Consider the following 112,194-nt stretch of genomic DNA (forward strand, 5'->3'; position numbering starts at 1 on the left):
CGACGGAGCGGGGCGAAGAAAGCGAAGAAATCGGATGCTGCATCGGCTCCGGCACCGAGCACGCGGCCCGTCAAGTTGAGCTACAAGGATCAGCGCGATTTCGACCGCTTGCCGGGCGAGATCGAGCGGATCGAGCAAGAGATGGTCGAGATCGAAAGCGCATTGGCCGATCCCGAACTGTTCACTGCTGACCCAGACCGTTTCGCCGCGCTCACGCAGGCGCTGGAAGACCGGCGTGGCGAGAAGGATGCGGCGGAGGAGCGCTGGCTCGAGGTGGCGGAAAAGGCCGAGGCGCTGGGCTAGGCGAGCGGCCCCAGGTCAACAGGCAGGACGTCGAGGTCGAGAGGCTGGACGGGGGCGAGCATGACGAGCGGCGCGTCATATTCGCCGCCGGATTGGGCGTCGCCAAAGACGACCTCATGCGAGGCCTCTTCCTGATCGCCCGACGCCTGCCGTTCGTCCGCGGCCTCGCGTCCCTCAAGTGTTTCATTATTGGAATTGTCGCGCTCGGCCTGTGCATCCGGTTCGGCGAGGCCCGAACGGCCAGCGGCATCGTCGACTAGGCCCGCGACGGCATCGCCCGCCGCGGCGAGCAGATTGTCGAGGCCGGCTTCGGCAAGAAGCGGAAGTGATTCTTCGGCGATGACGGCCATTTCCGCGCCGTCCAGCGCGATCGGTGCAGGCATGGACAGCGTGTCCGCGAACATGGGGTCGGCGCGATCCTGTCCCGAGGGAAGCGGCAGGTCCCCATCGTCGGGAAGCGGGGCGATATCCTGTCCACCGTGACGCGAGGGTTCGAGCGAGGGCGCCTCGATATGCGGCTCGCCGAAATAGGCGGGGCGGGCGGGGTAGAGGTGGAACACGGGATCGGCGTCGCCATCCGAGCCGTGACTGGTCCCGTCATCGCCGCGCTCGGGCACGAAGCGGGCGCTGCGCACGCCGTCGCTGCGATCGGTGGTGATGTGCTGCTCCCCCTCGCGCAGCCGGTCGAACGCCTCGATCGCGATCAGCGCCATGGTCGTATAGCCCAGCGCCGAGACGAGGAGCGCGGCATTGCGATTGCCACCGCCGGGCTTGCCGCCGCCATTGCCTGGCCCGCCCTTGCCGCCCTTGGCTTCGCCGATGGTGACTTGCGTGGTCGCGCCGCCGGAGAGATAGAGGAAGGTGGCGCTGTCGCCACCGATCAGGGCGACATCGTCCCAATCCTCGCCGCCGCCGTCATAGTCGAGCTGCACGCGTCCGCCGTCGATCCGAAGATAGCCCGCGGCGACTGGATCCACCCCCGCGTCGAGCGAGAGCAGGTTCGTCAGGTCGATCCGGTCATTGGCCTCGTAATCGATGATGCTGTCCAGCCCCTGTCCGTCGAGAACGAAGATGTCATCGCCCCTGCCGCCGAAGAATGTGTCGCTGCCCCCGCCGCCGTCAAGTCGATTGTCGCCCGCATTACCGCGAATTTCCTGATCGAAGCCATTGCCGGTAAGGTCGATGGCGCTCTTCGACTTGGCGTTGGTAGTCTCTAGCAGCTCGATCTCGCTGCCTTCGGCGAGCATATAACTCGTGCTCGTGCGGATGACGTCGGTGCCGATGCCTCCCGCCGCTTCTAGCACGAGGGTCGATGCGCCGGAGACCACATAGAGGTCGCCTTGGCCGAGCGCGGCACCCCCCACCATCGCCGCGAGGAGGGTATAGTCGCCCGTGACCATGCCGACCGCGTCGATCGTCAGGCTGTAGGTGCCGCTCTGGGTGACCGTGACGGCGAGATGCGCGTCGAAGCCGGCGCCGCTGTCGTCATCGCCCGCCGAAAAGCCATTGCCGGTCAGCAGCAGCAGCGGGTCGGCAAGGCTGCCCGCGAAGCCGAGCGAGCTCATGCCGAGCAGGTCGAACGCATAGCTGGTACCCGCGACGAGCATGACGTCGATCGTGGCGCTGGCACCGGGGGCGTCGAGCGAACCGGCGAGGATCGCCTGCGCATCGTCCATCGGCAGGATCTCGACCCATGGCTGGCCGGTCATCTGCGCCATCATGAGCGAGCCCACGATGGCATGGACCTGCGCTGTGGGGTGGATGTCGTCGAAGAAGAGGAGGTCGCGGTAAGAGAGGAGGTCGGACGCCATCTCGGCGGGGTCGATGCCGTAAAGGCCCGCGATGGTCGGAAGGATGAGCGACAATGCGCCCAATTCGCTCTCGTTGTCGGTCAGCGGGGCGTAAGTAACATTGGCGCCGCGCGCCTCGAGGTCGGGGATGACCACCGTGCGGATGAGGAAGTCGAGATATTGGCTGTAGTCGCTCGCCGCATCGGCGCGCGCCTGTTCGACGGGGTCGAGGACGCCGTTGCGGTCGGCATCATATTCAGGAACCACACCGATATCGGCGACGCCCGAGAGGAGGATGTCGACCGCGCCGTCGCGGACCAGCTGCCCCAAATGCTTGAGCATGTCGTCGATGATGTCGTGGATGCGGGCATAGGCCTCGTCGGGCGGGGTCGGCGGGCCGTTGTCGGGCACGAGGCTTCGGATGTCGTTGCCGCCAAGGACGACGATGATCAGCGCGTCGGCGGGGATGTCATTGTCGAGCGCATCCTGCAGCGCGTCGACCTGGTCGGACAGGTCGAGCACTGCCTCGTCGCCCTTGAGGACCTGCGCCCCGCCGTACGCGAAATTGAGCGCGATGCCGGTGGGATCGGGCTCGAAGGGCGCGATCGGGATGCCGAGCCAAGGATCCTCGTAGCGGAAAGGGAAGGTGGGCTCGCTGACGAGCCCGACATATTTGTTCGAGATGAGGTCGGCGAAGGTATAGCCGTCAGTAAAGCGGCCTTCGAAATAACCCAGCTCGGGCAGCGGCGTGCCGGCGGGCAACGAGGCAAAAGGCAGGCCGTCGTACCAGCGGGCGAGTGCGAGTGCATTCCCGCTGTCGGCGAGACTGTCGCCGATCACATAAACGCGCGAATAGGTCATGGGCCGTCCCCCGAGGCGTCGCGACTCCCTACATCGAGTCGCTCGGAGAAGTTTCACCCAAGATCGTTGTTAATACAATACGTTAAGATTCTACGCGCTGAGCTTATATTGCTTCATGAGGTCGTAGAGGGTGGGGCGGCTGATGCCGAGGAGCTTGGCGGCCCCCGAGATATTGTGGTCGGTGCGGGTCAGCGCCTGGGCGATCGCCTTGCGGTCGGCGATCTCGCGCGCGGCGCGAAGGTTGATCGGGCTCGCGCCGTCGCCGTCGATGTTGGACTGAAGGTCGAGATCGCCTGCGGTGACGAGCTTGCCATCGGCCATGATGACGGCGCGCTTGATGCGGTTTTCCAATTCGCGGACATTGCCCGGCCAGGGGTGCTCGTCCACCGCCTCGACCGCATCGGGCGCGAGACCGTTGAGGCTGCGGCCCAGTTCCTTGGCATATTTGTCGGTGAAATAGCGCGCGAGCAGCACCGCATCGCCGGTCCGCTGCGCGAGCGGCGGGATGGGCACGACGATCTCGGCAAGACGGTAATAGAGATCCTCGCGGAAGCTTCCTTCGGCGGTCATGCCGTCGAGGTCGCGGTGGGTGGCGCAGACGATGCGGGTGTCGACCGCGATAGGCTTGCGACCGCCGATGCGTTCGATGACGCGTTCCTGGAGGAAGCGCAGCAGCTTGACCTGCAGCGGGAGGGGGATGTCGCCGACTTCGTCGAGGAAGAGCGTGCCGCCGATCGCCATCTCGATCTTGCCGGGCGTGGTCTTTACCGCGCCGGTAAAGGCCCCGCGTTCATAGCCGAACAACTCGGCCTCGAGCAGGTTCTCGGGGATGGCGGCGCAGTTGATGGCGACGAAGGCGCCGCCCTTTCGCGGGCTCTGGTCATGAACCGCGCGGGCCAGCAATTCCTTGCCGGTGCCCGACGCGCCGAGCAGCATGACCGAGACATCGGCGGAGGCGACGCGTTCGATGGTGTGCGCGACCTTGAGCATTTCCGGGCTGGCCGAGACGATCGAGCCGAGTACGGTCTGGCTCTCGCTCGCGGTCGCTTCGAGACGGCGGTTCTCGGTCTCGATCTCGTGAAGCTGGAAGGCGCGTTTAACGATATGGCCAAGCTCGTCGATATCGACGGGCTTGCGATAGAAATCATAGGCCCCGTTGGCGATGGCCTTCAACGCGCTCTCGCGCGCGCCATGGCCCGAGGCGACGATGACCTTGGTGTCGGGCTTCAAGCTCTGGATTTCGGCAAGCGTGGCGAAGCCTTCGGTGACGCCGTCTGGATCGGGCGGCAGGCCGAGATCGAGGGTGACGACGGCGGGTTCGTGCAGCCGCAGCATGTCGATCGCCTGCGCCCGGTTGGTCGCCGCGACGACCTCATAATCCTCATACGCCCATTTCAACTGGCGTTGCAGGCCCTCGTCATCCTCGACGACGAGCAGGATGGGGCGAGTGGACTTGGTCATGCGGATTTCCTCATGCCCTCGGGCGCGGCGGCGGCGAGGCGGATGGTAAAGGTGGTGCCCTCGTCGGGGCGCGATTCGACGTCGAGCCGCCCGCCCATTGCGAGGATCAGCGCACGGGCCTCATAGGCGCCGATGCCGAAACCATCGTCCTTGGTTGAGGCGAAAGGTTCGAACAGCCGGGTGCGGACGAATTCGGGGTCCATGCCATGGCCCCGGTCGGTGATCGAGATGACCACGTCGCGCTCGTCGCCATCGATGCGGACGCGCACGGGGCGATCCTTGGCGCTGGCGTCGATGGCGTTCTGGACGAGGTGGCCGATGGCCTGTTCGAGGCTGGCTGCGTCTGCCACGGCCCAGCGGTCGCAAGCGCCGTCGAGCCGGACGTCGTGATCGGCCCGCTTGGCGGCGATGGCGAAGGAGAGAATGTCGTCGAGCCGGGTTGCACGCGCCTGCTTGTCGCGCCGCGCGCCCTGCGGCGCGAGACGGGCGAGCAGGTCGTTCATCTTGCTCACCGAGCTTTTGAGGGTGGCGACCATGTCGGCGCGAAATTCGGGATTGTCGGCATGGCGTTCGGCATTGCGCGACAGGAGCGAGAGCTGGCTGACGAGATTCTTGATGTCATGCATGATGAAGGCGAAGCGTCGATTGAACTCCTCGAACCGCTGCGCCTTGGCGAGCGCATCCTGGCTGACCTTTTCGGCGAGCGCGCTGGCGGCCTGGCGCCCCGCGGTGCGCAGCAGGTCGAAATCCTCCCAGTCGAGCGGGCGCTGGAAATCGGGCTGGGCAAGGAGGACGAGGCCGACGAGTTGGCGATCGGCGATAAGCGGGATGGCGACCGAGGCCTCGCGCCGTTCGAGCAGCCAGTCGGGCGGCCCCGCGACGCGGTCGCGCGGATCGCTCCATCCCTCGCGTAGTCCGTTGAGTTCGAGAATACGTGCGTCGGCGACGACATGATCCCAAAAGCGGCCCTCCGCTTCGTCCGAAAAGATCGAGGCGGGGGGATCGACGAGGCGCGCGTTCCAGTTCCAGACCCCGCCCGCGCGCAGCCCCGAATGATCGTCGCGGACGAGCAGCACGCCGCCTGGCGCATCGAGGATTTCGGCAAAGGCGCGCACGGTACGCGCGCCCAAGGGGCCGCGCTCGCCCTCGTCGCCGCCGATGGTCTCGGTGAAGCGCAGCCATTCGGTGCGGTAGTCGTAGCGATGCTCGAAGAAATGCTTGGCGATCTTGACCTTGGCCCAGGCCCGCGCGCGACTGGAGGGAAGGATCGCCATGGCACCGACGATGAGGACGGTGAGGAGAGTGACCGCGACCCCGCCGGCAAGCTCGCCGCCATCGCTGCGCATCACCGAAGCGAGCACCGCCATGACCGCGAAATAGGCGCAGATGCCAAGCAGCGACAGCGATTGGAAGGTCGCCGCGCGGCTCATGCGGAACCGCCATGCGCCTTCCGCCTTGGCGCCGAGCGCAAACAACGGCGCGGCGGCGGCAACCGCGAGCCCGCGCCAGTCGCCGATGGGGGCGCCGAGCCGGTCGGACAGATAGCCGATGGTGTAGAAATTGAGGTCGTAGAGCCAGATCCAGGCGAGCGCGATCATGGCATAGCGCATGGTCGAGCGACTGCCCGGTTCGGCCTGGCCGTAGAAATTATGCACGAGGACGAGCCCGCCGGCTGCGGCGAGGATCGACAGGAGGTTCTGGGTGGTCGCAACGGCGGCGACATCGACATCCTCGGGCGCGAGCGGGCCGACCATGAGGACGACAAGCTGCATGCCGAGCACGGCGGCGACCGAGGCGTAGACGAGTTTCAGGCCCTTCTGGCGCTGGTCCGGCGCGCCGCTGGTGGCGAGGCTGTGGAGCAGGCCGATCCAGACGAGGTTGCGCAGGACTTCGGCAAGATCCGTGAGCATGGTGCCAGGGCGCACGGCTTCGAGCCAGGCCCACAGGCTGGTCAGCGCGAAGGCACCGACGAGCGAGCGCTGCCCCGTCGAGCGCGGGCCGCGATGGAGCTGCCAGGCGACCAGCAGCCCGAACAGGACCGCCGCCAGATAATGGCTCAGATGCGCTTGCGGGAACGCCATGGAGCGGTCAAACCTTCTGTCAATGAACCCGACACGTGCCCACTGTCGGAAAAATTTACAAAGATATGGTGAACGGCATGACGATCGAGATCGACAAAGTCGCGCCGCTGGCGCTGGGGGGCAATGTCTTCGGCTGGACCGCCGATGCGGCGACGAGCTTTGCGCTGATGGACGGCTTCGTCGCGGCGGGCGGACAGATGATCGATACTGCCGACAGCTATTCTGCGTGGGTGCCGGGGCATGTGGGCGGCGAGAGCGAGACGGTCCTTGGCGAATGGTTGAAGGCTTCGGGCAAGCGCAACGAGGTGGTGATCGCGAGCAAGGTCGGCTTCTTGGAAGGTCTCGCGCCCGAGGTGGTGCGCCGCGCGTGCGAGGGGTCGCTGAAACGGCTCGGGACCGAGATCGATCTTTATTATCTCCATACCGATGATCAGAAGGTCCCGCTCGCCGACACGCTGGGTGCCTTCGATGCACTGGTGCGCGAGGGCAAGGTGCGCAGAATCGGCCTGTCCAACTTCACGAGCGAGCGCATCGATGAAGTGATGGCTACCTGCGAGACCGAGGGGTTTGCGAAACCGGTTGCGCTCCAGCCGTGGTACAATCTCGTCGAGCGGACGCGCTACGAAGAGGGACTGGCCGATGCGGCCGCGCGGCACGGGCTCGCGGTGTTCACCTATTACAGCATCGCCAATGGCTTCCTCGCGGGAAAATATCGGTCGAAGGTCGACCTGTCGAAGAGTCCGCGCGGGCTGCGCAATATCGCTTATCTGGAGGGCAGGGGGCCGGCGGTGCTGGCCGCAATGGATGCGATCAGTGCTGAGACGGGTGCGCCGCTCGCCACCATCGCCTTGGCTTGGCTCGCTGCCCAGCCCACCGTGACCGCGCCGATCGCCAGCGCGACGAGCGAGGCGCAGTTGGCAGAGCTGACTGCGAGCTTGTCGCTGACGCTGACCTCCGAGCAGCTGGAGACGCTCGACGCTGCCAGCGCCGGCTAGTCCTTGGCGAGAATGTCGAGCGCCAACGTGGTGAGCGCCTCGGTGGCGGTGGCGACGACGGCTTCGGCATCGGGGGCCCAGAAGGGGCTGTGGAGGCTGGGGAGCTTGGCGGGGTCGCCGCCCGCTGCCTGCCACTTGTCCATCGGTTGGCCCCCGACCCAGAAAATGAGGCTCTGGATGTCGTTGTTGGCGCGATAGAATCTCCCGAAATCCTCGCCGCCCATGACCGGCGGGACCATCGCCACGCGATTGGGGCCGAAGGTCGAGGCGAACAGGTCGTGGGCGTGGGCGGTGAGCTCGGGGCTGTTGTAGGTCGAGGGGGTATATTCGCCGTCGCGGATGGTGACGATCGGCATGCGGTCCTCGGGGATGTCGGCGGACATCGCTTGCGCGCGGGCGATGCGCTCGATCGCCGAGAGCAGATGCGCGCGGGTTTCGTCCGAATAGCTGCGCACGGTCAGCAGCAGTTCGGCCTCGTCGGGGATGATGTTGTGCTTGGCACCGGCGTGGAAGCTGCCGACCGTGATGACGGCGGGTTCCTGCGGATTGATTTCGCGCGCGACCACGGTCTGGAGCGCAGTGACGATGCGGCTGGCCACGACGATGGGATCGCGTGTCGTGTCGGGATAGGCGCCATGGCCGCCGACGCCGCGCACGGTGATGTCGACGCTGTCGACATTGGCGAGCGCATAGCCGGTCGACAGGCCGATGAAGCCCGCCGGGCCTGCCGCGGCGTCATGGAAGGCGATGGCATGGGTGGGCATGGCGAAGCGGGTGAAGAGCCCGTCCTCCAGCATGGCCTTGGCGCCTTCGCCGGTTTCCTCCGCAGGCTGGAGGATCATCATCAGCGTGCCCGACCAGTCGGCTTTGCGCTCGACCATCTGCTGCGCGACGCCGACCCAAGCGGTCATGTGCGTGTCGTGACCGCAGGCGTGCATGACGCCGCTTTCCACCCCCGATTGGGGCGCCGTGGCGGTGACGGTGGAGGCAAAGGGTAGGCCGGTCTGTTCGACCACGGGCAGCCCGTCCATGTCGGCGCGCAGGAGAAGCACTGGGCCGGGGCCGTTTTCCATCATCGCGACGACGCCGGTCCCGCCGACGCCTTCGGTGACGGTAAAGCCGAGGTCGCGGGCGATGCCCGCGAGCTTGGCGGCGGTCTGATGCTCCTCGTTCGACAATTCGGGATTGGCGTGGAGGAAGCGATAGAGCTCGATCAGCTCGGGCATCTCCTCGGCAATATCGGCGCGCAGATCCTGTGCGGCGGCTGGAGTGGCGGCGAGCGCGAGGCTGGCAGCGGCGGCAAACAGGAGATGGCGCATGAGATCAGTCCTCCGGGACGAGTTCGATGAGGTCGAGGCGGCTTTCGAAACGGGGCGAGGGGATGACGAGGCGATAGCGATTCTCGCCGACGCGTTGGAGCGCGCCGATCATATCGCGCTGCGGATCGGCGCCATAGCGCATGGCGCGATCCTCATCGCCGAGTACGAGAGTGCCGAGAAAGACCATGCGGTAGGCATCGTCGGGGAACAGCAACCCGACGGGGCGCTGCGAGCCGGTCAGCTTGGCGAAGCCGAGGAGATCGTCCTCGACGCGGATGCGGCATTGGAAGAAGGGATAATCGACATAAGCGAGCGTGCCCGCGCCGCTCATCGTGCCGAGCTTGATGGTGCGGCAGCGATAGTTTCTCGTCGGTACGGCGCCGAGGGGGAGGGTGACGTCGGGATCGCCCGTGGGGCCGAGGGCGTCGACCTGCGCGGCAAAACCCTTGTCGCGAGCTTCGGCAAGCGCGGCGTGGAAGGTCGCGCGCCAGTCGCGCAGGCGGTCCGCATCCTCGTCACTGACGACTTCGCGCCAGTTGCGCGTCTCGAGCGTGTCGATGGCAGGGGCGCCCGGCAGCGGGGCGCAGGCGGCGAGCGGGGCGAGGGCGAGGAGCGCGGCGAGCTTTTTCATCACGATCGAGCCTATTGCGCCGTCCAGCCGCCGTCCATGCTGATATTCGCGCCCGTGATCGAGGCGGCGCCATCGGAGCAAAGGTAGAGCGCGCAGCTCGCCACTTCCTCGACCGTGACGAAGCGCTTGGTCGGCTGCGCCTTCAGCAGCACGTCGTTCATCACCTGCTCGCGGGTCAGTCCGCGCGCGGCCATGGTGTCGGGGATCTGCTGCTCGACCAGCGGGGTCCAAACATAGCCGGGCGAGATGCAATTGACGGTGATGCCGTCCTCGGCGGTCTCGAGCGCGATTGTCTTGGTGAAGCCCGCGACCCCATGTTTGGCCGCGACATAAGCCGACTTGTTGGGGCTGGCGACAAGGCTGTGCGCGCTGGCGGTGTTGATGATGCGGCCAAAGCCTTTCTGGCGCATCATGGGGATGACATGGCGGCTGGTGTGAAAGACCGCCGACAGGTTGAGCGCCATGATCGCGTCCCATTTGTCGACCGGGAATTCGGCGATGGGCGAGACATGCTGCATGCCGGCATTGTTGACGAGGATGTGCGGGCTGCCGATCTCGCTGGTGCAGGCGGCGACCATCGCATCGATGGCTTCGGGGTTCATGAGGTTGGCGTCGCTATAGATCGCCTTGGCGCCCGAGCGTTGTTCGAGATCGGCGCGGTGCGCCTCGATCTCGTCGGCATCGCCGAAGCCGTTGATCATCACGGCGGCGCCGGCGTCGGCCAGCGCCTGCGCGATGGCGAGCCCGATGCCCGAGGTGGAGCCCGTGACGAGGGCGCGCTTTCCGCTGAGGTCGGTCATTGAATTTGTCTCCCTTTGCCACAGCCATGACGCGCGCGGAACGAGGATGCAACAAGGACCGTTGGGCGTGCAAAAGAGAGGGAGACCCTTGCCATGCGCCTCGGCGATCGTGACAGCGACAATTTCATCGACCGGACCGGGCAACGGGGCGGCGGCTTTGGTGGCGGCGGCATGTCGACCGGTATCTTCGCGCTGCTCGCCCGCTTCGTCTTCAACAAGTTCGGAATCGTCGGGGTGCTGATCCTCACGCTTGGCTATTGCGCGCTGTCGGGCGGGCTCGGCGGGATCGTCGGTGGCGGATCGCCGCAGGGCGCCTCGTCGAGCGGCGAGAGCACACTTACCGCAGACGAACTGGCACTGCTGCGCGGGACGCTGGAAAGTACCGACGAGGTGTGGACCGATCTTTTCTCGCAGGCCGGGGCCAATTATCGTGAGCCCGAACTGGTGGCCTATGAAGGCGGCACGCAGACCGCTTGTGGCTATGGACAAGAAGTGATGGGGCCCTTCTACTGCCCCGGCGACCAGCGCATCTACATCGATCCCGATTTCTTCACCCAACTTTCCCAGCGCTTCGGTGCACCGGGCGATTTCGCCGCGCGCTATGTCATCGCGCATGAGGTCGGGCACCACATCCAGAACCTCGAAGGCACGCTCCAGAACGTGCAGCGCCAGCAGCAGCGCGCCAGCCAGACAGCGGGCAACCGGCTGCAGGTGGGGGTCGAATTGCAGGCCGATTGCTATGCCGGCGTGTGGGCCGCGCGCACGGGTGCGATGGAGCCGGGCGACCTCGAGGAAGGGCTGCGCGCCGCCGAAGCCATTGGCGATGATGCGCTGATGCGTGAGGCGGGTCGGGCAGTACGCCCCGAAAGCTTCACTCACGGCACCTCGGCACAGCGAATGGAAGCGTTGCGGCGGGGCCTGTCGGACGGCAATCCGGCGGACTGCAATTACGCGGGCTAGGCTGGTGGTTTCGGTGCCGACTGTGGCCCTCGCGCACTGGCGAAGGGGCGCCTGAGCGCCTATCTGGGAGGCATGGAAACGCAGCGTCTTGCCCGGGCCCATCCCGCGCTTTTCATCCTCCTGCCCATCCTCGTCGTCGGCGGCGCCAGGGCACTGACCTTCACCGACTGGGCAGCCGCCAATGCGACGATTGCGGCGCTTCTGTTCGCTTGGGTGGTCGCCGATACGCTCGGTCTCGTCATGCTGGCCAAGGCACCGCGCAGCCGCGAGGGTTTGCGCTGGCTGCTCGGCGGATTGACACTCGCCAGCCTCGTCATCCTCGCGGGCGCCGCCGCACCGGTGCGCGCGGCGGTACTATCGATGCCGCCGCTGCTTGCAGCCATGGGGCTGGTCGCCAGCCTGTGGCTCGGCTGGAGCGCGGGGCTGTTCGGCATGGCCCTGAAACAGGGCGCGAGCTTCGAAGGCGCCTTCGCCACCATCCTGCCACCGCGCCTCGTCCACATGATGGCCAAGGAAAGCGCCGCCATGCGGCTGGCGCTGTTCGGTTGGCGGCTCAAGCCCGATGTGCCCGCACGCGCAAGCGCGCATCGATACGACCGCTATCTGGCGCCGATGCTGTGGGTATTCCTGGGCTTGCAGGTGATCGAATTGGGCGTGATGCACCTGTTGCTCGTGCACTGGAACCCGACGGTGGCATGGATCATGTTTGGCCTGTCGATGGCCGGGATCCTGTGGTTCGTGGCGCTGATAAAGAGCATCCGGTTGAAGCCCGTGCTGCTCGGCGATGCAGGCATTGCGGTGCGTAGCGGCATGGTGATCGACCTCCTTGTCCCATATGACGCCATCGCCGCCGTCGGCGAGCGCTTCGATGCGGACCTGCTCAAGGACAAGACCACCGTCAATTGCGCGATTCTGTCAGAGCCCAATGTCACGCTGACGTTGTCGCGCGCGGTGTCGATGACGGGGTTCCTCGGCGGCGAGAAAAGGGTCGAACGGGTGGCGCTCCGGCTCGACGAGCCGGAGGCGTTCCATGCGATGCTGGAGGCGCGGCGCGGGGCCTAGAGCTTCACCAGCATCTTGCCCGTATTGGCGCCCGAGAAGAGACCGAGGAAGGCGTCGAAGGTGCTATCGAGTCCCTCGTGTACCGTCTCGCGGCTCTTGACCTTGCCCGACATGATCATCGGCCCCATGGCGGCGTAGAATTCGGGCATCCGCTCCATGTAATCGGTGAAGATGAAACCCTTTAGCTGGAGCCGCTTGCCGATCACGTACATGATGTAGCGATAGGCATAGGGATCCTCGTGATTATAGCCGTCGATCATGCCGCATTCGGCAAAGCGCGCCTCGTTGTTGGCGGTGGCGAAGGCGGCATCGAGATGGTCGCGCCCGACATTGTCGAAATAGACATCGACGCCCTTCTTGCCGATCTCCTTCAGCGCGGATTTGAGACCCTTCAGGATCGGGCCCGCCTTATAATCGACGCAGGCATCGGCACCCAAGCTCTTCACGAAGTCGCATTTGTCGGGACCGCCTGCCGAACCGATCACCGTCATGCCCTTGGCCTTGGCGATCTGGACGACCGCCGAGCCGACCGCACCGGCAGCGGCCGAGACGAAGACGGTGTCGCCTTCCTTCGCGCTGGCCACGTCCATCAGGCCGAACCAGGCGGTGCCGCCGGTGAGGCCGAGATTGGCGAGGAAGTGATAGGGATCGACGCCCAGCTCGGGGAGCTTGTTGGCGGCCTTGGCGGAGATCACCGCTTCATCGCGCCAGCCCGCCATGTGAAGGACCTTGTCGCCTTCCGCAAAGCCGTCGGCGTTGGATGCGATGACAGTGCCGACACTGCCGCCTTCCATCGGCTGGTCGAGCCGGAAGCTTTCGAAATAGCTTTCGGTATCGTCCATTCGCGCACGCATATAGGGGTCGACCGAGAGCCAGTCGTTGCGGACATGGATCATGCCCGGCCCGAGTTCGGGCAGGTCATAGTCCTTCAAAGCCACGTCGGCGTTGGTGGGCTTGCCCTGCGGGCGCTGCATGAGGTGCCAGGCCTTGGCCATGTGTCTCTCTCCTGATGGGTCGCGATTTGCTACTGGGTAGGCGGGTCGGGGACAGAAGAAAAGGCCCGACCGCGAGGCCGGGCCTTTCGTCGCCGATCGATTATCGGCGTTCGTCGGCACTGGCTTAGAAGCTGTCCGACATGCTGCGGTCGCTCATGCGCTCTTCATCATCGCGCATGCGGCGACGCGCATCGTCGCTCGACAGGTTGAGACGCACCTGATTGTCGCTGATCTCGTCGACGTTGCGCAGGCTGAAGACACAGCGCGTGTCATCATCCTGACCCTTGAGGATCATCCGGTCGCCGCGGATGCTCGAGACGCTGCCGATAGGTTCGCCGTCCGAGCCGACGACAGTGCAATTGTCACCGAGTTCGCGTAGCTGCTGCCGCTTCTGCTGGCGGCTTTCGCGCCACGAGGTGAATTCGTCGTCGAAACGCGCCTGATTTTCCGAGCGCCACTCGTCATAGTCGCGGTCGAGCGCGTCGATCTGGCGAGTGCGCCACTCGTCATAGTCGCGGTCGCGGGTGAATTCACCCTGCGTCTGCGCACGGCCCCAGCGATTCTGGGTGTAGCCGCGGTCATAATCATAACGGTCGGTGCGGTCGAAATCGCCATCGCTGTCCATGTCGACGCGCTGCGAACGGTTCATCGCCTGCGAGCGACCATAAGCGCGGCGACCGAGATGGTCGTCGTCGACGCGCATGCTGGAGCGGCCATAGCTGCGCCCGCCCTCGTCATAAGGCCGACGATAGCCTTCGTTGACGCTCGAGAAATTGTCCTCGAAATCGAAGTGCTGGTTGCGACATCCATCACCAGCATAGCCATAGCGCTCGTCGAGTTGGCGGCGGCGTTCGGCACGGTCGTCGCCGAACCAGCTGCGCACTTCGTCGCTGGCACGGTCGAAAAAGTCGCGATCGTCGCGATCATAGTCGAGACGCTGGTCGCGGGTCATACGGCCGCGCGGGCGATCGCGCCCTGTCTCGAAGCGATCGTCCCCGCGGTTCCTCGTCCTGTCATATCGGTCGTAAGCCATGGAAAAATTCCCCTTACTCATACATTTATCCGAGCCGGGCCGCTTGCCCAACTCTTTGAAAAACAACGGTATTGCGGGGAAAATCGTTCCGTCATCACCGGGGTGAACGGACGAGGGGTGCATGGGCGGCGTCAAGTTGTTGCAAAGCGCGAAAAGCAGCGCTAAAGACCCCTCCACCCGAGGGTGCGGGGCTGTAGCTCAGTTGGGAGAGCGCTGCAATCGCACTGCAGAGGTCGGGGGTTCGAATCCCCCTAGCTCCACCATCCTCGGGTCCGACTTTTGCGCCAGCATCCGGTGCTCCCTTTTCAGTCCAGTCTTGAGCTAACTGCGGGAAGATCGTGGTGAGGGGGCGGCTCGCTGCCTTCCATGCTCGACAAATCGCCAGACGCGGCTAGGAAGGCGCCATGCTACCGCGCAAGACCATCGCTGAAGCCCGCATACCCGGTGGGGACACATTGAGGCTCGTCAGCCACGGCCGTGATTTCATCGTCATGCTCAGCCGCGACGAGCTGATGGGCACGCGGATGCAATATTCCGAAGAACAGCTCGCGGTGCTCACCCTCCAGCGCCTCAAGGCCCAAAGCCCGCGCCTCCTCATCGGCGGCTACGGCCTCGGCTTTACCTTTCGCGCCGCCTTGGAGCGTCTCCCAAGGGACGGCAAGGCGACGGTGGCCGAAGTCGTGCCCGAGATCCTCGACTGGGCGCGCGGCCCCCTCGAGCACCTGACCGGCGCCAGCCTCGATGATCCGCGCGGCGAGGTCGTGATCGACGATGTCGCGGCGCTGATCGAGGCGGCGGCGCTGGGCAAGCGCCCGCGGTGGGACGCCATCCTACTCGATGTCGACAATGGCCCCGACGGCATCGTGCGCGCAGACAATGAGCGGCTCTATGACCATGGCGGTCTCGACATGGCGCGCGATGCGCTGGCTCGCGGCGGCATCCTCGCGGTCTGGTCGGCGGCCCCTGACGCCGCGTTCACGCGACGCTTGCGCGACACGGGGATGGCGGTGGAGACGCTGACTGTCCGAGCGCGGCCCAATAACAAGGGACCCTACCACACGATCTGGTTCGCGCAGAAGCGCTAGCGGAACAAGAGCACCGGCTTTGCCACCGCGCGCATCATCGCAGTGGTGGTCGACCCCACGATCATGGTGCGAAGTGGGCTGTGGCCATAGGCGCCCATGAGCAGGATGTCGGCGCCGATGCGGTCGGCCTCGGCGCTCAGCGCGCCTTCGACGTCGCCCGGCACTCGCTCGCAGCCACCGAGCCGTTCGCCCAGCGTCTCGCAGGCCCAGTCGAGCCCGCTCGCGCCCTTCGCATCGTCATGGCCGACCATGACGACATGGCTCTTCACCGTCTCGAACAGCGGCGAGGTGGCGGCCATGGCGATCGCCTTGCGGCTGGTGAGGCCACCGTCGAAGGCGATGAGCGCGGTCTCGATCGGCTTGAAGGCGCGGCTGGCGACGAGCACGGGCTTGTCCGATTGGCGCACCACGCGCTCGATCTTGCTGCCGAGATGGCCGCGCGCAAAATCGGCGCCCGCGCCGCGCTTGCCGATGACGACCATGTCGGCCTCGGCCTCGCGTTCGATCACCGTCTCGACCATGTCGCCATGGCGTTCGAGCAGGGTCACGTCGGTGACGCCCTGTTCGGCGAGCCGCGCGCGCGCGGTGTCGAGCAGCGCATCGGCCTGCGCCTTGGCGACGCGGCTCTGCGCTTCCTCGATGCCGACCAGTTCCTCCATCAGCGCCGACTTGGCACCAAGACCGAGCGCGCCCGACAGGTCGTGGCGCTTGGCGACGACGTCGCGGCGCTGGATGACGTGGAGCAGTTCGACCGAACCGCCGAGCGCGGCGGCGACCCAGCCGGCATGGTCGGTGACGCTGTTGGCGTAGGTCGAGGCGTCGAGGCAGGCGAGCAATTTCATCGTGATGATCCTAGCTGTGCGCCGCGCCGGCGCCATCCTTTTCACTTTGGGTGAAGCTGCGCACCATCGTTGCGCTGGCCTCGTTCATGCCGAGGATGTCCACCTCGGTGCCCTCGCGGCGAAATTTCATAACGACCTTGTCGAGCGCGCCGACCGCGCTGATGTCCCAGAAATGGGCTTGGCTGACGTCGATGACGACGCGGTCGAGCACTTCCTTGTAATCGAAGGCGGCGACAAAGCTCTGCGCCGAAGCGAAGAACACTTCGCCCAGCGCATGGTAGGTGCGGGTCTTGCCGTCCTCGGACAGGCGGCTCTCCATGCGCGACAGGCTGGTGACCTTGTGCGCAAAGAAGATGCCCGAGAGCAGCACGCCGACGAGCACGCCCTTGGCAAGGTCGTGGGTGGCGACGACGGTCACGACCGTGGCCAGCATGACGACCGAGCTATGCCAAGGGTGCGAGCCGATGTCGCGGATCGACGACCAGCTGAAGGTGCCGATCGATACCATGATCATCACCGCGACGAGCGCGGGCATCGGGATCTTGGCGACCCACGGCGTGACGAGCATCAGCAGCGCGAGCAGGACGAGACCCGCCGTCAGCGTCGACAGGCGGCTGGTGCCCCCCGACTTCACGTTGATGACCGACTGGCCGATCATCGCGCAGCCGCCCATGCCGCCGAAGAAACCAGTGACGACATTGGCGATACCCTGGCCGCGGCTTTCCTTGGCCTTGTCGCTGTCGGTGTCGGTGAGGTCATCGACGATCTGCGCGGTGAGCAGGCTTTCGAGGAGCCCGACCGCCGCCATGGTGAGCGAGTAGGGCAGGATGATCTGCAAAGTCTCGAGCGTGAAGGGCACGTCGGGGATGAGGAAGGGCGGCAGGTCGCTCGGCAGCTTGCCCATGTCGCCGATGCGGTTGACATCGAGATCGGCGTAGAGCGCGATGATCGTCAGGATGACGATGGCGACGAGTGGGGAGGGAATGGCGCGGGTCAGGCGCGGGAAGAGGTAGATGATGCCAAGCCCGAGCGCGATCATCCAATAGGTGTGGATGGAAACGTCGATGAGCTGGGGGAGTTGCGCCATGAAGATGAGGATGGCGAGCGCGTTGACGAAGCCGGTAATTACCGAGCGGCTGACGAACTGCATCAACCGGTCGACACGCAGGAAACCGCCGAGGAACTGCAGCACGCCCATCAGGATCGTCGCGGCGAAGAGATATTGCAGACCATGATCGCGCACCAGCGGCACGACGAGGACCGCAACGGCAGCGGTGGCCGCGCTGATCATACCCGGGCGCCCGCCGACCAGCGCGATAATGATCGCGATGGTGAAGCTGGCATAGAGGCCAACGGCGGGATCGACCCCCGCGATGATAGAAAAGCCGATCGCCTCGGGGATAAGCGCCAACGCGACGACGATGCCGGCGAGGATGTCGGCGCGGGGATTGGCGAGCCATTCGCGGCGTAGCTTGTGGGTATCGATCATGAGCGGGCCCTACACCGGCGCTGGCCTTGCGCGCGGCGTCCTATTTGCTTGATTTCACATATGAAAAAGGCCGCCGCTGGCGACCTCTTGGGCGCGTCATAACGGTTTTGGCTTGAAACGCAAGGCATGGAAGGAAAGGCGCGACACGGGTCGCGCCTTTCCGCACTCATTTGCCGGATGACGGTGGTTCGGACGAAACCTCGGCCGGACCGATGCGCATGCGACCGAGCGGCACTTGCCCGTGCAATGTGCCATCCATCGCGACATCGACATATTCGATCCGCTCGCTCGGACGACCGAAGTCGCGGATCAGGCGGGCGCGCAGCCACGGCGCGCCATTGGGGTCGATGCGATCGCGGCTGAAGACGGTGGAGCTGACCTCGAAGCTGCCGCCGGGCGCACGCCGGATCCAATATTCCTCGGGGCCGAAGCCGCGGGTCATGTCGTTCGACATCCAGCCGCCCGCCAAGGACTGGCGATGGCCGTAGAAGACATGTTCGCCGGTCGGCTCGTTGACGTGGAGGTCGAGGTCGGTGGCATCGGCAGTCCATTCGATGGTAACGCGGAAGTCGCTGTCGAGATTGGCGACGAGGCGCGGATCGAGATCGTGGCTGCCCCCCAAGGCGTCGAGGCGCGGGATGAGGGCGTTGGCTTCCTTCAGTGCGATCATGTCGATGCCGGCGAAGCGGTCCTCGACGGGCGACAGGGCGACGTCGCTGAGCAGCGTGATGGCGCGGACATAATCGTCGCGCGCGCCGTCCCGGTTGCCGGCGGCGAGGCGGGCCTTGGCGCGCTCGGCCAGCGCCAGCCCGAGGTGGCGCGCGGGCTGCGGGCGGTGTTGGACCATGGCGGCGCGGCGAGCGCGAAGGTCGACCGCCAGTTCGACCTGCCCCCACGCCTCCAGCCGCGCTGCGACCATGGCGAGCGTCGTGGAATCGGCGAGCGGCAGGTCGAGCGCCGATAGGAGCGTGCGCAGCGCCTTATCCTTCTCGCCCGCTAGCCACAGCCAATTGGAGGTCTCGAGGTAGAAGCCGGGCAGTGTGCCGACCTTTTCCTGCCATTCGAGGAAGGTGGCGTCGAAGGCAGCGGGATCGGCGTCATAGGCGGCAATCCACTCGCTGTCGGGATAGAGCGCGCCTTGGGCGAGACGGATGCCGCTATCGGTTTGCTCGCTATCGGCAGCGGCTTGGGCCTCAGCTTCCATCGCGACGACCGGAGTGGCCATCTCCACGGCATCGCGCGAGACGCTCGATCCGGTGACGACAATCTCTTGCGCCATGTCATCACCGCCGCGCTCGGGTGTCGGCGGGGGTGGCGGCGGCGGCGGCGGCGGCGATGTCGGATTGCTCGGCGCGGCGGGCATCACGACCGGCGGTGGCGGCGGGACGTCGCCGACCTTGTTCGTGTCGCCACGATAGCGCGCGGGGTCGTGATCCTTGCCCCACCATTCGACTTCGGCCTGCCAGCGCGACAGCACGGCGGCGAAGCGGTCTTCGCGCGCCTCGGCCTCGTCGAGATCGGCTTCCTTACGCAGGCGCTCGAAGCGGGCGATTTGCGGATGGTCGGCCTGCGGCGTCACGTCGAAACGCACATAGTCCTCGACGCTCTCGAGGACGAGGAAGGGCAAGCTCTGCGAAGCGATGCCATAGGTGCGGGCATGGGCGACGAAGGCGTCGCGGTCCTCGCCTGCCTCGAGAATGGCGTTTCGCGTGACCTCGAACAGGATGGCATCCTGGTCGGTCTCGACAAGATTTTTGGCCGGGTTGAAATTCTCGATCTGGCCGTGGGTGGTGTAGCCGAGCCGCGCGTCGTGGGGTGCCTTGACGATGGCACGCAACATTCCCTCGGGCGCGGGCAGGCGGCGATGCGGATAGGTGACATCGCCAAATCCGGTGAAGCGCAGCCCATCGAGCATGGCGGGTCCTGTCTCGCCCGCCTCGATCAGCGCACCGCCGCTATTGTCGGCGATGGCGGCGAGCACGGCTTGCGAAGCCCCCTCGCGGGTGGCGATGACGAGCATCGGGCAATCGGGAACGACGTCGAGGGTTCCGAGTGTCGCTTGCCCATCGCTGACGAGGATGCAGCGGTCGGCAGCGGGCGCATCGGCGAGCCAGTCGAGGCGACTGGCGCCGGCGTAGGTCACCGCGTCCTCTGCAGCGAGAAGATCGCGGCGACTGCCGATACTCACGGCCTCGGCAGTGTCATGATCGAAGGCGACGAAATCGACCGCTCGGGGGTTCCAGCGATCGAGCGTGGTCCACACGGACCGCAAGGCGGCGTCATGATCGTCATCGAGTCGCGAGCGCGAGGCATCCCAGTAGACATGAACGCGCTCGGGTCGTTCGACCTTGGTCGGCGCGCGAAGCGGGGTGTTGATCTGCCAATAGGTCTCGCCCGTGTCCGGATGACGGCTGACAATCGCGCGGGGGCTTCGGTCGGGCGACTGGAAGCGGATCACCGTGTCGATCGCCCCGCTGCCACTGATCATGGCCACATTGTCGCTGACCTCGAGACGGCGGCCCTCGACGAAAATCCCGCCCTGCTCGCCCTCGAAGCGCAGCGTCCAGTCCTTGGCTTTTTCACCGAGCCGGATGGGAAGCCCGAAATCCTCGGTCAGCGGGGCGACGAAATCGACGCGGATGGTGCGTCCCTCGCGTCCCACGGGGAAGACGCGCGTGTTGAAGGTGCCGTCGCGAGTGACCTCGGCAAGACCCGGATCGACCCGGCCGCGCACCAGCGTATTGAACGCCTCGCGCGCCTGTGCCTGGTCGACCAGCGCGCCCTCGATCATTTGCCGCTCGACATCAAGCGCATAGCCGGTAACGACCGCGCCCTTGGGCAGGTCGATTGACAGGCGGCCCTCGGTGCCTTCCTCCTCCGCCGAGAAGGTCATGAGATAGCTGACCGCGAGCGTGGTGCCGTGGCGGCTGGTGGTGATGTTGAGATTATCGAGCGACAGGTCGCGAACGGCGCTGGCATCCTCGATGCCGCGTGCGCGGGCGGTGAGCGAGGGAGTGAGGGGGTTTGGCGCGGCAGGACGCGTTTCGGCGCCTTGATCACCGTGAGAATCGACAGCGATGGCGGGCAGTGCCGCGCCTCCTGCCAGAAGCATGATTGCCGCAACACGAAACGCCGTCATCTGCACTCTCCCCACGAAAGGACGATGCCGATGTTACGATGTTACATTGATAAAGCAAGCCGCCTTTTCATCGGTTCGGAACGGCCCCGGATCAGCCGTGGCTGGCCCAGACCTCGTAGGTGCCGTCCTTCTTGAGGAGCAGCGTGTTGTAGGGCTGGACATGGTCGCCATGCTCCATGCCGGGCGAACCCATCGGCATGCCGGGGACGAAGATACCGACGGCATCGGGCTTTTCGGCGAGCAGCCGCTCGATGTCGGCGGCAGGGACGTGGCCCTCGACGACATAGCCGTCGACCAGCGAGGTGTGACAGCTCGACAGACCCGCGGGGACGCCATGCTTGGCTTTGAAGGCGCTGAGGTCGGTCTCGTTGACGACCTCGACCTCATGGCCCGCTTCGACCATCTTCTCGACCCATTTGAGGCAGCAACCGCAGCCTTCACTGCGATGCATCACGATGTCGGCGGCCTGCGCGGCGGTGGCCGACAAGGCGAGGGTCAGGGCGAGGACGGTCTTGCGCATGAGGTCACTTTCCAGAAAAATTTGTCGCGGCATATGATAGCGGCGCTTTCGCTGCCGTGAATGGATATTCGACCAATGAAAAACCCCCGATGCCGCGAGGCACCGGGGGTCGTTTCATTCCGTGACGGGGCGAGACTTACTCGTCGTCGCCGCCGGTGAGGAAGGCGGGCTTGTGCTGCATTTCACCGCTGTCGTTGCCACCGTCGCGATCTTCACGATCACGGCGCGGGCCGCGGCCACGGCCACCGCCATCACGACCGCCGCCGCGCGGGCCACGACCACCGTCGCGGCCACCGCGGCCACCATCGCGACCACCGTCACGACGCGGGCCCTTTTCACGCGGCGGGCGCGTGTCTTCGAGCTCTTCGCCGGTTTCCTGGTCGACGACGCGCATCGACAGGCGGACCTTGCCGCGCTGGTCGATCTCGAGGAGCTTGACCAGGACTTCCTGGCCTTCCTCGAGGACGTCGGTGACCTTTTCCACGCGCTCGTTCTTGATTTCCGAGACGTGGACGAGGCCGTCCTTGCCCGGCATGAAGGTCACGAAGGCACCGAAATCGACGATATTGGCGACCTTGCCGGTGTAGATCTTGCCGACTTCGGGCTCGGCGACGATGCCGGTGATCCACGCCTTGGCGGCTTCGATCTGGCTGACGTCGCTCGACGAGATCTTGACGATCCCTTCGTCGTCGATGTCGACCTTGGCGCCGGTTTCCGCGACGATTTCGCGAATGACCTTGCCGCCCGTGCCGATGATGTCGCGGATCTTGTCCTTGGCGACCTGCATCGTCTCGATGCGGGGCGCGTGCGCCGACAGTTCGCCGCGCGCTTCGCCCAGCGCCTTGGTCATTTCACCAAGGATGTGGGCGCGGCCTTCCTTGGCCTGGCTCAATGCGGTCTTCATGATCTCGGGCGTGATGCCCGCGACCTTGATATCCATCTGGAGCGAGGTGATCCCCGCTTCGGTGCCCGCGACCTTGAAGTCCATGTCACCGAGGTGATCTTCGTCACCCAGGATGTCCGACAGGACGGTATAGTCGTCGCCTTCGAGGATGAGGCCCATGGCGATGCCCGAGACGGGCCGCTCGATCGGCACGCCGGCGTCCATCATCGACAGACAGCCGCCGCAGACGGTGGCCATCGACGACGAGCCGTTCGACTCGGTGATGTCCGACAGGATGCGGATCGTGTAGGGGAAATCCTCGGCGCTCGGCAGCACGGGGTGCAGCGCGCGCCAGGCCAGCTTGCCGTGACCGGTTTCGCGGCGGCTGGTGAAGCCGAAGCGACCCACTTCACCGACCGAGTAGGGCGGGAAGTTGTAGTGCAGCATGAAAGGCGAGTAGGAGAGGCCTTCGAGACCGTCGATCATCTGCTCGGCGTCCTTGGTGCCGAGCGTGGTGGTGCAGATCGCCTGCGTTTCGCCGCGGGTGAACAGCGCCGAACCGTGGGTACGGGGCAGGAGGCCGACCATCGCCTCGATCGGGCGGACCTGGTCGGTCTTGCGGCCGTCGATGCGCTGGCCGTCCTTGAGGATGGCGCCGCGAACGATTTCGGCTTCGAGCTTCTTGACGGCCTTGCCGGCGGTCATCTGCGTCTGGCCGTCTTCCTCGGCATAGGCTTCCTTCGCCTTCTCGCGCACGGCGTTGAGGGCATTGGAGCGCTCCGACTTGTCGGTCAGCTTGTAGGCGGCGGCGATGTCGTCGCCGACGAGGCCGCGCAGTTTTTCCTTGATCGGACCGATGGTGTCGGTCTGGTCGAGTTCCCACGGATCCTTGGCGGCCTGTTCGGCCAGCTCTATGATCGCGCCGACGACCTTCTTCGAGGCTTCGTGCGCGAACTGGACCGCGCCGAGCATCTCGTCTTCGGTCAGTTCCTTGGCTTCGGATTCGACCATCATGACGGCGTCATGGGTGGCGGCGACGACGAGGTCGAGACGACCTTCCTCGAAGATGTCCGAGACCTTGGGGTTGAGGACATATTCGCCATCGACGAAGCCGACGCGCGCAGCGCCGATCGGGCCCATGAAGGGCACGCCCGAGATGGTGAGGGCGGCGGACGCGGCGATCATCGCGAGGATGTCGGGCTCGTTCTCGCCGTCATAGCTCAGCACCTGGGCAATGACGTTGATTTCGTTGTAGAAGCCCTCGGGGAAGAGGGGACGGACCGGACGGTCGATCAGGCGGCTGGTCAGCGTTTCCTTTTCGGTGGCGCGACCTTCACGCTTGAAGAAGCCGCCGGGGATACGGCCGGCAGCCGAGAATTTTTCCTGATAGTGGACGGTGAGCGGGAAGAAGTCCTGCCCCTCGCGCACCGACTTGGCGGCGGTGACGGCGCACAGCACCACGGTTTCGCCGAGGGTCGCGAGCACCGCGCCGTCGGCCTGACGGGCGATACGGCCCGTTTCGAGCTTGAGGGTCTGGCCGCCAAGATCGATTTCAACAGTTTTCACATCGAACATATTTTGTGTCACCCGGGGCCGGATGCCGCCGGGGCCTCTCATAGTGCGGACTGTCCGGTCCGCGCGGTTCGGGGCTGGTTTCATATGCCCCACGGATGGCCCCACCGGATTGCGGGGCGCTTGGTACGGATCGTCATCCACGATGCATTTTGGGATGACAACAAAAAGAAAGGGCGCCCGAGGCGCCCTTCCCGTGAAACTTGTTACTTGCGCAGGCCGAGCTTCTTGATGAGCGTCGAGTAGCGGTCGTGGTCCTCGCGCTTCAGATAATCGAGCAGCGAGCGACGCTTGTTGACCATCATGAGCAAGCCGCGACGCGAATGGTTGTCCTTCTTGTGCGACTTGAAGTGGTCGGTCAGGGTGTTGATGCGGTCGGTCAGAATGGCGACCTGCACTTCGGTCGAGCCGGTATCACCTTCGCTGCGACCATATTCCTTGACCAGTTCGGCCTTGCGTTCGACAGTAATCGACATCGGTTCAATCTCCTAATAGCTATAAATTAAACCCGCGCAGGACGGCGACCTCGCCATCCTCCACCTCGACCAGCGCGATGGGGGTATCACCCTCCATCGCCAGATGCTGCCCGGGCGGTGCGGGGTGCCCTTGGAGCCGCTGTCCATGTTTCAGGATGCGAGCCTCGTCGGGCGAGACGGCGAGGGCCGGGATGTCGTCCAGCCCCGCGTCAAGCGGGAGGACCTCGTCGTCTAGAGCGCGCGCCTTAGAGATTTCCTCCAGTTTGTCCAGCGAAATCGCTCGGGAAAGGTCGAACGGACCGGCGCGGGTCCGCCTCAACATGGTGACATAACCGCAGCTTCCAAGGGCGCGCGCGATGTCCCGTGCGAGCGATCGGATGTACGTGCCTTTGGAGACGGTAGCCGACAAGGTCGCACCAGCCTCGTCGAAATGCGTCAGGGCTAGCGAATGGATCGTCACCGTTCGGCTCTGGAGGTCGACCTCTTGCCCCGCCCGCGCGAGGTCGTAGGCGCGCTTGCCGTCGACCTTCAGCGCCGAGAAAGCGGGCGGGATTTGCTCGATGGTGCCGGTGAAGCCGGGGAGGATGTCGAGGACGTCCTGCTCGCTGGGGCGCACCTCGCTCGTCACTATCACCTCGCCTTCGGTGTCGAGGGTCGTCGTCTCCTCGCCGAAGGCAATGGTGAAATCATAGGCCTTGGTGGCATCGAGCATCCGGCCCGCGAGTTTGGTCGCCTCGCCCAAGGCGATTGGGAGCACGCCGCTCGCCAGCGGGTCGAGCGTGCCACCGTGCCCGACCTTGGGTTTCTTGAAACCTTGTTCGCGAAGCGCTCGCTTGACCCGCCCGACGCAAGGCGTCGAGCCGATGCCGACCGGCTTGTCGAGAATGATCCAGCCGTGGAGCATGATCTTCAGGCCGCGGCGGCGGCGGCGCGCAGGCGGTCGTTGAAGTGGCGGCGGCACAGCGCGACATAGCGGTCGTTGCCGCCGATCTCGGTCTGCGCGCCCTTGGCCACCGCGCGGCCATCGCCATCGACCCGCAGGTTCATGGTCGCTTTGGCACCGCATTCGCACACGGCCTTCAATTCGATGAGCTTGTCGGCGATGGCGAGCAGCGCGGCCGAGCCGGGGAAGAGTTCGCCCTGGAAGTCGGTGCGCAGGCCATAGCAGATGACGGGGATCTTGAGGCGGTCGGCGACCTCGGCGAGATCGAGCACCTGTTGCGGCGAGAGGAATTGCGCCTCGTCGACGAGGATACAGCCGAGGCTCCGGGTGCGCTGTTCGGCGGCGATGATCTCGTAGAGGTTGGTATTGGCCTCGAAGCGATGCGCGTCGGTCTCGAGCCCGATGCGGCTGCCGATCGTGCCCGCACCCATGCGATCGTCCAATGCGGCGGTCCACAGCATCGTCCCCATGCCGCGTTCGCGATAGTTGAAGTCGGTCTGGAGGAGGGTGGTCGATTTGCCCGCATTCATCGCGGCATAATAGAAATAGAGCTTGGCCATGGCGCTTCCTAGCGCGAGCGGGCAAGGAGGGGCAATGCGATTGTCGGACCGAACGGTGCAGCAGCGGTTGCTGTGGCTGGTGCTCGCGCTTCCCGCGCTATGGGGCGCTGGGCGCTGGGCGTTCACGCCCGAGGTCTATGGCTATGGCCATGCGATCGGCGACAGCGGCGACTGGGCGGCGTGGCTGCTGATGGTGACGCTGGCGGTGACGCCGATAAAGCTGGCGTGGCGCAAGAGCCGCGTCGCGACGCGGCTGGTGAGGCATCGGCGCGACCTCGGGGTAGCGAGCTTTGCCTATGCGGCGATCCACACCGCGATCTATCTCTCGAAAAAAGGCGCTGCGGCTTTTGCAGGGAGCGAACTATCGACCGATTACATCTGGTCGGGCTGGGCGGCGATGGCGCTATTCGTGCCGCTCGCGGTCACGTCGAACGACGCCTCGATGCGCTGGCTGAAGGCGCGCTGGAAGCGGCTGCATCGGCTGGTCTATCCCGCCGCGGTGCTGATGCTCCTGCATTGGGTCTGGTCGGCCTATGATGCGACCACCGCCATGATCCACGTCGGGATCATGGCGGCGATCTTCATTGCCAGGTTGTGGCTGTCGCGCCCTAGAGCGTGACGTACTGGCGATAGCGCGCCACTTCGGCCTCATCGACATATTTGCCGATCTCGCGGTCGAATTCGGCCATGTCGGCATAAGGGCGATATTCGAGGAATTCGTGGACCATCTTGTCATCGATGCCGGGGACGAGCTTGATCGCGTCTTCGCTGGCATTGTTGAGGTCGATGGGGACGAACAGCGTCTCGCGGATGGCGGCGGCCTGATCCTCGCCGACCGCTTCGACCAGCATCGCGTTGAAGGCGACGATGTCGGCGAAGGGTCGGGCATTGACGATCGACTCGGCGGTCACGGCGTCGATACCCTCGATGGCGGCGAGCTGTTCGGCAGTGGCGCTGTTGGCGTCGAGCACCGCGCTGTCGGTTGCGACGGTGACGTCGGTATCGACCGCTTCGGTCTCGGGCGCCTCGGTGGTGGTCTCGGTGTCGGTCGAGCAGGCGGCGAGCGCGACCATGGCGGCGGCGAGGGCAGTGGTGGTGATCAGGCGCATTTCATACTCCATTATTGCGAAGCGTTCGCAATAACAGGCTGAGCGCCCCTGGCTAGCCCTTTCGACCGGACAAGGCCTGCGCGCTGGACAAAAAGGCTAGGAGGCTGTTGGATCATAAGTGAACCGACGAACGGAGGGGACATGGCATTAGCGGTCTCATGCTGGCAGCCGACATGCCGCGCGCTTTGACCCTTTTTGCGGTGGCGAGCATGGCGCTCGCGCACGCCGCTCCGGCAGGATCGGACGAAGGCGAGGCCCGCTATATCCTCTCCGCCGATGCAAGCGGTGTCAGCGCGAGGGTCAAGGTGGTCGGGGTCGGAACGAAGGAAGCGCGCATCCCGGTGCGGCGTGGGGCGATCCGCATCGATCGTGCCGTCCCACAGCGGATCGACCTTCTCGTCGAACTCGACGCGACAAAAATCGAGGCGGGGGGCGGTCGCACCGAGCGCAGGTTGCTCGGCGAGCAATTCTTTCACGTCGACCATTATCCGACGGTGACCTTCCGGGGCGATCGGATGGCGATCGACGGTCCGCGCGAGGCTCGTATCGGCGGCACGTTGACGGCCCGCGGCGTAACCCATCCCATCACGCTCGAAGCGCGCTTCGACAAGCCGATCGCGACCGCGGGCAATGGCGCGCCGGTCACGATCACGGCGAGTGGGACGCTCGATCGCCGCGATTACGGCATGACCGCGTGGGGCGGGGTGGTCGGCAGGACCGTGCACCTCGAGATCAAGGCGCATATGCTGCCCGAGAATTAGGCGTCCTCGTCGCTATCCAAATCGTCGGCAGTCTCGTCATCGGCGGCAATGTCGCGAGCGACCTTGTCGGTGCGCATCAGCCGATCGATATGGCTGCCTTCGTCGAAGCTTTCGTCGACCTTGAACTTCAAGGAGGCGGCAAACTTCATCGCGACGCGCTTGGAGACTTCGCCGCGCAGGTAGCGAACATTCTTCTTCAGTGCGGTGAGCACTTCTTCCTCATTGCCGCCGAGCAGTGGCTTGAAGAAGACGGTGGCGTGGCGAAGGTCGGGGCTCATCCGCACCTCCGTGACCGAGATGGGGGTCTTGGACAGCGCCTCGTCATGGACGTCGCCGCGCGAGAGAACGTCGGACAGGGCATGACGCACCTGTTCGCCGACACGCAGCATGCGTACCGAGGGTTCGTTGCTGGTCGCTTTTTGCTTCATGCGAATACAACTCCTGCGTCGGCGAAGCGGGGGCAGGGCGGCCTGCCCCCGTCGAACCTGTCGACCTGCGGTCGCAGGCCGTCCGCTTTTCGCTGTCTCTCGTGGAACGTCGGCTCGCTTCGCTTCACAGACGTTCCACTCGGCAGCTTAAAGGACGCGCTCGCGCTCCTCGATCTCGAAGATCTCGAGCATGTCGCCCGGTGCAATGTCGTTGGTATCCTCGAGCACGGCACCGCATTCGGTCCCGGCTTCGACCTGGTCGACGTCGTCCTTGAAGCGGCGGAGCGAGGCGATGGTCGTCTTGGAGACGATGACATCGTCGCGGGTAAGACGGGCATGGAGACCCTTCTTGATGACGCCTTCGAGGACGAGCAGGCCGGCGGCCTTGTCCTTCTTCCCCGACCGGAACACCTGCTTGACCTCGGCCTTGCCGACGATGTGCTCGATGATCTCGGGGCCAAGCTCGCCCGCCATCGCCTGCTTCACCCAGTCGGTGAGGTGGTAGATGACGTCATAGTAGCGCAGCTCGACCTGGTCGCGCTTGGCGATTTCCTTGGCCTTGGCGTTGGGACGCGAGTTGAAACCGATGATCGGCGCGCCGCTCGAGGAGGCAAGGGTCACGTCGCTCTCGGTGATCGCGCCGACACCCGAATGGATGACGCGCACCTCGATGTCGTCGGTCGAGATCTTCTTGACCGCATTGACGACGGCTTCGGCGGTGCCCTGCACGTCGGCCTTGATGATCAGCGGGAAGCTGATCGTCTGCGAGCCCTTCTTGTCGAACATGGATTCGAGGCTCATCGGCGCGACGGTCGTGCGCTTCTTGTCGAGGACGCCCTGGCGATATTCGGCGACTTCGCGCGCCCGCTGGTCGTTCTCGACCACCGTGAACTGGTCGCCGGCGCTGGGCACGGCCGAGAGGCCGAGGACTTCGACCGGGAAGGCGGGGCCCGCCTGCTTCACGCGGCGGCCATGGTCGTCGATGAGCGCGCGGACCTTACCGGCGGCGGCGCCCGCGACGAAGGTGTCGCCGACCTTCAGCGTGCCGCGCTTGATGAGCACGGTTGCGACCGGGCCGCGGCCCTTGTCGAGCTTGGCCTCGACGACGGTGCCGTCGGCATCGCGGTCGGGGTTGGCTTTCAGTTCGAGCAGCTCGGCCTGGAGGTTGATGGCCTCGAGGAGCTTGTCGATGTTGGTCTTTTCCTTGGCCGACACCTCGACGTCCTGCACGTCGCCGCTCATCGCCTCGACGATGATCTCGTGCTGCAGGAGTTCCTCGCGGATCTTCTGCGGGTTCGAGCCGGCGGTGTCGATCTTGTTGATCGCCACGATCATCGGCACTTCGGCGGCCTTGATGTGATTGATCGCCTCGATGGTCTGCGGCTTCAGCCCGTCATCGGCGGCGACCACGAGGATCGCGAGATCGGTGACGGTGGCGCCGCGGGCGCGCATCTCGGTGAAGGCTTCGTGGCCCGGCGTGTCGAGGAAGGTGATCGGATCGCCGCCCTTGGGCGTGACCTGGTAGGCCCCGATATGCTGGGTGATGCCACCGGCTTCGCCCGCCGCCACGTCGGCACCGCGAATGGCGTCGAGCAGCGAGGTCTTGCCGTGGTCGACATGGCCCATGATGGTGACGACCGGCGGACGGCTCTTGAGCGTTTCGGGCGCATCGACGTCCTCGGTGGTGTCGATGTCGATATCGCTGTCGCTGACGCGCTGGACGTTATGGCCGAATTCGTTGACCAGCAGCTCGGCGGTATCCTGATCGATCGTCTGGTTGACGGTGACCATCATGCCCATGTTGAAGAGCGACTTGACGAGATCGGCCGCCTTTTCCCCCATGCGCTTGGCAAGGTCGCCCACGGTGATGTGGTCGGGAACCTGGACGTCGCGGAAGGTCTTCTCGCGCGGGCCCGACTGGCCGGCCTGGGCGCGCTTTTCCTTCTCGCGCGCGCGCTTCAGCGCCGCGAGGCTGCGGGCGCGGCCGCCACCGTCGCCGCCACGCAGCGCACGGTTGACGGTGAGCTTGCCCGAACGGCGGTCGGGAGTCGGGCGGCCCTTCGAACGATCGTCGCGCTTGGGCGCGGCGGGCTTGGCGGGCGCGGGCTTGGCGCCGCGCGGCGCGGGCGCGCTGGCCGCGGCCTGCTCGGCCTTGGCCTGCGCCTCGGCGTCCTTCTTGGCCTGCTCGGCCTCTTCCTTGGCGCGGCGCTCGGCCTCTTCCTCGGCCTTGCGATTTTCCTCGGCGCGGCGCGCCTCTTCCTCGGCGGCATTCGCCTTGGCCTGTTCGTCGCGGCGGCGCGATTCCTCGAGCGCGGCCATGCGCGCTTCCTCAGCCTGGCGCTCGAGCTCCTTGACCTGCTCGCGGCGTTCGGCGGCCGTCAGCTCGCGCTTGGGCGCGGGCTTGGGCGCAGGCGCGGGCTTGCGCGCCTCGGGCTTGGGCGCGGCCTTGGCGGGTTCGACCGTCTTGGCCTCTTCCTTGGGTGCCGCGGCGGCATCGCCGGGCTTCAGGATACGGCGCTTCTTGACCTCGACCACGACCGTGTTCGAGCGGCCATGGCTGAAGCTCTGCTTCACCTGTCCGGCCTCGATCGTCTTCTTCACGCCGAGGGGTGCACGGGTCCCGAGCTTTTTCTTGTCGTCGCTCATTCTGTTCCTTCGTCTCTCAAATCTTCGCTCACGGGCTCGGTCCGGACACGTTCGCTGCCGTTTACCCTAGCATCTTTCCCAAGAAAAGCTTGGTATCGGGCGAGCGCGTGGGAAACGCGCTTCGCCGCTCCGGCATCGACCAGCGCGAGATGGACCGCGTTGCCGCGACCCAATGCACTGGACAATGTGGTGCGATCGAACGGCAGAACAAGTCCCCGGTCGATCCCAAGTTCCGCGCCGCCGCCCATGCGCCAGCCCTGTGCCAGCTTGGATTTGCCATCCTCGCTGGCATCGCTGGCGTGGAGCAGCAGCATCGCCTCGCCCTTGCGGCAGGCGACGTCGACCTTCTCGTTGCCCGAAATCAGCATGCCGCCGCGCGCCTCGAGGCCGAGCCGGTCGAGAAAATTGCGCGCGAGCGCTTCCTCGATCCGCGCGCCCAGATCGGCGGGGATGTCGAGCTGGCCGGTCTTGAAGGCGCGGGCAAGCGCGCCTTTCAGCTTACCCTTGGCCTGCGCTTCGTCGAGCGCAGCACGGGTGACGCCGACATAGGCGCCGCGGCCGGGGGCCTTGGCGCGCACGTCGGGGAGCACCTGTCCGTCGGGGCCGAGGGCAAGACGGACAAGCGCGTCCTTGTCACCGGCATCCCTCGTCAGGATGCAGGTGCGCGTCGGCGACTGCTTATCGCTTAGAGGGCGCTCATTGGTTCCCATCCGCAGCCGCGTCCTCCTCGGTCGTGGCGTCGGCGGGTGCCGCAGCATCGTCTTCGTCTTCGAACCAGTGGGCGCGGGCGGCCATGATCATCTCATTGCCCTGCTCTTCGGTCAGGCCATATTCGCCGAGCACGCCGCCGCGATGATCATCACCCGAGCGACGCGTGTCGCCGCGGCGACGATTGTCGGTGCGCTTCTTCTGGATGAGCTCGTCGGTGGCGAGGTCGGCGACGTCGTCGAGCGTCTTGAGCCCGGCCTGGCCGAGCGTGACCGCCATGATCTCGGTCATATGCGGCAATTCGGCGACGGCATCCTCGACGCCCAATTCGCGGCGCGTTTCGCGCGCGGCCTCCTCGGCGCGCTCGAGCGCTTCCTTGCCGCGGCTCTGCAGTTCCTCGGCGATCTCCTCGTCGAGACCCTCGATGCTCGAAAGCTCTTCCTGCGGAACGTAGGCGACTTCCTCGAGGCTGGTGAAGCCTTCGGCGACCAGCAGCTGGGCAAGCGTTTCGTCGACGTCCAGCTCGTTCTGGAACATCTCGGTGCGCTCGGTGAATTCCTTCTGGCGCTTTTCGCTGGCATCGGCCTCGGTGAGGATGTCGATCTGGCTGTCGGTCAGCTGGCTGGCGAGACGCACGTTCTGGCCGCGGCGACCGATGGCGAGCGACAGCTGGTCATCGGGAACGACGACCTCGATGCGGCCTTCTTCCTCGTCGATGACGACGCGGCTGACGGTCGCAGGCTGAAGCGCGTTGACGACGAAGGTCGCCAAGTCTTCCGACCAGGGGATGATGTCGATCTTCTCGCCCTGCAGTTCCTGAACGACCGCCTGGACGCGGCTGCCCTTCATGCCGACACAGGCGCCGACCGGGTCGATCGAGCTGTCGTAGCTGATGACACCGATCTTGGCGCGGCTGCCCGGATCGCGGGCGGCGGCCTTGATCTCGATGATGCCGTCGTAGATTTCGGGAACTTCCTGCGCGAACAGCTTGCGCATGAAATCGGGGTGGGCGCGCGACAGGAAGATCTGCGGGCCGCGGATCTCGCGAGCAACGCGCAGGATCAGCGAGCGGATGCGGTCGCCGACGCGAACCATTTCGCGCGGAATCTGCTGGTCGCGGCGGATGACGCCTTCGGCGCGGCCAAGGTCGACCACGACGTGACCGAATTCGACGCGCTTGACGACGCCGGTGATGACTTCGCCGGCGCGGTCCTTGAATTCCTCATACTGGCGCTCGCGCTCGGCGTCGCGGACCTTCTGGAAGATGACCTGCTTGGCGGCCTGCGCGGCGATGCGACCAAATTCGATCGGGGGCAGCGGATCGACGATATAGTCGCCGACGGCAGCGCCGTCCTGAAGCTTCTGCGCGGCCTTGGGGTCGACCTGCTTGAAGTTGTCCTCGACCTCCTCGACGACTTCGAGGACGCGCCACAGGCGAAGGTCGCCGGTCTGCGGGTCGAGCTTGGCGCGGATGTCGTTTTCCTGGCCGTAGCGGGCACGGGCGGCGCGCTGGATCGCATCTTCCATCGCCTCGATGACGATGCCCTTGTCGATCAGCTTCTCACGCGCCACCGCATCGGCGATGGCAAGCAGTTCCGCCTTGTTGGCGGTGGCTGCAGGAGGAGGCGTGCTAGCCATTGTCGTTACCCTCTTCTTCGTTGATCTCTTCGGCGCCCTCGGCGGAGAGCGGCTGGGTTTCCTGGAGGAGCTTGTCGGTGAACAGGAGCTTGGCATCCTCGATCAGGTCGAAGGGGATGCTGTGCTCCTTTTCATGGTCGTCGGTCAGCGCGACGAGGCGCGTGTCCATGTCGACGCCATCGATATTGCCCTTGAACTTCTTCTGGCCCTCATGCTTGGCCTCGAGCGTGATCCGCGCGAGATGGCCCTGCCAGTCGGCATAATCCTGAAGGCGGGTGAGGGGGCGGTCGATGCCGGGCGAGGAAACTTCGAGGCGGTAGGCGTGCTCGATCGGGTCCGCCGCTTCGAGCGGCTCGTCCAGCGCGCGGCTGATCTCGGCACAATCGTCGATCGTCAGCTGGCGCGTATCGGGGCGTTCGGCCATGACCTGGAGCGTGGGCTCTTCGCTGCCGCCGATCATCTTCACGCGCACGAGCTCGAACCCCATGGCCTTCACCACCGGTTCGACGATCGCCGCGATCTTGTTCATGTCGGCCAAACAGGCGCTCCTATGCGTCAAAATTCCATATCCCTTCGGCGCCGCCTCCGTCCCCGGTGGCGGCCCATGGCACCTCGCGATGTCTTGGGATGGATGCGCATATAGGCGGATGGCCCGGCTTGTGCAAGTCGCCATGCATCCTAAAAGCGTGACAGACCGTTGCCGAAACGAGATCATCAGGAGACGACCCCATGCGCCTTGCCCTTCTTCCGCTCTTTCTTGCCACGACCGCAGCCTGCAATGGCACGGCGACCGACGAGCCTGGTGCCGCCGTGGCGAGCGCCGGCGACGCCGCGCCGATCACCCGCGGCGAGGCAATCGAATTGGCCGACGCACCTTTCACGGTCGAGGCGATGGGGAATTTCGAGGAGCCCTGGGCGGCCGATTTCATGCCCGGCACCAATCTGCTCTTCATCACGGGCAAGAAAGGCGAGATCTGGTTCAAGGATGTCGCCACCGGAAAGCTCGGCAGCGTCGAGAGCGGTTTGCCCGAGGTCGATTATGGCGGGCAGGGCGGCATGGGCGACATCGCCTTCGGTCCCGACTGGGAGAGACCCATGGGGCAGGGCGGCGACCTCTACCTCAGCTGGGTCGAGGCGGGCGAGGGCGATACGCGCGGCGGTGTCGTGGGGCGCGGCAAGCTCTTGTGCGAAAGCGCCGACAGTTGCCGTCTCGTCGGACTCGAGGTCCTGTGGCGGCAGGACAAGACCGAGGGGCGCGGCCATTATTCGCATCGCATCCATTTCTCGCCCGACGGGCAATATATGTTCGTGACGAGCGGCGACCGGCAGGAGCAGGACCCGGCACAGGACACGGGCAACAATCTCGGCACCGTGCTGCGGCTCAACCTCGACGGTAGCGCGGCGGCGGGCAATCCGATGTACGACGAGGGCGGCTCGACCGCCGAAATCTGGAGCTATGGCCATCGCAATTTGCTCGGCCTCGATTTTGCGCCCGACGGGCGCCTGTGGGAGATCGAGATGGGGCCCAAGCATGGTGATGAACTCAATCTCGTGAGCGCGGGGAGCAATTACGGATGGCCCGAGGCGAGCTATGGCGACAATTACAACGGCGTGCCGATCCCCGATCACAAGGCTGACGATCCCTATGTCAAGCCGGTGGCCTATTGGGTACCGGCCACCAGCCCGGCGAGCCTGCTCATCTATTCCGGCAACCTGTTCGGCGGCTGGACGGGCGATGCGCTGGTGCCCGGATTGTCGGGGCAGGAACTCAATGTCGTCGAGCTCGAGGGTGATCGCGCGACCGGCATGGTGAGCTATCAGATGGGGGCGCGCATCCGCGAGGTGGTCGAAGGGGCCGACGGGGCGATCTACCTGCTCGAGGATGATCGCGGCCCGAGCGACGGCACGCTGCTGCGCTTGCGTCCCAAGGGCTGAACGAAAAAGGGCGGCGCCTTGCGGCACCGCCCTTCGTCATTTGGTGAAGCGCGAGGCTTACTGCGGCTGCGGGATGCGGCGCAGATAGGGCTTCACGGTTTCGAAATCGCCGAACTTCGCCTTGGCGTCTTCGTCCGAGACGGTCGGGGGGACGATGACGTCGTCGCCGTTCTTCCAGTTCACCGGCGTGGCGACGCCCTTGTTCTCGGTCAGCTGGACGCTGTCGAGCAGGCGCAGCACTTCGTCGAAGTTGCGGCCCGAGCTCATCGGGTAGAGCAGCATGGCGCGGATCTTCTTGTCGGGGCCGATGAGGTAGACGGTGCGTACGGTCGCATTGTTGGCGGCGGTGCGGCCTTCAGCGCTGCCGCTCTCATCGGCGGGCAGCATGTTGTAGAGCTTGGCGACATTGAGGTCGCTGTCGCCGATGATCGGATAGTCGACGTCATTGCCCGACACCTCGCCGATGTCAGGGAGCCAGTTCTTATTGTCTTCGGTCGTATCGACCGACAGGCCGATGATCTTGGTGTTTCGCTTGGCGAACTCGTCCTTGAGGCCGGCCATGTAGCCGAGCTCGGTGGTGCACACCGGCGTGAAGGCCTTGGGGTGCGAGAAGAGGATCGCCCAATCATCGCCGATCCAGTCGTGGAAGCTGATGTCGCCTTGCGTGGTCGAGGCGGTAAAGTCGGGGGCGGTCGAGCCGATCGAGAGGGTCATAAGTCTGTCTCCTATTCGGTGGGAAGGTAGGGAATGTCGATTGCCGGGCGCTGGCGGGTCAGGAAATCGGGCACCCGATAGCCTTTCTCGCGCAGGAACTCGGGGTTGAAGAGGCGGCTGGCGTAGCGGGTGCCGGGGTCGCACAAGATCGTCACGATGGTATGTCCGGGGCCCATTTCCTTCGCGAGCCGGATGGCGCCCGCTACGTTGATACCCGAGGACAGGCCGAGGTTGAGGCCCTCTTCCTCGAGCAGGGCGAAATTGATGTCGAGGCTCTCCTGGTCCTCGACGCGGAAGGCGTGATCGACGGTGAGGCCTTCGAGGTTGCCGGTGATACGGCCCTGGCCGATGCCTTCGGTGATCGAGCTGCCCTCGGCCTTCAACTCGCCAGTGGTGAAATAGCTGTAGAGCGCGGCGCCGGGGGGATCGACGATACCGATCTGGATATTCTTGTTGCGCTCGCGCAGCGCCATCGCCATGCCCGCGAGCGTGCCGCCGGTCCCGACCGCGCAGACGAAGCCGTCGACCTTGCCGTCGGTCTGCGTCCAGATTTCGGGGCCGGTGGTGTCGATATGCGCCTGTCGGTTTGCCTTGTTGTCGAATTGGTCGGCGAACATGGCACCGCCGTCACGGCTCGCAGCCAGTTGCTCGGCGATGCGGCCCGCGACCTTCACGTAATTGTTCGGGTTGCGATAGGGGACGGCGGGCACCTCAATCAGTTGGGCGCCGAGCATGCGCAGCGTCTGCTTCTTTTCCTCGGTCTGCGTATCGGGAATGACGATCACCGTCTCCATACCGAGCGCATTGCCGACCATGGTGAGGCCGATGCCCGTGTTGCCCGCCGTGCCGTCGACGATGGTGCCGCCCCGCGCGATGCGCCCGTCGTCGATCGCGTCGAGAACGAGGCTCTTGGCGGCGCGGTCCTTGACCGACTGTCCGGGGTTCATCCACTCGGCCTTGCCAAGGATGGTGCAGCCGGTTTCTTCGGAAGCGCGGCGGAGCTTGATCAGCGGGGTATTGCCGATGGCGTCGAGAACGTCGGTACGGATGGTCATGACGCCTAGCTAGGGAGCGTGAAGGCGAAGCGAAAGGGTCAGCCGTGGTTCAGGCTGTCAGAAGTAGGCCAAGTTGATGAAAAAACGCGTTTCTTTGTTCATCGCCACGCTCGCGTTCGCCGCGCCCGCGCAGGCCACGCAGGGGATCTCCTGCACAGCCACCGACGACAGCGGTGTGGTGATCAGCCTCGGGTCGGGCACCATCCCCGCGCCGACGTGGTGGGCCAATGAGAAAGTTGGGGCGGCGTGGCGCGCGCTCGATGTCGCTATGCACTGGATCGACGAGGAGACCATCCGAGTCATGTTCGTCGCCGACGACGGGATGAGTCGGGCGGGCGTGCTGAAGGCAAGCCGCAGCGGCGACTGGTCCTATGACGGCACGTTCGAACGAGGCGGCGCTGTGGCGCCGATGCGCTGCGAACCCAATTAGCGGCGGCGGTAGCGCAGATAATAGGGGCGACGTCCTTCGCGGCGCGCCTTGGCGGCGTAGCGCGTGTCGATCCAGCCGCCGGGCTTTTCGAGGAAGCCCGTGCAATCCTCGATCACCCAGTCGAACTGGTCGCGGTGCCGCTCGCGCTGCATGACCATGAGCGCCCAGTCGAGATAGACGGGATGATCGGTGGCGACGCGAAATTCGCCGCCGGGCTTCAGCTTGGCCGCGATCATGTCGACGGGCCCGTCATTCATCATCCGCCGCTTGGCGTGGCGCGCCTTGGGCCAGGGGTCGGGGTGGAGGAGATAGACGAAGGAGAGGGTGCCATCGGGCACGCGGCGCAATTGTTCGAGCGCATCGCCCATGTGGATGCGCACGTTGGCGAGCGCCTGTTCCTTCACATGGACGAGCGCCTGCGCGACGCCATTCAAGAAGGGTTCGCAGCCGATGAAGCCATGGTCGGGCAACAGGTCGGCGCGATAGGCGAGATGTTCGCCGCCGCCGAAACCGATCTCGAAATGCATCGGCCGATCGTCGCCGAACAGCGCCCGCGCGGTGAGCGGGCCTTCTTCGGGCAGCCCGATTTGGGGGAGGAGGCCATCGACCAGTTCCTGCTGCCCCTTGCGCAGCTTATGCGTCGAGGAGCGGCCGTAGAGCCGGTTGAGGGTGGTGGGATCGCCTTGCTTATACGCCGTCATGCCGCGCCTCCTAATGGCTCGGATGGATGCGGTAAAGCATGAGCCTTAGGGCCCGCCTCGGTGCCGCCGGGATGACTTTCCAATTGGCCTGCAATCGTTTAGGTCTTGGCGCCTGTGGGGAATTCAGGGGACCTTGGACGCTATGTCCGATGGACGCATTTTCTTTTACCTCGTGCCGGGGATGTTTCTGCTATTCGGCGGGTTCCTCGTCGCGCTGTGGATGGCGGATCGCTCGCTCAAGGCGGCGCGCTGGGGGGCGTTGGCCTTCTTTGCCGGTGCGGGCGGGATCCTGCTCGATGCTCTGCGCCCTCCTAACGAGGAGTGGTTGCGCCATCTCGCGCTGACATTGCATTTCATTACCGTCGCATTGTTCATCCAGGCCTTCGCGCGGCGGCATGAGGAGGATTTGCCGACCGCCGCGCTTGGCATTGCCGCGATCGCCAGCCTTGTCTTCATGCCCTACCAACCACTGTCGCCGAGCGCGGAGGCGCGGCTCGTGCTCGTGCAGCTGGTCGCGCTCGCGATGCTCTTGTCGGTGCTGCCGCGCGCGATGCGGTGGCGCGATGGAAAGGCGATCGGGCGATTGGTCGTCGGCGCGCTCGCCATCGCGGCTTTCTCCTATTTCGTTCGCGCCGGGCTGTTCATGGCGCGGCCCGATACCGCGCCCGTCACCGACTTCTTCGCGAGCTTCTACAATGTGGTCTTCCATCTCACGACCGCGGTGATCGGCTTCTCGCTCGGGCTCGTGCTGCTCGTCGCGCTGGGTAGCGATGCGGTACGGCGGGAAAATCGCGAGACCGCGATCGATCCGCTCACGGGGCTCGGTAACCGGCGGCGGCTGCATTGGGCGATCAATTCGGACGAGGCGGGCAAATGGACCTGCGGCAGCGTCATCGCGATAGACCTTGACCATTTCAAGCTGGTCAACGACCGCTACGGGCACGAGGGTGGCGACCGGGTGCTGGTCGGGGTCGCCGATGCCTTGAAATTCGTGTTTCGCGGTCAGCGGATTTGTCGGCTCGGCGGGGAGGAATTCTTGATCCTGCTGCCGCGCGACCTGACCGGACAGCTTCCTGCGCTGGCGGGACGCGCGCTGGCCGCGATCGAGGCGCTGCGTTTCGAAAACCCGCTCGACAATTGCCGGGTCAGCGCCTGCGTGGGGACCGCGATCCGCCAGCAAGGCATGAGTATCGACGAGACCATCCGCGCCGCCGACAAGGCGGTCTATCGCGGCAAGGCCTCGGGACGCGGGCAGGTCAATAGCGCCGACGCCGCCAACGACGGGTCTCCAGAGGCCAATCGCAGCGCCTGACGGGCGGCACGGCGGCCGCCCCGATCACGACGCGGCGGACTAGCCCGCGACGGCGCTCTTCAACTCCTCGACAAGGTCGGTGCGCTCCCACGGGAAATAGTCGCCCTCGGCGGTGCGGCCGAAGTGGCCGTAGGCCGCGCTCTTCTCGTAGATCGGCTTGTTGAGCCCGAGATGGGTGCGGATCGCGCGCGGGGTCAGGCCGCCCAAGGTGTCGATCGAGAAGATCGCTGCCTCGATGGCGTCGTCGGGCACGTTGCCGGTCCCATGCGTATCGACATAGAGCGACAAGGGCTGGCTCACGCCGATGGCGTAGGCGAGCTGGATGGTGCAGCGGCGCGCCAGGCCCGCGGCGACGATATTCTTGGCGAGGTAGCGCGAGATATAGGCGGCCGAGCGGTCGACCTTGGTCGGGTCCTTGCCCGAAAAGGCACCGCCACCATGCGGCGCGGCGCCGCCATAGGTGTCGACGATGATCTTGCGCCCGGTGAGGCCGGCATCGCCGTCGGGGCCGCCGATGACGAAGCTGCCAGTCGGATTGATGTGATAAACGGTGTCGCCCGACAGGAGCCCGTCGGGCAGGATGTCGGCGACGACGCCCTTCACATAGTCCTTGAGCTCGGCTTCCTTCTCGGCCTTGTCATAGCCTTCGATATGCTGGGTCGAGACGACGACCGCGGTGCAGGCGACGGGGCGGCCATCCTCGTAGCGCAGCGTGACCTGGCTTTTGGCATCGGGTTCGAGGAAGGGGGCCTTTCCGCCATGACGGTCGGCGGCGAGCCGCTCGAGGATCTTGTGGCTGTAGTCGATCGCGGCGGGCATGAGGTCGGGGGTCTCGTCACAGGCGAAACCGAACATGATGCCCTGGTCGCCCGCGCCCTCGTCCTTGTTGCCGCTGGCATCGACGCCCTGTGCGATATGCGCGGACTGGGCGTGGAGGAAGTTCTCGAAGGTGAGATTGTCCCAGTGGAAGCCGTCCTGCTCGTAGCCGATGCGCTTCACCGTGGCGCGGACCTTGTCCTCGATCTCGCGCTTGATGCCGGGGGCCCATTCGCCGGTCGGCGTCATCACCCCTTCGCCGCGAATTTCGCCGGCGAGGATGACGCGATTGGTCGACACCAGCGTTTCGCAGGCGACGCGCGCTTCGGGGTCCTTGGAGAGGAACAGATCGACGATGGCGTCGGAAATCTGGTCGGCAACCTTGTCGGGATGGCCCTCGGACACGCTTTCCGAGGTGAAGAGGTAGGTCTTGCGCATGAAAATCCTGTTCGTTTGCCGAAGATGGCGTCGGCGAATACCTAACGAGGGCGTCTGGCGAGGGCAATGCCGGACAGGAAGAAGAGCCCGGCGATGGCTGCCGCGAGGAGATTGCCGAGATGGGCGAAGGGAGGCGGCGCCAGTGCGCGCGGCAGAAGCGCGTCGATATGGTCGGCGGTCCCCGACGGGATGGTCTCGATCAATCCGCCCTTGGCGTCGATGAGGGCGCTGATGCCGGTCGGGGTGGCGCGGATGACGGGCAGGCCCTCTTCGGCGGCGCGAAGCCGCGCCTGGGCGAGATGTTGGGGAGGGCCCCAGGCGCCGAACCAGGCATCGTTGGACGGGTTGAAGATCACGTCGGGTCGATCCTCGCGGTCGACCACGCGGCCCGAGAAGATGATCTCGTAGCAGATCTGCAAGCCCATGCGCAGATCGCGGTAGGGGAGTGGAAGGCTACGCGGGCCGGGACCGGCGGCGAAATCATAGGCTCCGGGTGCGAGGCGCGACAGGCCGATGGGCTCGAGCAGGCTGCGCATCGGCAGATACTCGCCATAGGGGACGAGATGGGCCTTGTCGTAGCGCGCGCTGATCGTGCCGTTGGGAGATAGGACGAAGATGCTGTTGGTGGCGGCATCGACCTCACGCCCGTCGGAGGACTGCACGCCGATCCCCCCGGTGACCAATGTCTGGCCATCGATCAGGCCGCGGGTGGCGCGCAGCCTCTCATATCGGGCGGCCGTTTGGCGGGCCTCGCGCTCGTCGAGCGCTGGCCGGGTGATGGCGGCTTCGGGCCAGAAAAGGATCTGCGGCGAGCCGAGGTCCGCCTCGCCCGGCTTGAGACTGAGCGTCGAGAGCCGGTCGGCGGCGATGCGATCGAAGCCCGCGCGCCACTTGTCGGCTTGGCCGATATTGGGCTGGACGATGCGGATGACCGGCCAATGGGTCGAAGGATCGGGAGGCGGCGGGGGCTCGGGGAGGCTGCCATCGCTATCGGCAGCGGGCGCGGAGGGCTGTTCGGCGGCGCTATTCGGCTGCACGGCCTCCCGCGTCTGTTCGATGAGGGGTTGCTGGGGCAGCAGAAGCGCGGCGGCGAGGGACGCGGCGACGATCGCAGCGGCCTTGATCCGCTTGAGCGCTGCCCACCAGAGCGCCGCGCCCGCGATGACGATGATGCCCGACATGGCGTAGGTGCCGACGAGCGGTGCGAGGCGCAGCGCGGGCGTGGGCACGAGCGCGACGGCCAGCGGATTCCATGCAAAGCCGGTGAAGAGGGTGGCGCGAAGCCATTCGCCGATGATCCAGAAGCCGGCGAGGAACAGACCGAGCGCGAGCGGCTGGCGTTTCGAAAGATTCCAAGCGCCCAGGCTCGCGAGCATCGGGTAGACGGCAAGGTAGAGGCTTAGGAGCACCACCGCGATCCAGCCGAGCCAGGCGGGCATGTTCGACTGGAAGGTAAAGGCGGTGGCGATCCAGTTGAGACCGAGCGTGAATTGGCCGACGCCGTATAGCCAACCGAGCAGCGCGGCGCGTTTCGTGGTCGGCGCGGCGTGGAGCAGCATGAGGAGCCCGCTCAGCGAAAGGATCAGGAGCGGCCATGCGCCGAGCGGCGCGAACCCGGTCGCCCCCAACAGGCCGAGGCCGAGGGCAAGCCAGGGCGCGGCGCGATGGCTCGCGGTCACTGCACGAAGGCGATCCATTATTCGGTGGCGTCGGGCTGGGCCGGTTCGGGCGCGTGAATGCGCAGGCGCGTCATGCGCTTGGGTTCGGCCTCGACGCATTCGAGGCGCCAGCCCGAGGGGTGCTCGACCGACTGGCCCGGCTCGAGGATGCGGCCGGCAAGGAGGAAGGCAAGGCCACCCAAGGTATCGACTTCATCCTCTTCCCAGGCGAGCGCGGGATCGACATGCTCGATCACCTCGTCCATCTCGACGCGCGCATCGGCCTCCCAGACGCCTTCGTCGAGCAGGACCAGCGCCGCCTCGGGCGTCTCGTCATGTTCGTCCTCGATCTCGCCGATGATCTCCTCGACCACGTCCTCGATAGTGACGAGACCCTCGGTGCCGCCGAATTCATCGACGACCACCGCCATGTGCACACGTTGGGTGCGCATCGAGGCAAGAATATCGATCACCCCCATGGTGGTGGGCACGAACAAGGGCTCGCGCATGAGGTCCTCGATGCGCTTGGGCTTGGTCCCGACCTCGGCGGCAAACAGGTCCTTGATGTGGATCATGCCGATGATCTCGTCGAGATTATCGCCGGTGACAGGCAGGCGGCTGTGTTCGGCATCGGCGAATTGCGCGACGAGGCTGTCGAAATCGGCGTCGCGGCGGACCGCGATGATGTCGCCGCGTGGCACGCAGATATCCCCTGCCGTCCGGTCGGCGAAATGCAAGAGGTTGCGAAGCATGGTGCGTTCGTGCGGGCTGAGGTCGCCGACCTTGGCAGGGCCGGCCTCGTCGGCCTCGTCGATCGCTTCCTCGATCTGGTCGCGCAGCGATTGTTCTTCGTCGTCGCCAAAGAAAAGCGCGCGCATGCCGCGCCAGATTCGCGAGCCTTCGTCAGGCTTGGTGGCCATTACGGTCTCCATAGGGGTCGGCGATCCCAAGACGGGCGAGCGCGCGGGTCTCGCGCGCTTCCATGTCGGTCGCTTCTTCATCGTTCATGTGATCGTAGCCAAGGAGGTGCAGCATGCCGTGCACCATCAGGTGGCGGGCGTGATCCTCGAGGCTGATGAACTTTTCGGCGGCCTCGCGCGCGCAGACGCCATGGGCAAGCGCCATGTCGCCGAGCATCAGCGGCGGGCCGGGCCTGTCGGCTTCGTCCAGTTCCTCGGGCTCGGCCATGGGAAAGCTCAGCACGTTGGTCGGCTTGTCCTTGTCGCGCCACTGGCGGTTGAGGTCGTGGACGTCGGCGTCGGAGAGGAGGGCGAGGCTGATCTCGACCTCGCGACCGCTGTCGGCAAGGACGGGAAAGGCGCTTTCGGCGATGGCGGCGCGCAGCGTTGGCTCGGCAAGCTCGCTCAAGCGAGCGCTGCTACTGTCCCAGTCGTCGTCGGCGTCGATATTGATGGTGAGGCTCATTCAAGGGCCTTCATAGGCTTCGACGATGCGTCCGACCAGAGGGTGGCGCACGACGTCGGCCGCGGTGAAGCGGGTCATGGCGATCCCATCGACACCCTCGAGCTTGTCGACCGCATCGGCAAGCCCCGAACGCGTGCCGTCGGGAAGGTCGACCTGAAGCGGATCGCCGCATACGACCATGCGGCTGCGCATGCCGAAGCGGGTGAGGAACATCTTCATCTGCGCCGGCGTGGTGTTCTGCGCTTCATCGAGGATGATGAAGGCGTCGTTCAAGGTGCGACCGCGCATGAAGGCGATGGGCGCGATCTCGATCTCGCCGCTGGCGATGCGTCGCTCGACCTGTTCGCCGGGGAGCATGTCGTAGAGCGCATCGTATAGCGGGCGCAGGTATGGATCGACCTTTTCCTTCATGTCGCCGGGCAGGAAGCCGAGGCGCTCGCCCGCCTCGACCGCGGGTCGCGAGAGGATGAGGCGTTCGACCGCGCCGGTGATGAGCATGGAGACGGCTTGGGCCACGGCGAGATAGGTCTTGCCGGTGCCTGCCGGGCCCAGCGCGAAGATCATGTCCGACTTGGCCAGCGCCTTCATATAGACGGTCTGGTTGGCCGAGCGCGGGGCGATGGTTTTCTTGCGGGTGCGGATGAGGACCTTGGGCGGGTCGGCGACTTCCTTGTCGATGATGCCGTCGAGGCGCGGCTGGTTGGCCATGCCGATGACGGCCTCGATGACCTCGGCGTCGACATCCTGTCCTTGGTCGAGGCGTTCGTAGAGGCCGAGGAGCACTTCGCGGGCGCGATTGGCGCTGTCGGCCTCGCCCTCGATCATGACCTTGTTGCCGCGCGCGGCGATGTTCACCCCGAGCCTGTCCTCGATGATCACGAGGTGGCGGTCATATTCGCCGAACAGGGGGCCGAGCAGGAAAGGCTGGTCGAATTCCAGTTCCAAGCGGGCGCGGTCCTCGTGGACGGCGGCGACAGCGTCGCGTTTTGCCATTAAGCGGCGGCCTCCTTCGGGCGGATGATTCCCGCCAGACTATTGGGCAAAGCGTCAAGGATGTCGACGGTCAAAATGTCGCCGATCTGCGCGTCGGTCTCGGCGAAGACCGATTGCAGCCACGGCGACTTGCCGATCATCTGGCCCGGAAGACGGCCCTTGCGGTCGATCAGCACGTCCATCGTGGCGCCGATCTTGGACCGGTTGAAGGCGAGGCTCTGCTCGGCGAGCTGCGCCTGGAGACGCTGGAGGCGCTCGTTCATGACCTCTTCGGGGACCTGCCCGTCCATGTCGGCAGCGGGGGTGCCCGGGCGCGGCGAATATTTGAAGCTGAAGGCGCTGGCATAGCGCGCGTCGCGCACGACTTGCAGCGTTTCCTCGAATTCGGCGTCGCTTTCGCCCGGGAAGCCGACGATGAAGTCGCCGGAAATGGCGAGATCGGGGCGCGCCTCGCGGAAGCGCTCGACGAGGCGCAGATAGCTCTCCACCGTATGATGGCGGTTCATGGCCTTGAGGATGCGGTCCGAACCGGCCTGCACGGGCAGGTGCAGATAGGGCATCAGCTTGTCCACCTCGCCATGTGCGGCGATCAGCCCCTCGTCCATGTCGGCAGGGTGGCTGGTGGTGTAGCGGATCCGTTCGAGTCCATCGATCCGCGCGAGTGCGCGAACGAGCAATTCGAGGCCGCCGTCCTGCCCCTTTTCATTTTCGCCGCGCCACGCCGAGACGTTCTGGCCGAGGAGGGTGATTTCCTTCGCCCCGCCATCGACCAATGCATGCGCCTCGTCGACGATATCGGCCCACGGGCGGCTGATCTCGGCGCCGCGGGTGTAGGGGACGACACAATAGGTGCAGAATTTGTCGCAACCCTCCGCGACCGTGAGGAAGGCACTCGGCCCCGACTTGCGGCGCTTGGGCATGGCGTCGAACTTGCTGATCGCCGGCATGTCGGTGTCGACCGGGCGTTCGCCCTTTTCGACCTGCGCGACGAGGTCGGGAAGGCGGTGATAGGCTTGCGGGCCGACGACGACGTCGATCATCTTCGAGCGGCGCTGCGCCTCGGCGCCTTCGGCCTGCGCCACGCAGCCGGCGAGCGCGATGGTGGGACGGCTGCCATCCTCGCGCTTGAGGCGGCCGACGTCCGAATAGGCTTTCTCGGCGGCTTTTTCGCGGATGTGGCAGGTGTTGAGGACGACGAGGTCGGCGTCCTCGCCATCCTCGGCGGCGCGCATGCCCTTTTCGTCGAGGAGCTCGCCCATTCGTTCGCCGTCATAGACGTTCATCTGGCAGCCGAAGCTCTTGATTCGGTAGGTTTTCGTATCGGTCATGATGGCCGCGCCATAGCCGAAGGCGCGTCATCCACAAAGCCCAGTGCCGCACCGATGCGCGCATGGGCCTCGCGTGCCATCGCCTTGCGGTCCTCGGTAATGCAAATGGGCTCGAGCATGCGCACCTTCACGCGCACCGGTTTCCAGCGGGACAGGACGCGTTTCACATTGTCGAGGCCGGGCTCTCCGGCATGCCAGGCGATGGCGGCGGCTTCGTCGAAATCGAGAGCGACGGGGATGAGATGCGCGCCCTCGGGCGCCGGAGTGATGGCCTTGAGGAGCGGCGATCGGAAGGGGAGGAGCTGAGTGCCGTCGCTAGTCGTGCCTTCGGGGAAAAGGGCGAGCGGGAGATGGTGGTCGAAGCGGCGGCGGATGGCGTCGATCTGTTCATCGACACTGCGCCGGTTCTGACGCGTGATGTAGAGCGTGTCGCGCTGATCGGCGAGCCATTTGGTCAACGGGTGGTCCTGGACCTCGGCCTTGGACACGAAGGCGCAGCCGGTCGCGCTTCCCATGGCGAGAATGTCGAGCCAGCTGACATGATTGACGAGCAAGAGGCTGCGGCGCGCTGGTGCGGGGCCGACGCGTTTCACACGAAGTCCCATGATGAAGCCCGAGCCGCGCAGGAACCAGCGGGCGATCGGCCCACGACCGGTCAGGCCGCGTACGATGAGGTGGAGCGGGGCGAGCAGTGCGAGGAGGAGGGCCAGGAGGACGAGCCGAAGCCCGACCAGCGGCCAGTTAGTCGCCGGGGTTGCGGTCGAGGGCGACGCCATAGAGCTCCATCCGATGATCGACGAGGCGGTAGCCCAGCTTCTCGGCGATGCGCTTTTGTAGCAATTCCAGCTCCTCGTCGACGAACTCGACGACCTTGCCCGTCTCGACATCGATGAGATGGTCGTGATGCGCATCGGAAGCCGCTTCGTAGCGCGAGCGCCCGTCGCCGAACTCGTGGCGCTCGAGGATCCCTGCCTCCTCGAACAGGCGGACGGTGCGGTAGACCGTCGCGATCGAGATGTTGGGATCGACCTTGTTGGCGCGCTCGTGGAGCATCTCGACGTCGGGATGGTCCTCGCTCTCGCCAAGCACCTTGGCGATGACGCGGCGCTGCTCGGTGATGCGCAGCCCCTTTTCGGCGCAGATGGCCTCGAGATCGATCTTGCGGGTCATGCTGCCGGGTTAGCGGGAGCGGGCGGCAATGAAAAGGGGCAGTGCCGTGCTGGCACCGCCCCTTTTCGAGACCATGAGATCGTCGCGGTTACTTGCGCTTGCCGCGCTTGGCCTTGGTGCCGAGCCCGATCTTCTTGGCGAGCTGGCGGCGCTGTTCCGCATAGTTGGGCGCGACCATCGGATAGTCGGCGGGCAGGCCCCACTTCTGGCGATAGTCGTCCGGGGTCATGTCGTAGTGCGTCATGAGGTGGCGCTTGAGCATTTTGAGCTTCTTGCCGTCCTCGAGGCAGACGAGATAATCGGGCTTGACCGAGGCGCGCACCGACACGGCGGGCTGCGGCTTTTCTTCGGGCTTCTCGGCGCCGCCGTGCAGCTTGGAGAGCGCGCCATGCACATTCTCGATCAGTTGGGGCACGTCGCCGACGGCGACCATGTTGTTGCCAAGATGCGCGGCAACGATTTCGGCGGTGAGCGTGATCAGCGTCTCGTCGCGCAGGGTATCTTCGTCCATGTCAATTTCTTTCCGAGCAAGTAATCCGTCTATTGTCCGAAACGAACTTCATCGGCTTTATGACGACGTCAAATATTTCGCAAGTGGCGCGAGCCAGCCCTAGTCAAGCTTAATATAGGTCAAGGCGTCGCGACGTTCGCCGTCGGCCCCGCGATAATAATCGCGGCGCCGACCGGCGATCCGAAAGCCTGCCTGTTCGTAGAAATGAACTGCTCGATTGCCGTCGCGCACTTCGAGGTGAAGGCGATTGGCACCCGCGGACTTGGATTGTTCGACGAAATGATCGAGCAGCATACGGCCAAAGCCTTCGCCCTGTGCCGCGGGATCGACAGCGAGAAGCAGCAATTCGCTTTCATCGAGCAGGGTGCGCCACAAGGCGAATCCTGCGGGTGGAGCGTCCTCCGACGGGCGGACCAGCGCAAGATGGACGCCCCGCATCGGCAGGATTCCGGCGCATTGTCCGCGGTTCCAGGCTTCGCCAAAAGCGGGATCGAACGCGGCCGTCATCAGGCGCATCACCGCGTCGAGATCGTCATAGCCCCCGCGCTCGATGCAGATGGTCCGCGGCGTGGGAAAGCTGGCCATGATCAGGCGGCCTTGGGCTTGGCGTCGGGAGCCCGGACATACAGCGGGGCAAGGTCGAGCTCGCGCAGCGGGGCGGGCAGGAGGGCGGCATGATCGGCGAGCGGATCGAGCGTGATCGCCTCGATGGTCGCTCCGGCCTCGGTGAGTGCATCGACAGCGGGGCCGGCGACGAGGTCGGCCTCGAGTGTTGCCGCTGCTGCTTCGGGGCGCAGGCTTTGCGGTGCCTCGAGCGCCTTGAGCGAGCGGCCGCCAAAGGGTTGGACGAACAGTTCTCCATGCCCGCCCTGCATGACCGAAGTGATGCGGTCCGCATCGGGGCGCGCGGCGCGGGCGGCGGCGGCGATGACGGCGAGCGAGGAAAAGCCTGCGAGAGACACGTTCCAGCCGATCGCCAGTCCTTGGGCGGCGGCGAGGCCGACGCGGATACCGGTAAAGCTGCCAGGGCCGACCGACGCGAGGATATGGTTGGGAATGCGGGGGCCGAGCAGGGCCTCGATCATCGGCACGAGCTTCTCGGCATGGCCGCGCCCGATGCGCTCGGCGCGCGCGTCGACCACGGCATCACCGTGCAATAACGCAACGCTGCACATGGCCGTCGATGTCTCGATCGCGAGGATCAAGGCGCTTCTCCCGATACGCCCCCCGAGTCGGGATGACGACATAGTTGGCTGGAAAGCGCAAGCCCCGGCGCGGGAGCTGCGGTGAGGGAATTATTCTAGACGGCTTCGACGCTGACGACTTCGGGGACGTAATGCTTGATCAGCCCTTCGATGCCGTTCTTGAGAGTGATGGTCGAAGAAGGGCAGCCCGAGCAGGCACCCTGCAGCTGGAGGAAGACATGCCCTTCCTTGTAGCCGCGATAGACGATGTCGCCGCCATCCTGCGCGACGGCGGGGCGGACGCGGGTCTCGATGAGGTCCTTGATCTGGTCGATGATGTCGGCATCGGCAGGATCGTCCTCGAAGGCCAGTTCCTCGTCTGGCGCGACGGCGATGTCGGCGGCGCTGCCCGGCTTGAACAGCGGCGTGCCGGTCAGGAAATGATCCATCAGCGTTTCGAGCACGATGGGTTCGAGCTGGGGCCATTCAACGCCGGGCGCGGCGCTAACCGACACGAAGTCGCGACCGAAATAGACGCCATCCACCATCTGCGTGTTGAACAGCGCTTCGGCGAGCGGACTGGCTTCGGCTGCCTCCATGGTCGGGAAGTCGCGCCCGCCCGTTTCCATGACGGTGCGGCCCGGCAGGAACTTGCGGGTGGACGGATTCGGCGTGGTTTCGGTCTCGATCAGCATGGCGCCCATGTGGGAGCCAAATCGGAGCGGATCAACCCTTTTTGTCGGGATCCCAGCTGTCGTCGATCATCTTGATGATGGCCGAGAAATCGAGGCCCGCGCCGCCGCGATCGACGAAGCGCTGGTACAGTTCCTCGGCCTCGCCGCCCATCGGGGTGTAAGCGCCCGACGCCTTGGCGGCGTCCATGGCGAGCTTCAGATCCTTGAGCATGAGCGCGCTGGCGAAGCCGCCCTGATAGCCGCGATCGGCGGGGGTTTCGGGGCCGACGCCGGGGACGGGGCAATAGCTGGTCATCGACCAGGACTGACCCGAGGCCTTGGACGAGATGTCGTAGAAGGTCTGGAGGTCGAGGCCGAGTTTCTCGGCGAGCGCGAAGGTCTCGGCGGTGGCGGCCATGGTGGCGCCCAGCAGCATGTTGTTGCAGATCTTGGCGGCTTGTCCCGCGCCCGCGTCGCCGGCGTGGATCACCGCCTTGCCCATCTTGTCGAGGATCGGCTGGGCGCGGGCGAAGCCGTCCTCCGAGCCGCCGACCATGAAGGTGAGGGTGCCGGCGTCGGCGGCGGCGATGCCGCCCGAGACGGGCGCGTCGACCATATTGAGGCCCGCGTCGGCCGCTTGCTTTTCGACCGACCGCGCGGTGTCGACGTCGATAGTCGAGCAGTCGATCAGGATCGCGCTCTTGTCGGCGTTGGGGATGACGCTGTCGGCATAGACCGACGCGACATGCTTGCCGGCGGGGAGCATGGTGACGATCGCTTCGGCGCCGGTTACGGCGGCGGCAGCGTCGGCGACGGGGGTGCAGCCGTGCTCACGGGCGCGGTCGAGCGCATCTTGTGACAGGTCGAAAGCCATGACTTCATGGCCCGCCTTGGCGAGGTTCGCGGCCATCCCGCCGCCCATGTTGCCGAGGCCGATGAAGGCGATTTTTGCCATTAAGTTGCCCCTCAATCTAAAAATAGCAGCTTTACAAAGACCGCGAACATAACGATGCCCACTAAGAAGAACATGGGTATTTGGAAGAGATGTAAGGCTCGCCACAACCGCCGATTCAGAGGGGTTGCGTCGGACACGATCCAATCTGAGAAATTACCTTCACCTTTTCTGTAATCGTTCATGGCCGTGTAACTCAGCCATATCCCTACTCCCCCTAACGCCAAGCATACGAAAGCGAAGATCATTTACCGGTCCAATTCCCCGGGCGCTTTTCGACGAAGGCGGTCATGCCCTCTTTCTGGTCTTGTGTGCCGAAGAGGCCATGGAACAGGCGGCGCTCGAAGTTCACGCCTTCGGCCAGCGTCATTTCATAGGCCGCGTTCACCATTTCCTTGTTCGCCATGGCGGCGAGCGGGGCCATGGAGGCGATGGTTGCGGCGGTCTTCAGCGCTTCGTCAACGAGGTCGGCGGCGGGGACAACCTTGGCGACGAGGCCCGAGGAGAGCGCTTCCTCGGCGCCCATCATCTCGCCAGTGAGGCACATATGCATGGCCTTGGCCTTGCCGATGGCGTGGGTGAGGCGCTGCGAACCGCCCATGCCGGGGGTGACCCCGAGCTTGATTTCGGGCTGGCCGAACTTGGCGCCGTCGCCCGCGATGATGAAGTCGGCCATCATGGCGACCTCGCAGCCGCCGCCCAAGGCGTAGCCGTTGACCGCGGCGATCCACGGCTTGCGGGTCGCGGTGACCTGTTCCCATCCCTTGAAGAAGTTCGCCTTGTACATGTCGGCGAAGCTCTGGTCCTGCATTTCCTTGATGTCGGCGCCGGCGGCGAAAGCTTTTTCCGAGCCGGTCAGGACGAGGCAGCGCTGGCTGTCATCGGCGTCATAGGCAGCGAAGGCGTCAATGAGGTCGGCGAGGACCTGGCTGTTCAAGGCATTGAGCGCCTTGGGGCGGTTCAAGGTGACGAGGGTGACCGCGTCACGCTGCTCGACGAGGATGGTTTCATATTCGCTCATTGTCTTCTCTCCGTCGCCCCAGCGTAGGCTGGGGCCCATGTCAGGTCCGTCGGCGCCATGCCCGCTGGCATGGATCCCAGCCTTCGCTGGGATGACGGGTGGAAATTATGACGCCTGCGGGAAAGGCGTCCATGCCTCGTTCTCGGGGAGCGGGGCGAACAGTTCATCGACGATTGCCTCGCTCACGCCCTGCGGGGTGGCGGGATCGAACTTGGGTTCATTGTCCTTGTCGACGAGGAGGGCGCGGACGCCCTCGATGAAATCGTGGGTGCGCACGACCTTGGAGGCGAGGGCATATTCGGCCTTCATTTCCTCGGCGAAATCCTCGCGCTGGGCGCCTTCGCGGACGAGGCGTAGCGAGACCTTGAGGCTGAGCGGCGACTTGGTGCCGATGGTGTCGCGTTCGGTGTCCGACCAATCGCTTTCGCCATTCTCGAGGCTTTCGCAGATTTGCTCGACCGTTTCGTGCTGAAAATGCTTGGCGATGCGCGGAAGATTCTCCTCGATCCGCGCCTCGGGCGGCGTCGAGGAAGCATTGCCAAGCGCGCCCTGCATGCGCGCGGGTGCGGCGATGAGGCGCTCCTTCAATTCCTCGAGGTCGCTGCTCTGCACATAATGAGTGGCAAGGCCGAGATAGTGGCATTCGGCGCCGTCGAGGCGGGCGCCGGTCAGCGCCATGAATTCGCCGACATGGCCGGGCAGGCGGGAGAGATAGCGCCCGCCGCCGACGTCGGGGAAGAGGCCGATGCCGGTCTCGGGCATGGCGAGGCGGGTGTTTTCGGTGGCGACGCGATAGGTGCAGGGCAGGCTGATGCCGACACCGCCGCCCATGGTGATTCCGTCCATGATCGCGACCACTGGCTTTGCGTAGGTGAAGAGCAGGTGGTTGAGCCGATATTCGGCGTGGAAGAAGGCGGCGGCTTCCTTGCCGTCCGACTTGCCCGAATTGTAGAGCGCGACGACATCGCCGCCCGCGCAGAAGCCGCGTCCCTCGCAATGGTCGACCATGACGGCGTCCACGTCGGGATCCTCGGCCCAGCCGAGCAGCGCCTCGCTCATCTTGTCGCACATGGCGTGGGTGAGCGCGTGGATCGCTTTGGGACGGTTGAGGCGAAGACGGCCAAGGCGGCCCTCGCGAAGGATGATGACGTCGTCGGTCATGCGGCTCTCTTATGTTCGATGAGATCCCAGCGATTGCCGAAGGGATCCTTGAAGACGGCGACCGTCCCGTAGCCTTCGCGCCGGGGCGGTTCGAGGAATTGGACGCCCGCAGCAGTCATACGGGCATGGTCGGTGTCGAAGTCGGTGCTTTCGAGGAACCAGCCGACGCGGTCTGCGGCCTGTCGACCGATCGCGTCGCGCTGATCGTCCGTGGACGGCTGTGCAAGAAGCAGGCGAGCGCCGGCGCGGCCGCCGACGACAAGCCAGCGCTTGCCATTGCAGAGCGGCGTATCCTCGATCACGTCGAAGTCCAGCGCCTGCGTGAAGAAGGCGACGGCCTCATCATAGTCGGGGACGATCATGGTGGTCATCGCCAGCGCGGTCATTGGCGCAGCATGTCGCGGCTGATGATCATGCGCATGATCTGGTTGGTGCCTTCGAGGATCGAATGGACGCGAAGGTCGCGCCAGAAGCGCTCGATCGGATAGTCCTGGAGGTAGCCGTATCCGCCGTGGAGCTGGAGCGCGCGATCGACGACGGCCGAGCCGGTGTCGGTGGCAAGGCGCTTTGCCATGGCGGCGAAGCGGGTTTTGTCGGGGGCGTTCTCGGTCACCTTGACGGCGGCGGCGTAGAGGAGCTGGCGCGCGGCCTGCAGTTCGGTCTCCATGTCGGCGAGCATGAACTGGGTGTTCTGGAAATCGGCGATGGCACGGCCGAACTGCGAACGCTCCTTGGTGTAGTTGACGGCCTCGTCGAGGCAGCGCTGCGCGCCGCCAAGCGAGCAGGCACCGATATTGAGGCGGCCGCCGTCCAATCCCATCATGGCGATGCGGAAGCCTTCGCCCTCACCGCCGAGGCGATTGGAAACGGGGACGCGGACGCCGTCGAAATTGACCTGGCGGGTGGGCTGGCTGTGCCAGCCGAGCTTCTTCTCGTTGGCGCCGAAGGAGACGCCGTCCATGTCCTTCTCGATGACCAGCGCGGAAATGCCCTTGGGGCCGTCCTCGCCGGTGCGGACCATGACGACATATACCTCATTCTCGCCAGCGCCCGAGATGAAGGCCTTGGAGCCCGAGACGACATAATGGTCGCCATCGAGGACCGCCTTGGTCTTCAAGGCAGCAGCGTCCGAGCCCGAGGAGGGTTCGGTGAGGCAGTAGCTCGCCATCCGCTCCATCGGGATGAGGTCGGGGAGATATTTGTCCTTGAGGTCCTGGTCGCCAAAGCGGTCGATCATCCAGGCGGCCATGTTGTGGATCGAGATGAAGGCGCTGGTCGAGGGGCAGCCATAGGCCATGGCTTCCATGATGAGCGCGGCTTCGAGGCGCCCAAGGCCGATGCCGCCCGATTCCTCGGACACGTAGATCGAGCCGAAGCCGACTTCGGCGGCCTGTTTAATCACGTCCTTGGGGAAGATATGCTCTTCGTCCCACTTGGCAGCGTGGGGGGTGATCGCATCGGCGGTGAATTTCTGCGCCATCTCCTGGATCTGGCGCTGATCGTCGGTAAGATCGAACTGGGTCATGGGGCGCGCCCTAGCACCCATTTCGACAGGGGCAAAGAGGGGGTCAGGCGCAGCGTTGGTAGGTGGTGCGTTTGGCGCGATTGTCGGGCCAACGCAGGAGACTGCCGCGCTGGAAGGCGAGCGTCTCGCGCGCGCCGCCGGGCGAAGAAAATGTGAAGCGTGCCTCGCCGTCGATGCTGTGCAGTGTATTGAGGCTGCCGCGATAGGCGAAACCGACATCGGTGACGTCGATATATTCGGTCATGTAGCGATTGTCGGGGTCGCAATCGGCGGCGCTGACCCCGTAGCGGCCTTCATGCGCGGCAAGCGCCGAACGATCCGAAAGGTCGTTGATCTCGGTCGACAGCTGGAGTTCTGGCGCAATGGCGGCCGGCTGGTCGTAGCCGATGGTGCCGCCCTCGTCCTCGCTCGGCAGTTCCGTGCAGGCTGCCAGGATCACGGGAAGGAAGAGAAGGCGCGGATCAGGCATCGGGGCAGCGCCGATAGCGGGTAGTGGCGGCCTCGGGCCCGATGGTCGACCAGCGCAGCGTGCGGCCCTCGTCGCTGGCGGCGAAGCGGTGGCGTTCCTCGCCCGATGGCGTGTCGAAGGTAGCGTAGATACTGTTGGTCGATTGCGTCTCGACGGCGGTAATGGCGCCGGTCGTGTCGCCGGCGCGATACCCCGTCTCGTCGACGATGAGCGTTTCGGCGGGGTCGCAGGAGGCGGGATCGGGGGTGCCATCGGCGGTCTCGAGAAAGGCACCGCGCGTGGTGAAGGGCATGGTGCCTTCGGGTGCCTTTTCACCAAGTTGCGCGGCGGGGGGCGAGACGGAGTCGGGCGCTTCCTCGGTGGGCTCGGCGGAACAGGCAGCCAGCGCGAGCGACACGACAAGGGGAATGAACCTAGGCATCGTCGAGCATGGCCTCCGCTTCCACTTCGATGCGCCATTCCTCGCGCAAAAGCGCGGCGACCACAACCATGGTGGCGGCTGGGCGGCGTGTCCCGAAAAATTCGGCATGCACCTTGCCGATCGCATCGGCATCGGCGGGGTCTGTGATGAACATGCGAGTGCGCACGACGTCCTCGGCGCTGCCGCCCAATTCCTCGATCGCCTTGACCGCGATAGCGAAGCAGCGGCGGGTCTGCGCGGCGGCATCGCCGGGAGTCGAGTTGCCGTCCTCCTCGACCGGACCGGTGCCCGCGACGAGAATGCGGTTGCCGTGCCGGACGGCGCGGCTGAAGCCGTAGAGACCTTCATAGGGGCTGGTGCCCGAGGTGCGTTTCATCGGGCGATCCTCTCGTCGATCATGGTTTTCAACGCCTCCTCGTTGTTGCCGTCGAACCAGCGAGGCTCGGGCAGGTCGGCCTGCCAGGCGAGCTGTTCGAACAGGGTGCCGCCCGACCAGTCGGTGACGGGATAGGCGTCGTAAGCAGGGTCGGCATAGACGATGTCGGGCGAGACGATGGTCCAGCCCTTGGCGCGCAATGCGGCGACGAGGTCGTCGACGTAGAAGGCAGCGATGTCGGTTTCGTGGAGCAGCATCATATGCGGGACCGGGCGGCCGGCCACGCGCTCGGCAAGTTCGGCGTAGAATTCGGCGGCGGCGACATGATGATCGACATACGCTGCGCCCAGCGCCTCGCGATCATAAGGGCGGTTCTCGCGCTCATAGGTGATTGCAGCGCTCTCGAAGACCCAGTCGGAGGCATTGACGCTGACCCAGGCTTTTCTGAGGCCGCGCTCGTGAATGGCGCGCCTCGAGGCGTCGCGCTTTGCGCCATCGCGAGCGCCTTCGTCGAGATAGGGATAGCGCAGCCAGGCGCGATATCCCTCGCGGCCCTCAAGCCATTCCTCGGCTGCATCGACGCCGGCGAGCCATTCGTCGAGGTCGGTCGAGGAGAGTCGTGCGTGCGTTTGCGTGTGGTTGGCGATTAGGTGGCCTGCTTTGACATAAGCGGCGATTCGCTCCCCGGCGCCCTCCTTGCCCTCCATCGTGATGCCGCCCGGATTGAGAAAGAAAACCGCTTGGTCGACGTTCGCTTCGTCGAGCGCGGCGATGAGGCGGCGGGTGCGCTCGTCGTGACTTAGCCAAGGCCCGCGGGTGCGCGGAACGTCATCGAAACTGAGCGCGATGAGCTTGTCGCCGGCTGCAGCGGCGGGCTGCGTCGTGGCGCAGGCGGTGGCGAAAAGCCCGGCGAGGGCGATGCAAAACAGACGGATCATCTCAATTCCCGAGAAGCGTGAAAGAAAGATCGTAGGCACATGGGCCGGCGCCGATACTGTGGACGGTGACCAGTAGGTGGTAGTCCGCGCTACCCAGCGTGATAACGAGATCGTTGAACGCACTGCTACTGACATTGTCGATCAGGACAAGGATGCCGCCATCCTGTTCGATCGCGGAGATCGCTTGGGCGCCGCCCGTGCGGCGCGGCGCGAAGGCGATGGGGAAAACACCGGCGTCGATCAGCCCCGGGCCATGCTCGTCGTGCAGGACGAGCGCACCGGCAGCGATGATATCGCGCTTGTTCATCCGGCCCATCATCGAGGACACGCCGCTCACTTCATTTTGACCGCGAACGTGTCTTCGTGGCCGGTAAGGAAGGAGCGTAGCTGGGGCGACATGTCGCCCGAACCGTCGTAGCCGTGCGTCCTGGCACGGGCGTCCCATTCCTCGGCGGTGCCGGTCGACATATGGGCGCCGAAGGCCGGCCAATTGGCGAAGGTGCCGATGGTCATGACATCGAAGTCGGCGCCCATTTCGCCGTACCAGAGGGTGTTTGTGGCCATGTCGAATTCTTGGAAAATCGCGTTTTCGCGGGCGCGGCTGTCGTAAAGCTCGGGCTTCATTTCGGCGCGGGCCTTGAACATCTCGAGGAGGTAGAGACCGGAAGCGCTGACCCTTGCCTTCATCTCAGCAACGGCGGGGCCGCGAGCGAACCAATCGCTCTCATGGTCGGCATGCGCCTCCAATGCGGTGCACCATTCGCTGGCCTCGCAAGATTTGGCGAAATAGTCGGCGTAGCTGCCGACAGGCTGGAGAAGCATGAAGTCCCATTGCGCGCCTTGGTTGTGACGCAGGCGGAAAGGGATGGCGCAGCCGTCAGCGGCGGTCGTTCCTTGTTCACCCAACCCCTCGATAATCGCCTTCGCCTCATACCATTGGCCGGGCGCGGCGCGGATCATCGTGATGCGATAGAGATCGGGGGAATGAACCGCCGGATCGGCGAGATCCTGCGTTGCGGCGGGCGCGGCGATTGCCAGCGCGGTCGCCGTTAGAAGGACGGTGCGGATCATGCGGTTCTCCCCTGATTAAGGGGGAGGCTATGATCCGCACCATTGCGTGTCTATCGCTATTTGACGAACAACTCGTCGCTAGCCCATCGTCGGGATGACGAAGGCGTTGTCGTGATCGCCCTGCGCCGAGCCGTCGGGCCAGCGCTGGGTGACCTTCTTCGCCTTGGTCCAGAAGCGGATGCCGTCGGGGCCGTGCTGGTCGATGTCGCCGAAGCCCGAACGCTTCCAGCCGCCGAAGGTGTGGTAACTGACCGGCACCGGGATCGGCACGTTGATGCCGACCATGCCGACATTAACGCGCGCGGCGAATTCGCGCGCGGCATGGCCGTTGCGGGTGAAGATGGCGACGCCATTGCCGTACTGATGGTCGCTCGGCAGGCGCACGGCCTCCTCGAAATTAGCAGCGCGGACCATCTGGAGGACGGGGCCGAAGATCTCTTCCTTGTAGCTTTCGAAGTGCGGCTTCACATGGTCGAACAGCGTCGGGCCGACGAACCAGCCGTCGGTGCCCTGCAATTCGAGCCCGCGGCCGTCGACGACGAGCTCGCCGCCTTCGTCGGCGCAGGTCTGGATCCACTTTTCAACGGCGGCGCGATGCTCCTTGGTGACCACCGGGCCATAATGAGCCTCGGGGTCGGTCGACACGCCGACGCGAAGGCCCTCGATCGCGGGGATGAGTTTTTCGCGCAGACGCTCGGCCGTGTCCTCGCCAACGGGCACGACAACGGGGAGCGCCATGCAGCGTTCGCCGGCCGAGCCGAAGGCCGCGCCAGTAAGGTCGTTGACCACCTGGTCGAGATCGGCGTCGGGCAGGACGATGCCGTGGTTCTTGGCGCCGCCGAAGGCCTGGACGCGCTTGCCGCGCGCGGTGCCGCCCGAATAGATATATTCGGCGATGGCCGAGGAGCCGACGAAGCTGATCGCCTTGACGTCCTCATGCTCGATGATCGCATCGACCATTTCCTTGTCGCCATGGACGACGTTGAGGATGCCGTCGGGAAGGCCTGCTTCAGTTATCAGTTCGGCGAGGCGAACGGGGACGCTGGGGTCCTTTTCCGAGGGCTTCAGGATGAAGGCGTTGCCGGTGGCGATGGCGGGGCCGAACATCCACATCGGGATCATGGCGGGGAAATTGAACGGGGTGATGCCCGCGCCGATGCCCAGGGGCTGGCGCATCGCATAGACATCGATGCCGGGCCCGGCGCCAAGGGTGAATTCTCCCTTCATCAGGTGCGGGATGCCGCAGCAGAATTCGATCACGTCGAGACCGCGCTGCACATCGCCCTTGGCATCATCGACGACCTTGCCGTGCTCACTGGCGAGCAGTTCGGCGAGTTCCTGATGGTGAGCTTCGACGAGCTCCTTGAACTTGTAGAAGATGCGCGCGCGCTTTTGCGGGTTCATCGCGGCCCAGGCGGGCTGGGCGGCCTTGGCGGCATCGACCGCCTGCTGGAGCGCATCCTTGTCGGCCAGCGCGACCTCGGCCTGTTGCTTGCCTTCGCTGGGATTGAAGATGGGGTGCTTGCGGCTGCCGAGGGCGACCGACTTGCCGTTGATATAGTGGTTCACGCTACGCATGAGGCTCTCTCTCCTGATCCTTTGGCCCGCGTCCTAGCGAGCATGAGCGCATAAGAAAAGCGGCGCGGGGGTGAGCCGCGCCGCTTTGTCGTTTGGCCGATCAGGCAGGGTCAGCCGGCCGGAAAATCCTCATCGACATCGCCATCGCAGTCGTCGTCATTGCCGTTGGGGATGTCCCAGGCGGCGGGATTGACCTTGATGTTGAGATCATCGCAGTCATCGCCGCGATAGACCGTGCCGTTGCTCCCGACATTATAGGGTCGCGCATCGAAAAAGCGGTCGCCGTCGCGGTCGAGCTCGCCATAGGTGCGTGGGTCGCAATCCTCGTCATGCCCTTCGTCGGGAATCTCGGGATTGCCCGGATAGCGGTTGGGGTCGTTATCATCGCAATCATCGCCGCCGAAGGCGATGGCCGTGACACCGTCTCCGTCCTGATCGGTGTTGATCAGGCCGGAGGACCCGATCGTAAAGCGCTTGAACGGCGCCCCGATGCCCGTCAGGCTGACCTCCATCGGGACTTGCAGCAGGCCCAGTTCGATCAGCTTTGCCGCGTCCACCTCTTCGGTGCCACACGAGTTGGATTGGCGAACGCGGTCGACCATTCGGCCGATGCGATTACCCGACGCGCGAGCACAATTGGTGCCGTCGAGCGAGAAGGAGCGGATCGTCATCATCGGGCTGATCGTCATCGTCGCGCCGTCGGCGTACATCGACCAACTGCCCTTCTGGACCGCATCGGCGTAGGTCTCCCAGAACGCCATACAGCGATCGTTGCAGTTGCCGGGCTTGCTTGGCACCGCATTGACAAGCCGATGGCCGGTCAAATGCTGACCGCTGACCCGAAGGACGATCGATCGGGTCGGGGCGCTGCTATTTGCCGCGGTGAGATAACCGTAGCCGATTACCGAGGGCGCCACGTCGATCCGAGCGAGTTCAGGGCGGATATATTCCTTGGGGAGGCGCAGACGCTCCTCGGGGATCACCACCCGCTGCGTCGGCGCAGGCACGTTGAGGGTGGGTAGTTTCTTGACCTGCACGCGCGGTAGGGTCGGCTGGACCTTCACATCCTGCGCGGCGCTGGCGGCGGTAACGAGGCTGGCGCTGGCCAGCAGGGCAATGGTGTAACGCATGACGTCTCTCCCCCAAGGCGGTTGTCGCGCCGATGTTAATCTCAATTAAGCGCGACTGCGAAGGATTATCTTTTCGCCGTGCCGCGATCACAAAACGGGTGGTTAACAGGAGAGCGTTCCCAATCGCCACAATGTTGATGACAATTGTTTCTAATCGGTCACAGTGCCGACTTTTCGTCGCTATTCCAGCGCTTTGTCGGCTGGCGGACTTGACCGGCAAAATAGTTAGCGGAAGCCTGCTGACATCGGAGTAAACGGAGCGTGGGGCTTCGTCCGACATGGGGAGTACGGACTTTGAAAAAGATGATTGCGTACACGACCGCCGCGGTATCGGCGGTAGCGATGGCGACTGCCGCGCAGGCAGCGCCCGCCCGCCCGATTTCGGGCCAGTATATCTGCACTTTCACTGCCTCGGTGGCGCCCGGGCAGGTTCGGGCCGAAGCGGCCCGGGCCGCCAACCCTTCGGGTGGCCAGGTCATCCAGACGTACAGCCACGCCGTGCGCGGCTTTGCAGTGCGCCTCCCGGCGGGCCAGTCGGCGCGCTCCGACATGGCGGCGCTGAAGGCCAACAATGCGAAGATCAAGGGCTGCGAGCGCGACATGGCGATCTCGCTGAGCCTCGCGCCCGGTGGCAAGCGGGGCGGCGGCGGCTCGATCAGCGAGCGCACCGATTGGGGCGTGACCCGCGTCGGTGGCCCCGGTGTTGGTGTTTCGGGCAAGACGGCCTGGGTGATCGACAGCGGGATCGACCTCGATCACGAGGATCTCAACGTCGACGTGGCGCGCTCGGCCAACTATGTCGGTCGCGACGCCAATGACGAGAACGGTCACGGCACCCATGTCGCGGGCACTATCGCAGCCAAGAACGGCAATGGCGTCGGATTTCGCGGGATCGCTGCGGGCGCGCCCGTCGTCGCCGTGCGCGTGCTCGACCGTCGCGGTTCGGGTTCGACCTCGGGCGTGATCGCCGGCGTCGATTATGTCGCCGCCAATGCCAAGTCGGGCGACGTTGCCAACATGAGCCTTGGCGGTGGCATCTCGACCACGCTCGACAATGCGGTCGTCGCGGCCTCGACCTACGGCGGCAAGAACGTCTATTTCGTGCTCGCTGCGGGCAATGAGAGCGATGATGCCAATAACCACAGCCCGGCGCGCGCCAACGGGCCCAACGTGTTCACCGTTTCGGCGATCGATTCGAACGATACGCTGGCGAGCTTCTCCAACTATGGTTCGCCGGTCGATTATGCCGAGCCCGGCGTCAGCATCGGTTCGACCTACAAGGACGGTGGATATGCCGCCTTGTCGGGTACCTCGATGGCCGCGCCGCACCTCGCCGGTATCCTGATGACGATGACGGGCGCCAATGTGGCGACCGACGGAGTCATCAACGGCGACCGCGACGGCAATCCGGACCCGATCGGCGTGCGCTGATCAGCATCAGCCCCTGATGTGAGGGAAGGGTCGGCGCAGCGATGCGCCGACCCTTCTCCTTTTGGGAGGGCTTTTCAAAGGGTCGCGGGCTTGCCAGTCTGAGGGAAAGGAGATGCCCTGATGACCCTCACGCTCGCCGCCCTGATGATGCTCGCTTCGCAACAGCATGGAGAGGGCCACGGCCATCACGGCCAGCAAGCGCGGGGGCATCATGACCAACATGGCGCGGTCGACGCGCGGCTCGAGGCGCTGTCGGCCGATGTTTCGGAGGCGCGGCTGCGCGCCGATCTCGAGGCGATGGTGGGATTTGGCACGCGCCACACCTTGTCGAGCCAGAGCGACCCTGAACGAGGGATCGGCGCGGCGGTCGACTGGGTGCTTGCCGAGATGGACAGGATCGGGCTCGAGCCGGTCAAGGTCTGCGACACGGTAACGGTCGAGCCACGCATTCCCAAGCCGACACGCGTGTGCAGCGCGGTCGGGATCAAGCGGGGCACCGAGCGGCCAGATGATGTCGTCATCTACACCGCTCATCTCGACAGCCGGGTCAGCGACATCATGAACGCGACCGACGATGCGCCGGGCGCCAATGACAGCGCCTCGGGCGTGGCGGGTGGATTGGAAGCGGCGCGGCTGCTTGCTGACGAGCATTTTGCGGGCACCATCGTCATCGCTGCGCTGGCGGGCGAGGAGCAGGGGCTGGTCGGTGCACGGATCCTCGCCGATTACGCCAAGGCACAGGGCTGGAACGTTATCGCCAATCTCAACAACGACATGATCGGCGGCAATTGCGGGTCGGACGGCTATTGCGAGCCGGATGTCATTCGCGTCTTTTCGGAAGGGCCGCGGCGACAGGGCAATGATGCGGCGATGCGCGCGGCGATGCACCGGCTGGGAGGCGAGAATGACGCGCCGAGCCGCAACCTGTCGCGTTGGCTCGACGCGCTGGCCGATCGCTTGCCGGGCATCGGGCTCGACGTCCGCCAGGTGTGGCGCACCGACCGCTGGGGTCGGGGCGGCGATCATATCCGCTTTCTAGAGGCGGGTTATCCGGCCGTGCGGGTGACCGTGCCGGTCGAGGATTACGACCACCAGCATCAGGACCTGCGGACCGAGGACGGCGTCTTCTATGGCGATGTGATCGCCGAGCTCGACTTCGCCTATATGGCCAAGGCCACACGGCTCAACACGGCGGCGATGGCAGCGCTGGCGAGCGCGCCGCCCCCGCCGATGGGGGTCGAGGCGGAAGGCGCGGTGCAAACCGACACGATGCTGCGCTGGAAAGCGGTGGACAGCGCCCACCATTACAAGGTTGTTTGGCGGCGGACTGATGCGTCGAACTGGGGGGAGGAGCACCGCCGGGTCGATCCCGCCCAATGCCGCGAAGATCGCTGCGAGGTGGTGCTGGAAGGCGTGCGGGTCGACGACTGGATGTTCGGAGTGGCGTCGGCGAGCGCCGAACATCACTACAGCCCGGTGGTCTCGGCGGTGCCCGGTGGCGATTTCGCGCCGATTGCCGAAGGAAGCGAGGAATAGTCCCCTTTCTTTTTTCGCGCATCGTCCCCACATCAAGGGTCAATGACAGATAAACAGAAGCCCAAGAAACCACGGCGCCCCACGACAGGCGTGCCGTCCAAGCAACAGATCCTCGATTTCATCGAACAGTCCGACGACAGCGTCGGCAAGCGCGAAATCGCCAAGCATTTTCGCCTCAAGGGGCAGGACAAGATCGCGCTGAAAGCGGTCCTCAAGGACATGGCCGACGAGGGTCTCATCGATCATTCGCCGGGCCGCGCCTTCCACAAGATGGGCGGCGTGCCGCGGGTGACCGTGTTGCGTGTCGCCTCGATCGAGGATGGCGAGGTGTGGGCCGAGCCCGAGCAGTGGCAGGGCGAGGGTACCAAGCCCCGGCTGCGCGTCATCGAGCGGGGGCGGCGTTCCTCGCTCGGCATCAACGACCGGATCCTCTCGCGCACCGAGGAGCGCGGCAATGGGCAGGTCGCCCATGTGATGAAGAAGCTCGCCCGTTCGGCCGAGATGCTGATGGGGGTGGTGCGCAAGGAAGGCAGCCGCCATTTCCTCGCGCCGATCGACAAGAAGCAGCGCACCGTGTTCATGCTGACCGAGCTGGGCGAAGCGGAGGTCGGCGACCTCGTGCTGGCCGAGCCGATCGGGAAGGGCGGGGGTCGATCCCCCAAGGCGAAAGTCGATGCGGTGCTGGGCGATCCCTTTGCACCCAAGGCGTTCAGCCTGATCGCGATCCACAAATATGGCATCCGCAACCGCTTCCCCGACGAGGTCGTCGCCGAGGCCGAGAAGGTGGCGAAGTGGGACCTCGGGAGCCGCGAGGACCTTACCCATCTGCCGATCGTCGCGATCGACCCCGAGGATGCGCGCGATCATGACGATGCTATCTGGGCCGAGGTCGATCATGCCAAGGACAATCCCGGCGGCTACAAGGCGGTGGTCGCGATCGCCGATGTGAGCTTCTACGTGCGCCCCGCCAGCGAGCTCGACCGCGAGGCCTTAAAGCGTGGCAACAGCGTCTATTTCCCCGACCGCGTCGTGCCGATGCTGCCCGAGGAATTGTCGGCGGGGATATGCTCTTTGAAGGAGGGCGTCGATCGCGCCGCGATGGTCGCGCATATCCGCGTCGACAGCGGCGGCAATATCAAGGAATTCCGTTTCTCGCGCGCCAAGGTGCGGATCGCGGCAAACATTGCCTATGAGGATGCGCAGGCGGCGATCGACGGCGAGAAGGATCGGGTCGATTCCGAGATCGTGAAGAGCGCGCTGGAGCCTCTGTGGCAGTGCTGGAAGGTGCTGTTGCAGGCGCGCGAGGCGCGCGAGCCCCTGGATCTCGACCTGCCCGAGCGCCGCGTCCAGCTCGACGAGAAGGGGCGGATCATGTCGGTCGCGCCGCGCGAGCGATTGGACGCGCACCGGCTGGTCGAGGATTATATGATCCTCGCCAATGTCGCGGCGGCCAAGGCGCTCGAAAAGAAGAAGCGCCCGGTGATGTATCGTATCCACGAGACGCCGGGGCGCGAGAAGCTCGTGACGTTGAAGGATTATCTGGCGACCTTCGATATCCCCTTCGCGCTGGGGCAGGTGGTGCTGCCCAAGACCTTCAATGCAATCCTTGCGAAGATCGGGCCCGACCACGACAATCGGATCGAGATTACCGAACAGATTTTGCGCAGCCAAATGCAGGCGCGTTACGGGCCTGAGCCGCTGGGGCATTTCGGCCTGTCACTGGGCTCCTATGCGCATTTTACTTCGCCCATCCGCCGTTATGCCGATTTGCTGGTGCATCGCAGCCTCGTCGACAGCTATGGGCTGGGAGAGGGCGGGATCAATGCCAAGCAGGCGGAGGATTTCGGCAAGGTCGGCGAGATCATCTCCTCGCTCGAGCGGCGCGCGATGGAGGCCGAGCGCGAGACAGTCGATCGCTATGTCGCGGCCTATCTGGCCGATCATGTCGGGCAATTGGTGAAGGCACGCATCACCGGGGTGCAGCCGTTCGGCTTTTTCGCGACGGTGCAGGATCTGGGCGGCGACGGGCTGGTACTCGCCAAGACGCTGGGGCGCGAATATTTCCATTATGACGAGAAGCGCCAGGCGCTGGTCGGCGAGCGATCGGGCGATGAATATCGCGCCGGACAGAAGCTCGAATTGAAGCTGGTCGAGGCCGATCCGGTGTCGGGCGCGCTACGCTTCGAACTGCCTGAAGGCAGCTATGGCGGCGATGCGGGCGACGGGCCGAGGCGGCGCCGCGACGGGCGCAGCAAGGGCGGCGGCAAGAACCGGCAGACGGGCAAGAGGCGCGGTTGACGCCTTGGGGAGGGGCGTTCAGGCTGAACGCCTCATCAAATCAAGCGGAGACGACCGATGGCGCACAAATTCCACATGTGGACCGACAAGCGCGGGGAGACGCGCGTGGCCTTCATGTACAATGGCGAGAAGATCTGGACGACCGAGGGCTATAGCTCGAAGGCATCCGCCAAGAATGCGATCGACTCGATCCTCAAGAACGGCCCTGGGGCCGAAGTGGTCGACGACACCTGAGCGGCTTGCAATCAACCCATAAAAAAGCCCCGGTTCGCGCCGGGGCTTTTTCATATGGTGAGGGTAAAAAGCAGGAGCGCTCCAACGACAAGGAGCGGCAAGGCAGTGCCCGGCGGCAGCAACGTCGGCAAGAGCGCGAACGAAAGGCTGACCATGCTCAGAGCTTCGGCAAGGTCACCCCGCGCTGGCCCATATATTTGCCGGCGCGGTCCTTGTAGCTGGTCTCGCAGCGCTCGTTGCCCTTGAGGAAGAGGAACTGGCAGGCGCCTTCGTTGGCGTAGATCTTGGCCGGAAGCGGGGTGGTGTTGGAGAATTCCAGCGTCACATGGCCCTCCCAGCCGGGCTCCAGCGGGGTGACGTTTACGATGATGCCGCAGCGCGCATAGGTCGACTTGCCAAGGCAGATGACGAGCACGTCCTCGGGGATGCGGAAATATTCCACCGTGCGGGCCAGCGCGAAACTGTTGGGGGGGATGATGCAGACATCGGTCTGGCGGTCGACGAAATTCTTGGGGTCGAAGGCCTTGGGGTCGACGACCGATGAATCGACATTGGTGAAAATCTTGAATTCGTCGGCGACGCGAGCGTCATAGCCGTAGGAGGACAGGCCGTAGCTGATATTGCCTTCGCGGCGCTGGGCTTCGACGAAGGGTTCGATCATGGCGTGGTCTTGGCTCTGCTGCCGAATCCACTTGTCCGAGAGAATGCTCATGGATGATGGCGTAGCGCGGCTTTTTTGCCGCGTCACCCCGCACATTGCCGGGCAGGGTTCGAGTTATCCACACGGCATCCCCGACTGATTTCTCGCAGCCCACCACGCGCGGCAAAATTGTGCTACTCCATGGCCATGGCAGAAGTGGTGCAGATAGTCGGGAGCGGGGGTTCCGGGGAAGAGGTGACGGCATTGCCGGCGAACGTGCAGGCGGAAGCCGCGCTGCTGGGTGCGTTGCTGATCGACAACCGGCTCGTCGAGGACGTGCAGATGAGGCTGCGCGCCGATCATTTTTACGAGCCGCTGCACGCGCGCATCTACGAGCAGATCCTGCGCTTCACCGACAAGAACATGATCGCCACGCCGGTCACGTTGAAGCCGCTGTTCGAGGCGGACGAGGCGATGCAGAAGGTAGGCGGCACTTCCTATCTGGCGACCATCGCGGGCTCGCGCGCCAGCATCATTGGCGCCCGCGATTTCGCCAAGCAAATCTACGACCTCGCGCTGCTGCGCGCGCTCGTCGGGGTCGGGCGCGAGATGGTCGAGGGCGCGCTCGACACGTCGGACGAGGTGGCGCCCTTGGAACAGGTGGAGGCGGCCGAAACCGCGCTCTATCGAGTCGCCGAAGAAGGCGGGGCCGAAGGCAAGGCCAAGAGCTTCGGCGATGCCTCCAAGCTCGCGCTCGACATGGCCGAAAAGGCCTTGAATTCGGGCGGACACCTGTCGGGGGTGACGACCGGGATCGAGGGCATCAACGCCAAGATCGGCGGGATGCACAAGTCCGACCTCATCATCCTCGCGGGACGTCCGGGCATGGGCAAGACCTCGCTTGCGACCAACATCGCCTTTGCCGCCGCGCAGCGCTGGAACCAGGACGAGCGCGACGGGATCGAGGAAAAGAAGCGGGTCGGCGCACCGGTCGTTTTCTTCAGCCTCGAAATGTCAGCCGACCAGCTGGCGACGCGTATCCTCGCCGAGCAGTCGGGGATCTCGGGCGAGAATTTGCGCATGGGCAAGATCTCCAAGACCGAATTCCAGAGCCTGGCGCGCGCGGCGAGCGATCTGGCGAGCCTCCCGCTCTATATCGACGACACGCCGGGCCTGACCATCGCGGCCATGCGTACGCGCGCGCGGCGGTTGAAGCGTCAGAAGGGGATCGGCGCGGTGGTGGTCGATTATCTTCAGCTGTTGTCGGGGTCGGGGCGCTCGTCCGAGGCCAATCGCGTCCAGGAAATCTCCGAAATTTCTCGCGGGCTGAAGCAGCTTGCCAAGGAATTGGACGTGCCGGTTCTCGCGCTCTCGCAGCTCAGCCGTGCAGTCGAACAGCGCGAGGACAAGAGGCCGCTGCTCTCCGACCTTCGCGAGTCGGGCTCGATCGAGCAGGACGCCGACATGGTGTGGTTCGTCTTCCGCCCCGATTATTATGTCGCGATGAAGCAGCCGAGCGAGGACCATCCCGACTTTGCCATGTGGCAGGAAGAGATGGAGCGGGTTTACGGCACCGCCGAACTGATCGTCGCCAAGCAGCGTCACGGCGCCACGGGCCGCGTGAAGATGCTGTTCGACAGTAAGACCACGCGCTTTACCGATGCGCCGATCGACGATGGCTATACCGCCGAGAGGCGCGGGTAGGGGGTTCGTCGAAACTTCGCTTGCCTTCGCGGGTTCGATCTCCAACACTTCGCCACGACCAATCACCGTGGAGAAGTTCATGTTTCGCAAGACCTTGATGGCCGCCGCCGCGTCGCTGGCGATGGCCCCCGCAATCGCACAGGACATGATGGCCGAAGACCCCTTCATCTGGCTCGAAGAAGCGCGTTCGGACGAGGCGATGGCCTGGGTAGAGGCGGAAAACGAGAAAACAGAGTCGGTGCTGCTCGCCGATCCGCGGTTCGAGGAATTGCGCGCCGAGGCCTATGCGATCGCCACCGACCAGCGCCGCATCCCAAGCGTGGCGATCACGCCTTATGGCCTGCGCAACCGCTGGCAGGATGACGCCAATCCCAAAGGGCTCATCCGGCTGACGACGCTGGAGAGCTATCGTACCGACGATCCCGAATGGGAGGTGGTGCTCGATATCGACAAGCTGGCGGCCGACGAGGGGCGCGACTGGAATTATGCGGGCTTCACCTGTCTCGAACCCGAAGGGCGTTACTGCTTGTTGGGCCTGTCGGACGGCGGCAAGGACGCCAATGTCTTCCGCGAATTCGACATGGAGACGCGCCAGTTCGTCGAGAACGGCTTCTTCTTCGATGAAGATCGGCAGTGGATGGAGTGGGTCGACAAGGACACGCTGCTCGTCACCCGCAACTGGGGCGAGGGGTCGCTGACCGAAAGCAATTATCCCTTCATCACCAAGATGGTGAAGCGCGGGCAGAGTTTCGACGAGGCGGTCGAAGTCTTCCGCGGCGAGGCGAGCGACGTTTCGGCAGGGGCCGGCGTGCTGCGCGACTGGGACGGCAATGTGCTGGGCTATACCGCGCAGCGCGGCCTGTCCTTCCACGAAAGCGCCCAATATTGGCAGCAGGACGGCGAGTGGGTTCGCCTCGACCTGCCCGCCAAGGCGAGCTTCTTTGGCCCGATCGACGGGCGGATGATCGTGTCGCTACGCGAGCCGTGGGGCGAGTTCCCCAATGACGCGCTGCTGCACGCCAGCCTCGAGAACTTCCTCGCCGATCCCAACGGGGTCGATTGGGAATTGATGTGGGCTCCCGAAAAGGGCCAGACCCGCAGCAGCGTCGGCGCGACGCGCGATGCTTTCTATCTCAATGTCCTCGAGGATGTGCAGGGCAAGGCCTATCGCTACACCTATAGCGACGGCGCTTGGGAGCGCTCGCTGATCGATTTGCCGGAGAATGCGACGCTGGGCTTCGGCTCGAGCTCGGATACGGATGACGAGCTGATCATGTATTCCTCGGGCTTCCTGGCGCCGACGACCTATTATTATTACGACGGCGACAAGGATAAGCTCGAGGTGCTCAAGCGCAGTCCGTCGCAGTTCGATGCGGATGGGCTGATCGCCGAGCAGCACTTCGCCACCTCGAGGGATGGTACCCGCATCCCTTATTTCGTTGTGCGCCACGAAGATACGGTGATGGACGGGTCGACCCCGACGCTCTTCTACGGTTACGGCGGTTTCCAAGCGAGCATGCTGCCCTCCTATCTCGGCACGACCGGCAAGCTGTGGCTCGAGCGTGGCGGGGCCTATATCCTCGGCAATATGCGCGGTGGGGGCGAATATGGTCCCGACTGGCATCAGGCGGCGATCCGCGAGAACAAGCAGAAGACGTGGGACGATTATATCGCCATCGCGGAAGACGCGATCGCCAGCGGGCTGACGAGCCCCGAGCATCTGGGGATTGAAGGGGGTAGCCAGGGTGGCCTGCTCGTCGGCACGGGCTTTACCCAGCGCCCCGACCTGTTCGGCGCGGCGATCGTGGCGGTGCCGCTGTTCGACATGATGCGCTATCACGAGATCGGCAAGGGTGCCTCGTGGATCGGCGAATATGGCGATCCGCGCATTCCCGAGCAGCGTGCGTGGATCGAGGGCTATTCGCCTTATCAGAAGCTGGTGCCCGGGGCCGAATTCCCCAAGGTGCTTTATTACGCGTCGACTGCGGACGACCGCACCCACCCGGCGCATGCCCGCAAGGCGGCAGCGCGGATGAGCGCCAATGGCCAGCCTTATTATTATTATGAGGAGACGGCGGGCGGTCACTCGGGCGGCAAGGATCCCGAAGCGGAATCCAAGCTGACGGCGCTGCGCTACGTCTATCTGATGCAGGAATTGATGGACGACTGAGACGACAAAGGGCGGCGCCTCTCGGCGCCGCCCTGCTGATCGTTCAAACGGGGGCGGTGCCGGTGGCGCCGCCCTTTGTCGTTCCTAGTCCTCTAGCATGACGGGATCCTTGAGACCCGTCTCGATCTTGGCACGGCACAGGTCGCTTTCGACGCTGGTGACCGGATAGGCACAGTAATCGGCGGCGTAAAAGGCGCTGGGACGGTGGTTGCCCGAGATGCCGATGCCGCCGAAGGGCGCGGTCGACGGCGCGCCGTTGGTCGGCTTGTTCCAGTTGATGACGCCGGCGCGCCCTTCCGCCCAGAAACGCTCATATTCCTCAGGATGCTTGGTAAGGATCGAGGCAGCGAGTCCGAAGCGCGTGTTGTTGGCCTCGGCGATGGCGGCATCGAGGCAGTCGACGCGGATCAGTTGCAGGACGGGGCCGAAGATTTCCTCGTCCAGCCGGTCGCGCGCGCGGGTGACGTCGACGATGGCAGGGCCGAGCAGGGGCTTTCCTTCCTCGAGGCGGCGCAGCTGACGGATCGCCTTGCCGCCCTTGGCCAGCAGCGCGATATATTGGGCCTGGATATAGTCGGCGGCGTCATTGTCGATGACCGGACCCATGAAGGGCTCGGGCTTTTTCGCGAAAGGCTGGGCGACATGGATGCGGTCGACCAGCTTCAGCACCTTTTCGAGGAGCTTTTCCTCCTTGCCCGCCTGGACGATGAGGCGGCGCGCGCAGGTGCATCGCTGGCCTGCCGATAGGAAAGCCGACTGGACGATGATCGCGGCGGCGGCATCGAGATCGGCGACGTCCCAGGCAATGAGCGGATTGTTGCCCCCTGCCTCGATGGCGAGGATCTTCTGCGGCTTGTCGGCAAAGGCGCGGTGGAGGAGGCGCCCGGCCTTGGCCGAACCGGTGAAGAGGAGGCCGTCGATCTCGTCGGAGGCGGCGATTGCCTTGCCGGTCTCGGGGCCGCCCTGCACGCAGGCGATGAGGCGTTCGTCGATCCCCGCTTCATGGAAGCATTTGACGAGCAGTTCGCCGACCGCCGGGGTCTTTTCCGACGGCTTGAAGACGACGGCATTGCCCGCGAGCAGCGCGGGCACGATGTGGCCATTGGGCAGATGCGCGGGGAAATTATAGGGGCCGAGGACGGCGAGCACGCCATGCGGCTTGTGCCGGACCGCGATCTTGGTGTTCATCGCGCCTTCGGCCTTGCGCGTGGGGGTGCGCTCGTTGTGGGCGTTGACCGAAATGTCGACCTTGCCGACGACCGCACCGACTTCGGTCTTGGCCTCCCAGAAGGGCTTGCCCGTTTCCATCGAGATGAGGCGCGCCATCTCTTCCTCGCGCTCGCGCACGATGTTGGCGAAGCGGCGCAGCGCCTCGGTGCGGAAGGCGAGCGGCTGGCGCGCCCATTCGGGCTGCGCCTCGCGGGCGGCGGCAATGGCGGCGGCGGGATCGCCTTCTTCGCCCGACCAGATTTCCTCGCCCGAATGGGGTGCAAAACTCTTCATCGACATAGGCGTGGTGGCTCGCAGGGACTGACGGTGCGGTCAAGTCCTCGTTAAACGAAAGGGGTGGCCATCGCGTCGCCCATGCGGCGGATTTCCTTCACCTTGGCCTCGAACGGCTTCCAGTCGTCGCGCTCGGCGATGGCGGCCCAGCGGGCTTCGACTTCCTCGATATGCATCGAGCAGGGCGCCTCGTCCGACCAATAGGAATGGGCCAGCGCAGCCTCATTCGCGCGCCCCTCGAGCGCTGCGGCGAGGGCGCGATATTCCTCGGCATCGTAACGCTCGTCCTCGCGGCGGCACGCGCCGCCCCGCCAGTCGAAGAAGGCGCGGTCGATGGTGACGGTCTCGGTCGCCAGCGCGGCGACCAGTGCCTTCGCCAGTTTGCGGTCGTCATCGCGGTGCCCGGGCGCCACCCCGAGCCGAGCGAGGAGCAGGTCGATGCAGGCTTCGTCGAAGCGGCGGCCCCAATCGTTGAGGATCGGGTTGAGCTTGCGCTCCGAGGCGATGAGGCCGAGGCAGCCGCCTAGTTGGGCGACATCCCACTGAATCGCCTCGGGCTGGCGCGCGAAACTGTAGAGCCCTTCGCCGTCGAAATAGGCGGCGGTGAAGCGCGGATTCCAATAGGGTGCAAAGCGCCACGGTCCATAATCGAAACTCTCGCCGGTGATGGCGATATTGTCCGAGTTGAGGACGCCATGGACGAAGCCCGCCGCCATGTAGGAGGCGGCAAGGTGCGCAGTGGCGCTGGCGACGAGGTCGAACAGCCGCACGGCGGCGTCCTTGTCCTTCTCGGGCGGGGTTTCTCCATAGAGATGTTCGAGGCAATAGCGGGTCAGCGCCTTCAGGGCGGCCTTGTCGCGGTGAAAGGCGAAGCGCTGGAAGGTGCCGATGCGGATATGACCGTGGCCGAGGCGGGTGAGGACCGAGGAGCGGGTGGGGCTGGGTTCGTCCGAGCGCCATAGCGATTCGCCGGTTTCGAACAAGGCGAAGCTCTTGGAGGTATTGACGCCCAAGGCCTCGAGCATCTCGGTGGCGAAGATTTCGCGGACCCCGCCCTTTAGCGTGAGGCGGCCGTCTCCCTGGCGGCTCCACGGGGTCTGGCCCGAGCCCTTGGTGGCGAGGTCGAGAAGGCGTCCTTCGGGGCCGCGGACCTGCGCGAAGAGAAAGCCGCGCCCGTCGCCGAGGTCGGGGTTGTAGTTGCGGAACTGGTGACCGTGATAGCGCAGCGCGAGCGGCGCCTCGAGATTGTCGGGCAGGGGGTCGAAGCGCGCGAAATGCTTTTCCCATGCGGGGCGCATGTAGCTCCCGAGGCCGATCTGCTTGGCCCAATGGTGGTTGGCGAAGCGCAGTTTGGCCTCGGGGAACATGGCGGGGGCGACTTCGTCATAGAAGTCGGGACCGAGTTCGAGGATGCGCGGATCGGGATTATAGGCTGGCGATTTGACCATGGCTCGGCGATAGAGAAGGCGAGAAGAAGGGGAAAGCGTGTTGGGTGAAAAAGGTCCGAAATATCGGGATCGCTACTGGAACAGCCCCGAGGGCCTGAAGCTCCATTATCGCGATTATGACGGGCCGCTCGAGGGGCCGCCGATCCTTTGCCTGCCCGGGCTGACGCGCAATGCGCGCGATTTCGAGCCGGTGGCGGCGGCTTTTGCCGGCACGCACCGAGTGATCGCGGTCGACTTTCGCGGGCGGGGGCTCAGCGATCCCGATCCCGATCCGACGCGCTACCATCCGCCGACCTATGTCGCCGACGTGCTCAAATTGCTCGATCAGCTGGGCATCGCTGATGCGATTTTCGTCGGCACGTCGCTCGGCGGGATCGTGACGATGCTGCTGGCGACCGAGGAGCCCGAGCGGATCGCCTCGGCCCTCTTGAACGATATCGGGCCCGAGCTGGTCGAGACCGGGCTCAATCGCATCCGGGGCTATGTCGCCAAGGGCGTCGAGGCGCGTGATTATGCCGAGGCGGCGGGGCTCTATGCGGCGGGGATGGGCGATGTCTATCCGCGCTGGGGAAAGGCCGAATGGGAACGCTTCGCGCGCCGCGCCATGCATGAAGGCGGCAAGGGCGTGACGAGCAATTACGATCGCCGCATCGCCGACAATGTGGTGGCGGGATCTTCCTCGGCGCCGATGGATGCCTGGCACCTGCTCGATGCCTTGAAGGACAAGCCGGTGACGATCCTGCGTGGGGAAAAGAGCGACCTCTTCTCGCCCGAGATCGCGCAGCGGATGCTCGAGCATCTCGATCAGGCGGAGTTGGTGACGGTGCCCGACGTCGGCCATGCGCCGAGCTTCGACGAGGAAGAATCGATCGCCGCGCTGGCCGCGTTGATCGCGCGAACGCCTGACGCCAACGGCTGATCGTCAGCCGATCAGCCGTTCGAGCTTGGCGCGGGCGGCTTCGTCGCTTTCCTCGGGACTGATGGTCGATTGGAAGCGGCCCTGACGGTCGATCAGGAAGACATTGGCGGTGTGATTGACGTCGTAATTGCCGCTGCCATCGTTTTCGCCGAGGATCGCGGCCACGCCGAACTGCTTCATGACCTTGTCGAGTTGCGGCTGGCTTCCAGTGAGGCCGATGATGTCGGTGCCGAACAGCTCGGCATAGCGGCCGACTTCCTCGGGGCCGTCGCGTTGCGGGTCGACACTGATGAAGACGATCTCGAACGCCTCTTCGCCGCCGAGCTGTTGGCGCAGGCGAACGAGGTCGGCGAGCGTCGTCGGGCAGATGTCGGGGCAGTGGGTGAAGCCGAAGAACACTGCCTTCGGGCGTCCGGCGAGGCGGTGGCTGGAGAAAGGCTCGCCATCGGCGCCGACCAGCGTGAACGGCCCGCCGATCGAAAAGGCGCTGTCGGGATCGGGGCGGCTGCCGTCGCGATTGGGGTCGGCGTCGCTGGTCAGTGCCAGCACACCATAGCCGATTGCCGCGAGCGCAACCAGAATCCACAGGACGAGGCGAGTACGCGCCATTAGCGCGCGCCCGGTTCGAGGACGCGGATCTCGACCTCGCGCTCGCCGCTGGTCTCAAAGTCCAGCTTTAGCGTGAAAGTCTCGCCGGCGACGAGCGGTGCCTCCAGCCCCATCAGCATGACATGGTCGCCTTGCGGTTCGAGCAGGCTCTCCTCGCCGGCAGCGATGCGGATGCCCTCGGTGACGGGCTGCATGCTCGCCATGCCATCCTCGAAACTGGTACGATGCAAGCTGGCGTCGCCTCGCTCGCTGGTGACCGCGAGGAGCTTGTCGTCGCTGCTGCCTTCGTTGGCGATACGCAAATAGGCCGCCGCCATCGGCTGGCCCGGGAGAGTAGCGCGCGCCCAGCCATCATCGAGGAGGAGTTCGGGGTCGCTGTTGGCGGAGCAGGCGGCAAGGGCGAGCGCGGCAAGGCCGGCGAGAAGCGTCTGTTTCATCGCCGGTCGCTCTAGCAGCGGCCCGGGCGTGGCTCAATCACCTCCGGCGTGGACCTTTGCCCGCCTCGCCCTTTTCCTGCCTATTTGAGAAGATAGGCGTTTGTCATTGCACGAGATTTTCCACCGAATCACCTTTTGATGTTGAGCCCGAGACCCTCCGATTCCCCAGCGCAAGATGCCGACCGGGCCCTGATCCGGGCGATGATCCTGCGCGCATTGGGGGCGCTCAAGATCAACGTGGCGGCGCTGGCGTTGGCGGCGGCAGTGGCGATTTCTGTTCATTACGGTCCGGCCCTTGGGCTCGCGATTGTCGCCCGGGTGGCGGCGCTTCTGACCATCTACCTGTTAGGGGTGCGTCTGCGACGTGCAGTGGAAGATGACGGTGAGTATCGAGTGGAGCTCGCCCGCTGGTCGCGCAGCGCGGCATTGGCGGGTTTCAGCTGGTCGCTGCTTTTGTGGGCGGTGCCGCCGGACGAGATCGGCTCGCTGGGCGCGCAGGGTCTATTCTCGATCGTGCTCCTCGGCGTGGCGAGCGCGATCAACACTATCATCGGCGAGCGCCGTGCGATCCTCTATTTCTCAATCCCCTTCGGTCTCAGTGCGGCGGCCTATTTCATTGCGCTGGCGCCCGTTGCGGGCTGGTTGCCGCTGCTAATCGCGGCACTCGGATTCGTCATCATCATCTTGTTCGCGATCAACATCGACAAGCAACAGCAGCATCTCGCCTCGATCTTCGCGGAAAATGTCATGCTCGCTCAGTCGCTTCACCGCGCCAATGTGGAATTGTCCGACGCGCTGACGATCGCCGACCGGCTGGCGCATTACGACCCGCTGACAGGACTGCGCAATCGGCGCTCCTTCGAACAGGAATCGCGGCGGTTGCAGCGCGACCGAGCGGCGGGCGACCGGCACGACGTGATGCTGCTCGATGTCGATCATTTCAAGTCGCTCAACGATCGCTTCGGCCATGCCCATGGCGACACGGTGCTGCGACGGGTCGGTAAGGCGATCCAACTGTTTGCCCGCGTGCATGACGACGCGCTCGTGGCGCGCATCGGCGGTGAAGAATTCGTCCTCATCCTGTCGGGCGCGGCGAGTGACGAGGAGGCGGTGACTAGGGCGGAGAATCTGCGCGAGCGAATCGAACATCTGTCTCAGGAAGGCAGCGGGCGACAGGGCGCGGTCAGCGCGTCCATCGGCACAACGCGATGGAGCGCGGGTGAGGCGCTGCAGGTGGCATTGGGACGCGCCGACCGGCTGCTCTATGCGGCGAAGGAAGCGGGGCGGAACCGGACCTGCGACGATTATGGGATGGCGGGCTGCCGGCGCTAGAAGCTGCATTCCGATGCAGCCGGCGGCGACATACCTTTATCCGTGATAGGGGTTTTTCCCCGGCAGGAGCCAGCGTAGCGCACGGGTCAATCCGATCGGGTAGGTGCTCAGGTGCGTCCCGTCCTCAATGATCTCGTCACGCACTTCCAGGTTCGGATAGCCCCTGGCTCTGAGCTGGGCGGCAAACGTCCGTTGCTGTCCGACCATATCGTCGAAGCCGGGGGAGATTTCGGGGACTTCGGTTTCACCGGTCGCGAAATAGACCCGCCCGCGCAATTCGCGGCCCGCGTCTGCCGCGGCCTTCTCCATCTCGAAAATGATCTCATTATTGTGCCAGAGCGAGGGACTGGTGAGGATATAGTCGCTGAATAGGCCGGGCTCCTCGATCAGGGCGTAGACGCCGAATAGGCCACCATAGCTGACGCCGGAGAGGATGCGGCGGTCGGGATCGGCGCGATAACGCATCTCGACGAAAGGCAGCAGTTCGTCTTTGAGAAAAGTCAGATAGTGGCGCGCGCCGCCCGAGTTGAAGCGGGTCCCCGGATCGTCACTCGGCGTATAGTCGCGAGTTCGGCTCAATTGCGAGCCTTCGCCTTGCGCATGGCTGATGCCGACGAGGATAGCCTTTTCGAACACGCCCGTATGGAAGGGGAAAATGGTGACCCCGGTCGCTGTTAGCCATGTGTAGGTGGCATCGTTGAAATAGATGACCGGATAGCGGTGATCGCTATTTTCCGCCGCAGAATAGCCGGGGGGCAGCTTCACCTGCACCTTGTAGGAGCGGCCGAGGGCTTCGGACCGGATCGAGCGTACTTCGCTGTCGCGCAGGACATAGGGGGCGACCTCTTCACTCTCCTCGTACGAAACGGGACGCGGCGCCGACGGGGAGGGAGGTGCAGGCTGGGGCGGTGAGGCCAGCGTGGCTGGCGGCTCTGCGCCAAGGCCGTAGGCGGTTCCAGCGACGAGCGCACATAGCGCCGGCACGAGCAGCAAGGATTTCACGTCAATCACCTCTTCACAACGCAGCACTGTCGTCGACCGAAGGCCCGATCGCAAGCGTCGGTCGCTTGCGATGGCCATGCAGACTGCGAGGAAAAGTGGAGGTCCGAGCCGGAATCGAACCGGCGTACACGGATTTGCAGTCCGCTGCGTCACCACTCCGCCATCGGACCTCGCATGGTGAAGCGCTGCATTGGCGGAAGCGCGGGCGCCTTGTCAACGATGATCTTGGATCGAAAAGACGGCACGTCGCATCATGCGACGTCTTGGCGTTTCACCCCATTGCGCCTAGAGAGCGGTATGGCTATAGCTGTATTAGAAAGATGAGACAGTGAGTGCGACCGTGATCGACCGTGATGACATGGATGCCGCCCGCCAGGCGATGATCGACAGCCAGCTTCGCCCCAACGGAGTGACCGACAAGGCGCTGCTCGGCGCGATGGCGGATGTGCGCCGCGAACATTATCTGCCTGAGGGCAAGCGCGCGATCGCCTATCGCGACCGGGCGATCGATCTCGGCAGTGGCCGCCAGGCGATGGCCCCGACGCCACTCGCGCTGCTGATCGATCGCGCCGCGCCAAAGGCGGACGAAAAGGCGCTCGTCGTCGGCCCGCTCGCCGCTTATGCGGCCGCCTTGCTCTGCGAGATGGGGCTCGAGGTGGTGGCGCTCGACAATGAGACGACCGACGAGCCGGTGAGCGATGGCGTCGTGGTAAAGAACGGCAAGCTGGAAGCAGGCGTGGCCGATGAGGGGCCCTACGATCTCATTCTGGTGGTCGGCGCGGTCGAAATGCTGGGCGAGGCGCTGACGGCGCAGCTCGGCGAGAATGGTCGCGTCGCGGCGCCGGTGATGGAAGGGGGCGTCAGCCGCCTGTCGATCGGGCGCAAGGTCGGCGGCGAGATCGCCTTCCGGAGCTTCGGCGACGCGCAAGTTGCACGACTGGGCTGTTTCGACCGTCCGAAGTCGTTTCAATTCTAATCGGTTTTCAAGGGGAGGGCGTGATGCGTTTGGGCAAGTTTGCAACCGGGGTCGCGCTGGCGGTACTCGCGCTCCCCATGGTCGCCCAGGCGCAGGATCGCGAAACGCTGAGCGAAGCGCTGCGCGACACCTATCTTACCAATCCCACGCTGACGGCCCAGCGCGAGGCACTGCGGGCGACGGATGCCAATGTGGCGCTGGCCAAGGCGGGCGGCCGGCCGACGCTGAGCGCGATCGCCGGGCTGGACCGCGAGTTGTCGCGGCGCGGGGCACTGGGGTCGGAAGCACAGGATTTTAACGTCTCGGTCGGCGCGGACCTCAGCTATCCGCTCTTCCAGGGCGGGCGGGTCAAGAATGACATTCGCGCCGCCAAGGCGCGGGTCGATGCCGGTCGCGCGACCCTGCGCGCGGTCGAGGGCGATGTCTTCACGCAGGCGGTCGCGGCCTACATGGACGTGATCCGCGCCCGCGCCGTGGTGGAGCTGAGCGCCAATCAAGTGGACGTGCTCGATACCAATCTTCAGGCGAGCCAAGATCGTTTCGAGATCGGCGACCTGACACGCACCGATGTCGCGCAATCGGAAGCGCGGCTCCAGCTGGCGCAATCGCGGCTGGCGGGGGCGCAGGGTCAGCTTGCGGCTGCCGAGGAAACCTATCGGCAGGTGATCGGCGACGCGCCCGGCGTGCTGGCGCCGCCGCCGCCCTTGCCCCCGCTGCCCGATACGCCCGAGGAAGCGGTGCGGATCGCGCTGGTAGAGAATGCCGACTTTGAGGCGGCGCGCGAACTGGCGCAGGCTGCCGGCTATGATGTGCGCGTCGCGCGCGCCTCGCGTCTGCCGACGGTGTCGGCGGTTGGTTCGGGTACCTATGTGAACGCGCTAGGCAATTCGGGCGACGATGCGCTCGGCAATCCTTTCCCCAACGATGGGTCGGTGACGAGCGTCGGGCTATCCTCGCGCATTCCCATCTATCAGGGCGGTGCGCCCGCCGCGCGGGTGGCGCAGGCACAGGCATTCGAAGCGCAGCGGCTCGAGCTGCTGATTGCCGCCGAGCGCGGCGTGGTGGCGGAAACGCGCTCGGCCTTCGCAGCCTATAAAGCATCGCAGCGCGCCATTGCCGCCAACCAGGTGGCGGTCGAGGCGAACGAATTGGCGCTCGAAGGGGCGCGGCTGGAAAATTCGATCGGGACGCGCTCTGTGCTGTTCGTGCTCGATGCCGAACAGGAATTGCTCAACGCGCGCGTCGATCTCGTGACGGCCGAGCGCGATGCCTATGTCGCGGGCTTCCGGCTTTTGAATGCGATGGGCCAAGCCGAGGCGGAGGATCTCGAACTGGGCGGCGGGGCGCTCTACGATCCCGTCGGGGCCTATCGCGAGGTCGCCAATCGCTGGTCCGACTGGGGCGGGCGCAGGGTCGATGGGCCGACCGCGACCAGCACCGTGACCGACGAAGAGCGCCCGCAAGGCGTGACAGAGCGTCAATAATCGGTAAAGAGGGCGGTTATGGCAGGACCTAACGAGCCCTCGATGGAAGATATTCTCGCCTCGATCAAAAAAGTGATCGCGGAGGAAGACGCGCCGCGTGAACCGCAGGAGCGGGGCCCGCGCAAGGCCGCCGCGTCTATCGTAGCGATGCCCGACGAGGAGGAGGATGACGACGTCCTCGATCTCGGCGCCGCAGTAGAGGCCGCGCCCGCCGGGACCGGACACGATCCCGACAGCGCGCCTGCAGAGATCGCCAGCCTGATGGCCGAAGATGTGGCGGGCTCGACCCGCTCGCGGCTCGAGGAACTGGCCAATGTCGCGGCTAGCGCACCTGCCGGCAGCAACGTCAATCCGCTGGAAGAGGTGGTGCGCGACATGCTGCGCCCGCTGTTGAAGCAATGGCTCGACGAGCGCTTGCCGGGAATTGTCGATGAACATGTCCGCCGCGAGATCAGCAGGATCACCGGCCGCAAGCTTTAGCGCGGCGGCGCACAGGGACGCCTGCAAGCTCTGACGACCCCTCTTGCGATAATGTGGCGCCGCGCTAGCGTTGCGCCATGAAAACGACTCTCGCGCTCACTGCGCTCGCCACCGTCCTTGCCGCCCCCGCCATCGCGCAGGCGGAGCCCATGTCCGCGACCGATCTCGTCAAACTTGGCCGAATGGGCGCACCCTCGGTGTCGCCCGACGGCGATCACGCGCTCGTGTCTGTGAGTTTTGCCAATGACGACCTGAGCGGACGCCGCACCGTCTATTACAAGAAGTCGCTGCACGGCGAGGGTGCGATGGAATCGTGGGACGCGCTCAACGCGCTGTCGCCCTCGGGCGCGCGCTGGGGCGGCGACGGGGCGATCTGGTATGCCGCGCATGGCGAGGTGCATCGCTGGGTTGAGGGCGAGGAGCGCCAGCAGGTCAGCGATCTCGGCGGCAAGGATTTCGACGATTTCCTCGTGTCAAATGACGGCTCGACCGTGGTCCTGCTCGCGCATCGGGACAACGCCTGCGAGGATTTCCTGTGCGCGAATGTCGAGACCGAGGAGCAGGTCGGCAATGCGCTCGAATATGATGAATTGTTCGTGCGGCACTGGTCGACTTGGCTGACCGAAGGCGAGAAGGCGCAGCTGTTCGGCTTCGATGTCGTCGATGGAAAGATGGTCGGCAGCGGTGCTAAGATCGGCGGTGCGCTGACCGGCAACACGCCCTCCAAGCCGTTCGGCGGAAGCGAGGAAGTGACGCTGTCGGCGGACGGTTCGATGGTCTATTTCGCGCAGCGCGAAGGCGGGCCTGCCGAGCCGACCTCTACAAATCTGGACCTTTATGCCGCGCCGAGCGATGGCAGCGCCGCGCCGATCAACCTCACGCAAGCCAATGGCGCGCATGACAATCTGCCGACGCTGTCGCCCGATGGTCGGACGCTGGCCTATATCGCGATGGAGCGGGCCAATTACGAAAGCGATCGCTTTCATGTGCGGCTGCTGGATCTCGCGACGGGCACGAGCCGTGCCCTGACCGACGACTGGGACGCGAGCGTCGGGTCGATCGCCTGGACGCCCGATGGGCAGAGCCTCATCGTCGGGGTCGGCGAGGTGATGGAGCATCCGCTCTACAGGATCGATGTCGCGACGGGCGCGCGCCAACGGCTGACCCGCGAGGGCAATGCCGGCAATGCGGTGCCGCTCGATGACGGGCGCATCCTGTTCACGATGAACAATCTTGCCCGTCCGAGCGAATTGTTCGTCTATGCCCCCGAGGGTGGAACGGTGAGCCAAGTGTCCAATGTCAATGGCGCGGCGCTGGCGCAGTTCGACGCGGTCGAGTGGGAAAAGTTCAGCTTTGAGGGCGCCGATGGCGACACCGTTTGGGGTTTCAGCCTGAAGCCGAGCATGGCCGAGGGCGAGCTGCCGGTGGCATTCGTCGTTCATGGCGGACCGCAGGGCAGCTTCGGCAACAGCTGGTCGACGCGGTGGAACCCGAGGGCGATCTCGAACGGCAAATATGCCGTCGTCTCGATCGATTTCCACGGCTCGACGGGCTATGGGCAGGACTTCACCGACAGCATCAACAAGGATTGGGGCGGGAAGCCGCTCGAGGATTTGCAGAAAGGGCTCGCCTTCGCGCTCGAGCGCGACGAACAGCTGGCGGGCAACCGCATCTGTGCCCTGGGCGCCAGCTATGGCGGCTATATGATGAACTGGATCGAGGGCAATTGGAGCGACCGCTTCGACTGCCTGATCAATCACAACGGCCTGTTCGACATGCGCGGCTTCTATTATTCGACCGAGGAATTGTGGTTCCCGCGCTGGGACATGGGCGGCAGCTATGCTGAGGCGAGCGAGACCTACGAGCGGTGGAACCCTGTCAATTATGTCGATGAATGGCAAACGCCGATGATGGTCGTGCTGGGCCTGCAGGACTTCCGCGTTCCTTACGCGCAGGGGCTGGGCGCCTTTACGGCGCTACAAGAGCGCGGCGTGCCGTCCAAGCTGCTCGTCTTCCCCGAGGAAAACCACTGGGTCCTGAACGGCGAGAATTCGATCCGCTGGCATCAGGAAGTGCATGACTGGATGGACCGCTGGACCGCGCCGGGCGTGGGGCAGGCGCAGTAACCCTCGCTTTCTAGGACAATCCTAGCACTGGAAGCTTGATGGGGAGGGCGGCTGTCTTTAGTCGCTCTCCCTATGACCGAACTTGCCAAGACTTTCGAACCGGCCGCCATCGAGGCCAAATGGTACCAGCATTGGGAAGAGACGGGCGCGTTCCGCCCCGAGCGCCCAGATGCTGAAGCTTATACGATCGTCAACCCGCCGCCCAACGTGACGGGCGTGCTGCATATCGGCCATGCACTCGACAATACGTTGCAGGACATCATGATCCGCTACGAGCGGCTGCGCGGCAAGGATGCGCTGTGGGTCGTGGGCGTCGATCATGCCGGCATCGCCACGCAGATGGTCGTCGAACGCCAGCTCGAAGCGAACCAGGACAAGCGCACCAACTATTCGCGAGAGGACTTTGTCGCGAAGGTTTGGGAGTGGAAGGAAGAAAGCGGCGGGCAGATCACGCAGCAGCTCAGGCGCCTCGGTTGCTCGATGGACTGGAGCCGCGAGCAGTTCACGATGGATCCGCATTTTTCTGATGCGGTGCTCAAAACCTTCGTCGATCTTTACAACGACGGACTGATCTATCGCGACAAGCGACTGGTGAACTGGGACGTCAAACTGAAGACCGCCATCTCCGATCTCGAGGTCGAGACGGTCGAGACCAAGGGAGGTTTCTGGCATTTCCGCTATCCGCTCGCCGACGGCGTGACGACGGCCGACGGCAAGGACTATCTCGAGATCGCGACGACGCGGCCCGAGACGATGCTCGCGGACATGGCGCTGGCCGTGCATCCCGATGACGAACGTTATGCCTCGGTCGTCGGCAAGGAGATCGTCCAGCCGATCACCGGGCGGCGCTTCAAGGTCATCGCCGACGAGCATGCCGATCCCGAGCTTGGCTCGGGCGTGGTGAAGATCACCCCGGGTCATGACTTCAACGATTTCGAGGTGGGCAAGCGCGCGGGAATGAAGCCCGCCGAAATGCTCAACATGCTCGATGGCGATGGCAATGTCTGTCAGACCGCCGACGGGCTGGTTCCGGACGAGTTCATCGGGCTGCACCGTTTCAAGCGCGACGGTGTGGACGGCGCGCGCGAGCTGGTGGTCCAGCGAATGAAGGAGGAGGGTTTCCTCGTCCCCCATGTCGATAAGGAAGGCGTCGAGCATGACGCCGAGCCGCGCACGATCCAGACGCCGTTCGGCGATCGCGGCGGAGTGGTGATAGAACCCTGGCTCACCGACCAATGGTATGTGGATGCCGAGAAGCTGGCGCAAAAGCCGATCGAGGCGGTGCGTTCGGGCGCGGTCGAGATCGTGCCCGCGACGTGGGAGAAGACCTTCTTCAACTGGATGGAGAATATCCAGCCGTGGTGCGTCAGCCGCCAGCTGTGGTGGGGCCATCGGATTCCGGCATGGTATGATGGCGAGGGCAACCCCTATGTCGCGATGACCGAAGCCGAAGCGCAGGCCAAGGCGGGCGAGGGCGTTGCCCTGACGCGCGATGAGGACGTGCTCGACACCTGGTTCTCCTCAGCGCTGTGGCCGTTCGCGACGCTGGGTTGGCCCGACCAGACCGCGCTGCTCGACAAACATTATCCCAACGACCTGCTCGTCTCGGGCTTCGACATCCTGTTCTTCTGGGATGCGCGGATGATGATGATGGGGCGCCAGCTGACGGGTCAGAACCCGTGGCCCAAGCTCTATCTTCATGGCCTTGTGCGTGCAGCCGACGGGGCGAAGATGTCGAAGTCGAAGGGCAATGTCGTCGATCCGCTTGGGCTGGTCGACCAATATGGCGCCGATGCGCTGCGCTTCTTCATGGCGGCGATGGAAAGCCAGGGCCGCGATATCAAGATGGATGACAAGCGCGTCGAGGGCTATCGCAACTTTGGCACCAAGATCTGGAATGCGGCGCGCTTCCTGCAGGCCAATGGCATTGGCGCGTCCGATAGCGTGGTGGCGCCGACCGCGACCAAGCCCGTCAACAAGTGGATCATCGGCGGGGTCGTCGAAACGCTGGCGAAGCTGGAGAAGGCGTTCGACGAACTGCGCTTCGACGGCATGGCCGATGCCATCTATCACTTCGCCTGGGGGACCTTCTGCGACTGGTATCTCGAGCTCATCAAGGGCGAGATGGACGATGAAACGAAGGCAGTCGCGGGTTGGGCGTTCGACCAGATCCTCGTCATGCTGCACCCCTTCATGCCCTTCATCACCGAAGAGCTCTGGCACGCGATGGGGGGGCGTCCTTACGAGCTGATCCTCGCGAAGTGGTGCGCGCCCGAAGCGGCGGTGGATGCCGACGCCAAGGCGGCGGTCGACTGGACCGTGGCGCTCATCACCGAGGTGCGCGCACTGCGCGCCGAATTGAACATTCCGTGGAGTTCGCGGCTGACCCTGCACCCGCTCGATGGCGGCCGCACCGATGCGCCCGAGGCGCTCGACCGGATGGGCAAGGCCGATTGGGGCGAGGCGATGGACGCGGCGCCCGACGGCTCGGCGCAGATCGTGGTGGCGGGCAAGAGCTATGCGGTCCCGTTGGCCGATGCGATCGACCTTGATGCCGAGCGTGCGCGTCTTGCCAAGGCGGTCGAGGCGGCCGACAAGGAAGTGAAGAGCCTCGAAGGGCGCTTGAACAATCCGAATTTCGTCGAGCGGGCCAAGCCCGAAGCGGTCTCTAAGGCCCGCGAGGATCATGCTGCACGCTCGGACGAGGCGAGCCGCCTTCGCGCCGCGCTGGAGCGTCTCGGCTAGGCGGTCTCGCGTGGGAAGACGACGTTCACCGCATCGGGCACCAGCCTGATGTCGGCGGGCGTACGCGCCCTTATCTCGCCGTCGATGGAAATGTCGCGTGGCGGGTCGGTCTCGATCCGCAAATGTCGATCCTCGATCTCGACCATCGTGCGATGCTGTGCGCGCAGGTGGAGGAGGACGAGGAACCAGTTGAGCGCGAGTTTAAGCAGGCTGTCGCCCATGACGGCATCGACCGTAATGTCGCTGTCTTCAAGATCGGCACCCTGCACCAGTTCGACGCCCCCATGGTAGCGTCCGTTGGCGATCCTTACCTCGGTGGCGCGACCGGCGATGCTCTTCGCGCCGCTCTTGATCCGCAGTCGAAAGGCGGAAAAGGAAAAGCCGATGCGGATTGCCCAGAGGACATAGCCAAGCATACCGAAGCGGCGCTTGAGACTGTCGGGGATGGTGTCGGCGATGAGTGGCGAGAGGCCGATAGCAGCGACATTGGCGAAATATTCGCCGTTGAGGCAGCCGATGCCGATGCGGCGCACCTCGCCCGAGCCGATGGCGGCGGCGGCCTCGTCGAGGTCGAGCGGGAGCGCGAGGCCGCGCGCAAAACTGTTGGCGGTGCCCAAAGGAAGGACGGCGAGGATGGTATCCTTGTCGCGAAAGTGGCCGACGAAGCCGCTGATCGTGCCGTCGCCGCCGCCGACGATGACCATGGGCGCCTTGCCGATGGCATCCTCGATAATGGCGTCGAGGTCGCCTGGGTCCTCGACCTTGTAGCGTTCGGTGAGCTCGATGCCCGCGGCTTCGAGCGCCGCGCAGGCATCATCCCACGCTTCCTTGCCCCGGCGGCTGGCGGCATTGACGACGAGAATCGCGGAACGAGGCACTTCACTTCCCATCCGGCATCAACGACAGGCGAGCACTTTCTTTCCGGGGGCGTAACGCGCTAGGAGGCGCGAATGAGCAATTATCCCCATGTCCGCATGCGGCGGCGACGCCAGGCGCCTTGGATGCGCGAGATGCTGCGCGAACAGCGGCTGCACCCGAGCGACTTCATCTGGCCCTTGTTCATCTGCGAAGGGCAGGGGGAGGAGCAGGCGATCAACGCGTTGCGCGGGGTGTCGCGCTGGTCGATCGACTTGCTCGTTGAGCGGGCGAGAGAAGCAGCGGATGCGGGCATTCCCGCGATCGCGCTGTTTCCCAATACGGCGGGCAAGGACCGTAGCGAGACGGCGGACGAGGCGCTCAATCCCGATAATCTCATCTGCCGCGCGGTACGGGCGGTGAAGGAGGCGGGGGTGGAGATCGGCATCATGACCGACGTCGCGCTCGACCCTTATACCAGCCATGGCCATGACGGCTTGTTGACTGCCGATGGGCGCGTCGACAATGATGCGACGGTGGAAATCCTCGCCCGTCAGGCGCTCGTGCAGGCCGAGGCTGGGGCGGACATCGTCGCACCCTCGGACATGATGGATGGACGCATCGGTGCGATCCGCGACGCGCTCGAGGATGCCGGGCATCACGACACGGCGATCATGGCCTATGCCGCCAAATATGCGAGCGCGCTCTATGGGCCGTTCCGCGAGGCGGTGGGGTCGGGTGACCGACTGAAGGGCGACAAGCGCGGTTATCAGATGGATCCGGCCAACGGGCGCGAAGCCCTGGATGAGGTCGAACTCGACCTTGGCGAGGGCGCGGACTTCGTCATGGTGAAGCCGGGAATGCTCTATCTCGATGTCATCGCGCGGGTCGCGGACCAATATGACACGCCCCTGTTCGCCTATATGACGAGCGGCGAATATGCGATGATCGAGGAGGCCGCGGCAGCAGGGGCGGGGAACCGCGAGGCGATGCTGATGGAAGCGCTAACCGCGTTCAAGCGCGCCGGATGCACGGGGATCCTAAGCTATCACGCGCTCGAGGTGGCGCGGGGGCTGTGACCGACCATAACGGCAAATATCGGCGCGACATGGGGACCCTCGGCGTCCTTTTTATTGTCGTCAACGGGCTGATCGGCGCGGGCATTTTCGGACTGCCCGAGATGCTGCACGAGGCGGTGGGAGCTTTCGCGCCCTGGCTGTTGCTCATCGGAGGCGTGCTGGTGATGAGCATCGTCGCTTGCTTTGCCGAACTGGCGCGAACGACCGATCGCTCGGGCGGGCCGCAGCGTTATGTCAGCGACGCGTTCGGACGCTTTGCTGGCTTCGAGGTGGGTTGGACCTTCTATTCGGCGCGCATGCTCAGCCAAGCAGCGAATACGGCGGTGCTGATCGCTTATGCCGCCGCCATCTGGCCCGCGATTGGCGAGGGCGTAGCGCGCAGCGGCGCGATCATCGCTGTGCTGGCCGCGCTGACGATCGTCAATATCGTCGGCATCCGGCGCGTGGTGGCGGTGCTGGGGACGCTGACGCTCCTCAAGCTCGTGCCAATCATCATTCTTGCCGCCGTGGCGCTGGGCGCCAGCGCGTCACCGGGTGCAGTGACATTACCGCAATTCTCCGCGATCGAAGGTATCGCGCTGGCGACACTCTATGCCTTTGTCGGGTTCGAGAATGCGACCATTCCGGCCGGCGAAACCAAGGAGCCGCGGCGCGCGATGCCACGTGCGTTGCTGATCGGGCTGCCGGTCGTGACCTTGCTCTATTTCGCGCTGCAATGGGCCTATAGCGCGTCGGCCATCGCGGGCAGCGGTCCCGAGGCGCCGGTGGTCGAACTCGCACGACTGCATTGGGGCGATATCGGCGCGCTGCTGATTGCCGCGACCGTCGTGGTGAGCGTGCTCGCCAACATGATGGCGGGGCATACGTCGGCGAGCCGGATGACGCCCGCGTTGGCCGACGACGGGCTATTGCCCGCATGGTTTGGCAAGGTATCGCGCTGGGGGACGCTGGCCAATTCGATCGCCTTTTTCGGCGTCGGATCGGGCGCTTTCGCGCTGACCGGCACCTTTGCCGGACTGGCGGCGATTTCGACGCTGGCGCGGCTGCTTGCCTATATCGGCTCGATCCTCGCGCTGCCGAAGCTGCGGCGAGCAGCGGGCAAGACGGCGCTCAGTCCGCTGCTGATTCTGATGATGTCAGCGGCGCTGGCGCTCAGTCTTTGGGCGACGTTCCAGACCAACGCGGCGATGTGGCAGACGCTGGGCGGATTTGCGCTCGTCGGTGCGTTATTGTTCCTGATCGCACGGCGCCGCTGATGGCATTTCGGTTGGAAACCGAACGGCTTGTGATGCGCGATTGGCGGAGCGAAGATTGTCGCGACTTCTATGCCGTCATGAACACGCCCGCCGTGATGCGCTGGATCGGCGGACCGCAAGCCTATGAGGATTGGGAACAGGCGTTCGAGCGCTTGCAGGGCTATTCGCGCGATTTCGGGCACACCTTCTGGCTGCTCGAGCGCAAGGCGGACGGCAAACTGCTTGGCTTTTGCGGGTTGAAGCGGCTCAATTACGATGGGGCGCCCAATCTGGGCATGCCCGAAATCGGCTGGCGGCTGCGCGAAAGCGCTTGGGGGCAGGGATATGCCGGCGAAGCCGCGCGCGCTTCGCTCGATCTCGCGTTCGATCGCTTCGGTTATTCTGAGGTGACGGCGGTAACGGTTAGCGACAATGCGCCGAGCTGGCGACTAATGGAGCGGCTCGGCATGCGCGAGCGGCCAGAGTTGGCTTATCATGACGGAAAATACAGCGATCTTTACGGACCGGCACGACAATGGGTGATCGAGGTGAAGGCGTGGCGCACCGCAGGCGATACATCGCAGCGCTGAGAGGCTCGAGTGGACGGTGCTGCGGCTGGATCAGTCGGCTTGGGAGATGCGCGCTTCGAGGCCAGCGATGATCCTCGCCTGTTCGCCGTCAAGCGCACTGGCACGAGCGAGAAGGTCGTCGACGGCGGCACGATCGGCGGGGCTGGCCCAGCCAGTGCGGGCGAGCTGGCCGGTCGCGAGCTCTGTAGCCTCGCCGATGACCCGCGCTACGGGCTCGCGGGCACGCACGAGCAGCCCCATCTCCTCCTGCGCGCGAACCCAGCTTTCACTGCCTTCGGCGCCCGAGACGGCGACCGCGTTGCGGGTCGCTGGCAGCTGGTCGGCGAATAGCGCAGCACCGGCATCGAGCCTGGCGGCAAGATCGGCAAGCTGGTCGGCGACGGTCAGCGCGCCGGGGGCAGGATCGATGCTGCCTACGGGCAGCCGCGGGTCGATGCTTTCGGCGGGACGAGCGCCAAGGTCGGGGTGCATGCCGCTGCTGCTGCAGGCGCAAAGGGCGAGGCAGGCGAAAAGAATGGCAGCGCGCATGTCCACTCGGTTAGCCAGCCTGTCGCAGTGAGGCAATCTTTTCCCAGTTTCTTTCAAAAAAGGTGTTGAAAGGGTGGGCGAGCCTCTCTATTGCCCCCGTCAACCCAAGCGCCCGTAGCTCAGCTGGATAGAGTACCTGACTACGAATCAGGTGGTCGGAGGTTCGAATCCTTCCGGGCGCGCCACTTACAAAAGAAGGCCGCTGTCTCGCATGAGACGGCGGCCTTTTCTTTACCGACGATCCTGCCGATCGGCGGTCAGGCGAACTGCGACTGCATTTCCTGCGCGCGAAGATTGAAGCGGGCAGCAAGGGTTTCATGTCGCTCGCGGGCCGCGCTGGTCACGGCGCGGGCGGCGGCTAGCCGCTCCTGCGCTGCACGGCGCTGATAAAAGCGCATATCCGATTCGTACCGAAGCATATCGTCCCCCGCCATGTCCCGCTTACCTCCCGCGATGGTCATCCGCAGGTGATGGTGCGACAGAATGGTAAAGCAGGTGTGAATTGCAAGGGCGGGCCCGGCGCGGACTAACACAGTTTAGGAAAACAGGCGTTTCTTCCTGTTTTGTTCGCTAAGTCATTGAAATTATCACCCCCTGAGAGGGTTGTTTCGCGTGCGATTCAGTTGCGGTGAGCGCGAATCGGTTGCGCGACTCGGGCGCGGCGATCGGTTGCGCGGCGACGCTGGCGTCGACGCAGCGCCGGGCTGCGATAATGGCGCGCGGGGCCCTCCCAATTGCCAAGGAGGATCGCCGGGTCCGCAGGCCGGACCGCGTCGAACAATTTTGCCCCGGCAAGGAAAACCACGCCGAGACAGGCGAGGAAGAGGAAGGTCCCGAACAGGCCCGGGAATTGCTGGGCGAAGGTCTGGCCGCGCATCACCGCGCCGAGCGCGATGGCATAGGTCACCAGCGCCGCTTCGAAACGGGTCTTGATGGTGAACAGGCGGGCGATCTTCTTCAGCATGGGCATAGGTTAAGCAAACGCCATGCCAACCAAGCTGTTCCGCCAAAAAGTTCTTAAGGCGTATGCTTACCTGTCCATTAATCCGACAGGTCGAGCGCGCCAAGGTCGAGGGCGTCGAGCATGGCTTTGCGCGCCGCGACGACGGTGGAAAGGAACGTCTCACTTTGTAATTCGCGGCCGTCGACCGTCTCGGGCCAGTGGCGCTCGACGATCTTGGCCATGGCGTCGAGCTTGGCGTGATCGACGAGGAAGCGCGGGTCGACGGTTGCGGGATCGCAGGCGACGCGGAGGCGAAGGCAGGCAGGCCCGCCGCCATTGGCCATCGACTGGCGCACATCCACCACCTCGACACGGCGGATGGGACCGTTGGATTTGAGGTGGGCCTGCAGCCAAGCCCAGACGGTGGGCGTGTCACGGCACTCTGTGGGAACGACCAGCGTCTGTTCGCCGGAGGGGAGAGTGAGAAGCTGGGCGTTGAAAAGGTAGGAGCTGATGGCATCGGCGAGCGGCACGTCGGCGTCGGCGACCTCGACATATTCGAGGTTGGCGAAGCGTTCGGTGATGCGCGCTACGGTGTCGTCGCGGTCGGCGAAGGCTTTTTCGTGGGCGAACAGCGTGCGCTCGTTGGCAACGGCGACGACGTCATTGTGGAAGGCGCCGGCTGCGATCGCTTCTTCGGACTGCTGCACGAACAGGGTGCGGTCGGGATCGAGACGGTGGAGGCGGGCGATGGCCCGGCTCGCCTCGATATGCTGCCGCGCGGGGTAGGGGCCGCCCGACACGCCATAGACGAAGATCTCGACGCCCGCGTCGGCATGGCTGTCGGCAAGGCGCATGAAGTTGGCCGCGCCCTCGTCGCCGAAGGCAGGCGGCACCGGGCCATGGACGGCGAACGCGTCATGCGCGAAGGCGAGACGCAGCTGTGCCAGCGTGTCGGGCCACTCATGGCTGCGATGCGGCATGGTCTTCAGGTTGGCCACGGTGAGGTGGCAACGTCCGTCTGCCGTGTCGGGCGCGGGGCTGACCGTGGCGGCATTGGCGGCCCACATCGAGGATGCCGACATGGCATTGGCGGCCAGCGCGTGCGTCGTGGTCATATATTCGGCACCAAGGTCGGCGAGCCAGCCATGGTTGGGGCGCGGCAGGGGCATGAAGACGCCCTGGACGAGGCCGAGGTCGAGGTTGGTGCGCATCTTGCCGATGCCTTGGAGCGCGGCTTCGCGCGGACGCGAAATGTGGCCGGCGTTCTTCGTCGAGGCGATGTTGCCGAGACTGAGGCCGGCATAATTGTGGCTCGGGCCGATGAGGCCGTCGAAATTGATCTCGCGGATGGTCATCGGCGGCTCACCGCGAGGACGCGGTCTCCCGGTTCGACATCGAGCGCGGCCATGGCGGCCGCATCGATCCGCAGTTCATCGCCTTCGAAGGCGCCGCGCGCGTGGCAGGCCCGGAAGCCCTTGAGACGGCCGGATGCTGCGAGCATCTGTTCGCCGCCTTCCGCGAGCGGGTTGCCGAGGACATGCCAGTCGCTGTTGCGGATGGAGGTCACATTGTCGGTCTGGCCGACCATTGTCGGGCCCCCGTCGAAAATGTCGACATAATGTTCGAAGGTGAGGCCCTCTTTCTCGAGCATGCGCATGGCGGCGCGGCCCGAAGGGTGCGGCTGGCCGATGACCGAGCGGGCGGCTTCGGGCAGCATGTTCACGTAGATGGGCGTCTTGGGGAAGAGGTCGGCGATGAACTGCGTCCCGTGGATGGCGTTGAAGCCATCGGCTTCGGGAAAGGTCATGCCGAAGAAGCGCCCGCCGATGGCGTCCCAGAAATGCGAATGCCCGCCTTCGTCGATGACGCCGCGAAGTTCGGCGAGGATCTTGTCACCAAAGCGCGGGCGGTGCTGCTTGATGAAGAGGTAGCGCGAGCGCGCGAGCAGTAGACCAAGGCCGCCGGCGCGGGCGGCGGGATGGAGGAACAGGCCACCGACCTCGCTGGCGCCTTCGAGATCGGTGCACAGCGAGAGCAGGCGATTGCGAAAGATGCGGTCGAGTTCGGCCGATTTCTGCGTCAGTGTCGACAGGCGATAGCTGTAGAAGGGCTGTTCGGTGCCGACCTTGCCGAAGACCTGGCAGGTGCCGCGGATGGCGCCCGTGTCGGTGTCCTCGAGCATGAAGATATAATGTTCGCCCTTGGGCGTCTCGCCGTCGCGCTCGAAGGCTTCATCTGACAGAAGCAGGCGACGTTCGAGTGTGTCGCGGTCGGCGGGCAGGTTGGTGAAGCCGCCGCCGGTCAGTTTCGACAGGTCGTAGAGGGCATCGAGATCCTCGACGCCGGCGGCACGCAGGACATAGGTCATGGGGTGATCAGTCTCGCAATCGATAGGGCCGAGAGCGCGGCGCGTTCGCCGATGCTTTCGACAATGAGAAATTCATCGGGGCTGTGGATGGCGCCGCCGCGCACGCCCATCGTGTCGACGACAGGCACGCCGGTGGCGGCGATATTGTTACCATCGCAGACGCCGCCCGTCGCCTTCCAGCCGATGTCGAGGTCGAGGTCGGCGCCCGCCTGTTTGACGAGGCCGAAGAGCTTTTCCATCGGCGGGGTCATCGGCTTGGGCGGGCGACCGAAACCGCCATGGACGTGGAAGGTGACGTCATGTTCGCGCGCGATGGCCTCGACGTGGCGGGCGACGAGCGTTTCGGCGCGGGCCTGGTCTTCGAGCGTGGTGCAGCGGAAGTTGACGCGCAGGATGGCGAGGTCGGGGACGACGTTGTTGGGCCCGCCACCGTCGATCTTGGCGGGATTGACGGTGAGCGCTTCGTCCATCTCCGCCTTCAGCCGCAACGCGAGGTCGGCAGCGGCGACCAAGGCGTTGCGCCCGTCGCGTGGGTTGCGCCCGGCGTGTGCGGACTTGCCGTGGAAGGTGATCGAATAGTTGCCCGAGCCCGCGCGCGCGCCGGCGAGGGTGCCGTCGGGGAGCGCGGAAGGTTCGTAGGTGAAGGCGGCGCGCTTGCCCGCGGCGGCCTGGCGGAGGAGCGGCTGCGAGGAGGCCGAACCGATTTCCTCGTCGCTATTGATCACGACCTCATAGCCGAAGCGGGGCGCGAGCGGGCTGGCTTCAAGCGCCTTCAGCGCAGCGAGCATGACGGCGATGCCGCCCTTCATGTCGGTGATCCCAGGGCCATTGAGGATCTTGCCGTCCTCGAGCCATTTGAGGTCCTGAAAGGGGTGATCGACCGGGAAGACGGTGTCCATATGGCCGGTGAACAGCAGCTGCACTGGAGCGTCGGGGCGGACGGTAAGGTGGAGATGCTTGCCATGGTCTAGCGCGACTTCATGGCCGGCACTGTCGACGGCAGTGACGGGAGCGGGGTCGACCATGTCGATATCGCCGGGAAGGGCAGCGAAGGCGCTGGCGAGTTCGTCGGCGACCTGTGCGAGCCCTTCGAGGTTGCGGCTGCCCGAGTTGATCTCGGCCCAGGCCTTGGTCTGCGCAAACGCCTCGTCATGGCCCGCACGGGCGGCCTCGACGATGGCCAGTTCCTGTTTCGACATGCTCCCCATGGCGGTGCCTCCTAGCGCGGTCCGATCCAGTCGGCAAACCCGGCGAGGATGTCGCGGTACATGTCGCGCTTGAAAGGCACGATGAGGTCGGGAAGCAAATGAGGTTCGGCCCACTGCCAATGCGAGAATTCGGGATGGTCGGTCTCGATGTCGATGTGATGGTCCTCGCCGGTAAAACGGAGGAGATACCAATGCTGCCGTTGGCCGATCCATTTGCCACCCCACAATTGGCCGCGGAGTGCCTTGGGCAGGTCGTAGCGCAGTTCGAGGCGCGGACTTCCCGAGATGCGATGGACGAGATCGGGGACGACGCCGGTTTCCTCCTCGAGTTCGCGCAGCGCACCGGTCCAGCTGTCCTCGCCGTCATCGACCCCGCCCTGCGGCATCTGCCAAGCCTCGTCGACATTATCGAGACGGCGCCCGAGCCAGACATGGCCATGGGCATTCAACAGCATGATGCCCGCGCCGAAGCGGTACTTGTCGTCGTCGGTCATGCTATTCTCCCGTCAAAACACTGGATATGGTGGCGCAGCATCCTTAAGGGCTGCGCATAGGCTTAAAGACGGACTGGAAACAATGGTATCTGCGACCCATCAGCTGACCCCCGAAGAGGCCCGCGAGGCCGAGCGCGCCGAAGCGGTGGTGGTCCGATTTGCCGGCGACAGCGGCGACGGGATGCAGTTGACCGGGGGGCAGTTCACGCTGTCGACCGCGCTGGCGGGCAACGACCTCGCAACCTTCCCCGATTTCCCCGCCGAGATTCGCGCCCCGCAGGGGACGACCTTCGGGGTGTCGGCCTTCCAGATCAATTTTGGCTCGGCGGCGATCGAGACGGCGGGCGATGCGCCCGACGTGCTGGTGGCGATGAACCCGGCGGCGTTGAAGGTGAATGTCGCGGCCTTGAAGGAGGGCGGGCTGATCATTGCCGATACGGGCGAATTCACGGCGCGCAACTTGGCGAAAGCCGGTTACGAGCAGAACCCGCTCGAGGATGACAGCCTCGCGAAATACAAGCTGCTGGCCTTCGACATTTCGGAGCGCACGCTGCAGTCGGTGGCCGAATTCGGCCTCTCGAAGAAGGAAGCGCTGCGGTCCAAGAATATGTGGACGCTTGGGCTCGCGCTGTGGATGTTCGATCGTGATCGCCAGCCGGTGGTCGATTGGCTCAAGTCCAAATTCGCCAAGAAGCCCGAGATCGCGGAGGCCAATATCGCGGCCTTGAATGCGGGTCACGTCTATGGCGAGACCGCCGAGATCGGCGGGCAGGTGCGCCAGCATCATATCGATCCAGCGCCTGCGGAGCCCGGCCTCTATCGTACGGTAACTGGAGCCGAGAGCCTGTCGGTCGGCCTCGTAGCGGGCGCGCAACTCGCCGGTCTGCCGATGTTCTTCGGCTCCTATCCGATCACGCCGGCCTCGCCGCTGCTCCATCATCTGTCGCGGCTGAAGCAGTTCGGAATCACGACATTCCAGGCGGAAGACGAGATCGCCGCCATCTGTTCGGCCATCGGCGCGAGCTATGCAGGCAGCCTCGGGGTGACGTCGTCGTCGGGACCGGGGATTGCGCTGAAGGGCGAGGCGATCGGGCTGGCGGTGATGACCGAATTGCCGCTGGTCATCGTCAATTCGCAGCGTGGGGGCCCTTCGACGGGCCTGCCGACCAAGACCGAGCAGTCCGATCTCTATCAGGCGGTCTATGGCCGCAATGGCGATGCGCCTATCCCGGTAATCGCGGCGCGTTCGCCCGCCGATGCCTATGAATGCGCGATCGAGGCGGTGCGGATCGCGGTGCAATATATGACTCCAGTCATGCTGCTCACCGATGGCTATATCGCCAATGCGGCCGAGCCGTGGAAGGTGCCCGATGCGAGCGAGCACGAGCCGTTCGCGGTCAGTTTCGCGAAGGAAGGCGCGCAACCTTATGAGCGCGACGAGCATGGGGCGCGGCCTTGGATCAAGCCGGGGACGCCGGGGCTCGAGCATCGTATCGGCGGGATCGAAAAGGCGCCGGTGACGGGGCACATCTCTTACGCGCCCGAACATCACGCGCAGATGACCGAAGAGCGTTTCGCCAAGGTGCGCAACGTGGCCGACACGATTCCCGAGCAGGACGTTTGCCTCGGCGAGACATCGGGCAAGCTGGTCATCGTCGGCTGGGGCTCGACCTTCGGGCCGATCCACCAGGCGGTGCGTCGAGCGCGCAAGACGGGAGCTGACGTCAGCCACATCCACATCCGCCACATCGCACCCTTCCCGAAAAACCTTGGCGAGTTGCTCAGGGGCTTTGACCAAATCATCGTACCCGAGATGAATGCGGGGCAATTGAAGACGATGTTGCGCGACCAGTTCCTCGTCGACGCGCGACCGATGAACAAGATCGCGGGCCAGCCCTTCATGATCGCCGAGATCGAGGCGGCGATTGCCGAGGCGCTGGCATGACGCAGCCTGAGGACATGAAGCCGATGAACGCGTGGCCGCTCATCGTGATGCTGCTGGTGGTCGGCGCAATCGTCGGCATGGTCAACGGTTGGTGGTAAGGACGACGACAAGATGAACGAACAGACCAAACTCACCGCCAAGGACTGGGCATCTGAACAGGAAGTGCGCTGGTGCCCCGGTTGCGGGGACTATGCTATTCTGAAAGCCGTGCAACGCACGCTACCCGAATTGGGATCGGACCCCGCCAATACCGTGTTCGTCTCGGGCATCGGCTGCTCGAGCCGCTTCCCTTATTATATGGCGAGTTACGGCTTCCACACGATCCACGGACGCGCCTGTGCGGTCGCGACGGGCGTGAAGCTGGCCAATCCCGAGCTTGATGTGTGGATCATCACGGGTGACGGCGATGCGCTGAGCATCGGCGGCAATCACACGATGCACCTTCTGCGCCGCAACCTCGATTGCCAGCTCTTGCTGTTCAACAACGAGATCTACGGCCTCACCAAAGGCCAATATTCGCCGACCAGCCGGGTCGGTACGCGCAGCCCCTCGACGCCGTTCGGGTCGGTCGATCGCCCCGCGCTGCCCGCCAGCTTCGCGCTGGGTGCCGGCGCGCGCTTCGTCGCTCGCGGAATCGACGTGAACAAGAATTTGCCCGACGTACTCAAGGCTGCGCACGCCCATAAAGGCGCGGCATTCGTCGAAATCTATCAGAATTGCATCGTTTATAATGACGATGTGTTCGCGCCCTTCACCGACCGCGGCGTCGCGGCCGAGAAGCAACTTTGGCTCACGGCGGGCGAGAAGATGCTGTTCGCGGGCGGCGAGAAGGGCATTGCCTTCGATGTCGACACGAAGACGCTGAAGGTCGTTGCTGGAGAAAGCGACGAGGTGCTGGTGCACGATCCGGCCAATCGCGCGGTCGCATTGTTGCTCGCCGAAATGCCCGCCGACATCTTCCCGGTGGCGCTGGGCGTGCTCTACGAGGACCCCGCGCCGACTTATGAGAGCGCGGTGGTCGACCAGAACAAGGCTGTGTCGGAAGGCAAGACCGCCGACCTGCAGGCGCTCCTCAATCAAGGGCAAACGTGGCAGGTGACGAAGGAACCCCGCGCGGAATAGACCCGTTGCGCCAGTGCAATGGATAATGTGACGCACAGCCTGGCCGGTGCGCTGCTCGGCCAGATGGGGCTGAAGCGGCTAACGCCCCGTGCCATGCCGACGCTGATCATCGCGGCCAATTTGCCCGACGTGGACGCAGTCGCGGTCCTGATGGGGACCGAGCATCTGGCGATCCGGCGTGGGCTGACGCACGGACCGATCGCCATGTTGGTGCTGCCGATCCTGCTGACCCTAATCGTGTGGGCTTGGGACAAGTGGCGACCGGGGCGCGAGGCGGTGAAGCCCGGCTGGCTGTTGCTGCTTGCCATCATCGGGACGCTGTCGCATCCCATCCTCGACTGGCTCAATGTCTATGGCATCCGCTTCCTCGAACCCTTCTCGGAGCGCTGGTTTTACGGCGACACGCTGTTCATCATCGACATCTGGGTCTGGGGGATGCTGGTCTTCGGCGTCTGGGTATCGCGCTCGCTCGAAAAGCGCGGCTCGCGGCTGTTCGCGCGTCCGGCCTGGCTGATGTTCCTGATGATCAGCGCCTACATCGCAGGCAATGGCTGGATCACGGGGTCGGCCGAGCGGCAGGGGCGCGAGCTGGTCGGTAAGCAGTGGCGGATCGAACCGGGCAGCGCGGTGGCGGCCCCGGTGCCAATGGAATTCTGGCGGCGCGAGATCATCTGGCGAGGCGGTGGACTCTATGGGTTCGGGGGGTATCGCTGGCCCCAAGGAGTGCTTTTGTCGGGCCAGCCGCAATTCGTCGGGCTCAACCATCCGTTGCTTCGGGCGGCGCGCGGGCGAAGTGACGTCGAAGCTTATCTTTTCTGGTCGCGGATGCCGGTGGTGATCGAGCGCGACGGGCGCGTCCTCTTGGCCGACCAGCGCTTCCTCGATCCCCGGGTATCGGACAGCTTCACCATAGACCTGGGGGCTGCCGAATGAGCGCGGCGCCAGTGCTCGTCTGGTTTCGCCGCGACCTGAGGCTGTCGGACCAGGCGGCGCTGGCGGCGGCGGCAAGTGAAGGGCCGGTGGTACCAGTCTTCGTGCTCGACGATGAGACGCCGGGGGACCGCAAGCTGGGCGGCGCCTCACGTTGGTGGTTGCATCGCAGCCTCGAAGCATTGGGCGCGGCGCTCCAAGAGAAGGGGTCGCGGCTGATACTTAGACGCGGGCGAGTCGATCATGTGTTGCCGCAGCTGGTCGAGGAACTGGGCGCGGCGCGGGTGCATGCTATCCGGCATTACGAACCGTGGTGGAAGGAGGCCGAGGATCGGATCGCCGATCAGGTCAAACTCTGCCTGCACGGCGGTAATTATCTCGAACCGCCGGGTGCGGTGACGACGGGATCGGGCGACCCTTACAAAATCTTCACGCCCTTCTGGCGCGCGCTGAAGGAGCGGATGCCGCCCGATGAGCCGAGCCCGCGACCGCACAAGATCGACGCGCCGGCCCAGTGGCCCGACAGCGATGCGCTCGACGATTGGGCGCTGCTGCCGACCCGCCCAAATTGGGCGGGCGCGATGGAGGAGGAATGGGAGCCGGGCGAAGAAGGGGCGCTGAAGCGATTGCGCGCCTTCGAGGACGAGGCGTCGCATTACGAGGGGCAGCGCAATTGTCCGTCGGTCGAGGGCACGTCGAAGCTGAGCCCGCACCTGCATTGGGGCGAAATCTCGCCGGCCCGGGTCTATGACCGGGTCAAGGATGCGGGCGGGTCGGTCGGCACCTTCCTGTCCGAATTGGGCTGGCGCGACTTTTCGCAGAACGTCATCCACCAATTCCCCGACTATCCCGAGAAGAGCTATCGCGATTACGACGATTTCGAGTGGCGCGATTTTCGCTCCTCGACCGCGCGCGAGGACTTCGAGTCGTGGAAAAAAGGCAAGACCGGCTATCCGATCGTGGATGCGGGGATGCGACAATTGTGGGCGCTGGGGTGGATTCACAACCGGGTGCGCATGATCGTCGCCAGCTTCCTCGTGAAGCATCTGTTGATCGACTGGCGCGAGGGCGAGCGGTGGTTCTGGGACTGTCTCGTCGATGCCGATTACGGATCGAACGGGACCAACTGGCAGTGGATTTCGGGATCGGGCGTCGACAGCAATATGTTCGTGCGCATCATGGCGCCCCTGTCGCAATCGGAGAAATTCGACGCGGGAGACTATATCCGCCATTGGGTGCCCGAACTGGCCGATGTGCCCGACAAGGCAATTCACGACCCGCACGAGGCGGGATGCGCACCTTCGGACTATCCCGACAAGCTGATAGGCCATAAGGAAGCGCGCGAGCGGGCCCTTGCGGCCTATCGGGAGATGAAGTCAGGATAGGGCATGGCGAGCCGGGGCGACCATTTATTCAAGGGCGATCGCGCCTTTGCGACGGGCGAAGGCTGGCTGGCGCGGCTGATCGCGCCCGCGTTCAAGCCGGTGATCGACCGGCTCGACGAGCGGCTGGCGCGTGGCGGCATCCATGGGACGCTGCCCGACGGGACGCGGCGCGAGGTCGGATTCAACGCGCCCGGTCATGTCGCGACAGTGCAATTGCACAGCTACATGGCGCTGGTGCGATTGGCGCTTGCGGGCTCGGTCGGCTGGTACAAGGCGTGGGAGCGGGGCGAATGGAGCTCCCCCGATCCGGTGCCGCTGTGCGCGCTGTTCATGGACAATGCGCTGAGCCTTGGCGACACGGCGCGGGCCAAGGGCCCGATGCGCTGGCTCAACGCGCTGGCGCATCGGATGCGCGACAATGGGATCGTCAAGGCGCGCGAGAATATCGCCGCCCATTACGATCTCGGCAACGACTTTTACGCGCAGTGGCTCGATCAAACGATGAGCTATTCGGCGGCGATGTTCAAGGAGGGCGATAGCCTCGAGGACGCGCAGGAGCGCAAGATCGCCGCGCTGCTCGACCGGCTCGACCTGAAGGAAGGCGACCGGCTGCTCGAGATCGGTTGCGGTTGGGGCAGCCTGGCCATCGCGGCGGCACGGCGCGGCGCAAGCGTCGTTGGGCTGACGCTGTCGACCGAACAGAAGGCTTGGGCCGAGGCGAAGATTGCGGCGGCGGGGCTGGCGGACCGGATCGAGATCCGCCTGCAGGACTATCGCGAATGCGACGAGGCCTTCGATGCGATCGCCTCGGTCGAAATGGTCGAGGCGGTGGGCGAGCGCTGGTGGCCCGCTTATCTCGATTGCATCCGGCGCAACCTCAAGCCCGGCGGCAAGGCAGCGCTCCAGTTCATCTCGATCGATCACCGGCTGTTCCCCGCCTATCGTGAGAGCGCCGACTTCATCCAAGCCTATATCTTCCCGGGCGGAATGTTGCTCGACGAGCCGGGTTTCGAGAAGCTGGCGGCCGAGCGCGGATTGGCATGGACCGACCGACACGGCTTCGGGCACGATTATGCCGAGACGCTGAGAATTTGGCGTGAGCGCTATGATACGGCGGTGGAGAGCGGAGGGCTCGACGGGTTCTCAGGCCGCTTTCACGACCTGTGGCGCTTCTACCTTATGTATTGCGAAGGCGGTTTTCGCGGGCGGGGGATCGATGTCGCGCAGGTGACGCTGGAGGGCTAGCCCTCGACTCGAAAGGTCTCGCCGGTCGGCGCGTCGGACGAGAGGCGCTCGATCAGCGCGTCGGCGACGACCTGCGGCTCCTTGACGTCCTCCGGATTTTCGCCGGGGAAGGCGCGTACGCGCATTGTGGTGCGAGTGGCACCGGGATCCATGACATGGACGCGGATTTTGCCAGGACCTTCATTCTCGTCGGCATAGCTCTTCAGGATCGTGTCGAAGGCGGCCTTGCTGGCACCATAGGCCCCCCAATAGGCGCGCGGATGGGCGCCGACGGAGGAAGTGACGCCAACGACCTCGGCGCGCTCGGCTTTGACCAGCATGGCGTGAAAGGCGGCGATGAGCGCCTGGTTGGCGAGCAGGTTGAGGCTCATTACCCGGACGAACTCGTTGCCGTCGATCGCCTGGACGCTGGTCAGCGTGCCGAGCGTCGCGGCGTTGAGGACGAGGATATCGAGCGCATCCCAGCGGCTGGCGATGGCCTGTCCGAGCTTCCCGATATTGCCATTTTCGAGGAGGTCCATCGGCGCGATGGTGGCGCTGCCGCCAGCGGAGTGGATGCGCTCTTCGACCTGTTCGAGCGCCGCGGCGTCGCGGGCGACGAGGATGACATGGGCGCCGTTGGCGGCGAGGGTCTCGGCGATAGCAGCGCCGATGCCGCGGCTCGCGCCGGTGACGAGCGCGGTCTTGTTCTCGAAAGTCCTGGTCATGATGTCCTAGTCGGCGTCGACGAGATCGAGCTGTTCGGGCTCTTCACGGTCGCGATCGGTCAATGAAGTGGGATAGTCGCCCGAGAAACAGGCGTCGCAGCGCTGCGGATGGGCGGCGTCGCGATGATCGCCCAATGCATTGTAAAGGCCCTCGAGGCTGATGAAGGCGAGGCTGTCGGCGTGGATATGCTTGGCCATCGCCTCGACGTCCATCTGCGCGGCGAGGAGCTTTTCGCGGCGCGGCGTATCGACGCCGTAGAAGCAGCTGTGGCGGGTCGGCGGGGAGGCGATGCGCATATGGACTTCGGCGGCGCCCGCATCGCGCATCATCTGCACGATCTTGAGGCTGGTGGTGCCGCGCACGATGCTGTCGTCGATGAGAACGATACGCTTGCCCTTGATGAGCGCGCTGTTGGCGTTGTGCTTGAGTTTCACGCCGAGGTGACGAACACCGTCGGACGGCTGGATGAAGGTGCGCCCGACATAGTGCGAGCGGATGATGCCGAGCTCGAACGGAATATCGGCGGCCTGGCTGTAGCCGATGGCGGCGGGCACGCCTGAATCGGGGACGGGCACGACGAGGTCGGCTTCGACGGGGGCCTCGCGCGCCAGCTCGGCGCCGATGGCCTTGCGGGTGTGATAGACCGACGTGCCCTCGATGATGCTGTCGGGGCGCGAGAAATAGACATGTTCAAAGATGCAGGGCCGGGGGCGCTGCTCCTCGAAGGGGTGGAAGCTCTGCAGACCATCGTCGTTGACGACGATGAGCTCGCCCGGCTCGACGTCGCGGATGTAGTCGGCGCCGATGACGTCGAAGGCGACGCTTTCGGAGGCGAAGACATAGGCGTCGTTATACTTGCCCATGACCAGCGGGCGCACGCCAAGTGGATCGCGGCAGGCGATGAGGCCGTCGGGGAGCAGGCAGACGAGGCTGTAGGCGCCTTCGACCTTCTTCAGCGCTTTCTTCAGGCGCTTGACCGCGGTCGGCTTGGTCGAGGTGGCGACGAGGTGGATGATGACCTCGGTGTCGCTCGTGGACTGGAAGATCGAGCCGCGCTCGATGAGCTTGTCGCGGACGGTCAGCGCGTTGGACAGGTTGCCGTTATGCGCCACGGCAAAGCCGCCGGTGGCGAGGTCGGCGAACAACGGCTGGACGTTCCTGAGCGCGGTCTCGCCGGTGGTCGAATAGCGCACGTGGCCGATGGCGGCCGAGCCCGAGAGCTTGCGGATGATGTCGTCGCGGTCGAAGTTGCCCGCGACATGGCCCATGGCGCGGTGGGCGTGGAAATTGTGACCATCGTGGCTGACGATGCCGGCGGCTTCCTGGCCGCGATGCTGGAGTGCGTGGAGCCCGAGCGCGACCACCGAGGAGGCACCATCGGCGCCCCATACGCCAAAGACGCCGCATTCTTCCCGGAGCTTGTCGTCGTCAAATGGATGCGTCGTCTGCATGGCCCTGCGAATCCTCTCCCGCCCGATGGATTGCCATATAGGAAGCTGCGCGCGCTTTGTCTCCCTCCTGTCACGATCGGAGCATGAAGGCGTCTCGATCATTGATCCTTTAACGGACAAAGGAGGCGTGAATGGTCAAGGATCATGGCGACAGCATCAAGGACGACAAGCTTTACGAAGATCTTCGCGAGCAGGGTTATTCCAAGGGCAAGGCGGCGGCGATCGCCAATGCCAAGGCGAACGAAAATATCGATCATGACTCGCGGCCCTATGAAGAGCGGACGAAGGACGAGCTTTACGATCTTGCGCAGGAACGCGATATCGAGGGGCGGTCGGACATGACCAAGGATGAATTGATCGAGGCATTGCGCGAGGAGTGACGATGGGACGGGGGATGATGGTCGCAGGCGCGCTGATGCTGGGTGCCTGTTCGGGCAGCGAGGAAGCGGCGAAGGTCGCCGAGGCGGCTGTGCCGGCGGGGCTTTATGCCGACGCGGCGGGCACATCGGGCATCTGTGTGGGCGAGGATGGCGCGGCGGCCTTCATTCTCTATGCCGATCAAGGCGCGGCCAATTGCGCGGGTGAAGGGCGTATCGAAGGCGCCGAGGACAGGCTGGCGCTCGTGCCCCAGGGTGACGAGAACTGTCGCCTGCCGCTGTCCTTCGATGGCGAGACGCTGGCCTTTGGCGAGGCCCCGGCGGCCTGTGCCTATTATTGCCGCGGCGATGCGACGATCGATGCGCGCGCCTTGACGGCCGGTGGAGACACGACCGTCGATCCGGTTGACCCCGCAGGCGAGCCGCTTTGCTGAGTGTCAGCGACTGATCGCGCCGGATTGGTTGCTCGCCGCAACGTTCATTGACCTTTACGGAAGCGTCAACTAGTTTACCTTCATGTCAGCTAGCCATGCCGATTCTTCTGCCGATACGGGCGCCCGTTATTCGATCGGGCAGATGTGCGAGGAGTTCGGGGTCACCGCCCGGGCGCTGCGATTCTACGAAGACGAGCGGCTGATCGCTCCGCAGCGGGTCGGCACTCAGCGGCTCTATTCGGAGCGCGACCGAGCGCGTGTGGCGTGGATCCTGCGTGGCAAGCGCGTGGGCTTCAGCCTCGCGGAAATTGGCGAGCTTCTCGACCTTTACGACCTTGGCGACCAGCGCCGGACCCAGCGGCAGGTCACGCTCGACCGTTGCCAAGAGCGCATCGAGGCGCTGACCCGTCAGAAAGCCGATATCGACGAAACCATCGAGGAGTTGGAAGGCTTCGTGCGCCTGCTCCAGGACAATAGCGAGGACTGAATATATGCCCGTCTACGACGCCCCCGTTGCCGACACCAAATATGTGCTCGATCACCTGATTGGGCTGCAGAATTATTCGAACCTTCCGGGCTTTCAGAATGCCGATGCCGATGTCGTCGAAGCGATCCTGACCGAAGGCGGCAAGTTTGCCGCCGAGGTGATCGCGCCATTGAACCGGACGGGCGACGAGGAAGGCTGTACGCGCCACGACGATGGCAGCGTGACGACACCCAAGGGGTTCAAAGAGGCTTTCGACCAGTTTCGTGAAGGCGGCTGGGGCACGCTCAATTTTCCCGAAGAATATGGTGGGCAGGACCTGCCGCACGTCCTGTCGACGGCGTTCAGCGAATATGTCGTCGCGGCGAATCAGGCGTTCGAGATGTATAACGGCCTGACGCAGGGCGCGGTCGCGGCGCTGCTGGCGGTCGGGTCGGATGAGCAGAAGGCGACCTATGCGCCCAAGATGGTGTCGCTCGAATGGACCGGCACGATGAACCTTACCGAGCCACATTGCGGGACCGACCTCGGGCTTATCAAGACCAAGGCCGTGCCGCAGGACGATGGCACCTACAAGGTCACCGGCACCAAGATCTTCATCTCGGCCGGCGAGCACGACATGAGCGAGAACATCATCCACATGGTGCTCGCCAAGATGCCGGACAGCCCCGACAACGTGAAGGGCATCTCGATGTTCATCGTGCCCAAATATCTCGTAAACGAGGACGGCTCGCTGGGTGAGCGCAACAGCGTCACCTGCGGCTCGATCGAGCACAAGATGGGCATTCACGGTAACTCGACCTGCGTCATGAACTATGACGAGGCGACGGGCTACCTGATCGGCGAAAAGGAAAAGGGCCTCGCCGCCATGTTCATCATGATGAATGCGGCACGTCTTGGCGTCGGCCTGCAGGGCCTCGCGCAAGGCGATGCGGCCTATCAGAATGCGCTGGCCTACGCGAAGGATCGCCGTCAGGGCCGCGCACTCAAGCCGGAAGGGCGCGATCAGGACGCCAAGGCCGACAGCATCATGGTGCATCCCGACGTGCGCCGCATGCTGATGGACACCAAGAGCTTCACCGAGGCGGCACGTGCGCTGGTCCTGTGGGGGGCGCTGCAGGTCGATCTCGTCCACCGCGCGCAGACCGAGGAAGAGCGCCAGACGGCGGACGACCTGATCAGCCTGCTGACGCCGGTCATCAAGGGCTATCTTACCGACAAGGGCTTCGAGGCGGCGGTGCAGTCGCAGCAGGTCTTCGGCGGGCACGGCTACATCCGCGAATGGGGAGTCGAGCAATATGTTCGCGATGCGCGCATCGCGCAGATCTACGAAGGTACCAACGGGGTTCAGGCGATAGATCTGGTCGGGCGCAAGCTGGGCCAGAACGGTGGGCGCGCCGTGCGGGCCTATTTCGAGCTGCTTGCCGAGGATATTGCCGCGGCCAAGGCGGCGGGCGATCCTGCCGGCGTGGCCGAGCCGCTCGAGAAGGCGGTCGGGCATCTGCAGGGCGCGACCATGTGGCTGGCGCAAAACGGGATGGCCGATCCCAATAACGCCGGCGCCGGTGCCTATGCCTATATGGAGTTGATGGGCCTCGTGACCCTCGGCTGGATGTGGCTCAAGATGGCGGGCAAGAGCGCCGAGCTGAAGGATCAGGCGGGCGAGGACAAGGCATTCCACGAGGCCAAGCTGCTGACCGCGCGCTATTATGGCGAGCGTCACCTGCCCGAGGCGAGCGGTCTTCGCCGCAAGGTCGAGGCCGGGGCGGAAACGCTCATGAAGATGCCGGTCGAGGCCTTTTAGGCGCCTCTACAATTTTCCCTCATGGAGGGGTTGGCGGGCGGTCGCGTGAAGCGGCCGCCCTCGTCGTATCAGCCGGTACGGCGATCGACGAAAAAGGGCGGGCGACCGCTTTCGATGCCCTGCGTCTTGCGGCGGGGCGGGGCGAGGCGGGTGAGGTTGAACGTTTCGTCGAACTGGATGCCAAAGCGTCCTGCCTGGGCCCAGCGGACCTTGCCCACCACGGGGCCGGTGCCGATGATGTCGATGGTAAGCTCGGTGCCCGGGGCGACCGGCACCGAACATTCGATCAGCGCGCCCATGGCGGAGATGTTGCGTAGGCGTATCTCGACCGCCTGGCCCTGCAACATGACGAGCCCGCGACGCATCAGGCGATGGCGCGGTTCGCGGCTGTTCTGGTGCCCCTCGGGGGTGACCGAGGCGCGCTTGACCATTTCGAGCGCATGGTCGGCATCGCAGGGCTTGCCGAAAATATAGCCTTGCACCTGACTGCAGCCCAATTCGCGGATGAGGTTGAGGTCATCATGCGTTTCGACGCCCTCGGCGGTGGTGTCCATCGACAGGCTTTCGGCAAGCGCGACGATGGCGCGGATGATGGCGCTGTTGCGGCTCTCGGAATTGGAGGCGCCGCGGACGAAGCTCTGGTCGATCTTGATCTTGTCGAAGGGGGCGGTCTTCAGATAGCCGAGCGAGGAATAGCCCGTGCCGAAGTCGTCGAGCGCGAGGCGGACGCCGATATTCTTGAGGCGTTGGAAGGTCTCGTCGGTGGCTTGGCCCTCGGCGAGGAACACGCCCTCGGTGATTTCCAGTTCGAGCCGTTCGGCGCGCATCCCGTGGGCGCCAAGCTGGGTCGCGATCTTCTCGCAGACCTTGGGGTCGTTGAACTGGATCGGCGACAAGTTGACCGCGATGCGTATATTTTCCGGCCAGGGAGCGGCGGTGGCGATGGCCGTCTCGAGCACGAAGTCGCCGAGCTTGCTGATGAGGCCGCATTCCTCCGCGATGGAAATGAACAGGTCGGGCGAGATCGGCCCGCGCACGGGGTGGTTCCAGCGCACAAGCGCTTCGAAGCCAATCAGATCCTCGCACGAGGCGCGGACGATGGGCTGGTAGTGGACGTCGAGTTCGCGCCGTTCCAGCGCGCCTCGAAGGTCATTCTCGAGCCGTTGACGATCGGTCGCCTCGCTGTGCATCGAGGGTTCGAAAAAGCAATGCTTGCCGCGCCCGGCGGCCTTGGCGGCATAGAGGGCGAGGTCGGCATTGCGCGTCAGGCTGTCGGCGCAGCCGCGACCGGGGTCGCCGATGGCGATGCCGATCGAGGCACCGATGGTCACGCGGTGCCCTTCGATCTGATAGGGCTGCGAGACTTGCTCGATCATGAGATTGGCGAGGCGTTCGAGCAGGCCCGTCTCGACCGCACCCGGGAGCACGGCTTTGAATTCGTCGCCGCCGAGGCGACCGACCTGGCCGTGGTTGCCGAGGACGCGCGTGAGGCGCTGCGCGACCTGGCGCAAGAGCTGGTCACCGACCGGGTGTCCGAGCGTATCGTTGACGTTCTTGAAGCGGTCGAGATCGATGAGGAAGAGCGCGCAGCCCTTCTGGCGCCGTGCGGCGTTGCGCAGTGCTTCATCGAGCGTCTGGCGCATCATGGCGCGATTGGGCAGGCCGGTGAGGCTGTCGAAGCGGGCGAGGCGGCTAATTTCCTGTTCGTTGCGGCGTTGTTCGGTAAGGTCGGCGCCGATGCCTCGAAAGCCGATGAAGCGGCCATTGTCGGCAAAGATGGGGTTGCCCGACAGCGACCAGAGAATGTCCTCGTCGCTGGCGGCGCGGACGACCACGTCGGCGAAGGGGAAGCGGGCAGAGAGGTGGAAACCGAGCGTGCGTTCCTCGCGCAGATTGTCGTCGTCCCCCTGATTGTCGATCGACAGGAGGTCGGTAAAGCGGCGGCCGAGGAGGTCGGCGGGGTCGCAATCGAAATCTTCGGCCAGTTGGCGCGAGACGTAGGTGAGGACGCCTGCCGCGTCGGTTTCCCAGAACCAGCCGCGGCCCGAGCCTTCGAATTCGTTGACGAATCGCAGGGCCTGGTGGGCTTCGGCATCGAGCAAGAGGCGACGACGTGCGGCCTCGATCATCGAACGGGCGGTCAGCGTGGCGTAGCTGATGAGCACGAGCGAGATCACCGAGAGGCCCGATACGACGAGGGCGTCATGGCCGATGAAGATGGCGGCGAGCGCACCCGCTGCGCTGATGCCGATGGCGAGGGACGGCGAACTCATGGCAATGACGCTGAGTGCGAGGACGCCGCCGCTGATGACCGTGGTGACGAGCGAGAGACCATGGAGTGCGGCATTGTCGAGATAATGCATCGACAACACGGCCCAGCCCGCAGCAGCGCAGCTGACATACACGAACAGGAAGAGATGGAGGGCGTGGGGAGAGCTTTTGAGCCGCGACTGCAAGCGGAACACCGTGATGGCGATCATGTCGAGCAGGATGAGCGCCATGCTCAACCCCGAGCCCATGGGATTGAAAGTGATCGTCGTGTCGATCGCGCACAGGCCAAGACCGACGATGTGCGACAGGAGAAGCAGGAAGGGGATATGGCCGAGCTGATGGAGGCGTTGCTCGGCGACAGCTTCGTCACCGGCGCGCCGTTCGGGAAGCACGTCGAACGTCAACGCCTCGCGCAGCGTGGCATCGACTTCGACATGGTCGCTTTTTCGCAAGGCAAGACGCTGCCGGCTCATCAACTACTCCCCCATCTGAGCGCAGCTTTATAACGGGCAGCGTTAACAGGGTTGTCACCGAACAGGGTTGCGACGACGTTTACCTTATCCAGGTTAAGGGCGGTGGGGACTGAAAGCGCGAAATTCTGGGAATGTCCCGTGAGATACACCCTATAGAGCCATGATTAACGTTATGGCATGCACGCCAAATTGCTAGTGAAGATTAGCATCGTTGGGCGGTTCGAAGGTTTTCGCTCGGCGTAGCTCCGGGAAGATGATCGCCCAAATTCCGACCACGACGATCGCGCCGAGCCCGCCGAGGAAGGCGGCGGTGGTGGGGCCGAGCAGGCTGGCCATCAGCCCGCTTTCGGCATCGCCCAATTCGTTCGATGCCGAGATAGAAAGGGTGGAGACGGCGCCGACGCGTCCGCGCATTTCGTCGGGGGTGTAGAGTTGGATGAGCGAAGAGCGGACGTAGACGCTGAGCATGTCGGACGCGCCGATTAGTACGAGGAGAAAGAAGGTCAGCGCGATCGACCGGGAAAAGGCGAAGCCGATGGTAGCGACACCGAAGATGCCGACGGCGACGAGCATCTTGACCCCGACATTCGTCTTCAGCGGTCGGATCGCGAAATAGAGCGCGGCCGCCACCGCACCGACGGCGGGAGCGGCGCGCAGGTGACCGAACAGGTCGGCACCGCCGCCGAAGATGTCGGTGGCGAAGATGGGCAGGAGCGCGACGGCGCTGCCGAGAAGCACCGCAAAAAGGTCGAGGCTGATGGCACCCAGCACGAGGCGGTTTTCGCGCACGTAACGCAGGCCCGCGACGACTTGGGCGATGGGACCGTTGCGTCGGTCGGATTTCTGTTGGTCGATGTGGCTGATCAGGAACAGCGCGATGATGGCGAGGATGAAGAGCGCGACCGCGAAGAAATAGGCGGTCTCGATCGAGACGGCGAGGAGATAGCCCGCGATGGCCGGTCCCGCGATAGTGGCGCCTTTCCACGCGATCGAGGACAGGGCGATGGCCGATGGCAGGAGGTCGCGCGGCACGATGTTGGACGCAAGTGCGCCCATCGAGGGGCCCATGAGGACGCGGCTGATGCCGACGAAAACGGCGACGACATAGATGACGGGCAGGCTGATCCAGCCCTGCGCGGTGGCGAGGCCGAGCGCACCGGCGCTGCCAATTTCGATGAGGATGGCGAGGCGCGCGATGGCCCGGCGGTCCATCGTGTCGGCGGCCCAGCCCGAGAAGGGCGTCAGGAAGAAGAGCGGGACGAACTGGATGAAGCCGATGAGGCCGAGCCGAAGTGCGGCGGCCTCGATGCTCATGGTTTCGCGGGCGAGCGTGTAGACTTGATATTCGATCGCCGTGACCATCGCCAGCTGTGCCAGCGTGGCGAGCAGGCGGGCCGACCAGAAGGCGCGGAAATTGGCGATGCGGAAAGGGTCGGGAAGCCAGCTCATGGGGCGAGGCGTTAGGCGGCATTTTGGCGCTCGACAAGGGCGCGGGCTGGTCGCTAGCGTGGCGCGCCTATGGCCAAACCCAAGAAGAGATATGTGTGCCAGGCCTGCGGGTCGGTGACGACGCGCTGGCAGGGGCAGTGCGGCGATTGCGCCGAATGGAACACGCTGGTCGAGGATGCCGAGGTGGTATCGACGACCTTTGCCAAGAAGCACAATTTGCAAGGCGGTGGGCGGCGGATCGAACTGGTCGGCCTCGACGCCGAGGTCGCGATCCCCGAACGGATGAAGACGGGGATCGCCGAGTTCGATCGCGCGCTGGGCGGCGGTCTGGTGCCGGGCTCGGCGACGCTGATCGGGGGCGACCCGGGGATCGGCAAGTCCACGCTGCTGCTTCAGGTGGCGGCGCGGCTAGCGCGATCGGGTGCGGACACGATCTATGTCTCGGGCGAAGAGGCGGCCGATCAGGTGCGGCGGCGCGCGCTACGGTTGGGGCTCGGCGATGCACCCGTGCGGCTGGCGGCGGCGACCTCGGTTCGTGACATTTTGACGACGCTGGGGGAGGGGGCGCCGCCCGCCTTTCTCGTGATCGATTCCATCCAAACGATGCATTCGGACATGATCGAGGGAGCGCCGGGTACGGTGAGCCAGGTGCGTGCTTCGGCGCATGAGCTGGTGCGCTTTGCCAAGGAGAAGGGGTGTGCGCTGATCCTCGTCGGTCATGTCACCAAGGACGGCAATATCGCGGGGCCGCGTGTGCTCGAGCATATGGTCGACACGGTGCTGGGCTTCGAGGGCGAGCGCAGCCATCAGTATCGCATCCTTCGCGCCATCAAGAACCGCTTTGGCGGGACCGACGAGATCGGGGTATTCGCGATGGAGGCCGAGGGGCTGGAAGAGGTGGGCAATCCGTCCTCGCTGTTCCTGACCGAGCGCGGGGAGGAGGTGTCGGGAACGACAGTGTTCCCCGCGCTCGAAGGGACACGGCCCGTGCTGGTCGAATTGCAGGCGCTGACCGTGCGGCTGGCAAGCGGCGCGACGCCGCGGCGCTCGGCGGTGGGCTGGGACAGCGCACGGCTGGCGATGCTGCTGGCGGTGCTCGAGGCGCGCTGCGGCATCAGCTTTGCCAACGTCGAGGTCTATCTGAACGTGGCGGGAGGCTATCGGTTGAGCGATCCGGCAGCGGATCTCGCAGTGGCGGCGGCGCTGGTGTCGGCGCTGTCGGAACGGCCATTGCCGGCGAGGACGATCTGTTTTGGCGAGGTGGCGTTGTCGGGCGAATTGCGGCCGGTGGCGCATTCGGCGCTGAGGCTGAAGGAGGCTGCCAAGCTGGGGTTCGAGCGGGCGTGGGTGCCCAAAGGCGTCGATCCGTCGGGCGGCATGGCATGCGAGGGGTTTGCGCGATTGGGTGCGCTGACCGACCGTCTGCTGGGACGATAGGGCTGGTATCGCCCGTGAGGAGCCGCTAGCCGGGGCGCGATGACCGCACTCGACATCTTTATCCTGATCCTGCTTGGCGGAGGCGCGCTCCTGGGTCTCGTGCGCGGATTCGTGCAGGAGGTCTTCTCGCTCGGCGCCTGGGTGGCCGCGGTGCTGGCGGTGAAGATGGGGCATGCCCCGATGAGCGCCTTCCTCGCCAATCACATGGAGAGCGAGAGCGGGATCA

105 protein-coding genes and 3 tRNA genes (2 of these 108 only partly in view) are annotated in these 112,194 nt (G+C 64.9%); 39 read left to right on the plus strand and 69 right to left on the minus strand.

The window, feature by feature from the left end:
- On the plus strand, positions 1 to 303 hold the 3' portion of the coding sequence (locus tag NUW51_RS00415; RefSeq protein WP_265561712.1) for an ABC-F family ATP-binding cassette domain-containing protein. The gene continues 1,482 nt to the left of window position 1, outside the view; the window shows 303 of its 1,785 coding nt (coding positions 1,483–1,785); its start codon lies beyond the left edge, outside the window; its stop codon occupies positions 301 to 303.
- On the opposite strand, the gene NUW51_RS00420 is transcribed toward NUW51_RS00415, so the two are convergent.
- The 3 genes from NUW51_RS00420 to prsK all read right to left on the minus strand — a co-directional run bounded on the left by NUW51_RS00420 (position 300) and on the right by prsK (position 6,496).
- On the minus strand, positions 300 to 2,954 hold the full coding sequence (locus NUW51_RS00420; protein ID WP_265561713.1) for an SGNH/GDSL hydrolase family protein: 2,655 nt from the start codon (positions 2,952 to 2,954) through the stop codon (positions 300 to 302). The genes NUW51_RS00415 and NUW51_RS00420 overlap by 4 nt on opposite strands.
- A 90-nt stretch (positions 2,955 to 3,044) precedes the next feature.
- A complete protein-coding gene (gene prsR / locus NUW51_RS00425) occupies positions 3,045 to 4,415 on the minus strand; it encodes a PEP-CTERM-box response regulator transcription factor (RefSeq protein ID WP_265561714.1) in 1,371 nt (456 codons plus the stop codon).
- Positions 4,412 to 6,496: an XrtA/PEP-CTERM system histidine kinase PrsK gene (gene prsK, locus NUW51_RS00430; protein WP_265561715.1), complete on the minus strand. Its 2,085-nt coding sequence runs from the start codon at positions 6,494 to 6,496 to the stop codon at positions 4,412 to 4,414. Before prsK ends, prsR begins: the two co-directional genes overlap by 4 nt.
- A 77-nt stretch (positions 6,497 to 6,573) precedes the next feature.
- On the opposite strand from prsK, the gene NUW51_RS00435 reads away from it, so the two are divergent.
- Entirely contained in the window at positions 6,574 to 7,491 is a 918-nt protein-coding gene (locus NUW51_RS00435) for an aldo/keto reductase (RefSeq protein WP_265561716.1), read from the plus strand.
- On the opposite strand, the gene NUW51_RS00440 is transcribed toward NUW51_RS00435, so the two are convergent.
- Genes NUW51_RS00440 through NUW51_RS00450 form a run of 3 tightly spaced genes read right to left on the minus strand, consistent with a single transcriptional unit; the run spans position 7,488 to position 10,241 of the window.
- A complete protein-coding gene (locus NUW51_RS00440; protein ID WP_265561717.1) occupies positions 7,488 to 8,810 on the minus strand; it encodes a M20 metallopeptidase family protein in 1,323 nt (440 codons plus the stop codon). The two genes, NUW51_RS00435 and NUW51_RS00440, sit on opposite strands and share 4 nt — an antisense overlap.
- 4 nt (positions 8,811 to 8,814) lie before the next feature.
- Entirely contained in the window at positions 8,815 to 9,441 is a 627-nt protein-coding gene (locus tag NUW51_RS00445) for a DUF4893 domain-containing protein (RefSeq protein WP_265561718.1), read from the minus strand.
- 11 nt (positions 9,442 to 9,452) lie between these two features.
- Positions 9,453 to 10,241: a 3-hydroxybutyrate dehydrogenase gene (locus tag NUW51_RS00450; RefSeq protein WP_265561719.1), complete on the minus strand. Its 789-nt coding sequence runs from the start codon at positions 10,239 to 10,241 to the stop codon at positions 9,453 to 9,455.
- 93 nt (positions 10,242 to 10,334) lie between these two features.
- On the opposite strand from NUW51_RS00450, the gene ypfJ reads away from it, so the two are divergent.
- Positions 10,335 to 11,201: a KPN_02809 family neutral zinc metallopeptidase gene (gene ypfJ / locus NUW51_RS00455; RefSeq protein ID WP_265561720.1), complete on the plus strand. Its 867-nt coding sequence runs from the start codon at positions 10,335 to 10,337 to the stop codon at positions 11,199 to 11,201.
- A gap of 72 nt (positions 11,202 to 11,273) precedes the next feature.
- The gene (locus NUW51_RS00460) at positions 11,274 to 12,263 is read left to right on the plus strand and encodes a hypothetical protein (protein WP_265561721.1); all 990 of its coding nucleotides are present in this window, start codon (positions 11,274 to 11,276) and stop codon (positions 12,261 to 12,263) included.
- On the opposite strand, the gene NUW51_RS00465 is transcribed toward NUW51_RS00460, so the two are convergent.
- A complete protein-coding gene (locus NUW51_RS00465) occupies positions 12,260 to 13,258 on the minus strand; it encodes an NADP-dependent oxidoreductase (RefSeq protein WP_265561722.1) in 999 nt (332 codons plus the stop codon). The two genes, NUW51_RS00460 and NUW51_RS00465, sit on opposite strands and share 4 nt — an antisense overlap.
- 124 nt (positions 13,259 to 13,382) lie before the next feature.
- Complete coding sequence (locus tag NUW51_RS00470) at positions 13,383 to 14,291, minus strand: SWFGD domain-containing protein (RefSeq protein ID WP_265561723.1); 909 nt, start codon at positions 14,289 to 14,291, stop codon at positions 13,383 to 13,385.
- A 187-nt stretch (positions 14,292 to 14,478) separates the two neighbouring features.
- On the opposite strand from NUW51_RS00470, the gene NUW51_RS00475 reads away from it, so the two are divergent.
- Positions 14,479 to 14,554, plus strand: a tRNA-Ala gene (locus tag NUW51_RS00475).
- Between the two features lie 141 nt (positions 14,555 to 14,695).
- A complete protein-coding gene (locus NUW51_RS00480; RefSeq protein WP_265561724.1) occupies positions 14,696 to 15,376 on the plus strand; it encodes a polyamine aminopropyltransferase in 681 nt (226 codons plus the stop codon).
- Here the strand turns inward: NUW51_RS00480 and NUW51_RS00485 are convergent.
- The 8 genes from NUW51_RS00485 to NUW51_RS00520 all read right to left on the minus strand — a co-directional run bounded on the left by NUW51_RS00485 (position 15,373) and on the right by NUW51_RS00520 (position 25,800).
- Complete coding sequence (locus NUW51_RS00485) at positions 15,373 to 16,218, minus strand: universal stress protein (RefSeq protein ID WP_265561725.1); 846 nt, start codon at positions 16,216 to 16,218, stop codon at positions 15,373 to 15,375. The genes NUW51_RS00480 and NUW51_RS00485 overlap by 4 nt on opposite strands.
- 10 nt (positions 16,219 to 16,228) lie before the next feature.
- Positions 16,229 to 17,707 (minus strand): SulP family inorganic anion transporter, encoded by a 1,479-nt coding sequence (locus NUW51_RS00490; protein WP_265561726.1) that lies wholly within the window; start codon positions 17,705 to 17,707, stop codon positions 16,229 to 16,231.
- A gap of 166 nt (positions 17,708 to 17,873) precedes the next feature.
- Positions 17,874 to 20,846 carry a VIT domain-containing protein gene (locus NUW51_RS00495; RefSeq protein ID WP_265561727.1) on the minus strand — a complete coding sequence of 991 codons (2,973 nt, stop codon included), beginning with the start codon at positions 20,844 to 20,846 and terminating at the stop codon, positions 17,874 to 17,876.
- A 91-nt stretch (positions 20,847 to 20,937) separates the two neighbouring features.
- Positions 20,938 to 21,366, minus strand: coding sequence for a DUF411 domain-containing protein (locus NUW51_RS00500; RefSeq protein ID WP_265561728.1), 429 nt, complete (start codon positions 21,364 to 21,366; stop codon positions 20,938 to 20,940).
- A 136-nt stretch (positions 21,367 to 21,502) separates the two neighbouring features.
- On the minus strand, positions 21,503 to 23,824 hold the full coding sequence (pnp, locus tag NUW51_RS00505) for a polyribonucleotide nucleotidyltransferase (RefSeq protein ID WP_265561729.1): 2,322 nt from the start codon (positions 23,822 to 23,824) through the stop codon (positions 21,503 to 21,505).
- A 203-nt stretch (positions 23,825 to 24,027) separates the two neighbouring features.
- Positions 24,028 to 24,297 (minus strand): 30S ribosomal protein S15, encoded by a 270-nt coding sequence (rpsO, locus tag NUW51_RS00510; RefSeq protein WP_265561730.1) that lies wholly within the window; start codon positions 24,295 to 24,297, stop codon positions 24,028 to 24,030.
- A gap of 19 nt (positions 24,298 to 24,316) precedes the next feature.
- Positions 24,317 to 25,201 carry a tRNA pseudouridine(55) synthase TruB gene (truB, locus tag NUW51_RS00515; protein WP_265561731.1) on the minus strand — a complete coding sequence of 295 codons (885 nt, stop codon included), beginning with the start codon at positions 25,199 to 25,201 and terminating at the stop codon, positions 24,317 to 24,319.
- A gap of 5 nt (positions 25,202 to 25,206) precedes the next feature.
- Complete coding sequence (locus NUW51_RS00520) at positions 25,207 to 25,800, minus strand: thymidine kinase (protein WP_265561732.1); 594 nt, start codon at positions 25,798 to 25,800, stop codon at positions 25,207 to 25,209.
- A gap of 34 nt (positions 25,801 to 25,834) precedes the next feature.
- Between NUW51_RS00520 and NUW51_RS00525 the strand changes: the two genes are divergently transcribed.
- Positions 25,835 to 26,419: a protein-methionine-sulfoxide reductase heme-binding subunit MsrQ gene (locus tag NUW51_RS00525; RefSeq protein WP_265561733.1), complete on the plus strand. Its 585-nt coding sequence runs from the start codon at positions 25,835 to 25,837 to the stop codon at positions 26,417 to 26,419.
- Here the strand turns inward: NUW51_RS00525 and NUW51_RS00530 are convergent.
- Positions 26,409 to 26,909, minus strand: a complete 501-nt coding sequence (locus NUW51_RS00530) for a hypothetical protein (RefSeq protein ID WP_265561734.1) — start codon at positions 26,907 to 26,909, stop codon at positions 26,409 to 26,411. The two genes, NUW51_RS00525 and NUW51_RS00530, sit on opposite strands and share 11 nt — an antisense overlap.
- 173 nt (positions 26,910 to 27,082) lie before the next feature.
- On the opposite strand from NUW51_RS00530, the gene NUW51_RS00535 reads away from it, so the two are divergent.
- On the plus strand, positions 27,083 to 27,670 hold the full coding sequence (locus tag NUW51_RS00535; protein ID WP_265561735.1) for a YceI family protein: 588 nt from the start codon (positions 27,083 to 27,085) through the stop codon (positions 27,668 to 27,670).
- Here the strand turns inward: NUW51_RS00535 and rbfA are convergent.
- The 5 genes from rbfA to rimP form a co-directional block, all read right to left on the minus strand.
- Positions 27,667 to 28,098, minus strand: a complete 432-nt coding sequence (rbfA, locus tag NUW51_RS00540) for a 30S ribosome-binding factor RbfA (protein WP_265561736.1) — start codon at positions 28,096 to 28,098, stop codon at positions 27,667 to 27,669. The genes NUW51_RS00535 and rbfA overlap by 4 nt on opposite strands.
- A gap of 147 nt (positions 28,099 to 28,245) precedes the next feature.
- Complete coding sequence (gene infB, locus NUW51_RS00545) at positions 28,246 to 30,744, minus strand: translation initiation factor IF-2 (RefSeq protein ID WP_265561738.1); 2,499 nt, start codon at positions 30,742 to 30,744, stop codon at positions 28,246 to 28,248.
- The gene (locus NUW51_RS00550) at positions 30,741 to 31,454 is read right to left on the minus strand and encodes a DUF448 domain-containing protein (protein WP_265561740.1); all 714 of its coding nucleotides are present in this window, start codon (positions 31,452 to 31,454) and stop codon (positions 30,741 to 30,743) included. Before NUW51_RS00550 ends, infB begins: the two co-directional genes overlap by 4 nt.
- Complete coding sequence (gene nusA / locus NUW51_RS00555) at positions 31,441 to 33,090, minus strand: transcription termination factor NusA (protein WP_265561742.1); 1,650 nt, start codon at positions 33,088 to 33,090, stop codon at positions 31,441 to 31,443. Before nusA ends, NUW51_RS00550 begins: the two co-directional genes overlap by 14 nt.
- The gene (rimP, locus tag NUW51_RS00560; RefSeq protein WP_265587893.1) at positions 33,083 to 33,619 is read right to left on the minus strand and encodes a ribosome maturation protein RimP; all 537 of its coding nucleotides are present in this window, start codon (positions 33,617 to 33,619) and stop codon (positions 33,083 to 33,085) included. The genes nusA and rimP overlap by 8 nt, the downstream gene beginning before the upstream one ends.
- A 200-nt stretch (positions 33,620 to 33,819) precedes the next feature.
- On the opposite strand from rimP, the gene NUW51_RS00565 reads away from it, so the two are divergent.
- Entirely contained in the window at positions 33,820 to 35,025 is a 1,206-nt protein-coding gene (locus NUW51_RS00565; RefSeq protein ID WP_265561744.1) for a PQQ-dependent sugar dehydrogenase, read from the plus strand.
- A gap of 57 nt (positions 35,026 to 35,082) precedes the next feature.
- On the opposite strand, the gene NUW51_RS00570 is transcribed toward NUW51_RS00565, so the two are convergent.
- Both NUW51_RS00570 and NUW51_RS00575 read right to left on the minus strand, forming a co-directional pair.
- Complete coding sequence (locus NUW51_RS00570) at positions 35,083 to 35,739, minus strand: peroxiredoxin (protein WP_265561746.1); 657 nt, start codon at positions 35,737 to 35,739, stop codon at positions 35,083 to 35,085.
- 11 nt (positions 35,740 to 35,750) lie between these two features.
- On the minus strand, positions 35,751 to 36,794 hold the full coding sequence (locus NUW51_RS00575) for a cysteine synthase A (RefSeq protein WP_265561748.1): 1,044 nt from the start codon (positions 36,792 to 36,794) through the stop codon (positions 35,751 to 35,753).
- A 73-nt stretch (positions 36,795 to 36,867) separates the two neighbouring features.
- On the opposite strand from NUW51_RS00575, the gene NUW51_RS00580 reads away from it, so the two are divergent.
- On the plus strand, positions 36,868 to 37,224 hold the full coding sequence (locus NUW51_RS00580) for a hypothetical protein (RefSeq protein ID WP_265561750.1): 357 nt from the start codon (positions 36,868 to 36,870) through the stop codon (positions 37,222 to 37,224).
- Here the strand turns inward: NUW51_RS00580 and trmB are convergent.
- Positions 37,221 to 37,925: a tRNA (guanine(46)-N(7))-methyltransferase TrmB gene (gene trmB / locus NUW51_RS00585; protein WP_265561752.1), complete on the minus strand. Its 705-nt coding sequence runs from the start codon at positions 37,923 to 37,925 to the stop codon at positions 37,221 to 37,223. The genes NUW51_RS00580 and trmB overlap by 4 nt on opposite strands.
- Before the next feature lie 142 nt (positions 37,926 to 38,067).
- Here trmB and NUW51_RS00590 point away from each other — a divergent pair, with 142 nt between their 5' ends.
- Positions 38,068 to 39,237 (plus strand): GGDEF domain-containing protein, encoded by a 1,170-nt coding sequence (locus NUW51_RS00590; RefSeq protein WP_265561754.1) that lies wholly within the window; start codon positions 38,068 to 38,070, stop codon positions 39,235 to 39,237.
- A gap of 39 nt (positions 39,238 to 39,276) precedes the next feature.
- On the opposite strand, the gene metK is transcribed toward NUW51_RS00590, so the two are convergent.
- From metK to NUW51_RS00715, 25 genes are all read right to left on the minus strand, one after another.
- Positions 39,277 to 40,491 (minus strand): methionine adenosyltransferase, encoded by a 1,215-nt coding sequence (gene metK, locus NUW51_RS00595; RefSeq protein WP_265561756.1) that lies wholly within the window; start codon positions 40,489 to 40,491, stop codon positions 39,277 to 39,279.
- A gap of 41 nt (positions 40,492 to 40,532) precedes the next feature.
- Positions 40,533 to 42,188, minus strand: coding sequence for an apolipoprotein N-acyltransferase (lnt, locus tag NUW51_RS00600; protein ID WP_265561760.1), 1,656 nt, complete (start codon positions 42,186 to 42,188; stop codon positions 40,533 to 40,535).
- Positions 42,188 to 43,069 carry a hemolysin family protein gene (locus NUW51_RS00605; RefSeq protein WP_265561762.1) on the minus strand — a complete coding sequence of 294 codons (882 nt, stop codon included), beginning with the start codon at positions 43,067 to 43,069 and terminating at the stop codon, positions 42,188 to 42,190. The genes lnt and NUW51_RS00605 overlap by 1 nt, the downstream gene beginning before the upstream one ends.
- Positions 43,053 to 43,574 carry an rRNA maturation RNase YbeY gene (gene ybeY, locus NUW51_RS00610; RefSeq protein WP_265561764.1) on the minus strand — a complete coding sequence of 174 codons (522 nt, stop codon included), beginning with the start codon at positions 43,572 to 43,574 and terminating at the stop codon, positions 43,053 to 43,055. The genes NUW51_RS00605 and ybeY overlap by 17 nt, the downstream gene beginning before the upstream one ends.
- On the minus strand, positions 43,575 to 44,567 hold the full coding sequence (locus NUW51_RS00615; protein WP_265561766.1) for a PhoH family protein: 993 nt from the start codon (positions 44,565 to 44,567) through the stop codon (positions 43,575 to 43,577).
- A complete protein-coding gene (gene miaB / locus NUW51_RS00620; RefSeq protein WP_265561768.1) occupies positions 44,567 to 45,895 on the minus strand; it encodes a tRNA (N6-isopentenyl adenosine(37)-C2)-methylthiotransferase MiaB in 1,329 nt (442 codons plus the stop codon). Before miaB ends, NUW51_RS00615 begins: the two co-directional genes overlap by 1 nt.
- Positions 45,892 to 46,671, minus strand: coding sequence for a lysophospholipid acyltransferase family protein (locus tag NUW51_RS00625; RefSeq protein WP_265561770.1), 780 nt, complete (start codon positions 46,669 to 46,671; stop codon positions 45,892 to 45,894). Before NUW51_RS00625 ends, miaB begins: the two co-directional genes overlap by 4 nt.
- Positions 46,637 to 47,065, minus strand: a complete 429-nt coding sequence (locus NUW51_RS00630) for a Fur family transcriptional regulator (protein ID WP_265561774.1) — start codon at positions 47,063 to 47,065, stop codon at positions 46,637 to 46,639. The genes NUW51_RS00625 and NUW51_RS00630 overlap by 35 nt, the downstream gene beginning before the upstream one ends.
- 88 nt (positions 47,066 to 47,153) lie before the next feature.
- Positions 47,154 to 47,576, minus strand: a complete 423-nt coding sequence (locus tag NUW51_RS00635) for a MucR family transcriptional regulator (protein ID WP_245113058.1) — start codon at positions 47,574 to 47,576, stop codon at positions 47,154 to 47,156.
- Between the two features lie 99 nt (positions 47,577 to 47,675).
- Positions 47,676 to 48,161, minus strand: a complete 486-nt coding sequence (locus tag NUW51_RS00640) for a GNAT family N-acetyltransferase (RefSeq protein WP_265561781.1) — start codon at positions 48,159 to 48,161, stop codon at positions 47,676 to 47,678.
- A gap of 2 nt (positions 48,162 to 48,163) precedes the next feature.
- Complete coding sequence (tsaB, locus tag NUW51_RS00645) at positions 48,164 to 48,781, minus strand: tRNA (adenosine(37)-N6)-threonylcarbamoyltransferase complex dimerization subunit type 1 TsaB (protein WP_265561783.1); 618 nt, start codon at positions 48,779 to 48,781, stop codon at positions 48,164 to 48,166.
- Positions 48,782 to 48,876: 95 nt separating this feature from the next.
- Complete coding sequence (locus NUW51_RS00650; RefSeq protein WP_265587894.1) at positions 48,877 to 49,455, minus strand: NifU family protein; 579 nt, start codon at positions 49,453 to 49,455, stop codon at positions 48,877 to 48,879.
- Positions 49,456 to 49,486: 31 nt separating this feature from the next.
- The gene (mmsB, locus tag NUW51_RS00655; RefSeq protein ID WP_265561786.1) at positions 49,487 to 50,389 is read right to left on the minus strand and encodes a 3-hydroxyisobutyrate dehydrogenase; all 903 of its coding nucleotides are present in this window, start codon (positions 50,387 to 50,389) and stop codon (positions 49,487 to 49,489) included.
- 241 nt (positions 50,390 to 50,630) lie between these two features.
- Positions 50,631 to 51,407, minus strand: coding sequence for an enoyl-CoA hydratase (locus NUW51_RS00660; protein ID WP_265561788.1), 777 nt, complete (start codon positions 51,405 to 51,407; stop codon positions 50,631 to 50,633).
- Positions 51,408 to 51,512: 105 nt separating this feature from the next.
- Entirely contained in the window at positions 51,513 to 52,568 is a 1,056-nt protein-coding gene (locus NUW51_RS00665; RefSeq protein WP_265561790.1) for an enoyl-CoA hydratase/isomerase family protein, read from the minus strand.
- The gene (locus NUW51_RS00670) at positions 52,565 to 52,939 is read right to left on the minus strand and encodes a VOC family protein (protein ID WP_265561792.1); all 375 of its coding nucleotides are present in this window, start codon (positions 52,937 to 52,939) and stop codon (positions 52,565 to 52,567) included. The genes NUW51_RS00665 and NUW51_RS00670 overlap by 4 nt, the downstream gene beginning before the upstream one ends.
- 11 nt (positions 52,940 to 52,950) lie before the next feature.
- Positions 52,951 to 54,093 (minus strand): acyl-CoA dehydrogenase family protein, encoded by a 1,143-nt coding sequence (locus NUW51_RS00675; protein WP_265561794.1) that lies wholly within the window; start codon positions 54,091 to 54,093, stop codon positions 52,951 to 52,953.
- Positions 54,094 to 54,136: 43 nt separating this feature from the next.
- Positions 54,137 to 54,562: a hypothetical protein gene (locus tag NUW51_RS00680; RefSeq protein WP_265561796.1), complete on the minus strand. Its 426-nt coding sequence runs from the start codon at positions 54,560 to 54,562 to the stop codon at positions 54,137 to 54,139.
- Positions 54,555 to 54,983, minus strand: coding sequence for a hypothetical protein (locus NUW51_RS00685; protein ID WP_265561798.1), 429 nt, complete (start codon positions 54,981 to 54,983; stop codon positions 54,555 to 54,557). The genes NUW51_RS00680 and NUW51_RS00685 overlap by 8 nt, the downstream gene beginning before the upstream one ends.
- Positions 54,976 to 55,359: a RidA family protein gene (locus NUW51_RS00690; protein ID WP_265561800.1), complete on the minus strand. Its 384-nt coding sequence runs from the start codon at positions 55,357 to 55,359 to the stop codon at positions 54,976 to 54,978. Before NUW51_RS00690 ends, NUW51_RS00685 begins: the two co-directional genes overlap by 8 nt.
- Complete coding sequence (locus NUW51_RS00695) at positions 55,356 to 56,297, minus strand: polysaccharide deacetylase family protein (protein ID WP_265561802.1); 942 nt, start codon at positions 56,295 to 56,297, stop codon at positions 55,356 to 55,358. Before NUW51_RS00695 ends, NUW51_RS00690 begins: the two co-directional genes overlap by 4 nt.
- A gap of 1 nt (position 56,298) precedes the next feature.
- On the minus strand, positions 56,299 to 56,604 hold the full coding sequence (locus NUW51_RS00700) for a hypothetical protein (protein WP_265561804.1): 306 nt from the start codon (positions 56,602 to 56,604) through the stop codon (positions 56,299 to 56,301).
- A 26-nt stretch (positions 56,605 to 56,630) separates the two neighbouring features.
- Complete coding sequence (locus NUW51_RS00705; RefSeq protein ID WP_265561806.1) at positions 56,631 to 57,368, minus strand: hypothetical protein; 738 nt, start codon at positions 57,366 to 57,368, stop codon at positions 56,631 to 56,633.
- Positions 57,369 to 57,446: 78 nt separating this feature from the next.
- Complete coding sequence (locus NUW51_RS00710; protein ID WP_265561808.1) at positions 57,447 to 58,946, minus strand: CoA-acylating methylmalonate-semialdehyde dehydrogenase; 1,500 nt, start codon at positions 58,944 to 58,946, stop codon at positions 57,447 to 57,449.
- A gap of 110 nt (positions 58,947 to 59,056) precedes the next feature.
- Positions 59,057 to 60,076, minus strand: a complete 1,020-nt coding sequence (locus NUW51_RS00715) for a putative metal-binding motif-containing protein (RefSeq protein ID WP_265561810.1) — start codon at positions 60,074 to 60,076, stop codon at positions 59,057 to 59,059.
- 303 nt (positions 60,077 to 60,379) lie between these two features.
- On the opposite strand from NUW51_RS00715, the gene NUW51_RS00720 reads away from it, so the two are divergent.
- The 4 genes from NUW51_RS00720 to NUW51_RS00735 all read left to right on the plus strand — a co-directional run bounded on the left by NUW51_RS00720 (position 60,380) and on the right by NUW51_RS00735 (position 65,575).
- Positions 60,380 to 61,507, plus strand: coding sequence for a S8 family serine peptidase (locus NUW51_RS00720; protein ID WP_265587896.1), 1,128 nt, complete (start codon positions 60,380 to 60,382; stop codon positions 61,505 to 61,507).
- A gap of 120 nt (positions 61,508 to 61,627) precedes the next feature.
- Positions 61,628 to 63,043: a M20/M25/M40 family metallo-hydrolase gene (locus tag NUW51_RS00725; protein ID WP_265561812.1), complete on the plus strand. Its 1,416-nt coding sequence runs from the start codon at positions 61,628 to 61,630 to the stop codon at positions 63,041 to 63,043.
- Positions 63,044 to 63,085: 42 nt separating this feature from the next.
- Positions 63,086 to 65,341, plus strand: a complete 2,256-nt coding sequence (gene rnr, locus NUW51_RS00730) for a ribonuclease R (RefSeq protein ID WP_265561814.1) — start codon at positions 63,086 to 63,088, stop codon at positions 65,339 to 65,341.
- Positions 65,342 to 65,398: 57 nt separating this feature from the next.
- The gene (locus NUW51_RS00735; RefSeq protein ID WP_265561816.1) at positions 65,399 to 65,575 is read left to right on the plus strand and encodes a YegP family protein; all 177 of its coding nucleotides are present in this window, start codon (positions 65,399 to 65,401) and stop codon (positions 65,573 to 65,575) included.
- A 157-nt stretch (positions 65,576 to 65,732) separates the two neighbouring features.
- On the opposite strand, the gene dcd is transcribed toward NUW51_RS00735, so the two are convergent.
- Complete coding sequence (gene dcd / locus NUW51_RS00740; RefSeq protein WP_265561818.1) at positions 65,733 to 66,287, minus strand: dCTP deaminase; 555 nt, start codon at positions 66,285 to 66,287, stop codon at positions 65,733 to 65,735.
- Between the two features lie 135 nt (positions 66,288 to 66,422).
- On the opposite strand from dcd, the gene NUW51_RS00745 reads away from it, so the two are divergent.
- A complete protein-coding gene (locus NUW51_RS00745; protein ID WP_265587897.1) occupies positions 66,423 to 67,919 on the plus strand; it encodes a replicative DNA helicase in 1,497 nt (498 codons plus the stop codon).
- Between the two features lie 79 nt (positions 67,920 to 67,998).
- Positions 67,999 to 70,089 carry a prolyl oligopeptidase family serine peptidase gene (locus NUW51_RS00750; RefSeq protein ID WP_265561820.1) on the plus strand — a complete coding sequence of 697 codons (2,091 nt, stop codon included), beginning with the start codon at positions 67,999 to 68,001 and terminating at the stop codon, positions 70,087 to 70,089.
- Positions 70,090 to 70,173: 84 nt separating this feature from the next.
- Here NUW51_RS00750 and astD read toward each other — a convergent pair whose 3' ends face one another.
- Both astD and NUW51_RS00760 read right to left on the minus strand, forming a co-directional pair.
- Positions 70,174 to 71,598, minus strand: coding sequence for a succinylglutamate-semialdehyde dehydrogenase (gene astD, locus NUW51_RS00755; protein WP_265561822.1), 1,425 nt, complete (start codon positions 71,596 to 71,598; stop codon positions 70,174 to 70,176).
- A 44-nt stretch (positions 71,599 to 71,642) separates the two neighbouring features.
- On the minus strand, positions 71,643 to 73,040 hold the full coding sequence (locus tag NUW51_RS00760) for a protein adenylyltransferase SelO family protein (protein WP_265561824.1): 1,398 nt from the start codon (positions 73,038 to 73,040) through the stop codon (positions 71,643 to 71,645).
- A gap of 37 nt (positions 73,041 to 73,077) precedes the next feature.
- Between NUW51_RS00760 and NUW51_RS00765 the strand changes: the two genes are divergently transcribed.
- Positions 73,078 to 73,959, plus strand: a complete 882-nt coding sequence (locus tag NUW51_RS00765) for an alpha/beta fold hydrolase (protein ID WP_265561826.1) — start codon at positions 73,078 to 73,080, stop codon at positions 73,957 to 73,959.
- Positions 73,960 to 73,962: 3 nt separating this feature from the next.
- On the opposite strand, the gene NUW51_RS00770 is transcribed toward NUW51_RS00765, so the two are convergent.
- On the minus strand, positions 73,963 to 74,568 hold the full coding sequence (locus NUW51_RS00770; RefSeq protein ID WP_265561828.1) for an SCO family protein: 606 nt from the start codon (positions 74,566 to 74,568) through the stop codon (positions 73,963 to 73,965).
- Complete coding sequence (locus tag NUW51_RS00775) at positions 74,568 to 75,005, minus strand: copper chaperone PCu(A)C (RefSeq protein ID WP_265561830.1); 438 nt, start codon at positions 75,003 to 75,005, stop codon at positions 74,568 to 74,570. Before NUW51_RS00775 ends, NUW51_RS00770 begins: the two co-directional genes overlap by 1 nt.
- Before the next feature lie 201 nt (positions 75,006 to 75,206).
- On the opposite strand from NUW51_RS00775, the gene NUW51_RS00780 reads away from it, so the two are divergent.
- Positions 75,207 to 76,337, plus strand: a complete 1,131-nt coding sequence (locus tag NUW51_RS00780; RefSeq protein ID WP_265561832.1) for a GGDEF domain-containing protein — start codon at positions 75,207 to 75,209, stop codon at positions 76,335 to 76,337.
- A gap of 36 nt (positions 76,338 to 76,373) precedes the next feature.
- Here NUW51_RS00780 and NUW51_RS00785 read toward each other — a convergent pair whose 3' ends face one another.
- Positions 76,374 to 77,417, minus strand: a complete 1,044-nt coding sequence (locus tag NUW51_RS00785) for an alpha/beta hydrolase (protein WP_265561834.1) — start codon at positions 77,415 to 77,417, stop codon at positions 76,374 to 76,376.
- Between the two features lie 18 nt (positions 77,418 to 77,435).
- Positions 77,436 to 77,509, minus strand: a tRNA-Cys gene (locus NUW51_RS00790).
- Positions 77,510 to 77,667: 158 nt separating this feature from the next.
- Here NUW51_RS00790 and NUW51_RS00795 point away from each other — a divergent pair.
- The 5 genes from NUW51_RS00795 to NUW51_RS00815 all read left to right on the plus strand — a co-directional run bounded on the left by NUW51_RS00795 (position 77,668) and on the right by NUW51_RS00815 (position 85,150).
- Positions 77,668 to 78,315, plus strand: a complete 648-nt coding sequence (locus NUW51_RS00795; protein ID WP_265561836.1) for a protein-L-isoaspartate O-methyltransferase family protein — start codon at positions 77,668 to 77,670, stop codon at positions 78,313 to 78,315.
- A gap of 23 nt (positions 78,316 to 78,338) precedes the next feature.
- A complete protein-coding gene (locus tag NUW51_RS00800) occupies positions 78,339 to 79,799 on the plus strand; it encodes a TolC family outer membrane protein (RefSeq protein ID WP_265561838.1) in 1,461 nt (486 codons plus the stop codon).
- An 18-nt stretch (positions 79,800 to 79,817) separates the two neighbouring features.
- A complete protein-coding gene (locus tag NUW51_RS00805) occupies positions 79,818 to 80,279 on the plus strand; it encodes a DUF2497 domain-containing protein (RefSeq protein ID WP_265561840.1) in 462 nt (153 codons plus the stop codon).
- Positions 80,280 to 80,356: 77 nt separating this feature from the next.
- Positions 80,357 to 82,405, plus strand: coding sequence for an alpha/beta hydrolase family protein (locus tag NUW51_RS00810; protein ID WP_265561842.1), 2,049 nt, complete (start codon positions 80,357 to 80,359; stop codon positions 82,403 to 82,405).
- 72 nt (positions 82,406 to 82,477) lie between these two features.
- Positions 82,478 to 85,150 carry a valine--tRNA ligase gene (locus NUW51_RS00815; RefSeq protein ID WP_265561844.1) on the plus strand — a complete coding sequence of 891 codons (2,673 nt, stop codon included), beginning with the start codon at positions 82,478 to 82,480 and terminating at the stop codon, positions 85,148 to 85,150.
- Here NUW51_RS00815 and NUW51_RS00820 read toward each other — a convergent pair.
- On the minus strand, positions 85,147 to 86,028 hold the full coding sequence (locus NUW51_RS00820) for a diacylglycerol/lipid kinase family protein (RefSeq protein ID WP_265561845.1): 882 nt from the start codon (positions 86,026 to 86,028) through the stop codon (positions 85,147 to 85,149). The two genes, NUW51_RS00815 and NUW51_RS00820, sit on opposite strands and share 4 nt — an antisense overlap.
- 72 nt (positions 86,029 to 86,100) lie before the next feature.
- Between NUW51_RS00820 and hemB the strand changes: the two genes are divergently transcribed.
- The 3 genes from hemB to NUW51_RS00835 are packed head-to-tail and all read left to right on the plus strand — an operon-like array spanning position 86,101 to position 88,909.
- Positions 86,101 to 87,084: a porphobilinogen synthase gene (gene hemB, locus NUW51_RS00825; protein WP_265561847.1), complete on the plus strand. Its 984-nt coding sequence runs from the start codon at positions 86,101 to 86,103 to the stop codon at positions 87,082 to 87,084.
- Positions 87,081 to 88,340 (plus strand): APC family permease, encoded by a 1,260-nt coding sequence (locus NUW51_RS00830; protein ID WP_265561849.1) that lies wholly within the window; start codon positions 87,081 to 87,083, stop codon positions 88,338 to 88,340. The genes hemB and NUW51_RS00830 overlap by 4 nt, the downstream gene beginning before the upstream one ends.
- Positions 88,340 to 88,909: a GNAT family N-acetyltransferase gene (locus NUW51_RS00835; RefSeq protein ID WP_265561851.1), complete on the plus strand. Its 570-nt coding sequence runs from the start codon at positions 88,340 to 88,342 to the stop codon at positions 88,907 to 88,909. Before NUW51_RS00830 ends, NUW51_RS00835 begins: the two co-directional genes overlap by 1 nt.
- A gap of 30 nt (positions 88,910 to 88,939) precedes the next feature.
- Here NUW51_RS00835 and NUW51_RS00840 read toward each other — a convergent pair whose 3' ends face one another.
- Positions 88,940 to 89,437 carry a hypothetical protein gene (locus tag NUW51_RS00840; protein ID WP_265561853.1) on the minus strand — a complete coding sequence of 166 codons (498 nt, stop codon included), beginning with the start codon at positions 89,435 to 89,437 and terminating at the stop codon, positions 88,940 to 88,942.
- Between the two features lie 108 nt (positions 89,438 to 89,545).
- On the opposite strand from NUW51_RS00840, the gene NUW51_RS00845 reads away from it, so the two are divergent.
- Positions 89,546 to 89,622, plus strand: a tRNA-Arg gene (locus NUW51_RS00845).
- Between the two features lie 72 nt (positions 89,623 to 89,694).
- On the opposite strand, the gene NUW51_RS00850 is transcribed toward NUW51_RS00845, so the two are convergent.
- From NUW51_RS00850 to NUW51_RS00875, 6 genes are all read right to left on the minus strand, one after another.
- Positions 89,695 to 89,835 carry a hypothetical protein gene (locus tag NUW51_RS00850; protein ID WP_265561854.1) on the minus strand — a complete coding sequence of 47 codons (141 nt, stop codon included), beginning with the start codon at positions 89,833 to 89,835 and terminating at the stop codon, positions 89,695 to 89,697.
- A gap of 221 nt (positions 89,836 to 90,056) precedes the next feature.
- The gene (locus NUW51_RS12835) at positions 90,057 to 90,401 is read right to left on the minus strand and encodes a hypothetical protein (protein WP_322597068.1); all 345 of its coding nucleotides are present in this window, start codon (positions 90,399 to 90,401) and stop codon (positions 90,057 to 90,059) included.
- Positions 90,402 to 90,478: 77 nt separating this feature from the next.
- Entirely contained in the window at positions 90,479 to 91,738 is a 1,260-nt protein-coding gene (locus tag NUW51_RS00860; RefSeq protein ID WP_265561855.1) for an N-succinylarginine dihydrolase, read from the minus strand.
- A complete protein-coding gene (locus NUW51_RS00865; RefSeq protein ID WP_265561858.1) occupies positions 91,735 to 92,751 on the minus strand; it encodes an arginine N-succinyltransferase in 1,017 nt (338 codons plus the stop codon). Before NUW51_RS00865 ends, NUW51_RS00860 begins: the two co-directional genes overlap by 4 nt.
- On the minus strand, positions 92,748 to 93,959 hold the full coding sequence (locus NUW51_RS00870; RefSeq protein ID WP_407696301.1) for a hydrolase: 1,212 nt from the start codon (positions 93,957 to 93,959) through the stop codon (positions 92,748 to 92,750). Before NUW51_RS00870 ends, NUW51_RS00865 begins: the two co-directional genes overlap by 4 nt.
- Before the next feature lie 11 nt (positions 93,960 to 93,970).
- A complete protein-coding gene (locus NUW51_RS00875) occupies positions 93,971 to 94,453 on the minus strand; it encodes an RNA pyrophosphohydrolase (RefSeq protein ID WP_265561860.1) in 483 nt (160 codons plus the stop codon).
- A gap of 82 nt (positions 94,454 to 94,535) precedes the next feature.
- Here NUW51_RS00875 and NUW51_RS00880 point away from each other — a divergent pair, with 82 nt between their 5' ends.
- The 5 genes from NUW51_RS00880 (at position 94,536) to NUW51_RS00900 (ending at position 101,080) form a co-directional block, all read left to right on the plus strand.
- Positions 94,536 to 96,398, plus strand: coding sequence for a 2-oxoacid:acceptor oxidoreductase subunit alpha (locus NUW51_RS00880; protein ID WP_265561863.1), 1,863 nt, complete (start codon positions 94,536 to 94,538; stop codon positions 96,396 to 96,398).
- A 111-nt stretch (positions 96,399 to 96,509) separates the two neighbouring features.
- Complete coding sequence (locus NUW51_RS00885; RefSeq protein ID WP_265561864.1) at positions 96,510 to 97,520, plus strand: 2-oxoacid:ferredoxin oxidoreductase subunit beta; 1,011 nt, start codon at positions 96,510 to 96,512, stop codon at positions 97,518 to 97,520.
- An 18-nt stretch (positions 97,521 to 97,538) separates the two neighbouring features.
- A complete protein-coding gene (locus tag NUW51_RS00890) occupies positions 97,539 to 98,453 on the plus strand; it encodes a metal-dependent hydrolase (protein WP_265561866.1) in 915 nt (304 codons plus the stop codon).
- Positions 98,450 to 99,835 carry a cryptochrome/photolyase family protein gene (locus NUW51_RS00895; protein ID WP_265561868.1) on the plus strand — a complete coding sequence of 462 codons (1,386 nt, stop codon included), beginning with the start codon at positions 98,450 to 98,452 and terminating at the stop codon, positions 99,833 to 99,835. Before NUW51_RS00890 ends, NUW51_RS00895 begins: the two co-directional genes overlap by 4 nt.
- A 3-nt stretch (positions 99,836 to 99,838) precedes the next feature.
- A complete protein-coding gene (locus NUW51_RS00900; protein ID WP_265561869.1) occupies positions 99,839 to 101,080 on the plus strand; it encodes an SAM-dependent methyltransferase in 1,242 nt (413 codons plus the stop codon).
- Here NUW51_RS00900 and NUW51_RS00905 read toward each other — a convergent pair.
- A complete protein-coding gene (locus NUW51_RS00905) occupies positions 101,077 to 101,787 on the minus strand; it encodes an SDR family NAD(P)-dependent oxidoreductase (protein ID WP_265561870.1) in 711 nt (236 codons plus the stop codon). The genes NUW51_RS00900 and NUW51_RS00905 overlap by 4 nt on opposite strands.
- A 6-nt stretch (positions 101,788 to 101,793) precedes the next feature.
- Entirely contained in the window at positions 101,794 to 103,239 is a 1,446-nt protein-coding gene (purF, locus tag NUW51_RS00910) for an amidophosphoribosyltransferase (RefSeq protein WP_265561872.1), read from the minus strand.
- A 131-nt stretch (positions 103,240 to 103,370) separates the two neighbouring features.
- On the opposite strand from purF, the gene NUW51_RS00915 reads away from it, so the two are divergent.
- The 4 genes from NUW51_RS00915 to NUW51_RS00930 all read left to right on the plus strand — a co-directional run bounded on the left by NUW51_RS00915 (position 103,371) and on the right by NUW51_RS00930 (position 106,338).
- Positions 103,371 to 103,619, plus strand: a complete 249-nt coding sequence (locus NUW51_RS00915; protein ID WP_265561874.1) for a DUF7218 family protein — start codon at positions 103,371 to 103,373, stop codon at positions 103,617 to 103,619.
- Positions 103,620 to 103,621: 2 nt separating this feature from the next.
- Positions 103,622 to 104,050: a hypothetical protein gene (locus NUW51_RS00920; protein WP_265561876.1), complete on the plus strand. Its 429-nt coding sequence runs from the start codon at positions 103,622 to 103,624 to the stop codon at positions 104,048 to 104,050.
- Positions 104,051 to 104,132: 82 nt separating this feature from the next.
- On the plus strand, positions 104,133 to 104,537 hold the full coding sequence (locus NUW51_RS00925; protein ID WP_265561877.1) for a MerR family transcriptional regulator: 405 nt from the start codon (positions 104,133 to 104,135) through the stop codon (positions 104,535 to 104,537).
- Between the two features lie 4 nt (positions 104,538 to 104,541).
- Entirely contained in the window at positions 104,542 to 106,338 is a 1,797-nt protein-coding gene (locus NUW51_RS00930) for an acyl-CoA dehydrogenase C-terminal domain-containing protein (RefSeq protein ID WP_265561879.1), read from the plus strand.
- A gap of 68 nt (positions 106,339 to 106,406) precedes the next feature.
- Here NUW51_RS00930 and NUW51_RS00935 read toward each other — a convergent pair whose 3' ends face one another.
- Together NUW51_RS00935 and NUW51_RS00940 are read right to left on the minus strand one after the other, a co-directional pair.
- Positions 106,407 to 109,082: an EAL domain-containing protein gene (locus tag NUW51_RS00935; RefSeq protein WP_265561881.1), complete on the minus strand. Its 2,676-nt coding sequence runs from the start codon at positions 109,080 to 109,082 to the stop codon at positions 106,407 to 106,409.
- 192 nt (positions 109,083 to 109,274) lie between these two features.
- Complete coding sequence (locus NUW51_RS00940; protein WP_265561883.1) at positions 109,275 to 110,531, minus strand: MFS transporter; 1,257 nt, start codon at positions 110,529 to 110,531, stop codon at positions 109,275 to 109,277.
- A gap of 69 nt (positions 110,532 to 110,600) precedes the next feature.
- Between NUW51_RS00940 and radA the strand changes: the two genes are divergently transcribed.
- Positions 110,601 to 111,968: a DNA repair protein RadA gene (gene radA / locus NUW51_RS00945; protein ID WP_265561885.1), complete on the plus strand. Its 1,368-nt coding sequence runs from the start codon at positions 110,601 to 110,603 to the stop codon at positions 111,966 to 111,968.
- Positions 111,969 to 112,007: 39 nt separating this feature from the next.
- Positions 112,008 to 112,194 carry the 5' portion of a CvpA family protein gene (locus tag NUW51_RS00950; protein WP_265561887.1) on the plus strand. 320 nt of this gene lie beyond the right edge of the window, so only the first 187 of its 507 coding nucleotides appear in the window; the start codon lies at positions 112,008 to 112,010; its stop codon lies beyond the right edge, outside the window.

Source organism: Sphingomicrobium arenosum (genome assembly GCF_026157085.1).
In the GTDB taxonomy this organism is placed as follows: domain Bacteria; phylum Pseudomonadota; class Alphaproteobacteria; order Sphingomonadales; family Sphingomonadaceae; genus Sphingomicrobium; species Sphingomicrobium arenosum.

Coding starts and splice junctions, on each gene's coding strand:
- NUW51_RS00930 (WP_265561879.1), top strand. CDS start 104,542: ATGCCCGTCTACGACGCCCCCGTTGCCGACACCAAATATGTGCTCGAT.
- NUW51_RS00495 (WP_265561727.1), bottom strand. CDS start 20,846: ATGACGGCGTTTCGTGTTGCGGCAATCATGCTTCTGGCAGGAGGCGCG.
- ypfJ (WP_265561720.1), top strand. CDS start 10,335: ATGCGCCTCGGCGATCGTGACAGCGACAATTTCATCGACCGGACCGGG.
- NUW51_RS00525 (WP_265561733.1), top strand. CDS start 25,835: ATGCGATTGTCGGACCGAACGGTGCAGCAGCGGTTGCTGTGGCTGGTG.
- NUW51_RS00675 (WP_265561794.1), bottom strand. CDS start 54,093: ATGACCCAGTTCGATCTTACCGACGATCAGCGCCAGATCCAGGAGATG.
- nusA (WP_265561742.1), bottom strand. CDS start 33,090: ATGGCTAGCACGCCTCCTCCTGCAGCCACCGCCAACAAGGCGGAACTG.
- NUW51_RS00710 (WP_265561808.1), bottom strand. CDS start 58,946: ATGCGTAGCGTGAACCACTATATCAACGGCAAGTCGGTCGCCCTCGGC.
- NUW51_RS00865 (WP_265561858.1), bottom strand. CDS start 92,751: ATGACCTATGTCCTGCGTGCCGCCGGCGTCGAGGATCTCGATGCCCTC.
- NUW51_RS00895 (WP_265561868.1), top strand. CDS start 98,450: ATGAGCGCGGCGCCAGTGCTCGTCTGGTTTCGCCGCGACCTGAGGCTG.
- NUW51_RS00520 (WP_265561732.1), bottom strand. CDS start 25,800: ATGGCCAAGCTCTATTTCTATTATGCCGCGATGAATGCGGGCAAATCG.
- hemB (WP_265561847.1), top strand. CDS start 86,101: ATGAGCAATTATCCCCATGTCCGCATGCGGCGGCGACGCCAGGCGCCT.
- NUW51_RS00780 (WP_265561832.1), top strand. CDS start 75,207: ATGATCCTGCGCGCATTGGGGGCGCTCAAGATCAACGTGGCGGCGCTG.
- NUW51_RS00420 (WP_265561713.1), bottom strand. CDS start 2,954: ATGACCTATTCGCGCGTTTATGTGATCGGCGACAGTCTCGCCGACAGC.
- NUW51_RS00690 (WP_265561800.1), bottom strand. CDS start 55,359: ATGAAACGCACCTCGGGCACCAGCCCCTATGAAGGTCTCTACGGCTTC.
- NUW51_RS00775 (WP_265561830.1), bottom strand. CDS start 75,005: ATGAAACAGACGCTTCTCGCCGGCCTTGCCGCGCTCGCCCTTGCCGCC.
- trmB (WP_265561752.1), bottom strand. CDS start 37,925: ATGACGGCGTATAAGCAAGGCGATCCCACCACCCTCAACCGGCTCTAC.
- NUW51_RS00485 (WP_265561725.1), bottom strand. CDS start 16,218: ATGAAATTGCTCGCCTGCCTCGACGCCTCGACCTACGCCAACAGCGTC.
- metK (WP_265561756.1), bottom strand. CDS start 40,491: ATGCGCAAGACCTACCTCTTCACCTCGGAAAGCGTGTCCGAGGGCCAT.
- NUW51_RS00800 (WP_265561838.1), top strand. CDS start 78,339: ATGCGTTTGGGCAAGTTTGCAACCGGGGTCGCGCTGGCGGTACTCGCG.
- NUW51_RS00605 (WP_265561762.1), bottom strand. CDS start 43,069: ATGGCCACCAAGCCTGACGAAGGCTCGCGAATCTGGCGCGGCATGCGC.
- NUW51_RS12835 (WP_322597068.1), bottom strand. CDS start 90,401: ATGCTGAAGAAGATCGCCCGCCTGTTCACCATCAAGACCCGTTTCGAA.
- NUW51_RS00875 (WP_265561860.1), bottom strand. CDS start 94,453: ATGACCGACGACGACAAGTACCGCTTCGGCGCGGGCATCATGCTGTTG.
- rpsO (WP_265561730.1), bottom strand. CDS start 24,297: ATGTCGATTACTGTCGAACGCAAGGCCGAACTGGTCAAGGAATATGGT.
- purF (WP_265561872.1), bottom strand. CDS start 103,239: ATGCAGACGACGCATCCATTTGACGACGACAAGCTCCGGGAAGAATGC.
- NUW51_RS00745 (WP_265587897.1), top strand. CDS start 66,423: ATGGCAGAAGTGGTGCAGATAGTCGGGAGCGGGGGTTCCGGGGAAGAG.
- NUW51_RS00445 (WP_265561718.1), bottom strand. CDS start 9,441: ATGAAAAAGCTCGCCGCGCTCCTCGCCCTCGCCCCGCTCGCCGCCTGC.
- astD (WP_265561822.1), bottom strand. CDS start 71,598: ATGTCGATGAAGAGTTTTGCACCCCATTCGGGCGAGGAAATCTGGTCG.
- NUW51_RS00670 (WP_265561792.1), bottom strand. CDS start 52,939: ATGACCACCATGATCGTCCCCGACTATGATGAGGCCGTCGCCTTCTTC.
- NUW51_RS00920 (WP_265561876.1), top strand. CDS start 103,622: ATGGGACGGGGGATGATGGTCGCAGGCGCGCTGATGCTGGGTGCCTGT.
- NUW51_RS00870 (WP_407696301.1), bottom strand. CDS start 93,959: ATGGGGAGCATGTCGAAACAGGAACTGGCCATCGTCGAGGCCGCCCGT.
- NUW51_RS00640 (WP_265561781.1), bottom strand. CDS start 48,161: ATGGCCAGCTTTCCCACGCCGCGGACCATCTGCATCGAGCGCGGGGGC.
- NUW51_RS00900 (WP_265561869.1), top strand. CDS start 99,839: ATGGCGAGCCGGGGCGACCATTTATTCAAGGGCGATCGCGCCTTTGCG.
- NUW51_RS00880 (WP_265561863.1), top strand. CDS start 94,536: ATGGTATCTGCGACCCATCAGCTGACCCCCGAAGAGGCCCGCGAGGCC.
- NUW51_RS00840 (WP_265561853.1), bottom strand. CDS start 89,437: ATGCGCGCTGCCATTCTTTTCGCCTGCCTCGCCCTTTGCGCCTGCAGC.
- NUW51_RS00460 (WP_265561721.1), top strand. CDS start 11,274: ATGGAAACGCAGCGTCTTGCCCGGGCCCATCCCGCGCTTTTCATCCTC.
- NUW51_RS00480 (WP_265561724.1), top strand. CDS start 14,696: ATGCTACCGCGCAAGACCATCGCTGAAGCCCGCATACCCGGTGGGGAC.
- NUW51_RS00590 (WP_265561754.1), top strand. CDS start 38,068: ATGTCCGATGGACGCATTTTCTTTTACCTCGTGCCGGGGATGTTTCTG.
- NUW51_RS00915 (WP_265561874.1), top strand. CDS start 103,371: ATGGTCAAGGATCATGGCGACAGCATCAAGGACGACAAGCTTTACGAA.
- NUW51_RS00685 (WP_265561798.1), bottom strand. CDS start 54,983: ATGCCTAGGTTCATTCCCCTTGTCGTGTCGCTCGCGCTGGCTGCCTGT.
- NUW51_RS00665 (WP_265561790.1), bottom strand. CDS start 52,568: ATGACCGACGACGTCATCATCCTTCGCGAGGGCCGCCTTGGCCGTCTT.
- NUW51_RS00440 (WP_265561717.1), bottom strand. CDS start 8,810: ATGCGCCATCTCCTGTTTGCCGCCGCTGCCAGCCTCGCGCTCGCCGCC.
- NUW51_RS00935 (WP_265561881.1), bottom strand. CDS start 109,082: ATGAGCCGGCAGCGTCTTGCCTTGCGAAAAAGCGACCATGTCGAAGTC.
- NUW51_RS00550 (WP_265561740.1), bottom strand. CDS start 31,454: ATGGGAACCAATGAGCGCCCTCTAAGCGATAAGCAGTCGCCGACGCGC.
- NUW51_RS00750 (WP_265561820.1), top strand. CDS start 67,999: ATGTTTCGCAAGACCTTGATGGCCGCCGCCGCGTCGCTGGCGATGGCC.
- NUW51_RS00850 (WP_265561854.1), bottom strand. CDS start 89,835: ATGCGCTTTTATCAGCGCCGTGCAGCGCAGGAGCGGCTAGCCGCCGCC.
- NUW51_RS00450 (WP_265561719.1), bottom strand. CDS start 10,241: ATGACCGACCTCAGCGGAAAGCGCGCCCTCGTCACGGGCTCCACCTCG.
- NUW51_RS00570 (WP_265561746.1), bottom strand. CDS start 35,739: ATGACCCTCTCGATCGGCTCGACCGCCCCCGACTTTACCGCCTCGACC.
- NUW51_RS00695 (WP_265561802.1), bottom strand. CDS start 56,297: ATGATCCGTCTGTTTTGCATCGCCCTCGCCGGGCTTTTCGCCACCGCC.
- NUW51_RS00435 (WP_265561716.1), top strand. CDS start 6,574: ATGACGATCGAGATCGACAAAGTCGCGCCGCTGGCGCTGGGGGGCAAT.
- NUW51_RS00470 (WP_265561723.1), bottom strand. CDS start 14,291: ATGGCTTACGACCGATATGACAGGACGAGGAACCGCGGGGACGATCGC.
- NUW51_RS00660 (WP_265561788.1), bottom strand. CDS start 51,407: ATGAGCGAATATGAAACCATCCTCGTCGAGCAGCGTGACGCGGTCACC.
- NUW51_RS00940 (WP_265561883.1), bottom strand. CDS start 110,531: ATGAGCTGGCTTCCCGACCCTTTCCGCATCGCCAATTTCCGCGCCTTC.
- NUW51_RS00725 (WP_265561812.1), top strand. CDS start 61,628: ATGACCCTCACGCTCGCCGCCCTGATGATGCTCGCTTCGCAACAGCAT.
- NUW51_RS00615 (WP_265561766.1), bottom strand. CDS start 44,567: ATGGCAAAACGCGACGCTGTCGCCGCCGTCCACGAGGACCGCGCCCGC.
- NUW51_RS00890 (WP_265561866.1), top strand. CDS start 97,539: ATGGATAATGTGACGCACAGCCTGGCCGGTGCGCTGCTCGGCCAGATG.
- rimP (WP_265587893.1), bottom strand. CDS start 33,619: ATGAACAAGATCGCGGCGATCGTCGAACCGGTGGTGAAGGCCATGGGG.
- NUW51_RS00650 (WP_265587894.1), bottom strand. CDS start 49,455: ATGCTGATCGAGACCGAAACCACGCCGAATCCGTCCACCCGCAAGTTC.
- truB (WP_265561731.1), bottom strand. CDS start 25,201: ATGCTCCACGGCTGGATCATTCTCGACAAGCCGGTCGGCATCGGCTCG.
- pnp (WP_265561729.1), bottom strand. CDS start 23,824: ATGTTCGATGTGAAAACTGTTGAAATCGATCTTGGCGGCCAGACCCTC.
- infB (WP_265561738.1), bottom strand. CDS start 30,744: ATGAGCGACGACAAGAAAAAGCTCGGGACCCGTGCACCCCTCGGCGTG.
- NUW51_RS00720 (WP_265587896.1), top strand. CDS start 60,380: ATGATTGCGTACACGACCGCCGCGGTATCGGCGGTAGCGATGGCGACT.
- NUW51_RS00575 (WP_265561748.1), bottom strand. CDS start 36,794: ATGACCATCCGTACCGACGTTCTCGACGCCATCGGCAATACCCCGCTG.
- NUW51_RS00700 (WP_265561804.1), bottom strand. CDS start 56,604: ATGAACAAGCGCGATATCATCGCTGCCGGTGCGCTCGTCCTGCACGAC.
- NUW51_RS00785 (WP_265561834.1), bottom strand. CDS start 77,417: ATGGCCATCGCAAGCGACCGACGCTTGCGATCGGGCCTTCGGTCGACG.
- NUW51_RS00905 (WP_265561870.1), bottom strand. CDS start 101,787: ATGACCAGGACTTTCGAGAACAAGACCGCGCTCGTCACCGGCGCGAGC.
- NUW51_RS00565 (WP_265561744.1), top strand. CDS start 33,820: ATGCGCCTTGCCCTTCTTCCGCTCTTTCTTGCCACGACCGCAGCCTGC.
- prsR (WP_265561714.1), bottom strand. CDS start 4,415: ATGACCAAGTCCACTCGCCCCATCCTGCTCGTCGTCGAGGATGACGAG.
- lnt (WP_265561760.1), bottom strand. CDS start 42,188: ATGGATCGCCTTCGTGCAGTGACCGCGAGCCATCGCGCCGCGCCCTGG.
- miaB (WP_265561768.1), bottom strand. CDS start 45,895: ATGACCGATACGAAAACCTACCGAATCAAGAGCTTCGGCTGCCAGATG.
- rbfA (WP_265561736.1), bottom strand. CDS start 28,098: ATGAAGCAAAAAGCGACCAGCAACGAACCCTCGGTACGCATGCTGCGT.
- rnr (WP_265561814.1), top strand. CDS start 63,086: ATGACAGATAAACAGAAGCCCAAGAAACCACGGCGCCCCACGACAGGC.
- radA (WP_265561885.1), top strand. CDS start 110,601: ATGGCCAAACCCAAGAAGAGATATGTGTGCCAGGCCTGCGGGTCGGTG.
- NUW51_RS00635 (WP_245113058.1), bottom strand. CDS start 47,576: ATGGACGAAGATACCCTGCGCGACGAGACGCTGATCACGCTCACCGCC.
- NUW51_RS00535 (WP_265561735.1), top strand. CDS start 27,083: ATGCCGCGCGCTTTGACCCTTTTTGCGGTGGCGAGCATGGCGCTCGCG.
- prsK (WP_265561715.1), bottom strand. CDS start 6,496: ATGGCGTTCCCGCAAGCGCATCTGAGCCATTATCTGGCGGCGGTCCTG.
- NUW51_RS00805 (WP_265561840.1), top strand. CDS start 79,818: ATGGCAGGACCTAACGAGCCCTCGATGGAAGATATTCTCGCCTCGATC.
- NUW51_RS00630 (WP_265561774.1), bottom strand. CDS start 47,065: ATGACCCGCAAGATCGATCTCGAGGCCATCTGCGCCGAAAAGGGGCTG.
- NUW51_RS00465 (WP_265561722.1), bottom strand. CDS start 13,258: ATGGCCAAGGCCTGGCACCTCATGCAGCGCCCGCAGGGCAAGCCCACC.
- NUW51_RS00735 (WP_265561816.1), top strand. CDS start 65,399: ATGGCGCACAAATTCCACATGTGGACCGACAAGCGCGGGGAGACGCGC.
- NUW51_RS00860 (WP_265561855.1), bottom strand. CDS start 91,738: ATGACCATCCGCGAGATCAATTTCGACGGCCTCATCGGCCCGAGCCAC.
- ybeY (WP_265561764.1), bottom strand. CDS start 43,574: ATGAGCCTCACCATCAATATCGACGCCGACGACGACTGGGACAGTAGC.
- NUW51_RS00680 (WP_265561796.1), bottom strand. CDS start 54,562: ATGCCTGATCCGCGCCTTCTCTTCCTTCCCGTGATCCTGGCAGCCTGC.
- NUW51_RS00885 (WP_265561864.1), top strand. CDS start 96,510: ATGAACGAACAGACCAAACTCACCGCCAAGGACTGGGCATCTGAACAG.
- NUW51_RS00925 (WP_265561877.1), top strand. CDS start 104,133: ATGTCAGCTAGCCATGCCGATTCTTCTGCCGATACGGGCGCCCGTTAT.
- dcd (WP_265561818.1), bottom strand. CDS start 66,287: ATGAGCATTCTCTCGGACAAGTGGATTCGGCAGCAGAGCCAAGACCAC.
- NUW51_RS00705 (WP_265561806.1), bottom strand. CDS start 57,368: ATGATCCGCACCGTCCTTCTAACGGCGACCGCGCTGGCAATCGCCGCG.
- NUW51_RS00500 (WP_265561728.1), bottom strand. CDS start 21,366: ATGCGCAAGACCGTCCTCGCCCTGACCCTCGCCTTGTCGGCCACCGCC.
- NUW51_RS00760 (WP_265561824.1), bottom strand. CDS start 73,040: ATGGTCAAATCGCCAGCCTATAATCCCGATCCGCGCATCCTCGAACTC.
- NUW51_RS00835 (WP_265561851.1), top strand. CDS start 88,340: ATGGCATTTCGGTTGGAAACCGAACGGCTTGTGATGCGCGATTGGCGG.
- NUW51_RS00770 (WP_265561828.1), bottom strand. CDS start 74,568: ATGGCGCGTACTCGCCTCGTCCTGTGGATTCTGGTTGCGCTCGCGGCA.
- NUW51_RS00715 (WP_265561810.1), bottom strand. CDS start 60,076: ATGCGTTACACCATTGCCCTGCTGGCCAGCGCCAGCCTCGTTACCGCC.
- NUW51_RS00810 (WP_265561842.1), top strand. CDS start 80,357: ATGAAAACGACTCTCGCGCTCACTGCGCTCGCCACCGTCCTTGCCGCC.
- NUW51_RS00490 (WP_265561726.1), bottom strand. CDS start 17,707: ATGATCGATACCCACAAGCTACGCCGCGAATGGCTCGCCAATCCCCGC.
- NUW51_RS00625 (WP_265561770.1), bottom strand. CDS start 46,671: ATGGCGTCGCCCTCGACCGCAACCCCGGCGACTAACTGGCCGCTGGTC.
- NUW51_RS00815 (WP_265561844.1), top strand. CDS start 82,478: ATGACCGAACTTGCCAAGACTTTCGAACCGGCCGCCATCGAGGCCAAA.
- NUW51_RS00530 (WP_265561734.1), bottom strand. CDS start 26,909: ATGCGCCTGATCACCACCACTGCCCTCGCCGCCGCCATGGTCGCGCTC.
- mmsB (WP_265561786.1), bottom strand. CDS start 50,389: ATGGCAAAAATCGCCTTCATCGGCCTCGGCAACATGGGCGGCGGGATG.